The 112,619-nt window shown below is 73.7% G+C and carries 103 protein-coding genes (1 of these 103 running past the window's edge); 51 read left to right on the forward strand and 52 right to left on the reverse strand.

From position 1 onward, the window contains the following. From ACFY32_RS28990 to ACFY32_RS29015, 6 genes are all read right to left on the reverse strand, one after another. A partial coding sequence (locus ACFY32_RS28990; protein WP_390675790.1) for an amino acid adenylation domain-containing protein occupies positions 1 to 6,606 on the reverse strand: 6,606 nt, incomplete at its 3' end. A gap of 43 nt (positions 6,607 to 6,649) precedes the next feature. Then, entirely contained in the window at positions 6,650 to 7,837 is a 1,188-nt protein-coding gene (locus ACFY32_RS28995) for an NAD(P)/FAD-dependent oxidoreductase (protein WP_359199426.1), read from the reverse strand. 13 nt (positions 7,838 to 7,850) lie between these two features. Then, positions 7,851 to 8,066, reverse strand: a complete 216-nt coding sequence (locus ACFY32_RS29000) for a phosphopantetheine-binding protein (RefSeq protein WP_359199429.1) — start codon at positions 8,064 to 8,066, stop codon at positions 7,851 to 7,853. Next, on the reverse strand, positions 8,066 to 9,646 hold the full coding sequence (locus ACFY32_RS29005; RefSeq protein WP_390675791.1) for an amino acid adenylation domain-containing protein: 1,581 nt from the start codon (positions 9,644 to 9,646) through the stop codon (positions 8,066 to 8,068). Before ACFY32_RS29005 ends, ACFY32_RS29000 begins: the two co-directional genes overlap by 1 nt. A 74-nt stretch (positions 9,647 to 9,720) precedes the next feature. Next, entirely contained in the window at positions 9,721 to 10,488 is a 768-nt protein-coding gene (locus ACFY32_RS29010; protein WP_390675792.1) for an LmbU family transcriptional regulator, read from the reverse strand. A 90-nt stretch (positions 10,489 to 10,578) separates the two neighbouring features. Next, positions 10,579 to 10,794, reverse strand: a complete 216-nt coding sequence (locus ACFY32_RS29015) for an MbtH family protein (RefSeq protein ID WP_359199438.1) — start codon at positions 10,792 to 10,794, stop codon at positions 10,579 to 10,581. A gap of 417 nt (positions 10,795 to 11,211) precedes the next feature. Between ACFY32_RS29015 and ccrA the strand changes: the two genes are divergently transcribed. From ccrA to ACFY32_RS29070, 11 genes are all read left to right on the forward strand, one after another. Beyond that, positions 11,212 to 12,624 (forward strand): crotonyl-CoA carboxylase/reductase, encoded by a 1,413-nt coding sequence (gene ccrA / locus ACFY32_RS29020; RefSeq protein WP_390675793.1) that lies wholly within the window; start codon positions 11,212 to 11,214, stop codon positions 12,622 to 12,624. Continuing rightward, positions 12,621 to 13,502 (forward strand): 3-hydroxybutyryl-CoA dehydrogenase, encoded by an 882-nt coding sequence (locus ACFY32_RS29025; RefSeq protein WP_390675794.1) that lies wholly within the window; start codon positions 12,621 to 12,623, stop codon positions 13,500 to 13,502. The genes ccrA and ACFY32_RS29025 overlap by 4 nt, the downstream gene beginning before the upstream one ends. A gap of 134 nt (positions 13,503 to 13,636) precedes the next feature. After that, a complete protein-coding gene (locus ACFY32_RS29030; protein ID WP_359199447.1) occupies positions 13,637 to 14,404 on the forward strand; it encodes a thioesterase domain-containing protein in 768 nt (255 codons plus the stop codon). Continuing rightward, on the forward strand, positions 14,391 to 15,215 hold the full coding sequence (locus ACFY32_RS29035) for an SDR family NAD(P)-dependent oxidoreductase (protein WP_390675795.1): 825 nt from the start codon (positions 14,391 to 14,393) through the stop codon (positions 15,213 to 15,215). Before ACFY32_RS29030 ends, ACFY32_RS29035 begins: the two co-directional genes overlap by 14 nt. Before the next feature lie 33 nt (positions 15,216 to 15,248). Next, the gene (locus ACFY32_RS29040) at positions 15,249 to 18,119 is read left to right on the forward strand and encodes an amino acid adenylation domain-containing protein (protein ID WP_390675796.1); all 2,871 of its coding nucleotides are present in this window, start codon (positions 15,249 to 15,251) and stop codon (positions 18,117 to 18,119) included. An 89-nt stretch (positions 18,120 to 18,208) separates the two neighbouring features. Then, positions 18,209 to 18,301: an Ms4533A family Cys-rich leader peptide gene (locus ACFY32_RS29045; protein WP_359199456.1), complete on the forward strand. Its 93-nt coding sequence runs from the start codon at positions 18,209 to 18,211 to the stop codon at positions 18,299 to 18,301. 193 nt (positions 18,302 to 18,494) lie between these two features. Further along, entirely contained in the window at positions 18,495 to 20,219 is a 1,725-nt protein-coding gene (locus ACFY32_RS29050) for an ABC transporter substrate-binding protein (protein ID WP_359199459.1), read from the forward strand. A gap of 4 nt (positions 20,220 to 20,223) precedes the next feature. After that, on the forward strand, positions 20,224 to 21,222 hold the full coding sequence (locus ACFY32_RS29055; protein WP_390675797.1) for an ABC transporter permease: 999 nt from the start codon (positions 20,224 to 20,226) through the stop codon (positions 21,220 to 21,222). A gap of 5 nt (positions 21,223 to 21,227) precedes the next feature. Continuing rightward, positions 21,228 to 22,226 carry an ABC transporter permease gene (locus ACFY32_RS29060; RefSeq protein WP_359199757.1) on the forward strand — a complete coding sequence of 333 codons (999 nt, stop codon included), beginning with the start codon at positions 21,228 to 21,230 and terminating at the stop codon, positions 22,224 to 22,226. Continuing rightward, positions 22,223 to 23,821 (forward strand): ABC transporter ATP-binding protein, encoded by a 1,599-nt coding sequence (locus tag ACFY32_RS29065; RefSeq protein WP_359199466.1) that lies wholly within the window; start codon positions 22,223 to 22,225, stop codon positions 23,819 to 23,821. Before ACFY32_RS29060 ends, ACFY32_RS29065 begins: the two co-directional genes overlap by 4 nt. A gap of 91 nt (positions 23,822 to 23,912) precedes the next feature. Next, on the forward strand, positions 23,913 to 24,698 hold the full coding sequence (locus ACFY32_RS29070; protein ID WP_390675798.1) for a hypothetical protein: 786 nt from the start codon (positions 23,913 to 23,915) through the stop codon (positions 24,696 to 24,698). A gap of 4 nt (positions 24,699 to 24,702) precedes the next feature. On the opposite strand, the gene ACFY32_RS29075 is transcribed toward ACFY32_RS29070, so the two are convergent. Further along, positions 24,703 to 25,077, reverse strand: coding sequence for a hypothetical protein (locus tag ACFY32_RS29075; protein ID WP_359199472.1), 375 nt, complete (start codon positions 25,075 to 25,077; stop codon positions 24,703 to 24,705). Between the two features lie 245 nt (positions 25,078 to 25,322). On the opposite strand from ACFY32_RS29075, the gene argG reads away from it, so the two are divergent. Continuing rightward, positions 25,323 to 26,768, forward strand: coding sequence for an argininosuccinate synthase (gene argG, locus ACFY32_RS29080; RefSeq protein WP_359199760.1), 1,446 nt, complete (start codon positions 25,323 to 25,325; stop codon positions 26,766 to 26,768). A 110-nt stretch (positions 26,769 to 26,878) separates the two neighbouring features. Next, positions 26,879 to 27,556 carry an ABC transporter ATP-binding protein gene (locus tag ACFY32_RS29085; protein ID WP_359199475.1) on the forward strand — a complete coding sequence of 226 codons (678 nt, stop codon included), beginning with the start codon at positions 26,879 to 26,881 and terminating at the stop codon, positions 27,554 to 27,556. On the opposite strand, the gene ACFY32_RS29090 is transcribed toward ACFY32_RS29085, so the two are convergent. Next, positions 27,546 to 28,706 (reverse strand): hypothetical protein, encoded by a 1,161-nt coding sequence (locus tag ACFY32_RS29090; RefSeq protein ID WP_359199478.1) that lies wholly within the window; start codon positions 28,704 to 28,706, stop codon positions 27,546 to 27,548. The two genes, ACFY32_RS29085 and ACFY32_RS29090, sit on opposite strands and share 11 nt — an antisense overlap. Positions 28,707 to 28,944: 238 nt before the next feature. Here ACFY32_RS29090 and ACFY32_RS29095 point away from each other — a divergent pair, with 238 nt between their 5' ends. Then, entirely contained in the window at positions 28,945 to 29,748 is an 804-nt protein-coding gene (locus ACFY32_RS29095) for an ABC transporter permease (protein WP_390675799.1), read from the forward strand. Positions 29,749 to 29,843: 95 nt separating this feature from the next. Continuing rightward, positions 29,844 to 30,812 (forward strand): NAD-dependent epimerase/dehydratase family protein, encoded by a 969-nt coding sequence (locus ACFY32_RS29100; protein ID WP_359199484.1) that lies wholly within the window; start codon positions 29,844 to 29,846, stop codon positions 30,810 to 30,812. Here ACFY32_RS29100 and ACFY32_RS29105 read toward each other — a convergent pair. Together ACFY32_RS29105 and ACFY32_RS29110 are read right to left on the reverse strand one after the other, a co-directional pair. Continuing rightward, positions 30,803 to 32,380 (reverse strand): aminotransferase class I/II-fold pyridoxal phosphate-dependent enzyme, encoded by a 1,578-nt coding sequence (locus tag ACFY32_RS29105; RefSeq protein WP_390675800.1) that lies wholly within the window; start codon positions 32,378 to 32,380, stop codon positions 30,803 to 30,805. The two genes, ACFY32_RS29100 and ACFY32_RS29105, sit on opposite strands and share 10 nt — an antisense overlap. A gap of 24 nt (positions 32,381 to 32,404) precedes the next feature. Further along, positions 32,405 to 34,066, reverse strand: coding sequence for an AMP-binding protein (locus ACFY32_RS29110; protein ID WP_359199490.1), 1,662 nt, complete (start codon positions 34,064 to 34,066; stop codon positions 32,405 to 32,407). A 220-nt stretch (positions 34,067 to 34,286) separates the two neighbouring features. Here ACFY32_RS29110 and ACFY32_RS29115 point away from each other — a divergent pair, with 220 nt between their 5' ends. After that, the gene (locus tag ACFY32_RS29115; RefSeq protein ID WP_390675801.1) at positions 34,287 to 35,030 is read left to right on the forward strand and encodes a hypothetical protein; all 744 of its coding nucleotides are present in this window, start codon (positions 34,287 to 34,289) and stop codon (positions 35,028 to 35,030) included. A gap of 87 nt (positions 35,031 to 35,117) precedes the next feature. On the opposite strand, the gene ACFY32_RS29120 is transcribed toward ACFY32_RS29115, so the two are convergent. From ACFY32_RS29120 to ACFY32_RS29130, 3 genes are all read right to left on the reverse strand, one after another. After that, positions 35,118 to 35,768, reverse strand: coding sequence for a glyoxalase (locus ACFY32_RS29120; protein ID WP_359199496.1), 651 nt, complete (start codon positions 35,766 to 35,768; stop codon positions 35,118 to 35,120). A 57-nt stretch (positions 35,769 to 35,825) separates the two neighbouring features. Then, positions 35,826 to 36,770 (reverse strand): aldo/keto reductase, encoded by a 945-nt coding sequence (locus ACFY32_RS29125; protein WP_359199499.1) that lies wholly within the window; start codon positions 36,768 to 36,770, stop codon positions 35,826 to 35,828. A gap of 87 nt (positions 36,771 to 36,857) precedes the next feature. After that, entirely contained in the window at positions 36,858 to 38,243 is a 1,386-nt protein-coding gene (locus ACFY32_RS29130) for an MFS transporter (RefSeq protein ID WP_390675802.1), read from the reverse strand. 104 nt (positions 38,244 to 38,347) lie between these two features. Between ACFY32_RS29130 and ACFY32_RS29135 the strand changes: the two genes are divergently transcribed. Beyond that, complete coding sequence (locus ACFY32_RS29135; protein ID WP_359199505.1) at positions 38,348 to 38,866, forward strand: MarR family transcriptional regulator; 519 nt, start codon at positions 38,348 to 38,350, stop codon at positions 38,864 to 38,866. A gap of 67 nt (positions 38,867 to 38,933) precedes the next feature. Here ACFY32_RS29135 and ACFY32_RS29140 read toward each other — a convergent pair whose 3' ends face one another. The 3 genes from ACFY32_RS29140 to ACFY32_RS29150 are packed head-to-tail and all read right to left on the reverse strand — an operon-like array spanning position 38,934 to position 41,405. Beyond that, positions 38,934 to 39,830, reverse strand: coding sequence for an alpha/beta hydrolase (locus ACFY32_RS29140; protein ID WP_359199508.1), 897 nt, complete (start codon positions 39,828 to 39,830; stop codon positions 38,934 to 38,936). Then, a complete protein-coding gene (locus tag ACFY32_RS29145) occupies positions 39,827 to 40,801 on the reverse strand; it encodes an amidohydrolase family protein (protein ID WP_359199511.1) in 975 nt (324 codons plus the stop codon). The genes ACFY32_RS29140 and ACFY32_RS29145 overlap by 4 nt, the downstream gene beginning before the upstream one ends. A gap of 43 nt (positions 40,802 to 40,844) precedes the next feature. Further along, entirely contained in the window at positions 40,845 to 41,405 is a 561-nt protein-coding gene (locus tag ACFY32_RS29150; RefSeq protein WP_390675803.1) for a quercetin 2,3-dioxygenase, read from the reverse strand. Between the two features lie 100 nt (positions 41,406 to 41,505). Here ACFY32_RS29150 and ACFY32_RS29155 point away from each other — a divergent pair, with 100 nt between their 5' ends. The 9 genes from ACFY32_RS29155 to ACFY32_RS29195 all read left to right on the forward strand — a co-directional run bounded on the left by ACFY32_RS29155 (position 41,506) and on the right by ACFY32_RS29195 (position 49,588). Then, the gene (locus ACFY32_RS29155) at positions 41,506 to 42,408 is read left to right on the forward strand and encodes a helix-turn-helix domain-containing protein (RefSeq protein WP_390675804.1); all 903 of its coding nucleotides are present in this window, start codon (positions 41,506 to 41,508) and stop codon (positions 42,406 to 42,408) included. 316 nt (positions 42,409 to 42,724) lie between these two features. Further along, a complete protein-coding gene (locus tag ACFY32_RS29160) occupies positions 42,725 to 43,597 on the forward strand; it encodes an SGNH/GDSL hydrolase family protein (protein ID WP_390675805.1) in 873 nt (290 codons plus the stop codon). Positions 43,598 to 43,783: 186 nt separating this feature from the next. Further along, positions 43,784 to 45,025, forward strand: a complete 1,242-nt coding sequence (locus ACFY32_RS29165) for a PP2C family protein-serine/threonine phosphatase (protein ID WP_390675846.1) — start codon at positions 43,784 to 43,786, stop codon at positions 45,023 to 45,025. Positions 45,026 to 45,149: 124 nt separating this feature from the next. Further along, the gene (locus ACFY32_RS29170; RefSeq protein WP_359199524.1) at positions 45,150 to 45,806 is read left to right on the forward strand and encodes a maleylpyruvate isomerase N-terminal domain-containing protein; all 657 of its coding nucleotides are present in this window, start codon (positions 45,150 to 45,152) and stop codon (positions 45,804 to 45,806) included. A gap of 58 nt (positions 45,807 to 45,864) precedes the next feature. Further along, positions 45,865 to 46,323, forward strand: coding sequence for an Rrf2 family transcriptional regulator (locus ACFY32_RS29175; RefSeq protein ID WP_359199527.1), 459 nt, complete (start codon positions 45,865 to 45,867; stop codon positions 46,321 to 46,323). Between the two features lie 171 nt (positions 46,324 to 46,494). Then, positions 46,495 to 46,602: a putative leader peptide gene (locus ACFY32_RS29180; protein ID WP_359199530.1), complete on the forward strand. Its 108-nt coding sequence runs from the start codon at positions 46,495 to 46,497 to the stop codon at positions 46,600 to 46,602. Positions 46,603 to 46,747: 145 nt separating this feature from the next. Next, entirely contained in the window at positions 46,748 to 47,851 is a 1,104-nt protein-coding gene (locus ACFY32_RS29185; protein ID WP_359199533.1) for an aliphatic sulfonate ABC transporter substrate-binding protein, read from the forward strand. Positions 47,852 to 47,892: 41 nt separating this feature from the next. Then, a complete protein-coding gene (locus ACFY32_RS29190) occupies positions 47,893 to 48,690 on the forward strand; it encodes an ABC transporter ATP-binding protein (RefSeq protein WP_390675806.1) in 798 nt (265 codons plus the stop codon). Next, complete coding sequence (locus ACFY32_RS29195) at positions 48,677 to 49,588, forward strand: ABC transporter permease (RefSeq protein ID WP_359199539.1); 912 nt, start codon at positions 48,677 to 48,679, stop codon at positions 49,586 to 49,588. Before ACFY32_RS29190 ends, ACFY32_RS29195 begins: the two co-directional genes overlap by 14 nt. A gap of 60 nt (positions 49,589 to 49,648) precedes the next feature. Here the strand turns inward: ACFY32_RS29195 and ACFY32_RS29200 are convergent, their stop codons facing one another. Together ACFY32_RS29200 and ACFY32_RS29205 are read right to left on the reverse strand one after the other, a co-directional pair. Further along, entirely contained in the window at positions 49,649 to 50,518 is an 870-nt protein-coding gene (locus ACFY32_RS29200; RefSeq protein WP_359199541.1) for a glutathione S-transferase C-terminal domain-containing protein, read from the reverse strand. A gap of 171 nt (positions 50,519 to 50,689) precedes the next feature. Then, positions 50,690 to 51,937: an acyl-CoA dehydrogenase family protein gene (locus tag ACFY32_RS29205; protein ID WP_359199763.1), complete on the reverse strand. Its 1,248-nt coding sequence runs from the start codon at positions 51,935 to 51,937 to the stop codon at positions 50,690 to 50,692. Between the two features lie 307 nt (positions 51,938 to 52,244). Here ACFY32_RS29205 and ACFY32_RS29210 point away from each other — a divergent pair, with 307 nt between their 5' ends. Both ACFY32_RS29210 and ACFY32_RS29215 read left to right on the forward strand, forming a co-directional pair. After that, positions 52,245 to 52,721, forward strand: a complete 477-nt coding sequence (locus tag ACFY32_RS29210; protein WP_359199544.1) for a carboxymuconolactone decarboxylase family protein — start codon at positions 52,245 to 52,247, stop codon at positions 52,719 to 52,721. 37 nt (positions 52,722 to 52,758) lie between these two features. Beyond that, complete coding sequence (locus ACFY32_RS29215; protein WP_390675807.1) at positions 52,759 to 53,682, forward strand: RNA polymerase sigma-70 factor; 924 nt, start codon at positions 52,759 to 52,761, stop codon at positions 53,680 to 53,682. A gap of 6 nt (positions 53,683 to 53,688) precedes the next feature. On the opposite strand, the gene ACFY32_RS29220 is transcribed toward ACFY32_RS29215, so the two are convergent. Genes ACFY32_RS29220 through ACFY32_RS29245 form a run of 6 tightly spaced genes read right to left on the reverse strand, consistent with a single transcriptional unit; the run spans position 53,689 to position 59,170 of the window. Next, positions 53,689 to 54,672, reverse strand: coding sequence for an ABC transporter substrate-binding protein (locus tag ACFY32_RS29220; protein WP_390675808.1), 984 nt, complete (start codon positions 54,670 to 54,672; stop codon positions 53,689 to 53,691). A gap of 53 nt (positions 54,673 to 54,725) precedes the next feature. Next, positions 54,726 to 55,490, reverse strand: a complete 765-nt coding sequence (locus ACFY32_RS29225; protein ID WP_390675809.1) for an amino acid ABC transporter ATP-binding protein — start codon at positions 55,488 to 55,490, stop codon at positions 54,726 to 54,728. Further along, the gene (locus ACFY32_RS29230; RefSeq protein WP_390675810.1) at positions 55,487 to 56,500 is read right to left on the reverse strand and encodes an amino acid ABC transporter permease; all 1,014 of its coding nucleotides are present in this window, start codon (positions 56,498 to 56,500) and stop codon (positions 55,487 to 55,489) included. The genes ACFY32_RS29225 and ACFY32_RS29230 overlap by 4 nt, the downstream gene beginning before the upstream one ends. Before the next feature lie 20 nt (positions 56,501 to 56,520). Then, complete coding sequence (locus tag ACFY32_RS29235; protein ID WP_390675811.1) at positions 56,521 to 57,486, reverse strand: ABC transporter substrate-binding protein; 966 nt, start codon at positions 57,484 to 57,486, stop codon at positions 56,521 to 56,523. Continuing rightward, positions 57,483 to 58,010 carry a GNAT family N-acetyltransferase gene (locus ACFY32_RS29240; protein ID WP_359199560.1) on the reverse strand — a complete coding sequence of 176 codons (528 nt, stop codon included), beginning with the start codon at positions 58,008 to 58,010 and terminating at the stop codon, positions 57,483 to 57,485. The genes ACFY32_RS29235 and ACFY32_RS29240 overlap by 4 nt, the downstream gene beginning before the upstream one ends. After that, complete coding sequence (locus ACFY32_RS29245; protein ID WP_390675812.1) at positions 58,007 to 59,170, reverse strand: LLM class flavin-dependent oxidoreductase; 1,164 nt, start codon at positions 59,168 to 59,170, stop codon at positions 58,007 to 58,009. Before ACFY32_RS29245 ends, ACFY32_RS29240 begins: the two co-directional genes overlap by 4 nt. A gap of 617 nt (positions 59,171 to 59,787) precedes the next feature. Between ACFY32_RS29245 and ACFY32_RS29250 the strand changes: the two genes are divergently transcribed. The 4 genes from ACFY32_RS29250 (at position 59,788) to ACFY32_RS29265 (ending at position 64,965) form a co-directional block, all read left to right on the forward strand. Then, entirely contained in the window at positions 59,788 to 60,810 is a 1,023-nt protein-coding gene (locus tag ACFY32_RS29250; protein WP_390675847.1) for an amino acid ABC transporter permease, read from the forward strand. Further along, the gene (locus ACFY32_RS29255; RefSeq protein ID WP_390675813.1) at positions 60,807 to 62,780 is read left to right on the forward strand and encodes an FAD/NAD(P)-binding protein; all 1,974 of its coding nucleotides are present in this window, start codon (positions 60,807 to 60,809) and stop codon (positions 62,778 to 62,780) included. Before ACFY32_RS29250 ends, ACFY32_RS29255 begins: the two co-directional genes overlap by 4 nt. 32 nt (positions 62,781 to 62,812) lie before the next feature. Beyond that, on the forward strand, positions 62,813 to 64,108 hold the full coding sequence (locus ACFY32_RS29260; RefSeq protein ID WP_390675814.1) for a sulfite oxidase: 1,296 nt from the start codon (positions 62,813 to 62,815) through the stop codon (positions 64,106 to 64,108). Positions 64,109 to 64,278: 170 nt separating this feature from the next. Further along, positions 64,279 to 64,965, forward strand: coding sequence for a hypothetical protein (locus ACFY32_RS29265; protein WP_390675815.1), 687 nt, complete (start codon positions 64,279 to 64,281; stop codon positions 64,963 to 64,965). A 73-nt stretch (positions 64,966 to 65,038) separates the two neighbouring features. Here the strand turns inward: ACFY32_RS29265 and ACFY32_RS29270 are convergent, their stop codons facing one another. The 3 genes from ACFY32_RS29270 to ACFY32_RS29280 all read right to left on the reverse strand — a co-directional run bounded on the left by ACFY32_RS29270 (position 65,039) and on the right by ACFY32_RS29280 (position 66,589). After that, complete coding sequence (locus ACFY32_RS29270; RefSeq protein ID WP_359199577.1) at positions 65,039 to 65,254, reverse strand: hypothetical protein; 216 nt, start codon at positions 65,252 to 65,254, stop codon at positions 65,039 to 65,041. A 70-nt stretch (positions 65,255 to 65,324) separates the two neighbouring features. Continuing rightward, the gene (locus ACFY32_RS29275) at positions 65,325 to 65,867 is read right to left on the reverse strand and encodes an MOSC domain-containing protein (protein WP_359199580.1); all 543 of its coding nucleotides are present in this window, start codon (positions 65,865 to 65,867) and stop codon (positions 65,325 to 65,327) included. A gap of 38 nt (positions 65,868 to 65,905) precedes the next feature. Further along, complete coding sequence (locus tag ACFY32_RS29280; RefSeq protein WP_359199583.1) at positions 65,906 to 66,589, reverse strand: ScbR family autoregulator-binding transcription factor; 684 nt, start codon at positions 66,587 to 66,589, stop codon at positions 65,906 to 65,908. A 324-nt stretch (positions 66,590 to 66,913) separates the two neighbouring features. Here ACFY32_RS29280 and ACFY32_RS29285 point away from each other — a divergent pair, with 324 nt between their 5' ends. From ACFY32_RS29285 to ACFY32_RS29295, 3 genes are all read left to right on the forward strand, one after another. Beyond that, positions 66,914 to 70,366, forward strand: coding sequence for a CARDB domain-containing protein (locus ACFY32_RS29285; protein ID WP_390675816.1), 3,453 nt, complete (start codon positions 66,914 to 66,916; stop codon positions 70,364 to 70,366). Positions 70,367 to 70,456: 90 nt separating this feature from the next. Beyond that, complete coding sequence (locus ACFY32_RS29290; protein WP_390675817.1) at positions 70,457 to 71,803, forward strand: PLP-dependent aminotransferase family protein; 1,347 nt, start codon at positions 70,457 to 70,459, stop codon at positions 71,801 to 71,803. A gap of 78 nt (positions 71,804 to 71,881) precedes the next feature. Then, a complete protein-coding gene (locus tag ACFY32_RS29295) occupies positions 71,882 to 72,634 on the forward strand; it encodes an alpha/beta fold hydrolase (protein WP_390675818.1) in 753 nt (250 codons plus the stop codon). Positions 72,635 to 72,645: 11 nt separating this feature from the next. Here ACFY32_RS29295 and ACFY32_RS29300 read toward each other — a convergent pair whose 3' ends face one another. From ACFY32_RS29300 to ACFY32_RS29310, 3 genes are all read right to left on the reverse strand, one after another. Further along, positions 72,646 to 73,182: a hypothetical protein gene (locus ACFY32_RS29300; protein ID WP_359199594.1), complete on the reverse strand. Its 537-nt coding sequence runs from the start codon at positions 73,180 to 73,182 to the stop codon at positions 72,646 to 72,648. Then, on the reverse strand, positions 73,179 to 74,279 hold the full coding sequence (locus tag ACFY32_RS29305; protein ID WP_359199597.1) for a helix-turn-helix transcriptional regulator: 1,101 nt from the start codon (positions 74,277 to 74,279) through the stop codon (positions 73,179 to 73,181). Before ACFY32_RS29305 ends, ACFY32_RS29300 begins: the two co-directional genes overlap by 4 nt. Before the next feature lie 178 nt (positions 74,280 to 74,457). Then, positions 74,458 to 74,610, reverse strand: coding sequence for a hypothetical protein (locus ACFY32_RS29310; protein ID WP_359199600.1), 153 nt, complete (start codon positions 74,608 to 74,610; stop codon positions 74,458 to 74,460). 440 nt (positions 74,611 to 75,050) lie between these two features. On the opposite strand from ACFY32_RS29310, the gene ACFY32_RS29315 reads away from it, so the two are divergent. Together ACFY32_RS29315 and gap are read left to right on the forward strand one after the other, a co-directional pair. Further along, positions 75,051 to 76,007, forward strand: coding sequence for a helix-turn-helix domain-containing protein (locus ACFY32_RS29315; RefSeq protein ID WP_359199603.1), 957 nt, complete (start codon positions 75,051 to 75,053; stop codon positions 76,005 to 76,007). Positions 76,008 to 76,187: 180 nt separating this feature from the next. Further along, positions 76,188 to 77,183, forward strand: coding sequence for a type I glyceraldehyde-3-phosphate dehydrogenase (gap, locus tag ACFY32_RS29320; protein WP_359199606.1), 996 nt, complete (start codon positions 76,188 to 76,190; stop codon positions 77,181 to 77,183). 40 nt (positions 77,184 to 77,223) lie between these two features. On the opposite strand, the gene ACFY32_RS29325 is transcribed toward gap, so the two are convergent. Further along, positions 77,224 to 78,054, reverse strand: a complete 831-nt coding sequence (locus tag ACFY32_RS29325; protein ID WP_390675819.1) for a hypothetical protein — start codon at positions 78,052 to 78,054, stop codon at positions 77,224 to 77,226. 208 nt (positions 78,055 to 78,262) lie between these two features. On the opposite strand from ACFY32_RS29325, the gene ACFY32_RS29330 reads away from it, so the two are divergent. The 5 genes from ACFY32_RS29330 (at position 78,263) to ACFY32_RS29350 (ending at position 82,366) form a co-directional block, all read left to right on the forward strand. Then, the gene (locus tag ACFY32_RS29330) at positions 78,263 to 78,907 is read left to right on the forward strand and encodes a carbonic anhydrase (RefSeq protein ID WP_390675820.1); all 645 of its coding nucleotides are present in this window, start codon (positions 78,263 to 78,265) and stop codon (positions 78,905 to 78,907) included. Between the two features lie 78 nt (positions 78,908 to 78,985). Then, positions 78,986 to 79,633 carry an L-threonylcarbamoyladenylate synthase gene (locus ACFY32_RS29335; protein WP_359199614.1) on the forward strand — a complete coding sequence of 216 codons (648 nt, stop codon included), beginning with the start codon at positions 78,986 to 78,988 and terminating at the stop codon, positions 79,631 to 79,633. Between the two features lie 32 nt (positions 79,634 to 79,665). Next, entirely contained in the window at positions 79,666 to 80,721 is a 1,056-nt protein-coding gene (locus ACFY32_RS29340; protein ID WP_390675821.1) for an NUDIX domain-containing protein, read from the forward strand. Between the two features lie 91 nt (positions 80,722 to 80,812). Further along, a complete protein-coding gene (locus tag ACFY32_RS29345; protein ID WP_359199619.1) occupies positions 80,813 to 81,451 on the forward strand; it encodes a CBS domain-containing protein in 639 nt (212 codons plus the stop codon). A gap of 54 nt (positions 81,452 to 81,505) precedes the next feature. Further along, the gene (locus tag ACFY32_RS29350; RefSeq protein ID WP_390675822.1) at positions 81,506 to 82,366 is read left to right on the forward strand and encodes a lysozyme; all 861 of its coding nucleotides are present in this window, start codon (positions 81,506 to 81,508) and stop codon (positions 82,364 to 82,366) included. Here the strand turns inward: ACFY32_RS29350 and ACFY32_RS29355 are convergent. Continuing rightward, entirely contained in the window at positions 82,344 to 82,772 is a 429-nt protein-coding gene (locus ACFY32_RS29355; RefSeq protein ID WP_359199625.1) for a MerR family transcriptional regulator, read from the reverse strand. The two genes, ACFY32_RS29350 and ACFY32_RS29355, sit on opposite strands and share 23 nt — an antisense overlap. A gap of 41 nt (positions 82,773 to 82,813) precedes the next feature. Then, on the reverse strand, positions 82,814 to 83,884 hold the full coding sequence (locus ACFY32_RS29360; RefSeq protein WP_390675823.1) for an MDR family NADP-dependent oxidoreductase: 1,071 nt from the start codon (positions 83,882 to 83,884) through the stop codon (positions 82,814 to 82,816). A gap of 238 nt (positions 83,885 to 84,122) precedes the next feature. Here ACFY32_RS29360 and ACFY32_RS29365 point away from each other — a divergent pair, with 238 nt between their 5' ends. Further along, positions 84,123 to 85,349, forward strand: a complete 1,227-nt coding sequence (locus ACFY32_RS29365) for a cytochrome P450 (protein WP_359199630.1) — start codon at positions 84,123 to 84,125, stop codon at positions 85,347 to 85,349. A gap of 43 nt (positions 85,350 to 85,392) precedes the next feature. Here ACFY32_RS29365 and ACFY32_RS29370 read toward each other — a convergent pair whose 3' ends face one another. The 12 genes from ACFY32_RS29370 to paaA all read right to left on the reverse strand — a co-directional run bounded on the left by ACFY32_RS29370 (position 85,393) and on the right by paaA (position 99,156). After that, positions 85,393 to 86,658, reverse strand: coding sequence for a cytochrome P450 (locus ACFY32_RS29370; protein ID WP_359199633.1), 1,266 nt, complete (start codon positions 86,656 to 86,658; stop codon positions 85,393 to 85,395). Continuing rightward, positions 86,655 to 87,272, reverse strand: a complete 618-nt coding sequence (locus ACFY32_RS29375; RefSeq protein ID WP_359199636.1) for an ATP/GTP-binding protein — start codon at positions 87,270 to 87,272, stop codon at positions 86,655 to 86,657. Before ACFY32_RS29375 ends, ACFY32_RS29370 begins: the two co-directional genes overlap by 4 nt. After that, positions 87,253 to 87,609, reverse strand: coding sequence for a DUF742 domain-containing protein (locus tag ACFY32_RS29380; RefSeq protein WP_359199639.1), 357 nt, complete (start codon positions 87,607 to 87,609; stop codon positions 87,253 to 87,255). Before ACFY32_RS29380 ends, ACFY32_RS29375 begins: the two co-directional genes overlap by 20 nt. Continuing rightward, positions 87,606 to 88,025: a roadblock/LC7 domain-containing protein gene (locus ACFY32_RS29385; RefSeq protein ID WP_190204649.1), complete on the reverse strand. Its 420-nt coding sequence runs from the start codon at positions 88,023 to 88,025 to the stop codon at positions 87,606 to 87,608. Before ACFY32_RS29385 ends, ACFY32_RS29380 begins: the two co-directional genes overlap by 4 nt. 123 nt (positions 88,026 to 88,148) lie before the next feature. After that, the gene (locus tag ACFY32_RS29390; protein WP_359199641.1) at positions 88,149 to 89,873 is read right to left on the reverse strand and encodes an ATP-binding protein; all 1,725 of its coding nucleotides are present in this window, start codon (positions 89,871 to 89,873) and stop codon (positions 88,149 to 88,151) included. 604 nt (positions 89,874 to 90,477) lie between these two features. After that, entirely contained in the window at positions 90,478 to 93,852 is a 3,375-nt protein-coding gene (locus ACFY32_RS29395; protein ID WP_390675848.1) for a pyruvate carboxylase, read from the reverse strand. A gap of 103 nt (positions 93,853 to 93,955) precedes the next feature. Continuing rightward, positions 93,956 to 95,356, reverse strand: coding sequence for an NAD(P)/FAD-dependent oxidoreductase (locus tag ACFY32_RS29400; RefSeq protein ID WP_390675824.1), 1,401 nt, complete (start codon positions 95,354 to 95,356; stop codon positions 93,956 to 93,958). Positions 95,357 to 95,430: 74 nt separating this feature from the next. Next, the gene (paaE, locus tag ACFY32_RS29405; RefSeq protein ID WP_359199647.1) at positions 95,431 to 96,540 is read right to left on the reverse strand and encodes a 1,2-phenylacetyl-CoA epoxidase subunit PaaE; all 1,110 of its coding nucleotides are present in this window, start codon (positions 96,538 to 96,540) and stop codon (positions 95,431 to 95,433) included. Then, the gene (paaD, locus tag ACFY32_RS29410; RefSeq protein WP_390675825.1) at positions 96,540 to 97,055 is read right to left on the reverse strand and encodes a 1,2-phenylacetyl-CoA epoxidase subunit PaaD; all 516 of its coding nucleotides are present in this window, start codon (positions 97,053 to 97,055) and stop codon (positions 96,540 to 96,542) included. The genes paaE and paaD overlap by 1 nt, the downstream gene beginning before the upstream one ends. Continuing rightward, complete coding sequence (paaC, locus tag ACFY32_RS29415) at positions 97,049 to 97,876, reverse strand: 1,2-phenylacetyl-CoA epoxidase subunit PaaC (protein WP_390675826.1); 828 nt, start codon at positions 97,874 to 97,876, stop codon at positions 97,049 to 97,051. Before paaC ends, paaD begins: the two co-directional genes overlap by 7 nt. 9 nt (positions 97,877 to 97,885) lie before the next feature. Then, the gene (gene paaB / locus ACFY32_RS29420; protein WP_390675827.1) at positions 97,886 to 98,176 is read right to left on the reverse strand and encodes a 1,2-phenylacetyl-CoA epoxidase subunit PaaB; all 291 of its coding nucleotides are present in this window, start codon (positions 98,174 to 98,176) and stop codon (positions 97,886 to 97,888) included. After that, entirely contained in the window at positions 98,173 to 99,156 is a 984-nt protein-coding gene (paaA, locus tag ACFY32_RS29425; RefSeq protein WP_390675828.1) for a 1,2-phenylacetyl-CoA epoxidase subunit PaaA, read from the reverse strand. The genes paaB and paaA overlap by 4 nt, the downstream gene beginning before the upstream one ends. 194 nt (positions 99,157 to 99,350) lie before the next feature. Here paaA and paaK point away from each other — a divergent pair, with 194 nt between their 5' ends. Further along, the gene (gene paaK, locus ACFY32_RS29430; RefSeq protein ID WP_390675829.1) at positions 99,351 to 100,697 is read left to right on the forward strand and encodes a phenylacetate--CoA ligase PaaK; all 1,347 of its coding nucleotides are present in this window, start codon (positions 99,351 to 99,353) and stop codon (positions 100,695 to 100,697) included. Between the two features lie 20 nt (positions 100,698 to 100,717). On the opposite strand, the gene ACFY32_RS29435 is transcribed toward paaK, so the two are convergent. Together ACFY32_RS29435 and ACFY32_RS29440 are read right to left on the reverse strand one after the other, a co-directional pair. Next, on the reverse strand, positions 100,718 to 100,972 hold the full coding sequence (locus tag ACFY32_RS29435) for a helix-turn-helix domain-containing protein (RefSeq protein ID WP_390675830.1): 255 nt from the start codon (positions 100,970 to 100,972) through the stop codon (positions 100,718 to 100,720). Then, entirely contained in the window at positions 100,972 to 101,469 is a 498-nt protein-coding gene (locus tag ACFY32_RS29440) for a DUF2975 domain-containing protein (RefSeq protein WP_359199666.1), read from the reverse strand. Before ACFY32_RS29440 ends, ACFY32_RS29435 begins: the two co-directional genes overlap by 1 nt. A gap of 282 nt (positions 101,470 to 101,751) precedes the next feature. Here ACFY32_RS29440 and ACFY32_RS29445 point away from each other — a divergent pair, with 282 nt between their 5' ends. The 6 genes from ACFY32_RS29445 to ACFY32_RS29470 all read left to right on the forward strand — a co-directional run bounded on the left by ACFY32_RS29445 (position 101,752) and on the right by ACFY32_RS29470 (position 106,979). Beyond that, positions 101,752 to 102,927, forward strand: a complete 1,176-nt coding sequence (locus tag ACFY32_RS29445; protein WP_359199669.1) for an ATP-binding protein — start codon at positions 101,752 to 101,754, stop codon at positions 102,925 to 102,927. After that, positions 102,924 to 103,325, forward strand: coding sequence for a roadblock/LC7 domain-containing protein (locus tag ACFY32_RS29450; protein ID WP_359199672.1), 402 nt, complete (start codon positions 102,924 to 102,926; stop codon positions 103,323 to 103,325). Before ACFY32_RS29445 ends, ACFY32_RS29450 begins: the two co-directional genes overlap by 4 nt. Then, positions 103,322 to 103,699, forward strand: a complete 378-nt coding sequence (locus ACFY32_RS29455; RefSeq protein WP_359199675.1) for a DUF742 domain-containing protein — start codon at positions 103,322 to 103,324, stop codon at positions 103,697 to 103,699. Before ACFY32_RS29450 ends, ACFY32_RS29455 begins: the two co-directional genes overlap by 4 nt. Next, positions 103,674 to 104,267 (forward strand): ATP/GTP-binding protein, encoded by a 594-nt coding sequence (locus ACFY32_RS29460; protein ID WP_359199678.1) that lies wholly within the window; start codon positions 103,674 to 103,676, stop codon positions 104,265 to 104,267. The genes ACFY32_RS29455 and ACFY32_RS29460 overlap by 26 nt, the downstream gene beginning before the upstream one ends. A gap of 19 nt (positions 104,268 to 104,286) precedes the next feature. Continuing rightward, the gene (locus ACFY32_RS29465) at positions 104,287 to 105,630 is read left to right on the forward strand and encodes a cytochrome P450 (protein WP_359199681.1); all 1,344 of its coding nucleotides are present in this window, start codon (positions 104,287 to 104,289) and stop codon (positions 105,628 to 105,630) included. Positions 105,631 to 105,839: 209 nt separating this feature from the next. After that, positions 105,840 to 106,979 (forward strand): tryptophan dimethylallyltransferase family protein, encoded by a 1,140-nt coding sequence (locus ACFY32_RS29470; RefSeq protein ID WP_390675831.1) that lies wholly within the window; start codon positions 105,840 to 105,842, stop codon positions 106,977 to 106,979. 67 nt (positions 106,980 to 107,046) lie between these two features. Here ACFY32_RS29470 and ACFY32_RS29475 read toward each other — a convergent pair whose 3' ends face one another. Further along, a complete protein-coding gene (locus ACFY32_RS29475; protein WP_390675849.1) occupies positions 107,047 to 108,345 on the reverse strand; it encodes a flavin-containing monooxygenase in 1,299 nt (432 codons plus the stop codon). 213 nt (positions 108,346 to 108,558) lie between these two features. On the opposite strand from ACFY32_RS29475, the gene ACFY32_RS29480 reads away from it, so the two are divergent. After that, positions 108,559 to 109,311, forward strand: a complete 753-nt coding sequence (locus tag ACFY32_RS29480; protein WP_359199687.1) for a hypothetical protein — start codon at positions 108,559 to 108,561, stop codon at positions 109,309 to 109,311. 6 nt (positions 109,312 to 109,317) lie between these two features. On the opposite strand, the gene ACFY32_RS29485 is transcribed toward ACFY32_RS29480, so the two are convergent. The 4 genes in view from ACFY32_RS29485 to ACFY32_RS29500 are tightly spaced (each overlapping or abutting the next) and all read right to left on the reverse strand, a layout consistent with a single transcriptional unit that may run on beyond the window. After that, complete coding sequence (locus ACFY32_RS29485) at positions 109,318 to 110,505, reverse strand: MFS transporter (protein ID WP_359199690.1); 1,188 nt, start codon at positions 110,503 to 110,505, stop codon at positions 109,318 to 109,320. Next, a complete protein-coding gene (locus tag ACFY32_RS29490) occupies positions 110,505 to 111,050 on the reverse strand; it encodes a GNAT family N-acetyltransferase (RefSeq protein WP_390675832.1) in 546 nt (181 codons plus the stop codon). Before ACFY32_RS29490 ends, ACFY32_RS29485 begins: the two co-directional genes overlap by 1 nt. Further along, positions 111,047 to 112,228: a type III PLP-dependent enzyme gene (locus tag ACFY32_RS29495; RefSeq protein WP_359199694.1), complete on the reverse strand. Its 1,182-nt coding sequence runs from the start codon at positions 112,226 to 112,228 to the stop codon at positions 111,047 to 111,049. The genes ACFY32_RS29490 and ACFY32_RS29495 overlap by 4 nt, the downstream gene beginning before the upstream one ends. Then, positions 112,225 to 112,619: the end of a DUF6271 family protein gene (locus ACFY32_RS29500; protein ID WP_390675833.1), read on the reverse strand. 928 nt of this gene lie beyond the right edge of the window; 395 of the gene's 1,323 nt are visible here — the last part of the coding sequence; its start codon lies beyond the right edge, outside the window; its stop codon occupies positions 112,225 to 112,227. The genes ACFY32_RS29495 and ACFY32_RS29500 overlap by 4 nt, the downstream gene beginning before the upstream one ends.

Here is a 112,619-nt window from a genome sequence, read left to right on the forward strand (position 1 = left end):
AGCCCCACCCACCTGCAACGGCGCGAACAACTCCGGAACCGACACATCAAAACCCGCCGACGTACTCAACAACACCCGGTCCCCGCCACCCACACTGAAATACCCCAGCCCCCACGCCAGCCGATTCATGATCGACCGATGCGACACCTGCACACCCTTCGGACCACCCGTCGACCCCGACGTGTAGATCACATACGCCGCGTTGTCCGGCGACAGGTCGCGTTCCGGATTCGTGTCCGGATACCCCTCCACCTCCGGCAACGTCCCGTCCAGCACCAGCAACGGCCGCGCACTGTCCAGCACATGCCGCACCCGCTCCTCCGGCAACTCCGGATCGAGCGGCAGATACGCCGCACCCGACTTCACCACCCCATAGACCGCCACCATCAGATCCACCGACCGCGGCACCCGCACCGCCACCAACCGCTCCGCACCCGCACCCCGCTCCACCAGCCAATGCGCCAACCGGTTCGCACGCCGGTTGAACTCCCCGTACGACAACCGCTCACCCTCACCGATCACCGCCACCCGACCCGGATCACGCACCACCTGCGCCTCAAACACACCCGGCAACGTCCCCCCGACCACCGCACGCGCCGTGTCATTGACGCGTCGTACCAGCCAGTCCCGTTCGTCCTCGGCCAGTACCTCGACGGCCGCGACCGGCACCGTCGGGTCCTGGAGCACCTGGTCCAGGACGCGGACGAGGCGGGCGGCGATCTGCTCCGCGGCCTCGCGTTCGTAGAGGTTCTTCCGGTAGTCGAGGGAGAGTCGCAGGTAGGGGTCCGAGGCGTTGAGCGTGAGGGCGTAGTGGGAGCCGGCGAACGGCCGGATGGCGTCGATCGTGAAGCCCGCTTCGAGGTTGGCGTCGACGATGCCCTCGCGGTCGACGGGGTAGTTCTCGAAGACGACGATGGTGTCGAACAGGGCGGGCAGTCCGACGGCGCGCTGGATGTCGGCGAGCCCGTAGTAGTGGTGGTCGAGGAGGGCGGTCTGCCGGTTCTGGAGGTCGGTGATGACGTGGCCGACGCGGTCTTCGGGTCGGCAGTGGGCCCTGGTCGGCAGGGTGTTGATGAACAGGCCGACCATTTCCTCCGAGCCGAGGAGGTCCGCGGGGCGCCCGTTGACGGCGGCGCCGAACACCACGTCCTGCTGTCCCGTGAGCTTGGCGAGCAGGATCGCCCACGCTCCTTGCAGGAGGGTGTTCAGTGTGACGCCGAGTTCCGCGGCGCGCCGGGCGAGTTCGCGGCCCTTGTCGATGGACAGGGGTACTTCCACCCGTCCGAGGGCGGCGGCTTCCTCCTGGAGGGGGGCGTTGGGGACCACGAGGGTGGGCTGGTCGAAGCCGGCCAGTTCGGCGGCCCAGCGGGCGGCCGACTCCTCGCGGTCACGGGTGGCCAGCCAGGCCAGGTAGTCGCCGTAGCCGCGGACCGGCGGGAGTTCGCGGGTGGCGGAGTAGAGCTGGACCAGGTTCTTGAACACCAGCGGGGAGGACCAGCCGTCGAACACGGTGTGGTGGGCCGTGATGAGGAGTTTCGCCCGCCGCGGTCCGCAGGTGAGCAGGGCCATGCGGAAGAGGGGCGGCCGGGCGGGGTCGAGGCGGTCGGCCCGGTCGTCGGCGAGGGCCTGGTCGAGTGCCGTGTCCTGTTCGGCTTCGGTGCGGCCGGTCAGGTCGAGGTGCCGCCAGGGCAGGGTGACGTGTTCCGGCACGACCTGCACCGGGTCGCCGCCGGCCGCGGTGAGGAACGCCGAGCGCAGGTTCGGGTACCGGTCGAGGAGGGCCTGTCCGGCCGCCCGCATCCGCGCCGGGTCCACGTGCCCGGTCAGGTGGAGGACGAACTGCATGTGGTAGACGTCGAAGGAGCCGTCGGCGACGGCGGCCTGGAACTGGATGCCGGACTGGCCCGGTGCCTGCGACCAGACCTCGGCCAGCTTGCCGTAGCGCTGCTCCCAGGTGTCGATCTCGTCCTGGCGCACCGGGACCAGGGGGGCGTCCGAGGGGGTCAGCCCGCCGATCCCCGGGCGGGTGGCGTGCGCGGCCATGCCGTGCAGTACCTCGACCCACAAGTCGGCCAGTCGGGTGACCTGTTCGCGGGAGAGTACGCCGGTGGGGAACATGAACGCGGTCTGCAGGCGGGGGCCGTCGGCGGTGTCCGTGGCGACGGAGTTGACCTCCAGCGCGGACAGGGCGGGCAGGTCCGGGTCGGGTGCCGGGAGCAGTTCGGCGGACCAGGGCGCCGGTCCCCATCCGTGGCCGCGCAGGTGCTCGGGTACGTCGGTGCCGGAGATCCGGCCGAGGTAGTTGAAGCCGATCTGCGGTGCCGGGTACTCGGCGAGCTGCGGGGCGGTCTCCGGGTTGAGGTGGCGCAGCAGTCCGTAGCCCATGCCCTTGTCGGGGATCGCGCGGATCTGTTCCTTGACCCGTTTGATCGCCTCTCCGGCCGCGGGGCCGCCGGTCAGCACGTCGGCCGGGTCGATCCCGCCGACGTCGATCCGGGCCGGGTACATGCTGGTGAACCAGCCGATGGTGCGGGAGAGGTCGGCGCCGGGGGCGAGGTCCTCCTCGCGGCCGTGTCCCTCCAGCCGTACCAGGGCCGAGCGGTCGGTGCCGCGCCACCGGTTCACCGCGAGGGCGAGCGCGGCGAGCAGCACGTCGGTGCCGGTGCCCCGGAAGGCCGCGGGGAGTGCGGTCAGTACGGCCTCGGTGACGTCGGCGGGCAGGTCCACCCGTACGGTGCCGAGCGTGGACATCACGTCCACCGCCGGGTCGAAGGGCCGGGTGCCCAGCGGGGGGTCGGGCAGTTCCAGCAGGTCCCGCCAGTACGCGAGTTCCGCCTCCCGTTCGGGGGTGAGCGCGGCGGCCGCGAGCGCCGACGCCCAGCGGCGGGCGGAGGTGCCGACGGCGGGCAGTTCGGGCGTGCGGCCGGAGCGGACCTGCTGCCATGCCTCGGCGAGGTCCGACATGAGGATGCGCCAGGAGACTCCGTCGACCACCAGGTGGTGCAGGACGGCCAGGAGCCGGCCGGCGCCGGACCCGGTGGCGAACCAGACGAAGGCGGCCATGATTCCGGCCCGCGGGTCGAGTCGCCCGGTGGCCGCGTCCAGTTCCCGCTCGGCGAGGTCGAGCAGGTGCGTGTCCTCCCACCGGCCGTCGCAGGGGACCCGGTGGATCAGGTCGGCCGCCCGGACGGTGCCCGCCGGGCGGACGACGAGGGAGGGTTCGTCGCCGGGTACCAGGTGCGCGCGCAGCAGGTCGTGCCGGTCCAGGACGGCGTCCAGGGTGGCGGCCAGTGCGCCGGCGTCGAGGCCGGCGGGCAGGTCCAGGGCCATGGCCATGGCGAACCGGTCCGTTCCGCCGCCGTGCTCGAACACGTGCCGGGCGACCGGCGGCAGCGGCATCGGGCCGACTCCGCCGCCGTCGTCCTCCGCGAGGGCGGGCACCCGGTCCCGGCGGGCGGCGGCCGCCTCGGCCAGCCGGGCCGCCGTACGGCACTCGAAGACCTCCCGCGTGGTCAGCTCCAGGCCCCGGGCGCGGGCGCGGGCGACCACCTGGAGGGAGCGCAGGCTGTCCCCGCCCACGGCGAAGAAGTCGTCGTCGGCGCCGACCCGGTCCACGCCGAGGACGTCCGCGTACGCCGCGGTGATGATCGCCTCGGCCTCGGTGCGCGGCTCCCGGTAGGTATCCCCGGTGAACTCCGGTTCGGGCAGTGCCGAGCGGTCCAGTTTGCCGGTGGGGCCGAGCGGGAGGCTGCCGAGGGTGACGAAGGCCGCCGGCACCATGTAGTCCGGCAGCCGGGCCGCGACGAACCTGCGCAGGTCACCGGCGGAGGCACCGGCCAGGCCGGCCACGTCGCCGATGCCGCCGGCGCCGTCGTCGCCGACGGCTCCCCCGCCGGTGTGCACCACGTAGGCGACGAGCCGCCGGCCGCCCGAGGGGGTCTCCCGGCTGATCACCACGGCCTGGCTGATGCCGGGGTGCCGCAGGCACACCGCTTCGACCTCGGCGGTCTCGATGCGGAAGCCGCGTACCTTGACCTGTCCGTCGCTCCGGCCCAGGCATTCGAGGTGGCCGCGGGCGTTCCAGCGGGCCAGGTCGCCGGTGCGGTACATCCGCTCGCCCGGGGGGCCGAACGGGTTCGCGACGTAGCGTTCGGCGGTCAGGCCGGGGCGGCCGTGGTAGCCGCGGCCCAGGCAGGTCCCGGTGACGTACAGTTCGCCGGTCACGCCCGGCGGCACGGGGGCGAGGCCGGGGCCCAGGACGTAGGCGCGCATGTTGCCGAGCGGGGTGCCGATGGGGACGACGGCGTCGTCCGTCCACTCCTCGGACGGCGGCAGGGAGAAGGTGGTGGCGTAGAAGCTCTCGCTCTGCCCGTAGGAGTTGACGATGCGTGCGCCGGGAAGCGCGCGGCGCACCTCGTGCACCAGGCGGGCCGGGAGCACGTCGCCCGCGAGGACGACCGTGCGTACGTCGGTGGTCTGCTCCAGGTGGCCGACGAGTTCCCCGAGCACGGAGGGGACCGCGCTGATCACATGGCCCCGCCAGGCGTCCCGTTCGGCCAGTGCCAGGGCGTTGGGCACCAGTTCGGCGGTGCCGCCGGTGGACAGGGCGGTCAGCAGTTCGAAGACCGAGACGTCGAAGTTCACCGAGGTGCCGGCCAGCATCCGCCACCCCGGCGGCACGTCGAGGACGCGCACCAGCTCCCGTACGCCGTTGACGACGCCGCGGTGGGTGATCGCCGCGCCCTTCGGCTGGCCCGTGGAGCCGGAGGTGTACATGACGTACGCCAGGTTGTCCGGGTGCGGCGGCCGGTGCGGTGTCCCCTCGGGCGGGGCGGCCCACCGCTCGCGGTGGTCGAGGTCGACGGTCGTGATGTCGTTCGGGGACAGGTCCCGCAGGTCCCGCCAGGTCGCGGTGTCGGTGACCGCGAACCGCGGGGCCGCCTCGGCGAGCACGGTCCGTGCGCGTCCGGCGAGGTACTGCGGGTCCATCGGCAGGTACCCGGCGCCGGACTTGAGGATGCCGAGCAGTCCGGCCACCAGGTCCTCCGTGCGCGGCAGGGCGAGCACCACCAGGTCTTCCGGTCCGGCGCCGCGCCGGACCAGCTCCGCCGCGACACCGTTCGCCCGGTCGTCGAGTTCCCGGTAGGTCAGGGTCCGGTCCTCGCACACGACGGCCGGGGCGTCCGGTGTCCGGGCCACCTGCCGGGCGAACAGGTCCGGGACCGTCAGCTCGGGCACCGCCGTGCCGGTGTCGTTGTACCCGGTGAGCAACCGCTCCCGTTCGGCCGCGTCGAGCACGTCGACGCCGCCGACCCGGCGCCCCGGGTCGGCGGTGAGCCGGCCGAGAGCGCGGACGAACCGGTGCGCGAAGCCCTCGACGGTGTCCCGGTCGAACAGGTCGGTGGCGTACTCCAGGCGGCAGCGCGCCCCGCCCGAGCCGTCGGGGATCAGGTCGAAGAAGAGGTCGAACTTGGCCGTCCGGGTCTCCAGCCTCTCGGCCCGCGCTTCCAGACCGGGGAACTCCATCTCCGGCACGGGCGGCTGCCAGGCGAGCATCACCTGGAAGAACGGGTTGTAGGCGGTGGACCGGTCGGGATTCAGCAGCTCCACCAGCTTCTCGAACGGGATGTCCTGGTTGTCGTACGCGGCGAGCGCCCGGTCCCGTACCCGCTCCAGGACCTGGTGGAAGGTCGGGTTGCCGGAGAGGTCGACGCGCAGCACCCAGGTGTTGACGAAGAACCCGACGAGGTCCCGCAGTTCCTCGTCGGTGCGGCCGGCGATCGGTGCGCCGATCGGCACGTCGTCGCCGCAGCCGAGGTGGTGCAGGAGGACCGCCAGCGCGGAGTGCATGACCATGGACACCGTGGTGTCCGCCCGCGCGGCCAGCTTCTCCACCGACCGCAGCAGCCGGGGGTCGATCGAGAAGGGGACCATGTCGCCGCGGCGGCTCATCGCCTTCGGACGCGGGCGGTCGGTGGGGACGGCGAGCGGCTGCGGCAGGTCGGCCAGAGTACGGCGCCAGTAGTCGAGCTGGCGGGCGGCCAGGCTCTCCGGGTCGGTTTCGTCGCCGAGCACGTCCCGCTGCCACAGCGTGTAGTCCGCGTACTGCACCGGGAGCGGCTCCCACACCGGGGCGGCGCCCTCCCGGCGGGCGACGTAGGCCGTGATGAGGTCGCGGAACAGCGGTCCGAAGGACTCGCCGTCCACGGCGATGTGGTGCATCACCAGCACCAGGGTGTGCCGGAGCGGTCCGCGGCGCACCAGTGTGGCGCGGATCGGCGCGTCCACGGCCAGGTCGAAGGTGCCGGTGGCCGCCTCGTCGACCACCGCCGGTTCGTCCCCGGCACCGGCCTCGACGACCGGCAGCCGGAAGGGCCGGCGGTCGGCGGGCAGCACCCGCTGGTGCGGGACACCGTCGTCGTCCTCGTCGATCACCGTGCGGAGGATCTCGTGCCGGTCGACGACATCGCGGAGCGCGCGCTCCAGCGCCGCCACGCTCAGCTCGCCGGTCAGCCGCAGGGCGAAGGCGCCGTTGTAGGTGGGCGAGGGGCCTTCGAACCGGTCCACGAACCACAGCCGGCGCTGCGCAAACGACAACGGGATCATTGTTTCTCCAAATCGGCAGGACCACCGGGGAGTGAGCCGTCGCTCAGCTCTGGTCGAGCAGCGTCAGAAGTTCGGTGTTGTAGAAGTCGTCGATGGAGCAGGCGCCCGACAGGGTCGAGAAGTACCGGTCGATCAGGTCCTGGTGCCCGACCAGGTGGCGCAGCAGCTCGGCCCGGCCCTCGGGCTTGAGTTCGGCCACGTTGAGGGCGCCCTGGTAGACGTCGGAGAAGGTGTCCTCCAGGTCGTCCTCGTAGCGCCGCAGCGCCGCCTGGAGCCGCGCGTCGTCGTGCAGGTCGGCCCCGATGTGCTCGGTGAGCGACCGGGCCTGGAGGAAGGCGTCGGTGATCCCGCGGGCGGTGATGGAGTCCTTGTGGTGCACCGCGTCGCCGAGGAGCACCCATCCGGGGCCGAACGCCTGGCGGAAGTAGTTCTCCTGGTGTCCGGTGCCGTAGAGCTGTTCCACCCGGCTGCCCGCCGACATCCGTTCGTACAGCTCGGGCGCGGTCGTGCGGACGGCGTCGAGGTAGGCGGACTCCACCGAGGTGCGGACCGTGGCGAACTCGTCCTGCGGGAAGTACGTCATGATCAGGGTGAGGTCGTCGTTGGTCGGGATGACCCCGATCCAGCGGCCCTGCCGCTCGTACAGCTCGAAGTGTGCCGGGACCCCGGCCCAGTAGCTGTAGTAGGTGCAGGTCATGCGCGGGTGTTCGATGACGTTGCGCGCGCCGGTCCGGCGGGCCACGAGCGAGCGCATGCCGTCCGCGCCGACCACCAGCTTCGCCCGGTCCGTCGCCTCGGTGCCGCCGGGTGTCGTGTACCGCACCCCGGTGACCCGGCCGTCCTCGAAGACCAGGTCGTTGACCGCGCAGGACTGCCGGAACTCCACGCCGGCGGCCACCGCGCCGCCGGCGAGGATCGGGTCGAGCACGAACCGCCTGGGCGCGTACGTGGTCCGGTGGCCGTCGACCGGCAGGGAGAAGCCGTCCAGCCTGACGCCGGGGGCCTGGTAGCTCTGGTGGTCGATCGGCCGGCAGCCCGCGGCTCGGAGTTCGTCGAGCAGCCCCCACCGGCCGAGCAGCGCCACTCCCGGCTGGTGCAGGTAATGCGAGGACAGCGTGTCCTGCGGGAAGCGCGCTTTCTCCAGGAGCAGGACCCGATATCCCTGCCGGGCGAACAACATGGCCGCCGGTGAACCCGCGCAACGGGCACCTATGACAATGACGTCGTACATGACGCCTCTCTGGTCAGGTGGATTCGATGTACTCGGAAATCGAGGCCACCGTGGGACGGAGGAACATCTGGTCCACCGGAACCTCGACGCCCATCTCCTCGATGTAGGCCATTTGAATTCTGGCCATGATCACGGACTGGCCGCCGAGGGCGAAGAAATCGTCGTCCAGGGAAATGTCGTCGCGCTGGAGTTCCCGGCACCAGATGGCGCGCACTCGGTCGGTCGTCATCACACAGCCCCGCTGTCCGCGTAGTGGTTCTCGCATCGGTCGGCCAGTGCCGCGCGGTCCACTTTCCCGTGCGGGCTCAGCGGAAGGCGCGAAATGGTGAGGAATCGCGCGGGGACCATGTTCCGCGGCAGTGTCTCCAGCAGGCGGACCCGCACGTCGTGTTCGGCGAGTTCCTCGCCGGCCGGGACGACGAACGCGATCAGTTCGGCGTCGCCGGAGCCGGTGTACCGGACCACCACGGCGGCCTCCCGGACCCCGGCCAGCCTGCCGAGCGCGCGCTCGACGTCGGCGGGGTCGATGCGCATGCCCCGCACCTTCACCTGCGCGTCCAGCCGGCCGGCGACGACGAGTTCACCGTCCTCGTTCACCCGGCCGCGGTCGCCCGTGCGGTACAGCCCGCGGGGTGTGCCGTCGATCTCGACCGTCGTGAACCGTTCGGACTCGGGTCCCGTGCGGCCCAGGTAGCCCGCGCCGACGCCGGCGCCGGAGATGCAGATCTCGCCGTACTCCCCCGGTCCGACGCCGCGCATCCGCTCGTCGAGGATGTGGATGTCGGTGTTGTGGGCGGGGGTGCCGACGGGGGCGATGTCGTGGTCGCCGGGGCGGTAGCCGGCGAGGTCGTAGGAGGTGGCGACGTCCGTGCACTCGGCCACGCCGTACTGGTGCAGGAGCGTGCAGGTGTTGTCCTCGCGCCGGGCCCAGTCCGCGATCCGCTCCACGCGCAGCGGCTCGCCGCCGAACAGCACGTGGTCGAGGCGGGCGAGCGCCGCGCCGCCCCGCGCGGTCTCCCAGTCGACCAGCAGGTAGAGCGTGCTGGAGGCGCAGTGCACCACGCGGATGCCGTGCCGGTCCAGCGTCCGGTAGGCCATCGCGGGGTCGAAGTTCCGGCTGGCCAGGAGGTGTTGGGTGGCGCCGCAGAACAGCGGCGTCAGCAGGGCGCGTTGGGAGAGGTCGAAGCCGAAGGCGCTGACCACCAGGTTGCCGGACCGGTGGTCGAGGCGGTATTCGAGCGTCAGCCAGTTCAGCAGGTTGTACCAGTTGCGGTGCCGCACCGCGGTCAGCTTCGGGGTGCCGGTGGACCCGGAGGTGAAGACGGCGTAGCACAGGTCGTCCCCGGTGACCGGGACCCCGGGGCCGGTCACCGGAAGTCCCGCCAGGTGCTCGGAGAGCTGTTCCAGGTCGACCGTCTCGACGGCCGGCCCGACCAGGCCGGCCGTCGCCGGGGAGGTGACGACCAGGGCGAGACCGGGGACCTGCCCCAGCAGCAGCTTCAGCCTCGCCGCCGGGTAGGCCGGGTCGAACGGCACGTAGGCCGCGCCCGCCTTCAGCGTGCCGAGGAGGGCGACGACCAGGTCGACCGAGTAGTCGAGGCAGATCCCGACCAGCGCGCCCCGGCCGATCCCGCGTGCGGTGAGGTGGTGCGCGAACCGGTTGGCCCGCGCGTCGAGTTCGGCGTACGTCACCTGCCGCCCGGCGCAGCGGACGGCCACGGCGTCGGGGGTGGCCGCCGCGTGTGCCTCGAACCGCTGGTGGACGACGGGCGCCGAGGGCAGCGCGACCCGCTTTCCCTGAAGGATCATCAACTGTCTCCGATACGGAGGGGTCCGGTCGGGCGGGCCGCCGGCGGGCCACGGGAAGGGGGCTGGTCCGGCTCTCAGGCGGTGCGGTGATCGGCGGCGTCGAGCACCTGGGTCACCCACTTGCCGACGGGCAGACCCTGGGCGGCGGCCACCTCGGAGTAGGCGGCGAGCTGGCCGGCGGACAGCTCGATGGTGAGGGTGGTGGCCTCCCGCCGGCGTCCGCCGGGGTCCGCCGCCCCGGCCGCGGCGGGTGTCCCGCGCCGCTCGTCGCCGCCGCTCGCGGGCGGGCCGGTCCGCTCGTCGCCGCCGCTCGCGGATGGGTCGGGCCGCTCGTCGCCGCCGTTCGCGGATGGGCCGGTCTGCTCGGCCAGGCTGGCGCGGACCGCCCGGCGCAGTTCGTTGCGCGACCACTTCTGCCGCTCCGCCTTGAGCAGCCAGTAGTCCTGCTCCGACGGCGACAGGCGGGTCACCTCGGCGTGGTGGGCGAAGCTGAGGCCGTCGCGCCTGCGGTGGTACTCGAACCGCCGGGCCACCCACGCGTAGTTGCGCAGGGTCTGGTAGTCGAGCCCCGTGCGCTCGATCGCCTCGCGGTACCGCCGCCAGCCGTAGGCGGTCTCCCCGAAGATCAGCCAGTCGCCGAGCCACCACGCCGAGGAGTTCGTGAGTTCGCGCAGGTTGGCCCCGATGCGCTCCCAGGACCGCTCCGACAGGTTCCGCGAGAAGATCATCCCCGTCTTCCGGACCTGCGCCTGCTTCCCCACGAAGGGCAGCACCACATCGCGTTGCGCGAGATCCTGGCCGGTGCCCGCCGGCGCCGGCCGGTAACTGTTCGCGGTTCTCACTGGACGCACCCCACAGCCTTCCTCTCCCACCGATGTGTCGATCCGGGCGTGCACCCGCTCGCTCGGCGGTCCGTCCGCCGCGGGCCGGGTTCAGTCCGCCGCCATGGCCTCGCGCAGACTCTTCGGGCGCAGGTCGGTCCAGTGCTGTTCGACGTACTCCAGGCACTCGGTCCTGGCCGCCTCGCCGAAGACCGCCCGCCAGCCCGCGGGTACTTCGGCGAAGACCGGCCACAGGGAGTGCTGGTCCTCGTCGTTGACCAGGACCAGAAAACGGCCGTCCTCGTCATCGAAAGGGTTCGTGCTCACTGCCACCATCCTCGATCGTCACGGGGGTGCTCGAAAAGGGAAATCGACAGGGCCGGGGCTCGGTGCACAGATCGGTGTCGTCCTGTCGACAGGACACCCGGCAACCGCAGCCACCCTGGAATGCTGACGCCACGCTAGGACCCGGCCGCCGACGCCGCAAGGACGGCGGAATGACCGGCCGCCCGGCCGCCGGTCCGGGCCTGTATCCCCCTGGGGTTCTGTGCCACGATGGCCCGGCAGCGGCCCGCGAACGGGCCTTCTCCTATTCCGGGTACGCCCCGTGCCCTCCCGACCGGGGCGATCGGGACAACGCGCGGCCGGTCACCGCCCGCGCCGCCGAAAAAGCCTGATTCCGGCCGGACTCCGCCGCGCGGCGGTGACCGCGCCCGCCCCGCACCGAGGTCAAAGGAATTCCTGATGGACGCATTAGCCGAAGCCGTGCTCGCGGGCGCTTCGCCTGACGAACTGGTCCGGGAGGACGTGCCGGGCGAATACCTCGCCGCGCATCTGCACGCGGAGGACGTCGGCATGTTCGGTGACGCCCCCGACAAGGACGTACGCCGCTCCCTGCGGGTCGGCCGGGTGCCGATGCCGGAACTGGCGCCGGACGAGGCCCTGGTGGCGGTCATGGCCAGCTCGGTCAACTTCAACACCGTCTGGTCGGCGACCTTCGAACCGCTGCCCACCTTCGACTTCCTGCGCCGGTTCGCCCGCCAGGGCGGATACGCCGCCCGGCACGACCGGCCGCAGCATGTGCTCGGCTCGGACGGCGCCGGGGTCGTCGTCCGGGTCGGCGCGGGCGTACGGCACTGGCGCGTCGGCGACCACGTGGTCGTCTCGCCGTCCTACGTGGACGACCAGGAACCCGCGACCCACAGCGACGGGATGCTCGGCGCCCAGCAGCGGGTGTGGGGCTTCGAGACCAACTTCGGCGGCCTGGCCCACTACGCGGTGGTGCGGGTCAACCAGCTCGTGCCCAAGCCCGCCCATCTGACCTGGGAGGAGGCCGCGTCCGTACCGCTGTGCGCCAGCACCGCCTACCGGATGCTGGTCGGCGACCGGGGCGCGCGCATCAAGCAGGGCGACATCGTGCTGATCTGGGGAGCCACGGGCGGCCTGGGCGCCTACGCGGTGCAACTGGTGAAGGCGGGCGGCGGCATCCCGGTCGGGGTGGTCGGCTCCGAGGACAAGGCCCGCGCGCTGCGCCGGCTCGGCTGCGACGTGGTCGTCAACCGCCAGGACATCGGGCTGGGCCGGCACATCCCGAGCCCGGAGGAGGCCATCGTCCTGGGCAAGCGGCTCGGCGGGCGAATCCGGGCCGAGGTGGGCGAGGACCCGCACGTGGTGTTCGACTACGTGGGCGCCGCCACCTTCGGCATCTCGGTGTTCGTGGTCCGCAAGGGCGGCACGGTCGTCACCTGCGGGTCCAGCACCGGCTACCAGCACCAGTACGACAACCGCTACCTGTGGATGAACCTCAAGCGGATCATCGGCAGCCACGCGGCCAACTGGCAGGAGCTGCACGAGTGCAACCGGCTGGTGCAGCGGGGCATGCTCGCCCCCGCGCTGTCGACGGTGTACCCGCTCGACGAGATCGGCGAGGCCACCCGGCTGGTGCAGGACAACCGGCACACCGGCAAGGTCGGTGTGCTGTGCCTGGCCCCGGCCGCCGGGCTCGGGGTCACCGACCCCGCGTTCCGCGCCCGGATCGGCACCGACCGGCTGACCCCGCTGCGGGACACCTCCCGGCCCGCACCGGCCGACGGCGGCCCGACACCGCCGGCCCGTCCCGCCGGCGCCCGGCCGCCGCGGCGGGGGGTGCCCGCGTGACCGGGGTGGCCGGCCCGCCGGGGGGCATCCGCCGGGTGGGCGTCGTCGGCTGCGGGACGATGGGCTCCGGAATCGCCGTGCTGTGCGGCCGGGCCGGGCTGGACGTCGTGGTGGTGGCCTCCGGGCCCGCCGCCGTGCCCGCCGGGCGGGCGCGGCTGACCGGTTCGCTGGAGCGGGCCGTGTCGCGCGGCACCCTGACCGGGGCCGAGCGGGACGCCACGCTCGGGCGCCTGGAGTTCACCGCCGACCTCGACGCGCTGGCCGACCGCGACCTGGTGGTGGAGTCGATCCGGGAGGACGAGGAGCAGAAGGCCGAGCTGTTCGTGGCGCTGGACAAGGTGGTCCGCTCCCCCCGGGCGGTCCTCGCGTCGAACACCTCCTCGCTGCCGGTCACCCGCCTGGCCATGGTCACCGGCAGACCGGAACGGGTGGTCGGCACGCACTTCTTCAACCCGGTGTCCGCGCTGCCGCTGGTGGAGCTGACCGGGACGCTGCTCACCGGCGAAGACACCCTGCGGCGCATGACCGAGTTCGTCGAGGTGGCCCTCGGCAAGACACCGATCCGTACGCCGGACCGGTCCGGCTTCGTGGTCAACGCCCTGCTGATCCCCTACCTGCTGAGCGCCGTACGGATGGTCGAGTACGGCGTCGCCACCGCCGAGGTGATCGACCAGGGCATGACGCTCGGCTGCTCGCACCCCCTGGGGCCGCTGCGGCTGGCCGACCTGATCGGCCTGGACGTCGTCACCGCGATCGCCGAGTCCCTGCACCGGGAGTTCCGCGAGGCGCAGTACGCGCCGCCAGCCCGGCTGCTGCGGATGGTGGAGGCCGGACTGCTGGGCAGGAAGTCCGGCCGGGGCTTCTACGCCTACCCCTGACCGCCGCACCGCACCCGTGCCCGCACCCACGCCCACGCCCACGCCCACGCCCACGCCCATTGCGCCATCCCCCATCCATCCGCCCCGGACGGCACCACCGGCCCTCCGGGAGTCCCGCCCCTGGAGGCGATGCCGTGACCGAGCCGACGACCCCGGAGCGCGACGGGGTGCCGTTGCTGTGCCTGCCGTTCGCCGGGGGCGGAGCGAACTTCTTCCGCCCGTGGAACAGGTCGGGCCTGACCGGGGTGGTGGCCACCCCGCTCCAGCTTCCCGGCCGGGAGCGCCTGCTGGACGAGGAGCCGTACCGGGACGTGCACATCGCCGCGGACGCACTGCTCCCGGCCGCCCTGGAAGCCGCGGACGCAGGCCCCGTCGCCCTGTTCGGGCACTGCTTCCTCGGCGCGGTCCTCGCCTACGAACTCACCCGGCGCCTGACCGCCACCGGACGCGCCGAGGTGGTCCACCTGTTCGTCAGCGCGGCGCGCCCGCCGTCCGCCGGCCCGGTCAGCGAGGTGTCCGCGCTGACCGACGACGCCTTCCTCCGGCACGTCCAGGAGACCACCGGGCGCCGGTACGACGCCTTCGACGTACCGGAGATACGCGAGCTGCTGATTCCGACCCTGCGTGCCGACTACGCCATGGACGAGGGCTACCGGCCGGCCGAAGGGCCCCCGCTCGACGTCCCGACGACCGGCATCCACGCCGCCGACGACTCGTTCGTCTCCCGGGCCGACGTGGCCGCGTGGCGGGAGGTGACCAGCGCGCGCTTCACCCTGGCCGAGCTGCCGGGTGAGCACATGTATCCGGCGGACGACCCGGGACCGCTGCTCGCACTGATCTCCGAGACCATCGCCGCCGGCCGCACCGGGGCCGACAGGAGGCTCACCCATGGGACTGCGTGACAAGACCGTCGTCATCACCGGTGCGGCCAGGGGGATCGGCCGGGCCTGCGCCGTGCGGGCCGCCGAGGAGGGCGCGGACGTGGTGCTCATCGACATCGGCGAGGACCTGCCGGAGATCCCCTACGCCCTGGGCTCCGCCGACCAGTTGGAGCAGACCGCGCGGCGGTGCCGCAAGAACGGCGCGGCCGTCTTCGTCGCCACCGCCGACGTGCGCTCGCGTTCCGCCGTGACCTCGGCCGTGTCGGCCGCGGTGGACCGGTTCGGCCGGATCGACGCCCTGATCAACAACGCGGGGGTGGGGGCGCCGTCGGGCAAGGCCACGCACGAGTTCACCGAGGAGGAGTGGCGGGCCCTGCTGGACGTCAACCTCTCCGGGCCGTGGCACCTGATCACCGCGGTGGCGCCGGTCATGGTCGCCCAGCGGTCCGGCAGCATCGTCAACGTCGCCTCGACGGCCGGTCTCGTCGGCTACCGCCACTTCGCCGGCTACGTCGCCTCCAAGCACGGGCTGGTCGGCCTGACGAAGGCCGCCGCGCTGGACTACGCGCCGATGAACATCCGGGTCAACGCGCTGTGTCCGGGCCCGGTCCGGGACGACCCGGCCATGGACGGCCAGATGACCGCGGTCGTCGCCGAAGCGCTCGGCATCAGCTACCAGGAACAGGAGGCCGTCTACCTGGAGTCGGTGGCCACCGATTCGCTGGTCGACCCGGCCGATGTCGCCGGTGCCGCGGTCTGGCTCGCGGGTGACGACTCCCGCAAGGTCACCGGCTCCGTGGTCCCCGTGGACGCCGGGTTCACCGCCCGCTGACCCCTCTTCCCGGCCTCACCCGAAGGAGTGCGTGTGTCCGTCTCCAGCGAAGCGGTCGCGGAGGTCCCCGCGGCCGGTCACCCGAGCGGTCGGTTCTTCGCCCGCGCCGAGTTCGGCGCCGACCCCGCCCGCGCCTGCCACAGCCTCGTCAGACGGCTGCCCGCCGGGACCGGCGCGGCGGCCGTGCGCGCTCACCTCGCCGCCCTGACGGACCGTCACCCCGTGCTGCGGGGCACTCAGTTGTTCGACGAGACGCTGGAGGTCACGGCGGGTGACACGATCGCCCATCGGCGCCGCGGCCGGGAGGCCGGCCGCGCGGTCGACGGCGCCCCGGTCGTCGCGCGGGCCGTCGTACTGGAGTACGCCGACGGCGCCGCCGACCTGGTGCTGGTGGCCCACCGCCGCGCCGTGGACCGGCGCGCCCTGGACCAACTGGCCTCGGCCCTGACCGACCCGGCGCTCCCCGTGACCCTGCCCGAACCGGCCGCCGGCGCCGGCCCCCGGCACGGCGCTCCGCCCGAGCTGCCCTGGGGCCTGGGCGACCCGGCCGGGGCGGGCCGCACCGGCACCGTCGTCCTGACCACCACGACGGTCGCGCGGGACGCGGCGGTGGCGGTGCCGGTGGCGGCCACCGCGGCCGTGCTGGCCCGCTACGGCGGGACGGAGCACGCCGAGTTCGCACTGCTCACCGCAGGACCGGAGACGGCGGACACCCAGCGGTCGGTCACGCTCCCGGCCGGGGCCGCCACCGCCCTGTCCGACCTGCTCGACGCCGCCGCGCACGCCGGCACCACCGACGGGGCGCCGCTGTCCGGCGCTCCGGCGGTCGGCGTCCTGCTGACCGAGGGCCGCGCCGGTGACGTCTACCGGCCCGTCCTCGCACCGGTCTTCCCGGTGACCCTGGCCTGGCAGTACGACGCGGACGGCACCCTCAGCGGTGTCCTGCGGTACGACGAGGAGGTGCTGGACCCGGTGATCGCCGGGCAGTTCGCCGGGCACGTCGACCGCCTGGTGGACGCCCTGGCGCACGCCCCGGCCGGGACCCGGGTCGGTGACGTCGAACTGGTGGACCCCGGGGAGGCCGCCGCGATCATCGCCGCCGGACGCACCCCCGCCCGGGGCGGCACCTCGGCCGCGACCGTCCACGAACTGTTCCGCGCGGTGGCCGCCGCCCGCCCGGACGCCCCCGCGCTGACCGACGCGGACCGCACGCTGAGCTACGGCGAGCTGGACGCCCGGTCCGACGCGGTGGCCGGCGCGCTGCGCGGCCACGGGGTGGCACCGGGCGACCTGGTCGGTGTCTGCCTCGACCGGGACGCCGACCTGGTGATCGCCCTGCTGGGGGTGCTCAAGGCCGGTGCGGCGTACGTCCCGATGGACGTCACGTATCCGGCGGAGCGGCTGGTGCACACGGTGACCGACTCCGGTGCCCGGACGGTGCTCGCCTCGGCGGCGGACTTCCCCGCCGTCGACGGGGTGAGCGTCCTGCACCCCGGCGAGCTGACCGGTGCGCCGGTCGCGGACCCGGGCGCCGGCCCCGACGACATCGCCTACGTCATCTACACCTCCGGCTCCACCGGGCGGCCCAAGGGCGTCGCGGTCCCCCACCGCAACGTCGGCGCGCTGCTCTCGGCGACCGCCGAGGACTTCCGGCTCGGCCCGGCGGACACCTGGACGATGTTCCACTCCAGCGCGTTCGACTTCTCGGTGTGGGAGATCTGGGGCGCGCTGCTGACCGGCGGGCACCTGGTCGTGGTGCCGTACTTCGTCGCCCGCGGCCCGGAGGACTTCCACGACCTGCTGGTACGGCACCGGGTCACCGTCCTGAGCCAGACCCCGTCCGCGTTCGCCATGCTCAAGGAGGCCGACCTGCGGCGCCCGGCCGGACTCGCGGTGCGGCTGGTGGTCTTCGGCGGTGAGCCGCTGGACGTGCGGCTGCTCCAGGACTGGTTCGGCCGGCACCCGCACACCCGGTGCCGGGTGGTCAACATGTTCGGCATCACCGAGACCACCGTGCATGTCACCAGCCAGACGCTCACTCCCGCCGACACCGCCGCCGGTTCCCGGTCGGTGGGCCGCGCGCTGCCCGGCTGGTCGGTGTCCGTGCGGGACACCGCGGGCCGCGTCCAGCCCTTCGGGGTGCCCGGCGAGATCTACGTCGGCGGGGCGGGCGTGGCCAGTCACTACCTCAACCAGGAGGAGCTGACCGCCGCCCGGTTCGGGCCCGACCCGGTCACGGGGGAACGCGTCTACCGCAGCGGCGATCTGGGCAGGCTGCGCCCGGACGGGCGCCTGGACCACCTCGGCCGGATCGACGGCCAGGTCAAGGTGCGCGGCTTCCGCATCGAACTCGGCGAGATCCGCTCGGTCCTGCTGGAGGACCCCGACGTCACCGCCGCGGCGGTCGTGCTCGGCGGCGACACCGACGACGCGGCCGGCGTCCGCCTGGACGCGTACCTGGTGGCGAAGCACGACGCGGTGCCGGTGGAGGAGATCCGGCGCCGGGCGGCGCGCTACCTGCCGGAGTACATGGTGCCGGCCACCTTCACCCTGCTGCCCGAACTGCCGCTGACCGTCAACGGCAAGATCGACGTGAGCGGACTGAAGCCGGCCGCCGAGACCGCCGAGACCGCCGAGGCCGCCGGGGCGGGAGAGCCGGCGGACGACCCGGTGCTGCGGGTGTGGCGCGAGGTCCTCGGCAAGCAGGTCGGCCCGGACGACGACTTCTTCGCCTTCGGCGGCAACTCACTGCTCGCGGTGAAGCTGTCCGGCGCGCTGCGCAGGGCCGGACTGCCCCCGGTCACCCTGCGCGAGCTGTACATCCACCCGACGGCGGCCGAGGTCAGCGCGCTGCTCACCGGCCGCGAGGCCGCCGGGGCGCCGGGCGGGCACCCCGCGGTGTGACCGGGGCCGGGGCCGTGCCGCCCGGCCCCGGCCGCGGCGGCACCCCGGCCGCTTTGACTTCTGTCGTAAGTTCGTTCATATTTCTGCCCATGTCGTCCGCCCACGCCGCCGCACGCGCCGCCTTCGAGCTGGCGCTGATCGGTGTGACCCCGCTCTGCGTGGCCGACATTCTCTGTCGCTGACGTCCGCCTCCGGCGCGTACGTCGCGTTGCTCGACCTTTCCTGACCTCCTCCGGATTCCCCGGTGCGCCTTCGCGTGCCGGTCGGTGTCCGGCGGCCGTCACGACCGTGCCGGGGCGAACTCCTCCGACAGTCTCCCCCCGTGTCACCGCCGCCCGAGATCCCGAGGCGGCTCGTCCGAGAGGTCGTTCCCCGATGTCGCACTCGTCCCGCAGAACGCGCCGCGCCGCCGCCGCGTTGACCGTCAGCCTGATCGTGACGGCCGGTGCGGCCGCCTGCGGGCCGGAGGACAACGATGCCAAGTCCGGCGGCGCGGACGCCGAACCCCGCAAGGGCGGCACGCTCACCGTCCTCAACGCCAACCCCCAGCAGGACTTCGACCCGGCCCGGCTCTACACCTCCGGCGGCGGCAACGTGCCCTCCCTGGTCTTCCGCACCCTGACCACCCGCAACCGGGAGAACGGGGCCGAGGGCGCCGAGGTGGTGCCCGACCTCGCCACCGACACCGGCCGTCCCAACAAGGACGCCACCGTGTGGACGTACACCCTGAAGGAAGGGCTGAAGTACGAGGACGGCACCGAGATCACCGCCGCCGACATCAAGTACGGCATCGAGCGGTCCTTCGCCGCCGAACTGTCCGGCGGCGCCCCCTACTTGCGGGACTGGCTGATCGGCGGGGCCGACTACCAGGGGCCCTACAAGGACAAGGGCAAGGGGCTGGACTCCATCGAGACGCCCGACGAGCGGACCATCGTCTTCCATCTGAACAAGCCCGAGGGCGAGTTCCCCTACCTGGCCACCCAGACCCAGTTCGCACCGGTGCCGAAATCCGCCGACAAGGGCACCGAGTACGAGAAGCACCCCGTCTCCTCGGGCCCGTACAAGGTGGTGGAGAACCAGAACGACGGCGAACGGCTGGTCCTGGAGCGCAACCCGCACTGGTCGGCGAAGACGGACGCCGAACGCAAGGCGTACCCGGACCGGATCGACGTCCGCTCGGGCCTGGACTCCTCGGTCATCAACCAGCGGCTGTCCGCCTCCCAGGGCGCCGACGCCGCCGCCGTCACCACCGACACCAACCTCGGCCCGGCCGAACTCGCCAAGGTCAGCGGCGACAAGGAACTCGCCTCCCGGGTCGGCACCGGCCACTTCGGCTACACCAACTACCTCGCCTTCAACCCCGAGGTGAAGCCGTTCGACGACCCGAAGGTGCGCCAGGCCGTCGCGTACGCCGTGGACCGCAGCTCGGTGGTGAACGCGGCGGGCGGTTCGTCGCTGGCCGAGCCGGCCACGACGTATCTGCCGAACCAGAAGTCCTTCGGGTACACGCCCTACGACCACTTCCCGGCCGGTGACTCCGGGAACCCGGCCAAGGCCAGGCAACTGCTGAAGGAAGCGGGCCACCCCGACGGGCTGACCGTCACGCTCACCCACTCCAACGCCAAGGACTTCGAGACCGGCCCGGAGATCGCCACCGCCCTCCAGGACGCCCTGAAGAAGGCCGGCATCACCGTGAAGCTGGAGGGTCTGGAGGAGAACGACTACTCCGACACCATCCACGACGTGAAGACCGAGCCCGGGTTCTTCCTGGCGCACTGGGGCGCCGACTGGCCGTCCGGCGGCCCGTTCCTCGCCCCGATCTTCGACGGCCGGCAGATCGTGAAGGACGGCGCCAACTTCAACACCGGCTTCCTCGACGACGAGTCGGTCAACGACGAGATCGACGCCATCAACAAGCTCACCGACCTGGACGCGGCGGCCGAGCGCTGGGGCGCCCTGGACAAGAAGATCGGCGAGCGGGCGCTGACCGTGCCGCTGTTCCACCCCGTCTACAAGCGGCTGTACGGCAAGGACATCAAGAACGTCGTGATCAGCGACTGGACCGGTGTGCTGGACATCTCCCAGGTCGCGGTGAAGTGACTCCATGAGTGAGGCCCAGGTGGTCTCCGAGGTCGCGGAGGCGGGCACCGAACTGGTGCTCGCCCCCGCCTCGGGGGCCCGTCAGTTCTGGCGGCGGCTGCGCGCGCAGCGGGCCGCCCTCGTCGCGGCGGGCGCCGTCGCGCTGCTCGTCCTGCTCGCACTCGCCGCTCCGCTGCTCACCGCGCTGGAGGGCCAGAGCCCGACCACGTACCACCCGGACCTGGTCGACTCCGCTCGCGGCGGGGTGCCCGTCGGCGCGCTCGGCGGCATCGGCGCCGACCACTGGCTCGGCGTCGAACCCCAGACCGGACGCGACCTGTTCGCGCGGCTGGTGTACGGCGCCCGGGTCTCCCTCGGCGTCGCGCTCGCGGCGACGCTGGTCGAGGTCGCCCTCGGCGTCCTCGTCGGCATCGCCGCCGGGCTCGGGAGCCGGTGGGTCGACCAGGCATTGAGCCGGTTCACGGACGTGGTGGTGGCGCTGCCGCTGATGGTGATGTCCCTGGCGCTGCTGGCGATCGTGCCGGCCGGGTTCCCGCGTCCGGTGCTGGTCGCGGGCGTGATCGGGCTGATCGGCTGGGGGACCATCGCCCGGATCGTCCGCGCCTCGACCCTGGCCCTCAAGCAGCTCGACCATGTGGCCGCCGCCCGGCTCAGCGGCTGGGGCTCCTGGCGGATCGCCCGCCGTGAGCTGCTGCCCGCGCTGGGCGCGCCGGTCATCACCTACGCCGCGCTGCTGGTCCCGGTGAACATCACGGCCGAGGCCGCGCTCAGCTTCCTCGGCGCCGGGGTGAAGCCCCCGACCCCGTCCTGGGGGCAGATGCTGACCTCGGCGAACGTCTGGTACCAGGCGGCCCCGCAGTATCTGCTGCTGCCCGCCGGGCTGCTGTTCGTCACCGTGCTCGCCCTGACCGTCCTCGGCGACGGGGTGCGCCGCGCCCTCGACCCGCGGGCGGCCTCCCGGCTGGGCGTCGGCACCGGCCGCCGCAAGGAGGCACGCGCATGAGCGCCCTGCACGGCTTCGCCGGCTTCGTCCTGCGCCGCGCCCTCGGCGCCGTCCTGACGCTGCTGGCCATCTCGGTGCTCGTGTACGTCGTCTTCTACGCCGCTCCCGGCGACGTCGCCCAGATCACCTGCGGCCCGCGCTGCTCCCCAGCCCAGGTCCAGCAGGTCGCGGCGCAGCTCCGGCTCGACGATCCGCTGTACGCGCGGTACCTGCACTTCCTCCAGGGCGTGCTGGCCGGCCACGACTACTCCACGGGGACGTCCGTGCAGCACTGCCCGGCGCCGTGCCTGGGCCTGTCGTACCAGAGCGACCAGCAGGTCACCGAGCTGATCCTGGCCAAGCTGCCGGTCACCGCCTCGCTGGCGTTCGGCGCGATGGTGCTGTGGCTGCTGCTCGGGGTGGGCGCCGGGGTCCTCGCGGTGTGGCGGCGCGGCCGCCTGGAGGAGCGGGTGCTGACCGGGATCACCCTGGCCGGCTGGGCGACGCCCGTGTTCGTCATCGGGCTGCTGCTGATGATCGTGGTCTGCGGCCAGTTGCGGTGGCTGCCCTTCCCGCAGTACGTGCCGTTCGGCGACGATCCGGAGCAGTGGGCGTGGAACCTGCTGCTGCCGTGGCTGTCGCTGGCGCTGATCGAGGCCGCCAAGTACGCGCGGCTGACCCGGGCGGCGATGCTGGAGACCCTCGCCGAGGACCATGTGCGCACCTTCCGCGCCTACGGCGTCGGCGAGCGGGCCATCGTGGGGCGGCACGCCCTGCGGGGCGCGGTGGGTCCGCTGATCGCGCTGAACGCCAACGACCTGGGGTCGCTGTTCGGCGGGGCGGTGCTCACCGAGTCGCTGTTCGGACTGCCCGGGATCGGGCGTGAACTGGTGCACGCCGTGAACGTCGTCGACCTGCCGGTCGTCGTCGGCATGGTGGTGCTGACCGGGTTCTTCGTGGTGCTCGCGGGTGCCGTCGCGGACGTGCTGTACGCGCTGGCCGACCGAAGGACGGTGCTGTCATGAGTCTGGTCGAGGTCGATGGGCTGTCGGTCTCCTTCGGTGCGGTGCGCGCGGTGGAGAGGCTCTCCCTGCGTCTGGCCAAGGGGGCCGCGCTCGGGCTGGTCGGCGAGTCCGGTTCCGGCAAGTCCACGGTGGCGTCCGCGCTGCTCGGGCTGCACCGGGGCACCGGCGCCGAGGTGACCGGCACGGTCCGCGTCGCCGGCACCGACGTCGGCGCGGCGTCCGAGGCGGAGCTGCGGACGCTGCGCGGCGGGACGGCGGCGATGGTCTTCCAGGACCCGCTGTCCTCCCTCGACCCCTACTACGCGGTCGGCGACCAGATCGCCGAGGTGTACCGGGCGCACCGCCGGGTGTCCCGGCGGGCGGCACGCTCGCGTGCCGTGCAGGTGCTGGACCGGGTGGGCATCCCCGACGCCGCCCGGCGGGCGCGGTCCCGGCCGCACGAGTTCAGCGGCGGCATGCGGCAGCGGGCGCTGATCGCGATGGCCCTGGCCTGCGAGCCCGAGCTGCTCGTCGCGGACGAGCCCACCACCGCCCTGGACGTGACCGTGCAGGCCCAGATCCTGGACCTGCTGCACACCCTGCGCCGGGAGACGGGCATGGGGCTGCTGCTGGTCACCCATGACGTGGGGGTGGCCGCGGAGAGCGCGGACGAGGTCCTCGTGATGCGGCACGGACGCGCCGTCGAGCACGGACCGGTCGCCTCCGTGCTGGGGTCGCCGGCCCGGACGTACACCCGGCGACTGCTGGCGTCGGTGCCCCGGGTGGAGGTGCCCCGCCCGCGTCCCCCGGCCGGCGCGGCACCGGGCGCGGTCGTGCTGGAGGCCGTCGGTCTGCGCCGGGTCTTCGGGCGCGGGGCGAAGGCGTTCACGGCGGTCGACGACGTGTCGGTGGAGGTGCGGCGCGGCGAGACGCTGGGCGTGGTGGGCGAGAGCGGCAGCGGCAAGACCACGCTCGGCCGGATGCTGGTGGGGCTGCTGGAGCCGACGGCCGGGCAGGTCCGCCGCGACGGTGTGGCCGTGACGGGCGTCCACCGGGACGTCCAGATGGTGTTCCAGGACCCCGTCTCCTCCCTCAACCCGCGCCGCAGCGTGGGCGAGTCGGTCGCCGACCCGCTGCGCGCCCGGGGCGAGCGGGACCCGGCGGTCCGCGCCCGGGTGGCGGAACTGCTGGAGCGGGTCGGTCTGGACGCCGCGCACTACGACCGCTATCCGCACGAGTTCAGCGGGGGCCAGCGGCAGCGGGTCGGCATCGCCCGCGCGCTGGCCGCCGAGCCGCGCGTGCTGGTCTGCGACGAGCCCGTCTCGGCGCTGGACGTGACGACGCAGGCGCAGGTCGTCGCGCTCCTGGACGAGCTGCGGCGCGAGCTGGGCCTGGCCTTGGTGTTCATCGCCCATGACCTGGCCGTCGTCCGGCAGGTCAGCGACCGGCTGGCGGTGATGCGCGGGGGGCGCGTGGTCGAGTACGGCCCGGCCGACGAGATCTACCGCTCCCCCCGGGACCCGTACACCAGGCGGCTCCTGGCCGCCGTGCCCGCACTCGATCCGTCCCTGGCGGCGCTGCGGCGGGCGGAGCGCCGGGAGCCGGCGGCGCGCTGAGGCGCGAGGAGGGCTTCCGGTCCGCCCATGCCCTCTGCCGCGATCGGCCCGGTCCCGGTATGACTGAGCCATCGCGGCGGAGGGGACGGGTGTGGTGGTCATCGGTATCGGCTTGATCGTGGTGCTGGGCGGGGGTGCCTGGGCGGCCCGGCACTGGGCCAGGTATCCGGGTGCCTGGGGCTTCGCGTTCGGCCGCGGGCACCGGGAGCGCCGGCGGGCGCTGGCGGCGGCGCGCGGCGCGGCCCGCGCCTGGGCGCGCCGGTCGGAGCAGGACGAGTCCTGGGCGGGCCGGGAACTGGCCCGCGCGGAGGCCGAGCGCGAGCAGCGACTGGCCGACGCGGCACGGCACCTCGCCGCGCTGCGCGCGCCCGGCCCCGGCCGGAGACTGGACGCGCTCGGGGAACTGACCCTGTTCCGGCACCGGCTGGTGATCAGGACGTCCGCCGGGACCACCCGTGCGATCGGGCTGGCCGACCTGGAGGTCCGCTTCGAACCCGGACGGCTCAACCACTCCGTCTACTGCGTCGACGCCACCGGGCGCGTGCACCGGGCGAGGTACCCGCACTCCCCGCCCGCCACCGACCCGGACGAGCCGCGGTACGACGAGGACCGGGTGCGCGACTTCACCGTGACCGTCCAGAACGCGATCGCCGAGGAGAGGTCCTTCCGCGCCCGGCTGCCCGGACGGCTGAAGGAGGCCGAGGCGGAACTGGCGGAGCTGCGGGCGGACACCGGCGCCGTGGACACGGCACGGGAGCGGCTGGCCCGGCTGCGCGAGCTGAACCGCCGGGACCCCCGCCGCGAGGCCGCTCGGGCCGCGCTGGAGGAGGCCCGCGAGGACTGGCGGAAGCTGACCGGGCGGCTGCCCCCGGGGTGATCCGTCAGGCGGCGAGGCGCTGCGCCGACGCCCGCACCGGGGCCTCGGGGATGCGCACCGGCGCGACCCGGGCCCTGGCCGGCGAGGCCGGGGTGCGGGCCGGGCGCACCCGGTACGTCGTCTTGGTGGGGTCCACCAGGGGCTCGCCGAGCGTGATCCGTCCCGTGTCGTACAGCCGGTCGCAGACCGCGGTCGGCAGCGCGACGTAGCACCCGCCCCGGCCGGTGCGGGCGTCGTACGGCTGCCAGTAGCCGTAGCGGCGGCGGCCGCCGGTGTGCACGGTGACGAAGACCGGGGTGCGCGGGTCGGCCATGAGCCGGAGCACACCGCTGCCGCCGGCGTCGGGCGACGCACCGGACGAGTACTGGGACTTCGACATGATCAACCCCCCGCGACCGTGACCGTGGGCCTGCGGAACACCGGGGCGGCCGGCCGGACGGCGGCGGGCCGTCGTCGCACCGGAGTCGAGGACGGAAGTCATCAGCGGTCGCCTTTCAAGGACGGTAACTCAAGATCATCTACCCAATCCAACCAGATGTTGATCTGCTTTGCTCAACTTTCTTTGCCCCGTGTGTCGTTGAGTATGGCTTTGCATGACCATGCGAGTTGATGCATACTCTTGCTATGTCCAAGGTCCTCACCTCCCTTCCCGCCGGCGAGCGCGTCGGCATCGCCTTCTCCGGCGGCCTCGACACCTCGGTCGCGGTCGCGTGGATGCGCGACAAGGGCGCCGTCCCGTGCACCTACACCGCCGACATCGGCCAGTACGACGAACCCGACATCGCCTCGGTGCCCGGCCGTGCGAAGACCTACGGTGCCGAGGTCGCGCGCCTGGTCGACTGCCGGGCGGCACTCGTCGAGGAGGGCCTGGCCGCGCTGGCCTGCGGCGCGTTCCACATCCGCTCGGGCGGGCGGGCCTACTTCAACACCACGCCGCTCGGCCGCGCCGTCACGGGCACGCTGCTGGTCCGGGCGATGCTCGAGGACGACGTGCAGATCTGGGGCGACGGCTCGACGTTCAAGGGCAACGACATCGAGCGGTTCTACCGGTACGGGCTGCTCGCCAACCCGCACCTGCGGATCTACAAGCCCTGGCTGGACGCGGACTTCGTGACCGAGCTGGGCGGCCGCAAGGAGATGTCGGAGTGGCTCCTCGCCCATGACCTGCCCTACCGCGACAGCGCGGAGAAGGCGTACTCCACCGACGCCAACATCTGGGGCGCCACCCACGAGGCGAAGACCCTCGAACACCTCGACACCAGCGTGGAGACCGTCGAGCCGATCATGGGCGTCCGGTTCTGGGACCCCGAGGTGGAGATCCCCGCCGAGGACGTCACCATCGGCTTCGACCAGGGCCGCCCGGTGACGATCAACGGCAAGGAGTTCGCCTCCGCCGTCGACCTGGTGATGGAGGCCAACGCCATCGGCGGCCGGCACGGCCTGGGCATGTCCGACCAGATCGAGAACCGGATCATCGAGGCCAAGAGCCGCGGCATCTACGAGGCCCCGGGCATGGCCCTGCTGCACGCCGCGTACGAGCGGCTGGTCAACGCCATCCACAACGAGGACACCCTCGCCCAGTACCACACCGAGGGCCGGCGCCTGGGCCGTCTCATGTACGAGGGCCGCTGGCTGGACCCGCAGGCGCTGATGGTGCGCGAGTCCCTCCAGCGCTGGGTCGGCGCCGCCGTCACCGGTGAGGTGACGCTGCGGCTGCGGCGCGGCGAGGACTACTCGATCCTGGACACCAGCGGCCCGGCGTTCAGCTACCACCCGGACAAGCTGTCCATGGAGCGCACCGAGGACTCGGCGTTCGGCCCGGTGGACCGGATCGGCCAGCTCACCATGCGCAACCTGGACATCGCCGACTCCCGCGCCAAGCTGGAGCAGTACGCGGGCATCGGTCTGATCGGCACCGCCAACCCCGCCATCGGTGCCGCCCAGGCCGCGGCGACCGGGCTGATCGGCAGCATGCCGGAGGGCGGCGCGGAGGCCATCGCCTCGCGCGGCGAGGTCTCCGGCGACGACGAACTGCTCGACCGCGCCGCGATGGAGTCCGGCACGGACTGACCCGCCCCGTGCACGAGCCCCCCCCGCCGGGACCGGCGGGGGGGCTCGTCCGCGTCAGGTCGGGTCCCGCCGGAAGGGTGGCGCACGGCGCGGTCCGTCGTTGTACGGGCATGGCATCCACACACGCGGCACACATCGCGACCTCGTCGGCTCCGGCGCTCCAGGTGACGGACGTGGCGAAGACGTTCGGAAGGAGGGAGGTCCTGCGGGGCGTCGCCCTGGAACTGCCGAGCGGCTGCCTGGCGGGAGTGGTCGGGGAGAACGGATCGGGGAAGTCGACCCTCCTGAACATCCTGGCCGGACGCCTCGCGCCGGACTCGGGCACGGTGCGGGTCGCGGGCCGGGTCGGGTACTGCCCGCAGGAGCCCGTACTGAACGCTTCGTTCACGGTGGACCAGCATCTGGAACTGTTCCGCGCCGCCTACGGGCTCGTGACCCTCGACCGGGCGTACGAACTGGTGGAGGCGCTCGGGTTCGCCGCGTACCGCGGGGAGCGGGTCGACCGGCTCAGTGGCGGCACCCGGCAGAAACTCAACGTGGTGCTGGCGCTGATGCACGAGCCTCCGCTACTGCTGCTGGACGAGCCCTACCAGGGCTTCGACTGGGAGACCTATCACCGGTTCTGGGGTCTGGCCGGGGAACTGCGGGCCGGGGGATGCACGTTGCTCGTCGTCTCGCACATCGCTCACGACATCGAACGGTTCGACCGGCTGTGGCGCATGGAGGAGGGCTGCCTGGTGCCGGACGAGCACCCGGACTCCGGGCCGGGCGGACGTGTCACCCGGTAGCCAGCGGACGGCTGTAGAGGCGGTAGCGCTTGGTGACGCGGCCGCCGACCCGGGAGGCGGCGGCGTTCACCGGGTGGTTGTCCTCCAGCACCCATGAGGCCTCACCGGTGGTCATCCCCCGGGCCCGCCCCGCCTTGGACAGCGCCAGGTACATCAGCAGTTCCAGTCCGCGGCCGCGGTACTCCTCGCTGACCCCCAGGGCCGCCAGTCGTACTCGGTCCAGGCGCCGCTTGGCGTGCAGGAAGCGGACCAGGCCCAACGGCAGTCCGCAGGTGAACAGGCGTCCGCGGGCCGCGGCCAGCGCCTGGGCGATGTCCGGGAGGGCCAGGGCGAACCCGGCGGGGTGGCCGCCCACCTCGCCGATGACCACCAGGTCGGAATGGACGAACGGCCGGAGCCGGCGCGCCAGGGCGGCGAACTCGGCCCGGGTGAAGGGGCAGACGCCCCAGTTGTCACCCAGGGCAGCGTTGTACAGCGTGCGCACCAGTTCGGCTTCGTCGGTGAAGCGGCGCAGGTCGACCTGCCGGACGGTGAGGGAACCGCCGCGGGCGAGCCGGGAGGCCGCCCGCACCAGACCGGGGTCCTCATGGACGGTCAGCGGGAATTCCCAGGCCAGCAGGTCCTTGACCCCGGTGAATCCGGCCTGTTCGAGATGGCGGGGGTAGTAGGCGGGCGTGTAGGGCATCATGACCGCCGGCTCGCGGTCGAAGCCGTCGACCAGGAGTCCGCACTCGTCGTTGGTGGTGAAGGACATGGGCCCCACCATCGTCGGCCGCTCCCGCGCGCCCAGCCAGGCGGCCGCGGCGTCGGTGAGGGCCCGGGTGACCGCCGCGTCGTCGATCGCGTCGTAGAAGCCGAAGAAGCCGGTCGGGCGGCCGTGGTGCTCGTCGAAACGGGGGTCGACGTGCGCGGCGATCCTGCCGACGACCCGGCCCCGGCGACGGGCGAGGAACATCTGGGCCGCTCCTCGTTCGAAGAACGGATTCCTGCGCGGGTCCAGCAGGTCGCGCTGCTCGCTGCGCAGCGGCGGTACCCACAGGGGCAGGCGCCGGTGGAGGCGGTAGGGCAGGTCCAGGAAGGCGGAGCGGTCCGAGGAGGTACGTACGGCGGTGATCTCCACGGGTTCGGTCGCGGGCGGTGCTGCGGGCACGGGGGGTTCTCCTTGCTGGGTCACCGCCCGAGCGGAGCACGGGCGGTGAAGCGGGGGTTCGTGATGCCCAACGACCCGGGTGGCCGGTGATTACTCCGGTGTCCGCGAGGCTTCCCGAGCCGCGCCGCAGTCATGTCGCACGGCGTGTCCTCGCCCCCGGGCGACTCGTTGACGAGCAGGAAAGGGACCGGCCGGCGGCACAAGGTACCGGCGGCGCCGAGGAAGAAACGGGGTGGCGATGAGAGCCGCGCGATTGCTGGGGTGTGCCACGCGGTTCGCGATGGTCGAGCATGCTCGCAACCGGCTGGCCGTCGCGTTGATGGTGGTGTTCGTTCCGCTGTGGGTGACCCTGGCCAGGCTGACGGTCGGTTCCGAAGCGATGCGCTTCCGGCTGCGCGCCACGGGTGAGGTGCTGGCGGCCAACGGCAGCCAGTTGACACAGATCACGGGTGCCATGAACGCGATCACCGGGATCATCGGATTCATGATGTTCGCCGCCACCTTCAGCAGCGGCAGCTTCGACCAGCGCCTGGTGATGGCCGGTTTCCCCCGCGTTCACCTGCTTGCGGCGAAGGTCGTCTGCATGTCCCTGGCGGCGATCGCTCTCGTCGCGTACGCCACTGTGGTGCTGTGCGTCTTCTGGTCACCTCGGCAGCCCTTCCTGCTGGCCGCGGCGCTGTTCTCCACCGCGCTGACCTACGGGGCGATCGGAGTGGCCCTCGGCGCGCTGCTGCGCAGGGAGGTGGAGGGGATGTTCGCCATCGTGATGCTGTCCGTCACCGACATCGTGCTGCAGAACCCGGTGCAGAGTTCCTCCGCCGAGACCGGCTTCGTCTCCTGCCTGCCCTCGTACGGCGCCATGCAGACGGCGGTCGCCGCCGGCTTCTCCGACACCGCGCTGCCGGGTTGTCTGCTGCTCCCCCTGTCGTGGTTCGCGGTCGCCGCCGCGTTCAGCCTGTGGACCTTCCACCGGCGCACCCGTGTCGCTCCGCGTGCCGTGACGCCGCCCGTGCCGGCCGCACCCGTCGCCACGGGCCGGTGATCCCCGTGCGCGGTCCCCGGGTGGACCCCTCGTCCCCACAGCGGCCTTCTTCGACCGCCGGCGAGGCGGCGTGGCGGGGCAGGCAGGTCGCGGTGGTGGGAGCGACCGGGTTCATCGGCCGTCGTCTGTGCCACCGCGTCATCGCGGCGGGCGCCAGGGTGGTCGCGCTGGTCCGGCCCTCCTCCGACCCGGGCCCGCTCCCCGCCCACGGCATCCGCTACGTCACGGGTGACCTGACGACCGGTGAAGGGCTGGCCGCGCTGGTGGACGGCGCGGACGTGGTGGTGCATCTCGGCGGTGTCACCACGGCGCGGCGGAGCACGGCGTACTGGGACTGCAACGCGGCCGGCACCCACCGCCTCGCGCGGGAAGCCGCCGCACGGCCCGAGCCGCCCGTGTTCGTCCACTGCTCCTCCCTGGCGGCCGCGGGCCCGGCGCCCGCGTTCGACCGGCCCCGCACCGAATCGGACGTGCCCGCGCCGGTCTCGCTGTACGGGCACAGCAAGTTGGCGGGCGAGCGGGCGGCACGGGCACTGTCCGACCGGATGCCGGTCACCGTCATCCGGCCGCCGGCCGTCTACGGCCCCGGTGACCCCTTGCTGGTGCCGTCCGTGCTGCCGATGATCCGCGCCGGGCTGCTGGTCTCCTGCGGTCGCGGAGCCCGCGGCTTCAGCCTGATCCACGTGGACGATCTGTGCGCTGCCCTGATGGCCGCGGCCGTGCGCGCGCCGCGCACGAGCCCGGTGGGCAGCGACGGTCTGTACTACGTCTCCGACGGCCGCATCCATAGCTGGGAGGGTTTCGCCGCGGCACTGGCCACCGCACTCGGACGCCGGCCGCCGCGCCGGGTCGGCGTTCCGGCTGCCGCGGTCGCGGCGGTGGCCCTGCTCGGCGAACCGGCCGGCCGGCTACGCCGCGTCCCCCCGGCCCTGACGAGGGACAAGGCGCGCGAACTGGCTCACCCCTGGTGGACGTGCGCGGACGGGAAGGCGCGCCGGGACTGGGGGTTCGCCCCCGAGGTGGGGCTGGAGGAGGGCATGGCCGGGTTGTTTCCTCATGTCTGAGGCACCGGACTGTCAGCGGTCGCGTCGCCCGTCCCCGCCAGCAGAGCCGCGGTGGCGGTCACCGCGTCATGGATCTGGGCGTCGGTGTGACGCGCCGAGACGAAGAAGCGCAGCCGCGCCTGCCCGCGTTCGACGGCCGGAGACACGAAGGGGCACACGCTGATGCCCCGTTCCCCGAGGCGCGCGGCCAGTTCCAGGGCCACCCCGTCGTCACCGACGACGACCGGGACCACACAGGAACCGGTGCTGCTCCTGCCGGTGTCCAGCCCGGCGTCCCGGGCGAGGGTGCGGAACAGCTCCGCCCGGCGACGGGCGGTGGCGGCGAGCCGGGGCCGCACGCGCAACTGGCCGAGGGCCGCGTGCGCGGCCGCGGCCACACTGGGCGCCATGCCGCAGCCGTACACGAATCCCGGAGTGGTCTGCCGCAGGTGGGTGATCAGGCCGGTGTCACCGACGATGAATCCGCCGCTGCTGGCCAGCGCCTTGGACAAGGTGCCCATGCGCACGTCGATCACGCTCGCGGGCAGTCCCCAGTGGTCGGTCACACCGGCCCCGGCGGGCCCCAGCACGCCGATGCTGTGCGCCTCGTCCACGTACAGCATCACGTCGTGCCGCTCCCGCAGGGCCACCAGCGCCGGCAGATCGGCGAGGTCGCCGTCCATGCTGTAGACGCCCTCCACCACGACGATCGCCCGCCGGTGGTGGCGCCTCTCCATGGTCAGGAGTTCGTCCAGGAACGCGATGTCGTTGTGGGGGAAGACGCGTCTGCGGGCCCCGGACAGCTCGGCTCCCTGCACCAGGCTGTTGTGGGCGAGCGCGTCGTGGACGATCAGATCCGGCGGGCCCGCCAGGTGGCCGAGCACCGAGACGTTCGTCGCGTGTCCGGAGACGAAGGCCACGGCCGCCTCCGCCCCCAGGAAGTCCGCCAGCGCCGATTCCAGGGAGCGGTGGATCGGCCGTTCCCCGGAAGCGGCGCGGCTCGCGGCCACGGTGGTGCCGTAACGGTCGATGGCCTCCTTCGCCGCGCGCATCACCTCCGGATCGCTGCCGAGGCCCAGATAGTCGAAGCCGGAGAACATCGTCATCGTCCGCTCGCCGACCACGGTGGTCGCCCCGGGCCGGCCGTCGTGCAGAGCGAAGTACGGGCTGGCCACCCGCGTGCGCCGCACCAGATCCACCACCGCCTGCAGCCCCCGCTGCCGGTCCCCCGCCGGGGGCGGGGCATCGCCGTGGCCGGTGCCGGTGACGTCGGCGCGCTCAGGCCGCTGCCCGGCTGCGGAAACCGGCGCGGAGGACCGGCCGGTCCGGGCGGCCGGCATCTGGACGGCGGGCCCGCAGGCCGCGATCACGTCGCACAGTTCGCCTGCCGTACGGGCCTGTGCCACCTCCGTGTCCATGAGGCGCACGCCCAGTTCCCGTTCCACGATGACGAGCATTTCCATCACCTGGAGTGAGCCCAGTCCCAGAGTGTGCAGGTCGGTGTGCTCGTCGAGTGGCGGGACGGGGTGGCCGGACACAGTCCGGCATGCCTGCTGAAGTACGCTCAACAGCGTGTCACGGGAAGGCACCGGGACTCCTTTCATCTGCGGGTTTCATCTGCGGGTCGAACTGGTGCGCTGTGCGAGGTAGGCCGTGCGCATCTGCTGGCGGCGCGGCTTGCCCGAGGTGGTGCGCAGCACGCTTCCCGGTCGGCCGAGGACCACGTCACCGACCGGTACGGACAGGTGCTGGGCGACCACTCGGCGGACCGCGTCGGCCACCGTGGGTTCGTGGCCCGGTTCGCACTCGGCCAGCACCACCACTTCCTCGGTGTCGACTCCGGGACGGGTGAAGGCCACCGCTCCGTGCGGCCGCACTCCGTCGACCGTCTCCGCGAGCCATTCCACGCGCTGCGGGTCGATGTTGCGCCCGTTGACGATCAGTACGTCCTTGCACCGCCCCACCACGTGCAGGCCGCCCTCATCGGTCACATAGCCGCGGTCTCCGGTGCGCAGCCAGCCGTCCGCCCGGAACACCTGCTCCGAGACGGATTCGTCCCCCACATAGCCACCGGCCACGGAAGGACCCTTCGCCCAGACCTCCCCCACCTGCCGCTCGCGGCACGGCCGCCCCGCCTCGTCCGTGATCCGCACGGTGTGGCCCGGCAAGGGGTGACCGCACGAGACGACCTCCAGCGTCCGGCGGCCCGCGGCGGCGGGAACGGCGCACTGCCGGCGGTGCAGCGCGTCGCTGTCCACCCGGTCACTGCGCAGGCCGCCGGGGGAGACGGCCAGCGCCAGGGTGTGCTCCGCCAGGCCGTAGCACGGCCGGACCGCGTCCGCGCGCAGTCCGGCGGGTTCGTGGACGCGGATGAAGGATTCCAGGGTCGGCCGGTTGACCGGTTCTCCCCCGCACAGCAGAACGCGTGCCCGCGTCAGGTCCAGCCCGGCCACCGTCTGCGGGCCGGACCGGCGGGCGGCGAGCGCGTACGCGAAATTGGGGGCCGCGGTGATGGTGCCGCCGACCTCGGCCATGCCGCGCATCCACGACCGCGGATCGCGGAGGAAGGACAGCGGTGTCATGAGGGTGACCGACACCCCCACCGCCATCGGTGCCAGGACGAACCCCACGAGTCCCATGTCGTGGTGGAGCGGCAGCCAGCTCACCCCGTGGTCCCGTCCGGCCTCCGCCGCCAGTGCGTCGCGCATGATCCCCACGCAGTTGGCCAGCAGGGCGCCGCTCGTCGAAGCCACCGCTCGGGGGCGTCCCGTGCTTCCGCTGGTGAACTGCAGATACGCCACCTGCTCCGCGTCGAACCGCGGCGCCGTCACCGCGCCGGTCGCCGGGACCGGCAGCTCGGCATGGGCGACACGGTCGATGCCTGTGCCCGGCACGGCGCGCAGCACATCCTCGGGTCCGACGAGTGTCCTGGCCGACACCATGTCCAGCGCCGACGCCACCGACGCCCACCAACCGGCCGCGCCACCCCATGCCGGCGGTGCCACCGGAACCGGGACCGCGCCCCTCCACATCGCCCCCAGGAACGCCGCGACGAACGGCTGCGGCAGTGCGGTGACCACGGCGACCCGGTCCCCCGGACGCACCCCCCGGCGCGCCAGGCCCTCCGCATGGTCCCGCACCGCGGTCAGCAGCCCGGCGCGCGACACCTCCACGAACGCCCCGTCGGCCGCGTAGCGATGCGCCAGCGCGCGGTCCCCCTCCCAGGAATCCAGTCGGGACAGCACCCAGTGGTCGCCGCCCATCCCGTTTCTCATCGGCCTCTCCTCGTCACCGCGTATGAGGGACAACGAGCCAGTCCCCGAAGGGTGCCGCACGCTACCCACCGCCGACCGGACGAATCGCGCGGCCGTTCCGACGCGCGCCCGGTCGGCCTTCGGTGGACAGTGGGCACATGAACCGTCATCGACGCCCACCCCGGCGGGCCCCCTGGATCGCGGGCGGCACCGCCGCGCTGATCCTCGGCGGGGTCGGGGTGTGGGCGTTGGTGCACTCCGGCGACGGATCGCCCGAGCCCTCGCCGTCCTCCTCGGCCGACCTGTCGCTGCCGACCCTGGCACCGCTGCCGTCCGCGACGTCGAGCACAGCACGGCCGACGCCGACCCGCACCCCGGGCCCCGCCTCGCCGAGGCCCCGGACACCCGCTCCCCGGCCCACGGCGACATCCGGCACCGGGCGCCCGCCCGCACCGCCGAGCGGCCGGCCGACCCGCCCCGGCGCCCCGGCCACACCGACGCCCCGTACCACCCGGAACACCCCGGCCCCACCCTCACGACGCGCGACGCCACCAAGACCGACGGCGCCCGGAACCCCGGGCACGCGCACGTCGGCACCGGGACGGACACCGACCGCGCGGCCGTCGGCCCCCGGACGGACACCGACCGCCCGCCCGTCGGCACCGGTGCGGACACCGAGCACCCGGCCCTCCGCACCCGGACGGACACCGACCGCCCACCCCACGGCACCGGTGCGGACACCGAGCACCCGGCCCTCCACGCCGGTACGGACCCCCGGTACACCCACGCCGGGACACACGCCGGGCACGCCGGCGCCGGCCACGAGCGCGCCCGCACCGACACCCGCACGGACGAATCCCGCGTCACGCACACCCGCCCCCACGCCCATCCCCACCCCCGTCCCGTCCGCCGGTACGACGTGGTACACCTCCCCCGTCGCCGTGGCGGCCGCGCGGCGGATGGCCGCCGCCGGTGCGGTGGGTGACCCGGCGTGCGCGGTGGCCGCGTACGGGCAGCCCGATCCCGCGCTGGTGCCGCCGGTGGGCCGGATCGGCATCGGCGAGAGCGACGGCTATGTGTGCCTGGTCTTCTGAGGCCCGCCCGCCGCGGCCGGCGACACGGCCTCCCAGACGAAGCCGTCCGGGTCGGTGAACGGCCCGGCGGCGCTGCCGATCGCGATCCGGTGGGAGCCGGTGCCGTCGGGGGCGACACCGGCGACCTTGGCCAGGGCGCGGCGCTTGTAGAGGGCCAGCTTGACGGTGTCCGGCCCGGAGGCGAACTCGACGTACTTGCCGCCGAAGCTCTTGGCGACGGCGAGGCCGTGGCCGACGTGGAACCGCTTGCTCGCGGCCACATCCGCCACGCCGAGCAGGAGCACGATGTCGTCGACCCGCCCGGTCGCCGGGCCGGTGTCCTTCTTGGCGGACGACACGAGCTGCCAGACCGTCCCGTCGGGGGCCCGTACGACGCCGCCGTAGCCCCACAGGGACTTCGCGGCGGGCTTGAGCACCGCGGCACCGGCGGCCACGGCGGCGTCGAACAGGGCGCGTACGCCGGCCGGCTGGGACACCACGAGGGAGAGGGTGAACCCGCGGAAGCCGGTCGTCGGTGCCTCGGAGGCACGCAGACGCAACCGCGGGTCCGGCCCGAAAGCGGTGTCGTAGAAGCGCCGGGCGGCCGTGAGGTCGGCCACCTCCAGGGTGACGGAGTCGATGGATGCCATGTCCGTCACGCTAGGCGGGGCCGGTGGCCGGCGCTTCTCGATTCCTGACCGGTGCGGCTACGCCGACGCCTCGGTCAGCTTGGCCACGTCCTCGTCGGTGAGCCGCAGGTCGGCCACGCCCAGCAGGGCCGGGAGCTGCTCGACCGTGCGGGCCGAGGCGATGGGGGCGACCACGGTGGGCTGGGCGGAGAGCCAGGCCAGGGCGACGGTGGCGAGGGGGACGGCGTGGGCACGGGCGACCTCGTCCAGCGTGGTGAGGACCTTCTGGCCGCGTTCGGTGGCCAGGTGCCGGGCGGCGCCCTCGGAGCGCGCGCTCTCCACGGTGGCGCCGGGGCGGTACTTGCCGGTCAGGAAGCCCGAGGCCAGCGAGTAGTACGGCAGCGCGGCCAGCCCCGCCGCCCGGGCGACGTCCTGAAGCGGACCCTCGTAGGTGTCGCGGGAGACGAGGTTGTAGTGCGGCTGGAGGGCGACGTACCGGGCGAGGCCCTCGCGCTCGGAGAAGTCCAGGGACTCCTTCAGCCGCTCGGCGGAGATGTTGGAGGCGGCGATCTGGCGTACCTTGCCGGCCCGTACGAGGTCGTCGAGGGCGCCGATGATCTCCTCGACCGGCACCTCGGGCTTGTCGTAGTGGGTGTAGTACAGGTCGATGTGGTCGGTGCCGAGCCGCCGCAGCGAGGCGTCGGCCGCCGCCTTGATGGTGTCGGCGCTCAGACCCTGGTGGTCGGGGTGCTGGCTCACCTTGGTGGCGATGACGACATCGGCACGCTTGCCCCGCTGCTTCAGCCACTTGCCGATGATCGTCTCGGACTCGCCGCCCTGGTTGCCCTCGGCCCAGGCCGAGTAGACGTCCGCGGTGTCGATGAAGTTGCCCCCGGCCGCCGTGTAGGCGTCGAGGACCGCGAAGGACTGTGCCTCGCCGGCGGTCCAGCCGAAGACGTTGCCGCCGAGAGCGAGCGGGAAGATCTCAAGATCGGAGGTGCCGAGCTTGTGCAGTGAAGTCATGCCTCCAATACAACACCAGCGGCGGAAAGGATCACTCCCCTGGCGTGTTTTTCCCCGGCCCGTCCCGGGACGGACGCCGGGAATCGGTCACGCCGTGCGGTCGTGCACGCGGACGCCGAGGACGACCACGGCCAGCGAGACCACGCCGGCCAGGGCGGCGCCCCAGATGCCCGCCCGGACGCCGAGCGGCAGCAGGATCGCGGCGGCGAGCGCGGCGCCCAGTTCCCGGCCGCCGGCGGTGACGCCCGAGGCGACGCCTTCCTTGCCGCGCCGGGCGCGGGCCAGCCCGGCCGCGGACGTCGTGGGGACCAGCAGCCCCCAGCCCGCGCCCAGCAGCACCAGGGGGGCGACCAGGGCGCCGTACCGGTCGAACAGCGGGGGCAGCACGGCCAGGACGGCGGCGACCAGCACCGAGCCGAGGATCATCGCGCCGCGCACCCCGAGGCGGCCGATGATCCGGCCGGCCGCGAGCGCGGAGACGATGTTGCCGCCGGCCAGCGGCAGCAGCGCGAGCCCGGCCTGGAAGGGCGTCATGCCCAACTCGTCCTGGAACCCCATGCTGGTGATGTAGAGGGTGCCGAAGAAGGCGGCGGTGCCGACCACCGTGACCACGGCGTTGGCGCTGAACGGCACGTCCCGCAACTGGCCGAGCGGCAGCATCGGCGCGGACGAGCGCCGCTCCACCCGGCCGAACAGCCGGACCGCCGCGCAGACCGCCACCGCGCCGGCGGCGAGGACGGCCGGCGGCAGGGCCCGCCAGTCGTGCGCCAGGAAGGCGACGAGGCCGAGCAGCACCACCATGACCAGCAGTCCGGGCAGGTCCAGGCGGGCCCCGGCGCCGCGCAGCAACGGCAGTACGGGCCGCCCCACCAGGGCGAAGAGGACGGCCAGGACGGCAACGGCGAGGAACATGGCGCGCCAGGAGGAGACGGAGACCAGGGCGCCGCACAGCACCGGGCCGAGGGCGGCGCCGAGCGCGTTGGCGCCGGCCCAGATGCCGATGGCCCAGGAGAGCCGTTCGGGCCGGTCCCGGTAGGCGGACTGGATCAGCGCGAGCGCCGACGGCAGGACGAGCGCGGCGCCCATGCCCTCGCCGAAGGTCCCGGCGACCACCACGGCCACGGTCGGAGCGGCGGCGGCGACGAGGCCGGCCAGGGCGAAGACGCCGAGGCCGGTGAGGAAGATCCGGCGGGCGCCGAACCGGTCGGTGAGCGCTCCCCCGGTCAGCGACAGCATGGCGAAGGCCAGGGTGTAGCCGGACAGGACCCAGCCGATCGCGGTGTCCCCGGCGTCGAAGGTGGACCGGATCGCGGGGGACGCGATGTTGAGGCCGGAGGTCAGCAGGATCACCAGCAGGGTGCCGAGGCTGGTGCTGGCCAGGACCGTGCCGGGCGAGCGGCGCCGGGGGGCGACGGCGGCACGGTCCGCCACGCCGGTGCCGGTGGCCTGGGGGGAGGGGGGATCGCTGCGCATACCGGCGACGATATAGATAGTTCGCGAACGAATCAAATGCGGGACAGTGCCCTGAACTGGCACTTGTACGCTGAGGTCGGGGCGGAAGAAAGGGAGCGAACTACATGTCTGAGGCCGAGACGGACGCCGTCGACGAGGCGACGGCGCAGTGGGCGGCGGCCTGCCCCCGCCTGGACGTCACGCCCGGCGAGGTCCTGGCCCGCGTCCAGCGGTTGGGCCAGGTGATCGAGGAGGCGCAGAACCGCCGGCTCCGCCGCCGCTCGGGCATGGTGGTGAACAACCTCGGGGACTTCGACGTCCTGCGGGCGCTGCGCCGCGCCGGCCCTCCGTACGCCCTGACGCCCACGCAGTTGCGGCGGGCCATGCTGGTGTCGGGCGCCGGGCTCAGCGGGCGGCTGAACAAGCTGGAGAAGGAGGGGTGGATCACCCGCGAGGCGTCTCCGGACGACGGGCGGTCCTCCCTCGTACGGCTGACGCCCGAGGGCGTCGCGGACCTGGACCGGGACCTCGAAGGGCATTACGCGTTCGAGTCCGATCTGCTGCGCGCCCTGGACCTCGACCGGCGGCGCGAGGTGGCCGACGCCCTGCGCGCACTCCTCCTCGACCTGGAGGAGCGCCTCTGAGCCGCCCGTGACGGCAGGGGCCGGGGACGGCGTACGTCCCCGGCGGCCCTGCCGTCCGCCGGTCCGCTCAGCCGGTGGTGCAGCGGCGCGCGAAGTCCACCGTGCGGGCGAAGCAGTCCGCCACCTCCTCGTCGGACAGGCCGACCCACAGATGGTCGCCGCCCGCGAGCAGTCGCAGCTCGGGCCGGTGCCCGGCGCTCCGCAGCGCCTCGGCCAGGCGCACCGACTGGCGGGCCGGCATCAGGACGTCGTCGGCGCCGTGCAGCAGCAGGAACGGCGGCGCCCCCGCCCCCACGTGGGCGACCGGGCTGGCCTCCCGCGCGGCCCCGGGCCGGTCCGCCGGGGCCCCGCCCAGCAGCAGTGCCTCGAAGGTGCCCGCATCGCGGGGGTCGTACGCCTGCGGGGGCCGGTCCTCGGCGAGTCCGGGCAGGTCGGTCGGGGCGTACCAGGTGACGCAGCCGGAGACGGTGCCCGGCGGCCGGGTGAGCGCGGTCAGCGCGGCGAGGTGCCCGCCGGCGGACTCGCCCCACAGCACGGTCCGTCCGGCGTCGACACCGAGTTCCCCGGCGCGGGCGCCCAGCCAGTCCAGTACGGCGGCCAGGTCGTCGCGCTGGGCGGGGTACGGGGCCTCGCCGCTGAGCCGGTAGTCGGGACAGGCCACGGCGAACCCGGCCCGCGCCAGTCGGGCGAAGGGGCCCGGCCGCCAGTGGCGGAAGCGGGGGCCGAGATCGTCGCGGAGTCCGGTGCGCCAGGCACCGCCGTGCGCGAACACGACCACCGGCACCGGCCCGGCCGCGCCCTCGGGCAGCCACAGGTCGACCGTGAGGGGACGGCCGCCCTCGGGGACGGCGTACACCGCGCCGCGCAGCAGCCGTACGCCCTCGGCGGGGCGGGCCGGGTGCGGCAGGGGCAGCACGGCCGGGTCGGGCGGGGCCAGCAGATGGAACGGGAAGGGGTCCGTCACCGCCGGGACTCCGCGGCGCGGGGCAGCAGACGGTGGGCGTTGGCCGTGGTGAGGGCCCGCCAGCTTCCGGCGCCCTCGGGTGCGCGGGCCGCGTCCAGTCCGGCGATGTGCTGCTCGACGCCCGCGGCGGGGGTCCAGCAGTGGTCGCTGCCGTAAAGGATGCGGTCGGTGCCGACCAGGCTCAGCAGGGCGGGCAACTGGCGGGGCAGGGCGGGGCCGGCCAGGTCGTAGTAGAGGCGGCCGAGCTGCTGCACGGCGTCGGGCGCGGCGGTGCCCGGCGGCATGAACATCTTCATGAACCCGTTGATGCGGTCGGCGAGCACCGGCAGGGCGCCGCCGCAGTGCGGGACGATCACCGTGAGGTTCCGGTACCGGTCCAGGGTGCCCGCCATGAGCAGGTCGGTGACGGTCCGGGCGGTGTCGAAGACGAACTCGACCATCGGGCGGGGCCGGCCGAGGGCGGACCGCTCCCAGCACACGGGCGAGGTGGGGTGCAGGAACACCACCGCGCCCCGCCGGTCCAGCTCGGCCCAGACCGGCTCCAGGTCCGCGTCGCCCAGGTAGGTGCCGTGGGTGTTGGTCTCCAGGACCACTCCGTCGGCGCCCAGGGTGTCGTAGGCGTGGGCGATCTCGGCCAGGGCGCCGTCGACGTCCGGCAGCGGCAGGGACGCGAACAGGCCGAAGCGGTCCGGATGTTCGCGGACGACGTCGGCGCCGTCCTCGTTGACCTCGCGGGCCAGTCGGCGGGCGGCGGTGTCGTCGCCGAAGTGGACGCCCGGGGAGGACACGGACAGCATCGAGGTGGCGATGGAGCAGCGGTCCATCAGCTCCAGATGGGCCGCGGCCGACCAGGCGGGCCACGCGGGCACCCCGTCGGGGTGGTCGTGGCCGGCGGCGCGGGCCCGGCGGACGTAGGAGTCGGTGACGAAGTGGGCGTGGACGTCGACGTACCCGGGGGTGTCGGATGGCACGGGGTGCTTCCCTTCTCGGCGGCGGACGGCGGGGCGGGGGCGGTCAGCTCCCGGTGCGCCACTGGTGGCCGGGCAGGAAGGTCACGTCGTACCGCTGCGGCACGGTGCCGAACTTGTGCGGCTCGGGGACGAACGGCCGCTGCGGGGGCAGGAGTTCGTCCGTGGGCGTGCCGAGGTTCTCGAAGAACCGCTCGAAGGTGCCGTTCGGTCCGGCGGCCACGCCGACGACCCGGCTGTGGTGGCGTTCGATCCGGTAGGCGTGCACGCAGCTCTTGGGGACGAACCCGAAGTCGCCCTGGGTGAGCAGCTTCTCGTACTGCTCGCCCTCCAGGTCCTCGACGAACAGGCGGACCGCGCCGTCGGTGATGTAGAAGACCTCGTAGGTGTCCGCGTGGGAGTGGGCGGGGATGGTGTCGCCCTTGGGCCCCTCGACCGTGAAGAAGTTGAAGGTGTTCTCCGTCTGCTCGCCGCCGGCGTAGACGGTGATCAGGTCGGTGAAGAGGTGGGCGCGGTCGCCCATGCCCTTCTCGATGAAGTACGGCTTCCCCGGCTCCGGCGGGATGTGGGAGCGCTCGCGGTAGCGGGTGGCGAACTCGATGGTCATCGTCGATCCTTCCTGAGGACGGAGCCGGCACGCGGCCAGGAACCTGCCGACCAACCTAGGACCGGCCGCCGGGGGTGCCCGGAGTACACTCGGCCACGGGATGAAGAAAAACGGTCAGATCGCCGCGGGACGCGGCGCCACCGGCATCCCGGCCGTGTCCTACCGGCCCAGCCCCGGCAGGCAGCCGGGCCTGGAGGTGCTGGACCTGCCCGGACTCGCCGCCCGCGCCGCCGAGCGCGAGCGTCCCCTCACGGTGCCCGCGCGCCCGGCCTTCCATCTGATCGTCGCGCTGCGCGGCGGGCGGGTGGAGTGCTCCGTCGACTTCACCGCGTACACCCTCGGCCCCGGTGACTGGCTGTGGGTGTGGCCCGGTCAGGTGCTCCAGTTCCCCGCCGGGCACGACGGCGGCGACGGCACCGTGCTGGTCTTCCCCTCCGGCTTCCCCAGCGCGGCGACCGACGCGCTGATCCGGGACGGCGAGCACGTCCCGCACCGGCTGATCAGCCCCGGCGAGCGGCACCAGGCGAGTCTGCTGCGCGTCCTGGACACCCTGGTCGAGGAGCACGCCTGTCTCACCGGCATGTCGCTGGAGGCGCACGGCGAGATGCTGCGCAACCTGCTGTCGGTGATCCTCCTGCGGCTCTCCCACCTGGCCGACCCGAGCCGGGAGACCCGCGGCGGCGACGAACCGTTCCGCCGGTTCCGGCAGGCCGTCGAGGAGGACTTCCACCGCACCCACCGGGTGGAGGACTACGCGGCCCGGCTCGGCTACAGCCCCCGTACGCTGACCCGCGCCACCCGGGCCGCCCTGGGCTGCGGCGCCAAGCGCTACATCGACGAACGGGTCCTGCTGGAGGCCAAGCGGCTGCTGATCCACACCTCGCTGCCGCCGGCCGTCATCGGCGAACGCGTCGGCTTCGCCTACGCCACCGTCTTCAGCGCCTTCTTCCGCCACCACACCGGCATGACCCCGACCGGGTTCCGGTCCCTGACGAAGACCTGACCGCGCCCGCCGCCGCGTGAGCCGGGGCGGCCGGACGGGCACGGCGGGCCGGGCGGGCCGGGCGGACGAGGTGCGGCGCGTCAGCGCGGTGCCGCTCGCCGGGCGGGCCGCAAGAAGTCCGGTCGCCCGTGTTGACTCCGTGTCTCACGGGACGCACATTACTAAGCGGTGTTACCTCGCGGTAACGCCCTCGGCTCCCCGTGCCGGGCCGCACGCGACTCGTCACGCCCCCGCAGACGGCAGCACGCCCCCGGGCGGGCCATGCCCCCTGCCCGCACGCCCCGTGTCCCGTCCCACCACCGAGAAGAGGCAGTACATGCCGAAGCACAACGCCTTGCGTGTCATGTCCGTGTCAGTCGCGACGGCGGGGGCCCTGTCCCTCGGCCTCACCGGCCCCGCCGCCCACGCGAGCACGCCGCTCGACTACGTCGCCCTCGGCGACAGCTACAGTGCCGGTTCCGGGGTGCTGCCCGTGGACCTCAGCAACCTGCTGTGTCTGCGCTCCACTGCCAACTACCCGCACGTCATAGCGGCCGGCACCGGTGCCCGCCTGGACGACGTCACCTGCGGCGGCGCCCAGACCAAGGACTTCACCGAGGCCCAGTACCCGGGCGTACCCCCGCAGACCGACGCGCTGGACGCGGGCACCGACCTGGTGACGCTGACCATCGGCGGCAACGACAACGGCACCTTCATCAACGCCGTGACCGCCTGCGGCAGCGCGGGGCTGCTCAGCGGCGGCAAGGGCAGCCCCTGCAAGGACAAGAACGGCAGCACCTTCACCGACCAGATCGAGACCAACACCTACCCCGCGCTCAAGGCCGCCCTGCGCGACGTCCGCGCCAAGGCGCCCGGCGCCCGGGTGGCCGCCCTGGGCTACCCCTGGATCACGCCCGCCACCGCCGACCCGTCCTGCTTCGCCAAACTGCCCATCGCCGCCGGGGACATCCCCTACCTGAGAGACATCCAGGCGCACCTCAACGCGGCCGTGAAGCGCGCCGCCGAGGAGACCGGCGCCGTCTACGTGGACTTCTCCCAGGTGTCCGAGGGACACGACGCCTGCGCGGACCGCGGCACCCGGTGGATCGAGCCGCTCCTGTTCTCCGCCAACCTCGTCCCGGTCCACCCCAACGCCCTCGGGGAGCGCCGCATGGCCGGACACACCATGGAGGTCCTGGGACTCGACTGACCTGGTACGCCACCTTTTCGTCCAGCACCGTGACCGATACCGCACCAGGACGAACAGGAACCGCGGAATCGCCCTGACCATTCGATTCCCTTCAGTCATCACCGTTCAACCGCCGTCCGCCGACGCGTCGCCAGGTGAGAGCCGGGCAGTCGGGGGAAGAAGATGCCCGAGCGGAGGGAGGCGGCGGTGGACGGTGACGAGTTCGGTCTGGGAGACGTGCTGGTGGAGGCCGGCTCGGCCTCTCCCGTGGAGTCGGTCGATGTCGTGGCGCGCCATCTGCAGAAGCGCTTCGGCGCGATGTGCGTGTCCTTCCTCTTCGTCGACCTGATCGGGGAGGAACTCGTCCGGATCACCACCGCCGACGGCCCCCAGCAGGAGCATCCGGAACGGATCGAACTGCGCGGAAGCGTGTACGAAAAGGTCCTCAGATCCCAGCGACTACGGGTGGAACCGGACACCGACGGCGGTTTCCTCGCCATCGCGCCGGTCACCAACCGCGGTGACTGCGTGGGCGTCCTGGAGATGACGCTCCCGCACACCAACCGGAGCGTGCTGCGGGAGGTGAACCGGGCGGCACTGGCCCTGGCGTACATCATCGTGACCGACCGGCGGTTCACCGACCTGTACCACTGGGGCCGGCGGACCACGCCGACCAGTCTCGCCGCCGAGATACAGCACCACCTGCTGCCGTCCGCGTCGTGCTGCGAGGCACCGCAGTTCTCCCTCGCGGGCGGCCTGGTGCCGGCCGACGACATCGGCGGCGACACCTACGACTACGCCCTGGACCGGGACACCCTGCACCTGTCGATAACCGACGCCATGGGCCACGACACCCACTCCGCGCTGCTGGCCACCCTGCTGCTCGGGGCGCTGCGCGGGGCCCGCCGCGCCAGGTGCGACATCGCGGAACAGGCCCGCCGGGCGCACGAGGCGCTGATCGAGCACCACCGGGGCTTCGCCACCGGCCAGTTGCTCCGCGTCCACCTCGACACCGGTGTCGTCCAGCTCGTCAACGCCGGTCATCCGCGCCCCCTGCTGATGCGCGACGGCGTGGTCGAGGAGGTGAAGCTGCGCACCAACCTGCCCTTCGGCGTGCCGTTCCCGCCCACCATGACCCACACCGTCCAGACGCTGCGACTGCGTCCGGGCGACCGGCTGCTGCTGCTCACCGACGGGATGCAGGACCGGGCCGCGGCCAAGGTCGACCTGGCCGCGCTGACCCACGACTGCCGCTCGCTGCACCCCCGGGAGACCGTACGGACCCTGGTGAGCGCCGTGCACGAGGCGTGCCGGGGACGGCTCAGGGACGACGCCACCGTGCTCTGCCTGGACTGGCACGGCACCCGGCCGGGCGGCCCGGTGCGACCGCCCGACCGGGAGGACGAGGTCTGGTCGGCCCTGGGGCTCCAGGGCGGCGGGGCCGAGTAAGGAGACCTCCGCCCGGCGACGGCCGGGCGCGCCTCCGGCCCGACGGCGACGCCCCCCCCACCGCCCCCCTCCCCCGCTGTCCGACCGTTGCCCGTCCCCCGCGCGGGGCACTACCGTGCCGGGGATGGATCTCTTCTCGCGCTCCTGGTCGGCGTTGCGCGCGGCGGTGGCCGGCCTCGCGGACGAGGACTTCGCGCGGCCGTCCGGCTGTACCGGCTGGCTGGTGCGGGACCTGGTCTGCCACCTCGTCGTCGACGCCCAGGACGTCCTGATCACGCTGGTCACCCCGGCCACGGCGGAACCGACCCGGGACGCGGTCACCTACTGGGACGTCGGCCGGACACCGCCCGCCGGCGACGACCCGCTCGACGCGCTGACCGTGCGGCTGGCCGCCGCGTACCAGGAGCCGTGGCTGCTGAGGTTCCACCTGGACGACGTGGGGTCCGCCGCCGGCCGGGCCGCCGCGCTCGCCGACCCGGGCCTGCGGGTGAGCACCCGCGACCAGGTGCTCACCGCCGGCGACTACCTCTCGGCGTACGTCCTGGAGTGGACCCTGCACCACCTGGACCTGGTCGCGCACCTCCCGGACCGGGCGGGGCCGCCCGCGGAGGGGCTCGCCCGGTCCCGGCGGATGCTGGAGCTGCGCACCGGTACGGCGTTCCCCGCGTCGTTCACCGACCGCGAGGCGCTCCTCGTCGGCACCGGCCGGCGCGCCCCGACCGAAGCGGAACGCGCCGCGCTGGGCGGGACGGCGGAGAAACTGCCGTTCGTGATCGGGTGAGCGGCGGCGCGGGCGAGGCCCCGGCGCCCCGGCCGTGACCATGCGGAATAATGCCCGTATGCGGATCTCAGCCAGGGCGGACTACGCGGTACGTGCCGCGCTGCAACTCGCCGCGTCAGGTCACGACGGACCGGTGAAGGCCGAGGCGATCGCCGAAGCCCAGGACATTCCGCACAAATTCCTCGAAGGCATCCTGAACGACATGCGGCGCGGCGGCCTGGTCGTCAGCCAGCGGGGCGGCAACGGCGGCTACCGGCTGGCCCGGCCCGCCGAGTCCGTCAGCATCGCCGATGTCATCCGCGTGGTGGACGGCCCGCTGGTGTCCGTGCGCGGGGTACGCCCCCCGGAACTCTCCTACGACGGCCCTGCTGAATCGTTGCTGCCCCTGTGGATCGCGCTGCGGTCCAATGTGCGGGAGATCCTCGAAGGCGTGTCGCTCGCCGACGTGGCGTCCGCTCAACTGCCCACCGGAGTGCTGGCGTTGACGGACACCCCGGGAGCCTGGACCAACCCCTGATCCGACCCCTGCCTCACCCCTGACTTCGCCCAAAATCCCACTGTGTGAGACAGCGGCGCCCACTATACGGAACACCCCTTGGGGATGCCGTCGCCTTCTGCCACGATCCCTAGCAACCCGGTGGGAAAACTAGGGATCACCGGCGGTTTCACGTCGAGTCGAGGGGGGAACATGGCGCCGCTCAGCCGTACCGGCGGACCGCTGCTCACCTCGCGCCGGCACATCGATCTGCTGCGCACGTCCAGCTCCTGCTGTCGACCCGGCCGCCCGCGCGTCTGAGACCCGCGGCCCGGCGGGGCACCGCGCCCCGGCCGCTCTCCGGCGGTTCGCCGACGCGTGAGCCGCCACCGGCCTCCCGGCGCCCGCACCCACCCCCCACGCACTTCGCAGCACTCCGCACCCATCCGTCGAAAGGACACCTGTCGTGTCTGCCGCAAGACCGTTCACCCTGCGCGCCCTCGCCGCCATAGCGGCGCTTCCCCTTCTGCTGACGGCCTGCGGCTACGGCTCCGAGTCCGACGACGACGACCAGCAGAGCAAGGTCGCCGCCGACGCCGAGAAGCTCTCCGCCGGTGAGGTGCGCATCGGCTACTTCCCGAACCTCACCCACGCCACCGCCCTGGTCGGCGTCCAGGAGGGCTTGCTCCAGAAGGAACTCGGCGGCACCACGATCAAGGCGTCGACCTTCAACGCCGGCCCCTCGGAGATCGAGGCGCTCAACTCCGGGTCCATCGACATCGGCTGGATCGGCCCGTCCCCGGCGATCAACGGCTACACCAAGTCCGAGGGCAAGAACCTGCGGATCATCGGCGGTTCGGCGTCCGGCGGCGTGAAGCTGGTGGTGAACCCCGAGAAGATCAAGTCGCTGAAGGACGTCAAGGGCAAGAAGATCGCCACCCCGCAGCTCGGCAACACCCAGGACGTCGCCTTCCTCAACTGGATCGCGGAGCAGGGCTGGAAGGTCGACGCGCAGAGCGGCAAGGGCGACGTCTCGGTCGTCCGCAGCGACAACAAGGTCACCCCGGACGCCTACAAGTCCGGCTCCGTCGACGGTGCCTGGGTGCCCGAGCCGACCGCCTCCAAGCTGGTCGCCGACGGCGCGAAGGTGCTGCTCGACGAGGCCGACCTGTGGCCGGACAAGAAGTTCGTGATCACCAACATCATCGTGTCGCAGAAGTTCCTCAAGGAGCACCCCGACGTCGTCGAGGCGGTGCTGCGCGGCTCGGTGAAGACCAACAAGTGGATCAACGCCAACCCGGACGAGGCCAAGGCGTCCGCCAACAAGGCGCTGGAGAAGCTCTCCGGCAAGGCCCTGCCCGCCGAGGTCCTCGACCCGGCCTGGAAGTCCATCCAGTTCCTGGACGACCCGCTGGCCTCGACCCTCGACAGCGAGGCCGAGCACGCGGTGCAGGCCGGCCTGCTGGAGAAGCCGAACCTGAAGGGCATCTACGACCTCGCCCCGCTCAACAAGGTCCTCAAGGCCGAGGGCGAGCCCGCGGTCGACGACGCCGGTCTCGGCGTGCGGTGACGGCGGACCGGACCGATTGAGGCACCCAGGAGGTGACGACCATGACCACCACGACCGCCAAGGCCGCCGAGGACACCACGGCCGTGCCGCACGCCGCCCGCGTGGCGCACGTGTCGAAGTCCTTCCCCGCCCCGGGGATACCGGGCGGACAGCAGCTCGTGCTGGACGACATCACCCTCGATGTGGCACCGGGTGAGTTCGTCACCCTCCTGGGGGCATCCGGGTGCGGCAAGTCCACGCTGCTCAACCTGGTGGCGGGGCTGGACGCCCCGTCCACGGGCACGATCAGCACCGCCGGCCGGCCCGCGCTGATGTTCCAGGAACACGCCCTGTTCCCGTGGCTGACGGCCGGCCGGAACATCGAACTCGCCCTGAAACTGCGCGGGGTGCCCAAGCCGGAGCGCCGGGGCGAGGCCGAGCGGCTGCTCGAACTGGTCCGGCTGAAGGACGCGCACCGCAAGCGGGTGCACGAACTCTCCGGCGGCATGCGCCAGCGCGTGGCGCTCGCCCGCGCGCTGGCCCAGGACAGCAGGCTGCTGCTGATGGACGAGCCGTTCGCCGCGCTGGACGCCATCACCCGGGACGTGCTGCACGACGAACTGACCCGGATCTGGCAGGAGACGGGGGTGTCGGTGCTGTTCGTCACGCACAACGTGCGCGAGGCGGTGAAGCTGGCCCAGCGGGTGGTGCTGCTGTCCTCCCGGCCCGGACGCGTCGCCCGCACCTGGACGGTCGGCATCCCGCAGCCCCGCCGGATCGAGGACACCGCGGTCGCCGAACTGTCCGCCGAGATCACCGAGGAACTACGGGGGGAGATCCGCCGCCATGGCCGGGACTGAGACCACGAGCACGCCGTCCGAGCGGGGCGTGCGGGACGTACAGGACCTCGCGGGCCTGGAGGCCGGGCTCGACGCGCTGGACACCGCGCCCGTCGACCGGCGTACGCCGCTGCGCGAGACGCTGGTGCGCAAGGTGCTGCCGCCGGTCGGCGCCGTCGCGCTGGTCCTGGTGGTGTGGCAGGTACTGGTGTGGGCGAAGGTGTCGCCGGAGTACAAGCTGCCCTCGCCGTCCGCGGTGTGGGACGAACTGTCCGCCGCGTGGGTGCAGGGCACCCTGCTCGACTACGTGTGGACCTCCGTCTCCCGGGGTCTGCTGGGCTTCCTGCTGGCCCTGGTCATCGGCACGCCGCTGGGTCTGCTGGTCGCCCGGGTGCGGTTCGTGCGGGCGGCGATCGGGCCGATCCTGTCCGGGCTCCAGTCGCTGCCGTCGGTGGCCTGGGTGCCGCCCGCGGTGATCTGGCTGGGCCTGGACGACCGGATGATGTTCGCGGTGATCCTGCTCGGCGCCGTGCCGTCGATCGCCAACGGCCTGGTGGCCGGCATCGACCAGATCCCGCCGCTGTTCCTGCGGGCGGGACGGACGCTGGGGGCGACGGGCCTGCGCGGGGCCTGGCACATCGTGCTGCCGGGCGCGCTGCCCGGGTACCTCGCGGGGCTGAAGCAGGGCTGGGCGTTCTCCTGGCGGTCGCTGATGGCCGCCGAGATCATCGCCTCCTCGCCCGATCTGGGCGTCGGTCTGGGGCAGTTGCTGGAGAACGGCCGCACCAACTCCAGCATGGCGCAGGTCTTCCTCGCGATCTTCCTGATCCTCATCGTGGGCATCGCCATCGACCTGCTGATCTTCAGCCCGCTGGAGCGGCGGGTACTGCGCGGCCGGGGCCTGCTGGTCAGCCGCTGACCGTCCCCGCGTTCCCAGGAAGGCACCGGCCGCGCGGCCGGTGCCTTCCTGCTGCGTGTCTCACACGGCGTCGGCCGGCACCCCGTCGGGCGTGCGGACGCCCCAGTCCAGGATGCGGACCGCCGCTCCGGCCGCCTCCAGGCCCCGGCACTGGGCGTGGTGGCGGCGCGCGATGGCGTCGAGGTCGAGGTGGGCAGCGAAGGCGGGGTGGGCGGCCAGGCGCCGCGCGTAGGCCCACAGGCGCGGGTGGTCGGCGATCCGGTGCACGGCGGCGGCGTCCAGGTGCCAGCGGTGCACGGTGTCCAGTTGCACCAGCGTCACCCACAACTCCACGTCGGCGGCGGTGATGTCGTCGCCGAGCAGGCAGTCCCGGGAGGCGAGCCGCCACTCCAGGGAGCCGAGGACGCGGAGCAGGGCGGCCAGGGCCCGGTCGCGCTCCCCGGGGTCGGCGTCGGCCGCTCCGGCGGTCTGCGCGGCGGCGTTGACGCCACGCGCGCACAGCTCCCGTACGGCGTCGATCTCGTCGTCGGCGCCGCGGGGGTACAGCACCGGTCCGCCGGCGCCGAAGTGCTCCGCGAGGTCGCGCAGGATGTCGGGGGCGTGGGTGCTGACGATCCGGCCGGTCCAGTCGTCGCTCAGCACGGGGGCCGCGGCCGGTCCGGGGTGGCGGTGGGAGCTGGCCTCGTACAGGGGGCGCAGGACGGAGTGCCCGCCGCCCGGCTCGTCGGGCACGTCGGGCAGGAAGGCGAGCGGGAGGGCGTCGTCGAGGCCGAGCAGGCGGTGGGTGATGGCGAGGCCCAGACAGTGCGGACAGGACAGGGACAGGTGGAGGCGGTAGCGGTGGGGCACCGCGTAGTGGCCGCTGCGGGCGTCGCGGCCGATCCGGCCCCGGAACGGCGGCAGGGCGTCTGACGGAGGCGTGGCTGGCATGTCTCTCCCTGAAGGACGGTCGGGTGGATGGCGGGCGCGCGGCGGCGTCGGCGCGGTCCCGGGTACGGCGAGGAGGCGGCGCCGCTGTCCCGGCACCCCGCGTTTTCCTACCGGTTCACTAGGGATACTGACCGAGTGTCGATCAGCCGTCCCGGACCGTCAAGGGCGCGGTCAGGCGGGAAGCGCGAACGGCGGGTGGGTGCCGCTGAGGAAGTAGTCGCCGACCTCGCGCAGTCCATGGGCGACGGGGTGGGAGAGGGTGTGGGTCCGGGCGTTGCGCCAGAAGCGGTCGAAGCCGTGGCGGGAGGAGGCGGCGCCGGGGCCGATGACGTCCAGGGTGCGGGTGGTGACGTCGTGGACGGCCCGCGCGGCGGCGGCCTCGGCGGCGGCGGCGAGCACGGAGATCTCGGCGCACTCGTCGTCGGTGAGGTCCTCGCCCCGGGCGAGGCCGTCGTCCAGGGCGGCGGCGGCCTGGTCGGCCAGGGCGGAGGCGGCGCGGGCGTCGACGGTGAGTTCGCCGTAGGTGACGAGGACGTGGGGGTCCTGGGCCAGGCCGCCCTGCCAGACGGGCACGCCGACCCGGCCGAGGTACCCGGCGCCCGTGCCGTACTCGCCGGCCAGGGTGTGCTCGCGGGCCCTGGTGTACTCCCGGGCCTCGGCCAGGACGCCCTCGGCGATGCCCAGGCAGAGCTGGGCGGAGACCAGGCGCCCGGTGGCGGCGGCCAGTCCGGCGAAGGGGGGCTGGGCGCCCTCGTCGGCGGAGAGCGAGCCCAGCACGGCGTCGTCCGCGACCGGTACGGCGTCGAAGTCGACGCTGCAGTTGCCCGACAGGCGCTGCCCGAAGGCGTCCCCGTCGTCGCCGCTGGCGACGCCGGGGTGGGCGGGGTCGACGAGGACGGCCAGCGGTTCGCCGGTGTCGGAGCGGGCGGCGCGGACCGCGAGCCGGTCGGCGACCCGGGCGCCGCCGACGCCGCCCTGACGGCCGTTCAGCAGGAAGCCGCCCCCGGCGGCCGGGGTCAGGCGCAGCGGCGGCTCGTGGGCGGCGAAGCCCCCGCCCCAGCACCACTGGCCGGCGGCGGACTCCCGGGCGACCCGGTCGGCGAGGTCGGGGCCGGCGAAGAAGCGGGCCGTCCAGGACAGGACGTAATGGCCGCCGAGGAGCTGGCCGATCGCCCCGTCGGCGGCGGCGATCTCGCGGACGACGGCGTGGGCCGTGCTCCAGTCCGCCCCTCCCCCGCCGTGCCCGGCGGGGATCAGCAGGGTCAGCAGCCCGGCCTCGCGCAGTTGGGCGACCTCGTCGAACGGGAGCTTGCCGGCCTGGTCGCGGGCGACGGCGTCGGTGGCGAGGTCGTCGGCCACCTCGCGGGCGATGTGCAGCCAGCGGGCGCGGCCCTGCCGCTCGTCCGGGACCGGGTCCATCGGCGTCACGTCCCTTCCCCTCGCATCAGGCGGTACCGGAGCGCGTGACGGACCGGCACACCGAGTGGACATGTGTTCCATCCTGCGCACCCCGAGCATCCGGAGTCAACGCTTTCCTATAAATCCGGTAGGGATAATAGGCAATAGGGGTCCGCGGGGTCGCGGACCGGCCGCGCGGGCGTCGACTACCGGCCATCCGGGACCGGTTGCGAAGCGGGGAGACGCAGGTCACACCGGCTCGTGTCACAGGGCGCCGGGCTGTCTCGTCCCGTGGGTACGAGCACCGACGATCACACGGGAGCACCCCATGGACGCGCGACTGAACCTCCTCGCCGACCCGGCCGCGGGCGAGATCCTCAAGCACTTCATGTCGGCGGGCCGCGCCGTGAAGAAGACGGCGCTGCCGGCCACCACCCAGGAACTGGTGGCGCTGCGCGTGAGCCAGATCAACGGCTGCGCCGTCTGCGTCGACATGCACACCAAGGACGCCACCGCCGCCGGTGAGAGCGCGGTGCGGCTCAGCCTGGTGGCGGTGTGGCGGGAGGCCACCGTGTTCACCGGCGCCGAGCGGGCCGCGCTGGCCCTGGCCGAGCGGGGCACCCGGATCGCCGACGGGGCCGGCGGGGCCGACGACGAGGTGTGGGCGGACGCCGCCGAACACTACGACGAGTCGCAGCTCGCCGCCCTGGTGATACTGATCTCCTTCATGAACACCGCCAACCGGCTCAACGTCCTCACCCGGCAGCCCGCCCGGGGCGACTACCGGGCCGGGCAGTTCCACTGACCGCGGCGGGGAGCGGGGAGCGAAGGGGAGGGCCGGCGTGAGCAAGGTCGAGGAGTTCGAGGCGCTGCGGCCGCTGCTGTTCTCGATCGCCTACCGCGTGCTGGGCAGTGTGAGCGAGGCGGAGGACGCGGTGCAGGAGACCTGGCTGCGCTTCGACGCCTCCCCGACCCGGCCCGCGTCGGTCAAGTCCTTCCTGTCGGCCACGGTGACCCGCGTCTCGATCGACGTCCTGCGCTCCGCGCGGGTGCGCCGGGAGGAGTACGTGGGTCCGTGGCTGCCCGAGCCGCTGCTCAGCGATCCGTACCAGGACCCGGCGCGGGCGGCGGAGCTGGCCGACTCGGTGTCGATGGCGGCACTGCTGCTGCTGGAGCGGCTCAGCCCGCTGGAGCGGGCGGTGTTCCTGCTGCGGGAGGTGTTCGCCTTCGGGTTCGACGACATCGCGGCGGCGGTGGGGCGTTCGCAGGCGGCCTGCCGGCAGTTGCTGGTCCGGGCGCGCCGGCACATGGACGCCGGCCGGCCCCGGTTCACGGCGGACGGCCGGGAACGCCGGGAGCTGGCGCGCCGGTTCTTCGAGGCGCTGAACGACGGTGACGTGGCCGGGCTGCGGGAGTTGCTGGCCGCCGACGTGCGCCTGGTCGGGGACGGCGGCGGCAAGGCCCCGCAACTGGCCCGTGCCGTCACCGGCGCCCGGAACGTGGCCCATCTGCTGGGCACGGTCTTCCCCTGGCTGCTGCGGATCGACGTCACCTGCGAGCCGCAGGACATCAACGGGCAGCCGGGGGCGCTCTTCCGCGACCGGGACGGCAAGGTGCTGCACGCCCTGGTGCTGGAGGTGGCCGGCGGCCGGGTCCGCACCGTCCGCACGGTGATCAACCCCGACAAGCTCGGCCACCTCGGCCCGGTCGCCGACGCCTGGGCCGTCGACCGGGAGGTGAGGCGGGTCCGCCGCGGCGCGCGGTGACCGCGCTCACCCGTCCGTCTTCGGCAGGCCGGGCGGGTTGATCTCGGAGCCGGTCACCGCCTCGTCGGCGAGGCCCCAGCGGTCCAGCACCTTGGCGTAGGTGCCGTTGCCGATGACCGTGTCGAGGGCGGCGGCGAGCGCGCCGACGAGTCCGTTGTCCTTCTTGGTGGTGGCCGCGATCAGCCCCTGGAGGGTGGCGCCGGCCCCGGAGTACGTGCCGACGACCTCGGTCTGTCCGGTGCCGGCCGCGTGGTAGGCGGCGGTCGGGTTGGGGCCGAGGTAGAGGTCGATCCGGCCGGATCTGAGGGCGAGGTAGCTGTCGCTGTCGTTCTGGTAGTACTTGATGTCCACCGGTTCGCGGCCGGCCTTCTCGTTCTCCTTCGACCACTCGATGAGCAGCTTCTCCTGGTTGGTGCCGCTGCTCACGGCGACCGTCCGGCCCGCCACGTCCTCGGGGCCGGTGACCTTCAGGCCGCTGCCCTTCTTCGCGGCGAAGCCGAGGTTGTCCTCGCGGTAGGTGGCGAAGTCGTACTTCTCCTTGCGTTCCTCGGTGACGGTGATGTTGCTGACGCCGACGTCGTACTTGCCGCTGTCGAGGCCGACGAAGATGTTCTCCCAGGAGACCGGGGTGATGCGCACCTTCAGCCCGAGGACGTCGCCGATCAGGTGGGCGATGTCGGTCTCGACGCCGATGACGGTCTTGTTGTCGGTGGCGTAGAAGGTCAGCGGTGCGGCCGAGCCGGCCGAGGCGACCGTCTTCAGCGTCCCCGACTTCCGTATCCTCTCCGGCACCCGGGCGGCGATGGAGTCGACCTTGCCGGTGGTGATCCGGTGCTGGTCCGGGCTGAGGTCGATCTTCGTGCGGGCGCCGGTCGTGGCCGCGACCTCGGTGGTGCCGCCGTCGGTGGGGTTGCCGCACGCGGTCAGGACGAGGGCGGTGGCGATACCGGTGGCCGTCGCGGCGGTTCGGCGGGCGATGAGGGTGGGCACGGTCGGGCTCCTTGCGTGCGTGCGGAAAGAGAAGAGGCGGGGACGGGAGAGGGTCAGAGGACCTTGGCGAGGAAGGCGCGGGTGCGTTCGTGGCGCGGGGTGTCCAGGACGGCGGCGGGCGGCCCCTGTTCGACGACGACACCGCCGTCCATGAACACCACGGTGTCGGCGACCTCGCGGGCGAAGCCGATCTCGTGGGTGACGACGATCATGGTGGTGCCGGTGCCGGCGAGGTCCTTGATGACGTCGAGGACCTCGCCGACCAGTTCGGGGTCGAGCGCCGAGGTCGGCTCGTCGAAGAGCAGCACCTTCGGTTCGAGGGCGAGCGCGCGGGCGATGGCCACCCGCTGCTGCTGGCCGCCGGACAACTGCCGGGGATAGGCGCCGGCCTTGTCCGCGAGGCCCACCCGGTCCAGCAGCCTGCGGGCCGTCTCCTCGGCCTCCTTGCGCGGGCGGCGCAGCGCGGAGACGGGGGCCTCGACGAGGTTCTCCAGGACGGTCAGGTGCGGGAAGAGGTTGAAGTCCTGGAAGACGAACCCGATCCGGGTGCGCTGCTTCAGGATCTCCTTCTCCTTCAGCTCGTGCAGCTTGCCGCCCGCCCGGCGGTAGCCGACCAGTTCACCGTCGATGCTGATCCAGCCCCGGCTGACCTTCTCCAGGTGGTTGATGGTGCGCAGCAGCGTGGACTTGCCCGAGCCGGAGGGGCCGAGGATCACGGTGACCTGCCCGGCGCGGACCTGGAGGTCGACGCCGCGCAGCACGTCGAGGGGGCCGAAGCTCTTGTGGACGCCTCGCACGTCCACCATCACATCGCTCATCGGGTGCCTTCCAGGGGCTGTGCGGACTTGAGTGCCTTCAGGGGTATGACGGGCCTCTCGCGCCGGGCCGCCGCCGCGCGCACGGCGCGCAGCGACCGCCGGGCGCGCTGGAGCGGGGTGAGCGGCGGGGTGCGGTCGGCGCCGCGGGCGAAGCGGCGCTCGACGTAGTACTGGACGACGGACAGCACCGAGGTCAGCACCACGTACCAGGCGGTGGCGACCAGGAGCAGCGGGACCACCCGGCCGTTGCGGCCGTAGATGACCTGGGCCTGGTAGAACAGCTCGCCGATGGCCATCACGGAGACCACCGAGGTGCCCTTGAGCAGTCCGATGATCTCGTTGCCGGCCGTGGGCAGGATGGCCCGCATGGCCTGCGGCAGCACGATCCGGCGGATCTGCCGCAGCCGGGGGATGCCGAGCGCCGCGGCGGCCTCCAGTTGGCCCCCGTCCACGGAGACGACTCCGCCGCGGACGATCTCGGCGGCGTAGGCGGCCTGGTGGAGGGTGAGGCCGATGACGGCCGCGCCGATGGTGCCGATGAGGCTGTCGCTGTCCACGGACCAGAAGACCGGCCCGAAGGGGATGCCGAGGCCCAGCTCCTCGTACAGGGCGCTCAGATTGAACCAGAACACCAGTTGGACGATCATCGGGATGGACCGGAACACCCAGATGTAGCTCCAGGCGACGGTCTGGAGCAGCGGGCTGCGCGACAGCCGCATGAACGCCAGGACCGTGCCCAGGAGGAAGCCCAGGACGCTGGCGTAGGCGGTGAGCTGGAGGGTGACCCAGACCGCCTGGACGATGGTCTCGGACAGGACGTAGTCGCCGAAGACGCCCCATTCCCAGACCGGGTTGGTGGCCAGGCCGTGCGCGAACTGGGCCACCAGCACGGTCACGGCGAAGGCCGCGATCCACCGGGCGGGGTGGCGGGCGGGGACGACCTGGAGCGCTGCCGGGTCGGTGGCGGGCGGTGCCGCGGGGACGGCGGCGGCGTCGGTGGTGAGTGTCATGGCGGGATTCCCGGTCGGCTCTACGTGTGTTCGGGCGGGTTGATCCGCGACGTCTCGATCGCGGAGGCGGAGGTGCCCCACTTCTTGAGGATGCGGGCGTAGGTGCCGTCCTCGATCAGCTCATCGACCGCGGCGCGGAACGCCTTGGTGAGCGGGGAGCCCTTCTTGAAGGCGAAGCCGACGTCGAGCCGGTGGTACTCGCCGAGGAAGGCGGTCCGGGAGGCGGGCTGGGCCGCCTGGTAGCGCAGGCCGTTGATGGTCGACATGACGACGTCGATGCGGCCCTGCTGGAGCGCGGTGAGGGTGGCCCCGTTCTCCGAGTACACCTTCACGTCGTACGGCTTCTTGCCTGCCTTGGCGCACACCCCCTTCTGCGCGGTGAGGGTGGTCTCGAAGGTGGTGCCCGCCCCGGTGCCGACGGTCAGGCCGCAGAGCTGGGTGAGGTCGGTGACGGGGGCCTTGAGGGTGCCGGTGTCGCCCTTGCGTACGGCGAAGCCCTGGCCGTCGTTGATGTAGGTGACGAAGTCGATGGTCTTCAGGCGCTCGGCGGTGACGCCGAAGTTGCCGGTGCCGAAGTCGTACTTGCCGCTGCCGAGGGCGGGCAGGATCGTCTCGAAGGAGGCGTCCTGACGTCGCAGCTTCACGCCGAGCACCTTGGCGACGGCGTCGGCGAGGTCGATGTCCTGCCCGGCGGCGGCCTTGTCGGAGCCGTTCGGATAGTAGGCGCCGGGCGGGAACCCGATGGAGCTGCCGACCCGCAGGGTGCCCGCCTCGCGCACGTCGGCGGGGAGCAGGGCGGCGACGGACGGGACCTCCCGGACGTCCGCGACCGGGTCGTCGGACGGTACGGCGGCGGCCCGCGCGCCGGCCGGCGCGGCGCCGCCGGTGCCCTCGGAGCCGGAGCCGCAGGCGGTCAGCGCCAGCAGGGGCAGCAGGGCGAGGGCGGTGACGAGGCGAGGGCGGGTCCGGACGACGGCGGGGCTCACCGGGCGGCCTCCTTCGAGGCGGGGATCGGGGCGGGGACGGGGTCGGCGGTCAGATGTTTCTCGAAGGGCAGCGGGCCGATGGACTCCGGGTCGGCGCGGGTGTCGAACAGCGGGGTGTAGCCGGTGGCCAGGTACAGGCCGCGGGCCTCGGGCTGGCGCGGGCCGGTGGTCAGGTAGATCCGCCGGTAGCCGCGGGCGCCCGCCTCGCGCTCCAGTTCGGCGACGATCCGCCGGCCCAGGCCGCGGCGGCGGTGCGCGGAGTGGGTCCAGATCCGCTTCAGCTCGGCGGTGGTCCCGTCGTAGCGGCGGAACGCGCCGCCCGCCACCGGTTCGTCCCGCTCCAGCAGGAGCAGCAGGACTCCGCCGTGGGGCGCGGTGAACTCCTCGTCGGGGTAGCGGGCGAGTTCGGCGTGGGCGTCCTTGCCGTAGCGCGCGGTGTACTCGTCGCCGAGTTCGCGCAGCAGGGGTCTCACCCGGGGGTCGGCCACCTCGGCCCGGATCACCGTCAGTGCGGGGGTGGTCATCCGCGCACCGCCGCGGGGGCCTGCTGATCGCGTCCGGCGCGCTCGGCACCGCGTTCGGCGTCACGCTCGGCGCCGCGTTCGGCGTCGCGTTTGGCGACCTCCTCGCGGACGATCGGGATCACGTACCGGCCGAAGTCGATGGCGTCGTCGAGCAGGTCGTAGCCGCGGGCGGAGAGGATGTCCACGCCGAGGTCGTAGTAGTCGAGGAGGGCCTGGGCGACCGTCTCGGGGGTGCCGACCAGGGCGTTGGAGTTGCCCGCGCCCCCGGTGGCGGCGGCGGTCGGGGTCCACAGGGCGCGGTCGTAGCGCTCGCCGGCCTCGGCGATGGCGATCAGCCGCTGGGAACCGGTGTTCTGGGGGGCCTCGCCCCGGTGGTGGCGTACGACACCGCCCTCGCGGCGCCGGCGGATGGCGCCGACCGTGCGGTGGGCCTTCTCCCAGGCGAGTTCCTCGGTCGGGGCGATGATCGGCCGGAACGCGACCTGGACCCGGGGCACGTCGGTGCGGCCGGCGGCCTTCGCGGCGGCCTTGACGGACTCGATCTGCTCGGCGGTCCTGGCCAGCGGCTCGCCCCACAGGCAGTAGATGTCGGCCTCGGCGCCCCCGACGGCGTAGGCGGCCGGTGACGAACCGCCGAACGACACCCCGGGACGGGGCTGCTGGACGGGGAAGACATCGCTGACGAAGTCGTGGAAGCGGTAGTGCTCGCCCTCGTGGTCGAAGGGTTCGCGGCTGGTCCAGATCTTCTTGACGATCCGGATGTACTCGCCGGTGCGCCCGTACCGCTCGTCCTTGCTGAGGGTGTCGCCCTCGCGGCCCTGTTCGTGGTCGTTGCCGCCGGTGATGAAGTGCACGGTCAGCCGGCCCTCGCTGATCTGGTCGAGGGTGGCGAAGGTCTTCGCGGCGAAGGTCGGGTAGGAGACGTTGGGCCGGTGGGCGAGCAGGATCTGGAGCCGGTCCAGACGGCCGGCGATGTACGCGGCGGCGGGCGCGGGGTCCGGGGAGCCGGAGCCGTAGGCGAACAGCACCCGGTCCCACCCGTGCTCCTCGTGGGCCCGAGCGAGCCGGAGCGTGTACTCCTTGTCGAAGGCGGCGCCGGAGCGCGGGGTGGTTTCCGAGCCGTCGTTGGTGGCGGCGATGCCGAGGAACTCCACGGGCATGGGGGAGCCTTTCGCTGGGGCTGCCGGACGCGTGCGGGCACGGCGGAACGACCCTTGGGCGTCCGGATGTTGACGATGTGTCAGCTAACTGGGGAAGCAGGCGTGACGGCGCCGGATGGCGGGAGGACGACGGGGGCGGCAGCGGCGTCCGGGGTGCGCGGCACCGGCCCGGGGCACGGGTGCCCGGGGGCGGAGCGGCGGCAGGACTCGGCCCGCGACGGGGTCACCGAGGGAGGGAAGGGCCGGTCAGACGGCCCGCTGCCGAGTCAGGCGCAACACGCGGCCGACCACACCCGACCGAAGTCGATGTGGTCGCGCGAGACCAAACGCTGCTGGGCAGTCATGCGACCAATTGAGCAGGACGACCCGCGCCTCGTCAAGCGGCGACCGGATACCGGACCGGCCGCTCCCCATGGTTGACACATCGATGCCAGGGGCACATACGATCGACGGCACAGGAGGTCCGCCGTGCGCGGCGGTCCCTCCGGCCGCGTTGAGGGACGCGGTGAGCGTGACGACGCCGGACCCCCGGCCGCACCGGACCGGCCAAGGCACCCGTGCCCGGCCGCGCCCGACCCCGGGGTCACCCACGCCCGCGATCCCCGGAGACCCCCGTGATGGTCACGCGTTTCGAAGTCACCGCCCCCGACACCCCTTCCGTCACCGAGGCCGGCCGCGCCCAGCCACCGGACACCGCCGGCGCGGAGCTGCCGCGCATCGTGCCGCGCCGGCACCTCGGCCGCTGGACGGCCGCCACCGGCGCGCTGCTGGTCTTCGCCATGGTCCTCAACTCCGTCGTCCGCAACGACGCCTTCCAATGGGAGGTGGTGGGCGACTACTTCACCACCGGCGCGGTCCTGGAGGGCCTGTGGCTCACCCTGTGGCTGACCGGGGCGGTGATGGTGCTCGGCTTCCTGCTCGGCACCGTCCTCGCCGTGCTGCGGCTCTCCGCCAACCCGGTTCTGCGCACGCTGAGTTGGGGCTATGTGTGGATCTTCCGGTCCACCCCGCTGCTGGTGCAACTGCTGTTCTGGTTCAACATCGGCGCGCTGTACCCGACGCTGGGGCTCGGCATCCCGTTCGGGCCCGAGTTCGTCACCGTCAAGACGGTGAACCTGTTCGGCCCCACCCTCACCGCGGTCATCGGCCTCACCCTGCACGAGAGCGCGTACGCCGCCGAGGTGGTGCGCGGCGGCATCCTCTCCGTCGACCCCGGGCAGACCGAGGCGGCCCAGGCGCTCGGGCTGAGCCGGCGCCGTACGCTGCGCCGCGTCGTCATCCCGCAGGCCATGCGCTCCATCGTGCCGACCGCCGGCAACATGCTGATCGGCACCCTGAAGGGCACCAGCATCGTCAGCGTGCTGGCCGTGCACGACCTGCTGTACTCGGTGCAGTTGGTCTACAACCAGACCTACCAGGTCATCCCGCTGCTGATGGTGGCCACCCTCTGGTACATCGCCGTCACCACCGTGCTCGGCGCCGGGCAGTACTACGTCGAGCGGTACTACGCCCGCGGCGCCTCCCGCGCCCTGCCGCCCACCCCCGTCCAGCGCCTGAGGGTGCGCCTGGCCGCCGTGCGCCGCCGGGTGCGGGACACCACGGCCGCCGACGCCCGGCCGCTGATCGGCGGTGACCGGTGAGCGGCACCGGCACCCCCGCCGTCCTCGCCGTCGTCGGCGCCGGACCACGCGCCACCGGCCTGCTGGAACGCATCGCCGCCAACGCCCCCGAGCTGTGGGACGGCGGACGCGAGCTGCGCATCCACCTGATCGACCCGCATCCGCCGGGGCCGGGCCGGATCTGGCGGCACGAGCAGTCGCCGCTGCTGCGGATGAACTCCATGGCCGAGGACGTCACCATGTTCACCGACGCCGCGTCCGTCATCGACGGCCCCGTCCGGCCGGGCCCCTCGCTGGCCGAGTGGGCCGCCCAGTTCGCCGGGGGACCCCGCCACGCCCCGTACGCGGAGCCCGCCGACCCGGAGGTGCTCGCCGAACTGCGAAGCCTCGACGGCGCGGACTTCCCCACCCGCCGCGCCCAGAGCGCCTATCTCGACTGGGTGTTCCGCCGGGCCCTGAGCGAACTGCCGCCGTCCGTCACCGTGGTGTGGCACCGCACCACCGCCGTCGCCGTCACCGGCCCCGCCGACGGACCCCAGCGGGTGCGGCTCGCCGGCCGCGCCACCCCGCTCACCGCCGACCTGGTGGTCCTCGCCCAGGGCCACCTGGGCTCGGCCCCCGCCCCCGAGCACCGCGCCCACGCCGACTTCGCCCGCCGCCACGGCCGCTTCCACCTCCCGCCCGAGTTCACCGCCGACGCCGACCTGTCCGCCCTGCGCCCCGGCGAACACGTCGCGGTACGCGGCTTCGGGCTGGCCTTCGTCGATCTGATGGCCCTGCTCACCGAGGGCCGCGGCGGCACCTTCCGCACCGAGGCCGACGGCACCCTCAGCTATCTGCCCTCCGGCCGCGAACCCGTGCTGCACGTCGGCTCGCGCCGCGGGGTGCCGTACCACTCCAAGACCCACTACCGGCTCCAGGGCCCCCCGCCCCCGCTCCCCCGCCACTTCGGCCCCGAGGCGGTGGACGCGCTGCTCGCCCGGGGCCGCCCGCTGGACCTGCGGCGGGACGTGTGGCCGCTGATGGCCAAGGAGATCGGGTTCGGCCACTACCACGAACTGTTCCACGCCCACCCCGAGCGCACCGCCCGGCCCTGGCCGGAGTTCGCCGCCGCCTACGACGGTCTCGACTGGTACTCCGAGGCCATGACCGCCCTCGTCACCGCCTCCGTCCCGGACCCGGCCGACCGGCTCGACCTCGACGCCCTGGACCGGCCCCTGGCCGGTGTCACCTTCGCGACACCGGACGCCTTCCAGGAACACATGCGCGATCACATCGCCCGGGACCTCGCCCGCCGGGAGGACCCCGCCTTCAGCGCCGACCTCGGCGCGTTCCTCGCGCTGCTCTCCGTCTACGGCCAACTGCCGCGCCTGGTCGCCGGGGGAGGACTGACCGCCCGCTCGGTCGCCGAGGGGCTGGACAACTGGTGGCAGGGCTTCTTCAGCTTCCTCGCCTCCGGCCCGCCCGGGTTCCGGCTGCGCCAACTGCACGCCCTGTCCCGGGCCGGGATCGTGCGCTTCGCCGGCGCGGACATCAGGATCGGCACCGACGAGACCACCGGCACCTTCACGGTCACCGGTTCCTCCGTGCCGGGGCACACCGCGCACACCACCGCCCTGGTCGAGGCGTATCTGCCCCGGCACTCCCTGGACCGCACCGAGGACCCGCTGCTACGGCGTCTGCACCGGGCCGGCACGCTCGCCGAGGAGGTCATCGCCGACCCCGGGCACACCCACCGCTCCGGGCTCCTCACCGTCTCCCCCGCCGACGCCCATGTCATCGACCCGCGGCTGGGCGGCCCGCACCCCCGGCGCATCGCCCTCGGCGCGCCCACCGACAGCCGGGCCGTCGCCGCCTTCGCCCGGCCCCGCACCAACGCCCCCGCCTTCCGGCAGAACGACGCGGTGGCCCGAGCGCTGCTGCGCACCCTGAACGCACGGCACCCGGCGGGCACACCGGAGGACGGTGTCCCCGCGGCCGGCACCAGATGACCGACCGCCCGACCCCGCGAAAGGCCGACCCCATGTCCACTCCCGAATCCCGCTACGACCGTCACCGGCTGCGCCAGTGGCTGGCCGGCGACGCCCGCGCCGACGGTGTCGCCCGGCGCGACATGCTCCGCCTGCTCGCGGCCGCCGGCCTCACCGCAGGACTCCCCACGGCCCTGGGCACCCCGGCCGCCGCGGCGACCGCCACCGCCCCCCGCGCCACTCGGAACACCGCCACCGCCACCGCCGCCGGCATCGTCAAGCCGCTGCCCGAGGAGTGGTTCACGGTGCGCGGTACCAACGCCGAGACCCGTTTCGCCGCCCTCGCCGGCACCGGCCACCTCACCCCCCACGAGAAGTTCTTCGTCCGCAACCACACCGCCACCCCTGTGCTGGACGCCGCCGACTGGGCGCTCAGCGTCTGGGGCGACGGCCTCACCCACGGCCGTCCCGTCGAGTTCACCCTCGACGACCTGAAGGCGTTCCCGGCGGTCACCCGCACCGCGTTCGTCGAGTGCGCGGGCAACGGACGGAGCTTCTTCACCGCCCAGCAGGGCCAGTCCGTCACCGGCACCGCGTGGACGCTCGGTGCCATCGGCACCGCCCGCTGGCGCGGGGTCCGCCTCGCCGACGTGCTGCGCCGGGCCGGTCTGGGCCGCCGCGCCGTGGACGTCATGCCGCGCGGCCTCGACGCCCACTACGTCACCGCCGACGGCACCGATCTCGGCCGGGTGCGCCGCCCGCTGCCGCTCGCCAAGGCACTCGACGACGTGCTGCTCGCCTATGAGATGAACGGTGAGCCCCTGCCGCCCGACCACGGCCACCCCGTGCGGGTGCTGGTGCCCTCGTGGGTCGGTATCTCCTCGATCAAGTGGGTCGGTGACATCGAGGTGTCCGCGCAGCCCCTGTTCTCGCCGTGGAACACCGACTTCTACCGGCTGTTCGGCGACGCGTACCCCGCCGGGGGCAGTGCGCCGCTGACCCGGCAGACCGTCAAGAGCGCCTGGGAACTGGACTGGAACGCGGCCCTGGACACGGCCACCACCCACCGTCTCACCGGCCGTTCCTGGTCGGGTGCGGCCGGTGTCGCGCACGTGGACATCAGCACCGACGGCGGCACCTCGTGGCGGCGGGCCAGGCTGCGGGACACCCCGCGCCGAGGTGACTGGGTGCGCTGGTCCACCGACTGGCGGCCGCCCGCGCCGGGGCCGTACACCCTGCTGGCGCGGGCCACCGACCTCGCCGGGAACACCCAGCCGGACACCACCGTCCACAACACCCAGGGATACCTGTTCGACGCGGTCGTACGGCACCCGGTGACCGCCGTGTGAGAGACACCGACGACCGTCCGTCCGCCCGCCTCCGGACCGTCCGGGGGCGGGCGAACCGTCGTGCGGGGGAACATGTGGCACCACTTGTACGTACTATCTGCATCCCAGGGCATGTGCCGGGTCAGGCAATTGCCCGCCGGCAGCAACCGATCCGAGGAGATCCTCCCACCATGACAGATACCGCGAATCCGGGAACCGAACTCGTCTCGCAGTACGCCACCCAGGTGTCCGACGACCTCGACCGCAACACCAAGGAGCAGGAGCGCCTCACCGCGGAGATCGCCGCGCTCCAGGAGCAACTGGCCACCCTCCAGCGGGACCACAGTGTGCTGGTCAACATCCGCCAGGCCCTCGCGGGCACCGCCGAACTGGTCGGCGCCGCCCTGCCGTCACCGCGCACCGAGACCACCGGGACCGCGGAGGCCGAGTCGGCCGAGGCCGAGGCGCCGGAGGCCGAGTCCGACGGTGGCAGCACCCGCGGCAGGAAGACCCGGGCGAAGAAGTCCGCCCCGGCGCAGCGGCGTACGGCCAAGAAGGCACCGGCGGGCAAGGCGTCGGCCAAGTCCCCGGCGAAGGCCAAGAAGGCGGGCGCCCCGACGCTGGGCGAGCTGATCCTCGGTGTGCTCACCGAGCAGAGCGAGCCGCGTTCGGCCGCCGAGGTCGCCGCCGCGCTCAACGAGGCGCACCCCGAGCGCCCGGTGAAGACCACGGTGACCCGCAACACCCTCGAGGGCCTGGTCGCCAAGAACCAGGTGCAGCGCACCAAGCAGGGCACCTCGGTGTTCTACACCGCGCCCGTCGCCTCGGCGTCCGCCGGGACGTCCGGGCCGGAGGCGGGAGCCGACCAGGGCGAGTGAGCGGCACCCGCGGCAGGTCCGCGGGTCCCGCCCGTCGCCGGCGGGCCCGTCACAGACGGGCCCGCGGCGCCGGCTAGGCGTCCCACGTGGTGGGGCCGCCGCCCCGCCACTCGATCAGGCCGGACGCCGCCACCTGCTCCTCCTCGACGTCCTCCAGACCGGCCCGGCGCAGGAACTCGGTCACATCGCGCAGGCCGTAGGCGCGGCCCAGGACCTCACCGGCCACGCGGACACGGCGCCCTCCCCGCTCGTCGGGCGGGTCGATCACTACGTGCGGGGCGCCGGCCATGTCACCAGGGTGCGCGGGAACGGCCGCGGGCGCATGACGGACTACGCCGCCCGGCGGGGCGGCCCCGGGCTCAGACCCGGTCCAGGGGGCGGTGCGGCCCGCTGGGCAGCTCCACGGTGATCGGGTCACCGGGGCGCACCACACCGCCCTCCTTCACGATGCTCATGATGCCCGCCCTGCGCACGAGGCGGCCGGCCCCGTCGCGGCCCACGACCCGCTTGAGCAGGCCGTCCTGGAAGCGGTCGATCTGCACACAGGGGTTGCGCAGGCCGGTCACCTCCAGCACCGCGGTGTCACCGAGGCGCAGCAGGGTGCCGGCCGGGAGGCCGAGGAGGTCGATGCCGCGGGTGGTGATGTTCTCACCGAGGTCGCCGGGTGCCACCCGGAAGCCGTCCTCGCCGACCTCGGCGAAGAGTTCCTCGTGGATGAGGTGGACCTGGCGCAGGTTCGGCTGGGTGGGGTCCTGGGCGACACGGGAGCGGTGCTTGACCGTCACACCGGCGTGCACGTCACCCTCGACACCCAGTCCGGCGAGCAGCGTGACGCTCTCCCGGTTGGGCTTGGTGAACGAGTACTCGCCGTTGCTGCTGACCGCCGTGACGTTCCCGCCCATGACTGCGTCCCCTCCTCGGTCCGGTGACGACCATGACCCTACTCCGGTGTCACCCGCGCGGCGCGGCGCTCCCCCATGGCCTCGCGGTAGACCCGGGCGCCCCGGTCCGGGCCGAAGTCGAGGCGGGAGAGGACGGAAGGGGTGGCGTTGGCCGCCATCAGGTCCCGGTAGAGGTCGGTCACCCGCTCCGCCATGTCGGCGCGGGCGGTCATGATGTCGGACAGCAGTTGGACGCCGGTGAACGCCCCGACGGCCAGCCGGGCCAGGCCCAGCGCGTCGACGTGGGGCAGCAGTTCGCCGTTGGTCTGCGCGGCGCTGAGCAGGGCGTGGGTGTGCTCGACCCGGGCCCGCATCGGCGTCCGGCAGTCCAGGACCTCCTGGGCCGCTCCCGGCTCGACGATGAGCCGTACGCCGCCGCGCACGATGGGGTCGCCGGTCTCGCGTTCCAGCAGACAGGCCAGCAGCAGGGCCTCGTCGAGGAACTGCTGGAGGCGCAGCGCCCGTTCCGGTACGCGCGGGAGGGCGTCGGCCTGTTCGGCCAGGACGCCCTGGGCGAGTTCCGCCTTGGAGCCGAAGTGGAAGTACAGGGCGCCCCTGGTCACTCCGGAGCGTTTCAGGATCTCCGTGATCGTCGCCGCCTCGTATCCGACTTCGTCGAACACGGCTGCCGCCGCCACGAGGACGGCCCTCCGGGTCCGGATCGCCCGTTCCTGCAGCGCCACCGCTCCACCTCCCGCCGGCAAAAGTACCAGTTGGTATTTTTCCCCGATCCCGGGACGACCGCCGTCCGCCGCTTGCGCGCATCTCTCAAGGACTTGCCCTGAGAGTCCGGCTTCCACACCGGACAATGGGTCCTCGTGCGCATGCGAGCTGGCACTATCCGGATGAAGTCAGGACGCAAACAGCGCAAGTCATTTGCGTGGCCGTTCCGTCCATTTTCCGGGCCGTTGACAAAGCAAGGCCGCGCGAGAAATCTGATGACGCGGTTTCCGCAAAAAATCGACTGTCCTGCTCAACTGGCGTGCACAGCGAACAGAGGACACCTCATGAGATGGAGACCCTTCGGCCGCCGGTCCCTGGCCGGCGCCGTCCTGGCGGGGCTGATGACGGCCGGACCGGCCCCCCTCGCCCTCGCCCCGGCCGCGCACGTGGCGCCGGAACCGGCGCCGGCCGCCGCCGACGCCGAGCCGGCCGCCGCCGACGTCAACCTGGCGCTCGGCCGCCCGGCATCGGCGGGCGGCGCGCACGGCGAGTACCCCGCCCGCAATGTCACCGACGGCACGCAGGCCACGTACTGGGAGGGGCCCGCCGGTTCCCTGCCGCAGTGGGTGCAGGCCGACCTCGGCACGGCCCGCGGCGTGCACCGGGTGGTGCTGAAGCTGCCCGCCGCCTGGGAGGGCCGGACGCAGACCCTGTCCCTCCAGGGCAGCACCGACGGCTCCGCCTTCCGCACCCTCGCCGCCTCCGCGCCCCGCGCCTTCGACCCGGCGCGGGCCAACACCGTCGCCGTCGACCTGGCCTCCCCCGCCGAGGCGCGCTACGTCCGCGTCCAGGTCACCGGCAACACCGGGTGGAACGCCGCGCAGCTCGCCGAGCTGGAGGTGTACGGCGCGGACGGCACCGGCGAACCCCCGCCGCCCGGCACCGACCTGGCCCGCGGCAAACCCGTCGAGGCCACCTCGTCCGTGCACACCTATGCCGCCGCCAACGCCACCGACGGCTCGACCCGCACCTACTGGGAGGCCGCCGGTCACCCCGCCGACCTCACCGTGAAGCTGGGCGCGGACGCGGACGTCACCGCGGTCGTGGTCCAGCTCGACCCGGACCCGGTGTGGGCGCCGCGGACGCAGAGCATCCAGGTGCTGGGGCGGGAGGCGTCGGCGAGCGGCTTCACCGCGCTGCGCGACCGCGCCGACTACGCCTTCTCCCCGGCCACCGGCAACACCGTGACGATCCCGGTGAGCGGCCGGTGGGCCGATGTGCGGCTGCGGTTCTCCGCCAACACCGGGGCGCCCGGCGGGCAGGTCGCCGAGTTCCAGGTCGTCGGCACCGCCGCGCCCGCGCCCGACCTCACCCTCACCGGGCTGAGCTGGACACCGGCCGCGCCCACCGAGCGGGACGCGGTCACCGTGCACGCCGGTGTCCGCAACTCCGGGACCGCGCGCTCGGCCGCCACGACGGTCGACGTCACCGTGGAGGGCACGGCCGCCGGCAGTGCCGCCGTACCGGCCCTGGACCCGGGGCAGTCCGCCACCGTGGCGGTCGCCACCGGCAGTCGCCCGGCGGGCAGTTACGCCGTGGCCGCGGTGGTCGACCCCCGGGGCACGGTGCCCGAGCTGGACGACACCAACAACAGCCGCAACGCCGACGGCCGGCTGGTCGTCGCCCGCTCCCCCGGCCCCGACCTCGAAGTACGGTCGATCACCAGCAGCCCGGCGAACCCGGCGGTGGGCGCGCGGGTCTCCTTCACCGTCGACGTGCACAACAGCGGCACCACCGCCGCCGCGGCCGGCTCGGTCACCCGGGTCCAGGCCGGCACCACCGTCCTGAACGGCACCACCGGCCAGGTGGCCCCCGGCGCCACGGTCACCGTGCCCGTGGACGGCACCTGGACCGCGGCCTCCGGCGGTGTCACTCTCACCGCCACCGCCGACGCCACCGGTGCCGTCACCGAGACCGACGAGAACAACAACGTCCTCACCAGGTCCCTCGTCGTCGGACGCGGCGCCGCCGTCCCGTACACCGAGTACGAGGCCGAGGACGGCCGCTACCAGGGCACCCTGCTGACGGCCGACGCCAGACGCACCTTCGGGCACACCGGCTTCGGCACCGAGTCCTCCGGCCGCGCCTCGGTCCGGCTCGACGACACCGGCGAGTACGTCGAGTTCACCTCCACCACGTCCGCCAACTCCCTCGTGGTGCGCAACTCCGTGCCGGACGCCCCGGGCGGCGGCGGGGCGGACACCACCATCAGCCTCTACGCCGACGGCGTCTTCGTCCAGAAACTGACCCTGTCCTCCAAGCACAGTTGGCTGTACGGCGGCACCGACGACCCCGAGGGGCTCACCAACCGGCCCGGCGGGGACGCGCGGCGGCTGTTCGACGAGTCCCACGCGCTGCTGTCCAGGACCTACCCGCGGGGCACCACCTTCCGGCTCCAGCGGGACGCGGGCGACTCGGCCGCCTTCCAGGTCATCGACCTGATCGACCTGGAGCAGGTGGCACCCCCGGCCGCCAAGCCCGCCGACTGCGTGTCGATCACCGAGTACGGGGCGGTCCCCGGTGACGGCCTCGACGACACCGACGCCCTCCAGCGGGCGGTCACCGCCGACCAGAACGGCCGGATTCCGTGTGTGTGGGTCCCGGCCGGGCAGTGGCGGCAGGAGCAGAAGATCCTCACCGACGACCCGCAGAACCGGGGCCAGTACAACCAGGTCGGTATCCGCGACGTCACCGTCCGCGGCGCGGGCATGTGGCACTCCCAGCTCTACACCCTGACCCCGCCGCACGAGGCCGGCGGCATCAACCATCCGCACGAGGGCAACTTCGGCTTCGACATCGACCACAACACCCAGATCTCCGACCTGGCCGTCTTCGGCTCGGGCACCATCCGGGGCGGTGACGGCAACCACGAGGGCGGGGTCGGGCTCAACGGCCGCTTCGGCAAGGGCACGAAAATCAGCAACGTGTGGATCGAGCACGCCAACGTCGGTGTCTGGGCGGGCCGCGACTACTCGGACATCCCCGAGCTGTGGGGGCCCGGCGACGGCCTGGAGTTCACCGGGATGCGAATCCGCGACACCTACGCCGACGGCATCAACTTCGCCAACGGCACCCGCAACTCCACCGTGTACGACTCCTCCTTCCGCAACACCGGCGACGACGCCCTGGCGGTGTGGGCCAGCAAGTACGTGAAGGACACCTCGGTGGACATCGGCCACGACAACCACTTCCGCAACAACACCGTCCAGTTGCCGTGGCGGGCCAACGGCATCGCGGTGTACGGGGGATACGACAACACCGTCGAGAACAACGTCGTCTCCGACACCATGAACTACCCGGGCATCATGCTCGCCACCGACCACGACCCGCTGCCCTTCTCGGGCCGGACGCTCATCGCCGGCAACGCCCTGCACCGCACGGGCGGCGCGTTCTGGGGCGAGGCGCAGGAGTTCGGCGCCATCACCCTGTTCGCCCAGGGGCAGGACATCCCGGGCGTCACCATCCGGGACACCGAGATCCTCGACTCGACGTACGACGGCATCCAGTTCAAGACGGGCGGCGGCGCCACGCCGGGCGTGCAGATCACCGGCGTCCGGATCGACCGGTCGAACAACGGCTCCGGCATCCTCGCGATGAGCGGCGCACGCGGCAGCGCGACGCTCACCGACGTCACCGTCACCAACTCCGCCCAGGGCGACGTGGTGATCGAACCGGGCTCCCGGTTCACCATCAGCGGCACGCCCCAGGGGGCGGCGGCCACCCGCCGCGACCGCTGACCCGCCCGCGATCCGGCCGTACGCGGGAGGTCCCGTACGGCCGGAGCGCGGATAAGATCCGTGATCCCCGAGCGGCTCAGGAGCCGGACCGTGCACGACTACCGGCGCATCGCCGACCGCATCGCCGCCGACATCCTCAGCGGACGGCTCCCGCCCGGCCGGAAGCTGCCCCCGCAGCGGGCGTTCGCGCGCCGCCACGGGATGGCCGCCTCGACGGCCGGGCGGGTCTACGCCGAGCTGGTCCGCCGGGGACTGGTCGTCGGCGAGGTCGGCCGGGGCACCTTCGTGCGCGCCGCGCCGGTGCCGTCGGGGCGGGCACTGGCCGAGCCGTCGACGGCCGCGCCGGTCAACCTGGAGCTGAACTACCCGGCCGCGCCGGGGCAGGCCGAACTGCTCGCGGCCGGGCTGGCCGGGCTGCTGCGCCCGGACGCCCTGGCCGAGGCGGTGCGCACCGCCCCCGCCGACGGCACCCCGGCGGCGCGGGAGGCGACCGCCGCGCTGCTGGCGACGCCGGGGTGGCGGCCCGCCGCCGGCCGTCTGCTGTTCACCGGCAACGCCCGCCAGGCCATCGCGGGCGGCATGGCCGCGCTGGTCCGGCCGGGTGGCCGCCTGGGCATCGATCCGCTGACGTACCCGCTGGTCAAGGAGATCGCGGCCCGGCTCGGCACCGTCCTGGTCCCGCTCGCCGGTGACGCCGAGGGGATGCTGCCCGAGGCGGTCGAGGCGGCCCACCGGGCGGCGCCGCTGTCCGCGCTGTACCTCCAGCCGACCCTGCACAACCCGACCTCGGCGACCGTGCCGGAGGGCCGCCGCCGGCGGCTCGCGGCGGTGGTGGGGCGCCTGGGGCTGCCGGTGATCGAGGACCGCGTCTGGTCCTTCCTGACGGACACCGAGCCCTTCGCGGCCCTCGCGCCGGAGCACACGTACGTGGTCGACGGGCTGTCGAAGCGGGTCGCGCCGGGTCTCACCGTCGGCTTCCTCGTCGTACCCGAGGGGCGGGCCGGGCCGACCGGCGCGGCGCTGCGGTCGGGGGGCTGGACGGCGGGGCGTTTCGCGCTGGAGGCGGCGCGGCGCTGGACGGCGGACGGGACCGTCGGCCGGTTGGTGCGGGCCAAGCGCGCGGACGCCGCCCGCCGGCAGAAGCTGGTCGCCGAGCGGCTGCGGGGGTCCGCGGTGCGGGCCGATCCACGGGCGTACTACGCCTGGTGGCATCTGCCGGAGCCGTGGCGGGCGGACACGTTCACCGCCGCGGCGGCGCTGCGCGGCATCGCGGTGACGCCCGGCCCGTCCTTCGCGGCAGTGGCGGCGGGGGCCTCCGGGGCCGCCGCGCACATCAGGCTCGGGCTGGCCTCGGCACCGGTCGAGGCCCTCGACCAGGCACTGCGCACCCTCGCGGCGCTCGCCCACGAGGGGCCGCGGGAGGCGGGGCTCGGGTGAGCCGCCAGGGGCGGCCCATTGCACCGAGGGCAATGTTTTGATTGCACCGAGCCACGGGGCGCTCCTAGGGTCGGGGCCATGCCCCTCCCCCTCGTCCTCGTGCACGGCCACCCCTTCGACCACACCATGTGGGCCCCGCAGATCGCCGCGTTCTCGGCGGACCGCCGGGTGATCACCCCCGATCTGCGGGGCTACGGCGCCTCGCCCGCCGCCGGGGATCTCGCCGAGGTCACCGAACTGTCCGTCTTCGCCCGGGACATCGAGGAACTGCTGGACACCCTCGGCGTCGAGCGGTGCGTCCTCGGCGGGCTGTCGATGGGCGGGCAGATCGTCATGGAGTGCTGCGCCCGCTTCCCCGGGCGGATCGGCGGTGTGCTGCTCGCCGACACCTTCGCCGCGCCCGAGACGCGGGAGGGGCGCCGGGGCCGCGAGGAGATGGCGGACCGGCTGCTGCGCGAGGGCATGGCGGGGTACGCGGACGAGGTGCTGTACCGGATGGTCGCCCCGGACGCGGACCCCGGGGTCGCGGCACACGTCCACCGCATGATGACCCGCACCGACCCCCGGGGCGCCGCCGCGGCCCTGCGCGGCCGGGCCCGGCGCCCGGACTACCGCCCGCTGCTGCCCCGCGTCACCGTGCCCGCGCTGGTCGTGGTGGGCGCCCTCGACACGTACACGCCCGTGAGCGACGCGCGGTCGCTGCACGGCCTGCTGCCCGGCTCGGCCCTCGTGGTCGTCGAGGGCGCGGCCCACCTGCCCAACCTGGAACGGCCCGAGGAGTTCAACGCGGCCCTGGCCGGATTCCTGCGCCGCGTCGACTCCGGACGCTGACGGCGGCGGGTTCAGCCGGCGTCCGCGGACGCGGGTTCGAGCTGCCGGACGGCGCGGCGGCAGGCGGCCGGGGCGGAGCACACCAGGTAGCGGATCTTGCTCGGTTCCAGCCCCATGACCGCCGCGGTGTCGCCGCTGCTGTGCCCGAGCAGGCAGTGCAGCACCAGCGCGTCGTACTGCTGGACCGGGCACCGGGCCAGCGGCGGGGGCAGCGGCCGGGCCTCGCGGACCCGGCCGCCGACCAGGGCCCAGGCGCGGGCGGCGGGGTTGGGATGACCGACGATCTGGGGCCAGGTGACGGCGAGGTCGCCGAGGACCGCGCGGACCAGCCGGTGGGCCTCGCCGTCGGGGAGGTGGGCGCGGGCGTAGTCCAGATAGCGGTCCCGGTGCAGGGCGCAGAACGCCTCGAAGGCCGGCGGCAACGCGGGGGTGAGCGGGGGCTGCTGGAGGTAGGGCGAGCCGGTCAGGCGCTGACGCGGGACGACGGGGTGGACGGCCGGCAGGCGCGTGACCGTCCTCAGGGCGTAGGGGCGGGCGTAGGGGCTCATCGCGGCACCTCGGCAAACAGGCGGGGGGCGGTGGGTTCGGCCGGCTGCGGCGGCGGCGGTCCGGCCGCGGCGGCGCGGGCGGCGTTCCACAGCGGGCGCAGGGGCTGGGCTTCGGCGTGCAGGGCGTGGGCGAGTTCCTCGACGTCCTCCCAGGCGGGCAGGGCGGCGCCGTTGAGCATGCCGGTGATGGCGGTGGCGGTGAGCCGGGTGCGCTCGCCGAGGTCGCCGGTGGCGGGCCGCGCGGCGGCCAGGTGCAGACCGCGCAGGGCGGCGGGCAGGCTGCCGCGCGGCAGGGGTATCCGGCCGCGGGCCGCCGCCCACAGCGGCTGGATCTCCGCGGGGTCGCCCCCGCACGCCTCGGTGAGGGCGCGGGCGACGGTCCAGGACGGGCAGCGCTCCCCGTTCAGGACCCGGGAGACGTAGGAGGTGGAGATGGCGGTGTCCGCGGCGAGCCGCCGGTAGGTCTTGCCGCTGAGCCGCTGGAGGTGCGACAGGGCGCGGGCGAGAACGGCGGCGGGGCCGGCCGCCACCGTGTCCGGCTCCCTGGCCCGGGACGGCGGCCCGCCCGCGTCCCGGGCGGCGGAGCGGCGCTGGCGGGGGATGCGGACGACGGTGACGGGCACGGCCGCGGGGCGGGCCGGGCCGGTGCGGGGGCGCAGCGGGCGGGCGGCCATCCGGCGGCGTACCGCCTCGGCGGAGAGCTTGCGGGTCAGTTGGTCGGGGGCCAGGCTCAGCGCGCGGGCGATCTCGGCGTTCTTCTCCCGCTGGTCGCGGGCCTGCTGGACCAGCGCGGCCTTGAGGTCCTCCAGGTCCCTCTCCACGGCGCACAGCAGGGCGAGGGCGTCCAGCGGCCGCCGTTCGCGGGTCAGTTGCCGCAGTGCGCCCACCGCGTCGGCGAGGTCCTCGGCGACCCCGTCGGCGAAGTGGTTGTGGGCGAGGGTGTCGGGGGTGGGGTCCTTCTCGCGGGCCCGGCGGTAGGCGCGCCCGCAGGAGTCGTTGCAGTAGTTGCGGGGGCGGCCGCAGCCGCCGGTGCGGTCGATGGGTTTGCCGCATTCGGGGTTGAGGCAGCGGAAGGGTCCCGGGTCTTTCGGGGTCATAGCGGATGCGTCCCTCTCGGGCATGAGCTACCGGCAAGGCGGTCGCGGAAATCGCGGGTTTCGGCGGAAGCCGTCCACCGATTCCCCGCACGGTCCGCGCGGGTGACAAGGATGCGGAGCCGGCCGGGTGGCCGCCGCACGGCGGCGGATGCCTGTCCGTGCGGCGGCCACCGTGCGGTCAGGTGGTGCGAAGCCGCCGGTAGCGCAGGTACGAGCGGCGGGTCGCGGTCAGCAGCAGACAGACCGCCGCCGCGCCCAGCTCGTACGCCTCGGGCCGGAGCACCAGCACGACGCCCAGGACCGGGGCCGCGATGAACGCCCCTACCTGCATGTTGACTTCCTTGTCACGCAGATCGCGGGTTTCAACCGCGCCCGTCTGCGGGATGTTACGGTCGAACCGCTTGGGCCGGTACGCATCCCGTAATTGGCCGAAGCGACTGTTCTGGTCGGGGGACATGCCATCTCTCCGATCGTTGAACCGTGTTGAGTCGGACCCCGGTCTGGTTGCCCGCCGCGCCGGGGTCCGCTCGTGTGTGGGGACGCTACCTGCTCACCCAAACGAATGCCTACAACTACCGTGCGTAAATGGCATGATTGCGGTTATCGGCGCTCCCCTGCTCTCCCAGCGGCCAACTTCCGTCACCGCGTGCTCAGAACCGGTCCGCGGTGCCGCCATCCCGGACAGCTCGCTCAGAAAGCACCACAACGACCGCGGGACACGTGGACACCACGCCTCTCACTCCGTGTCACCGGCCCGCCTACCCTGTTCCCGTGCCAGCCTCCCGCCCGCGCCGCGCGGCCGTTCTCGTCCTCGAAGGCGCCAAGCCCCTCGACGTGGGCATCCCCGCCCAGGTGTTCACGACCCGCGCGAGCATGCCGTACGAGGTCCGGGTCTGCGGGGCGGCGCCGGGGCTGGTGACCGGCGGCGACGGCCTGTCGTACCACGTCGCCGACGGCCTCGACGCGCTGGCCTGGGCCGACATCGTGTTCGTCCCCGGCTACCGGTTCCCGGACCGGGAGGACCCGCCGGGGGCCGTCGTCGAGGCGCTCGTCGCCGCGCACGACCGGGGCGCGCGGCTCGCCGCCATCTCGACGGGCGCCTTCGCCCTCGCCGCCACCGGCCTGCTGGACGGCCGGCGGGCCACCACGCACTGGCACTACACCCGGGCGCTCGCCGCGAAGCACCCGCGCGTGCGGGTCGACGAGAACGTGCTCTTCGTCGACGAGGGCAGTGTGCTGACCTCGGCCGGCGCGGCCTCCGGCATCGACCTGTGCCTGCACGTCCTGCGCGGCGACCTAGGTGTGGCCGCCGCCAACCACGCGGCCCGGCGGCTGGTCGCGGCGCCCTACCGCAGCGGCGGCCAGGCGCAGTACGTGCCGCGCAGCGTGCCCGAGCCGCTGGGCGAACGGTTCGCCGCCACCCGGGAGTGGGCGCTGCACCGGCTCGGCGAGCCCCTCACCCTGGAGGCGCTCGCCCGGCACGCCGCGGTGTCGCCGCGCACGTTCTCCCGGCGGTTCGTCGAGGACACCGGCTACACGCCGATGCAGTGGGTGATGCGGGCCCGGCTGGACCGGGCCCGGGAACTCCTCGAACGCTCGCAGCTCGGCGTCGAGCAGATCGCCGCCGACGTGGGCCTGGGCACCGGCACCAATCTGCGGCTGCACTTCCAGCGCATCCTCGGCACCACCCCGAGCGAGTACCGGCGCACCTTCGCCCGGGACGCGTGAACCGGGCGCGCGGGGCGCGCGGACCGGCCGCGCGGGGCGCGCGAGGAACGCGGGAGGACGAGGAACGCGGGTGGGCGAGGAACGCGGGAGTGGCGGGATACTTTCGAACCATGGCACTCACGCCGCTGTCCCGCGCGGGCCCCCCGCGCGAGCCTGGTGGTGAACGAAGGGACGCCATTCATGACTCGTATCGCCGTCAACGGATTCGGCCGCATCGGACGCAATGTGCTGCGCGCGCTGCTGGAGCGCGACAGCGACCTGGAGATCGTCGCCGTCAACGACCTCACCGAACCGGCCGTGCTGGCCAGGCTGCTGGCCTTCGACTCGACGGCCGGCCGGCTCGGCCGCCCGGTGAGCGTCGACGGGGACACCCTCGTCGTCGACGGCCGCCGGATCAAGGTGCTCGCCGAGCGGGAGCCGGCGAAGCTGCCGTGGGCCGAACTGGGCGTCGACATCGCCCTGGAGTCCACCGGCCGCTTCACCTCCGCCAAGGCCGCGGGCGCCCACCTCGAAGCGGGCGCGCGCAAGGTGCTGGTGAGCGCCCCGTCGGACGGCGCCGACGTCACGCTCGCCTACGGCGTGAACACCGACGCCTACGACCCGGCCGCGCACACCGTCGTCTCCAACGCCTCCTGCACGACCAACGCGCTCGCGCCGCTGGCCGCCGTGCTGGACGAACTCGCCGGGATCGAGCACGGGTTCATGACGACCGTGCACGCGTACACCCAGGAGCAGAACCTCCAGGACGGGCCGCACCGCGACGCCCGCCGGGCCCGCGCCGCCGCCGTCAACATCGTGCCGACCACGACGGGCGCCGCCAAGGCGATCGGGCTGGTCCTGCCCGGCCTCGACGGCAAGCTGTCCGGCGACTCGATCCGGGTGCCGGTGCCGGTCGGCTCGATCGTCGAGCTGAACACCACCGTCGCCCGGGACGTGACCCGCGACGAGGTGCTGGCGGCGTACCGCGCCGCGGCCGAGGGGCCGCTGGCGGGTGTCCTGGAGTACTCCGAGGACCCGCTGGTGTCGTCCGACATCACCGGCAACCCGGCCTCGTCCGTCTTCGACGCGGCCCTGACCCGGGTCGACGGGCGGCACATCAAGGTGGTCGCCTGGTACGACAACGAGTGGGGCTTCTCCAACCGGGTGATCGACACCCTGGAACTGCTCGCCCGCTGAGAAGTCCGGTGGGGGGCGGCCGGCCGCCGCCCCCCGCCGCTCAGGCCGCGGACCGCCCCTTGAGCACCTTGTCGGTCACGTCGGTCACCTCACCGGCGGCCGGCGGCTCGGCCTCGACCTCGGCGCCGAAGTCGGAGTACTCGGTGAGGGTGCGCACCTTCACCTGCCGCGGGGACGCGCTGCCGCCGGACTCGGACGCCTTGACGGTCATGTCGATCTGCTGGCGCCGTATCCGGCCCTGTTCGTCCAGCCACACGTCCATCGGCAGGGTCGGGCCGACCTGCTCGCGCAGGGTCTCGCCCCGGGGCAGGTCGGCGACGTCCACCTTCACCCGGTAGCGGGTGGTTAGCACCCCGCCGACCTCCTCCTCGCCGGTCTCGGTGACGTCCTTCTCGGTGATCCCCCTGGCGTACGCGACGGTCTGCGCCGGGTCACCGATGCCCTGGCCGCCGGTGCCGCCCTGGGCGGCGGCCCTCTTCAGGTCGATCTTGACCCAGGGCTTGTCGCCGGACTGCTGACCGCCGCCCTCGCCGGGCAGCTTCTGGTACAGCGCCCGGTCGACCACGCGCTGCTCGATCCGCTGCCCCTCGGCGGTCACCGTCATCACGCTGTCGCCCTCGGCCAGGTCGATGGCGCCCTTCCCCCGGACGGTGACCGACCGGCCCTCGGCGGCGGTGGTCACCTTCAGCGTCATCCGCGCGGTCCCGGCCCCGGCCGTCCTGTCGTACGCCCCGCGCACCGCCGCCGCGCCCTGTACCTTGTGCTGCTCCGGCTCCTTCCCGCCGTCGTGTGTGCCCGCGCCGTCGCCGCCGTCGCCGCAGCCGGTCAGCAACGTGCCGGCCAGCACACCGGCCGCCGCGACAGCGGCCATCCGCGACGTCCTGCCGGTTACGCCCATGAATGCACGCTCCCCTGCCGTTTCGTTCCGTGTCTCCGTGTCACAGCCAGGTGCCCGCTGCGACCGGAACAACACCGGAAACAGGGGCACTTGACGCCTCATCAGGTCGGCCCGCGGACCGCTCGTCCGACACGGCGGCCCCGACGCGGCCGGCGGGGGCCGGGCGGCGTAGCCTGTGACCATGGACGTTGCCTCGCACGCCTCCGCTCAGGAGGCCTTCGATCTGCTGATGGCCGGTAACCGGCGGTTCGTCTCGGGCGCCGTGGAGCACCCCCACCAGGACGCGGCGCGCCGCGCCCAGACCGCGCCGTCCCAGGCGCCGTTCGCGGTGGTGTTCGGCTGCTCCGACTCCCGGCTCGCGGCGGAGATCATCTTCGACCGGGGTCTCGGTGACCTGTTCGTGGTCCGTACCGCGGGTCATGTGACGGGCCCGGAGGTGCTCGGCAGCATCGAGTTCGGCGCCGAGGTGCTCCAGGCACCCCTCGTGGTGGTGCTCGGCCACGACTCGTGCGGGGCGATCGGCGCGGCACGGGCCGTGCTGGACGGCGGCGCGGCCCCGGGCGGCTTCGTCCGGGACGTCGTCGAGCGGGTCACGCCCAGCGTGCTGGCGGCCCGCGCGGCCGGCCACGACTCGGCCGAGGCGGCGCTGGACGAGCACATCCGGCAGACGGTGGACCTGCTGCTGGACCGTTCCCGCGCGCTGGCCGACCGCGTCGCCGCGGGCCGCACCGCCGTGGTGGGGCTGGGCTACGCGCTGGCCGACGGCCGCGCCCGGCTGGTCGCCTCCCGCGGCCTGGACGTCCCGGCCGCCGACCAGGACGCCTGAGCCGCCCCGTCGTGACGCCCCGGCCGCCGCGGCCCGCCCGGCGCGCGGCCGGGCGGCCATGACCCGTAAGGACTGATGATGACCCGTCGTTTCGACTGTTCGGTGACCTCCGGGCGCCGCGAGGGCCTGACCGAGGCCGCCGCGGCCGTCTCGCGCGGGGAACTGGTGGTGCTGCCCACCGACACGGTGTACGGCATCGGCGCCGACGCCTTCAGCCCGGCGGCGGTCGCCGGGCTGCTGCGGGCCAAGGGCCGGGGCCGGCACATGCCCTCCCCCGTCCTGGTCGCCTCCGCCGACGCGCTGTCCGACCTCGTCACCGACCTGCCCGACCGGGCGGCCGGCCTGGTCGAGGCGTTCTGGCCGGGCGCGCTGACCCTGGTCGCCGCGCACCGGCCGACGCTGGACTGGGACCTGGGCGAGACCCACGGGACGGTCGCGGTACGGATGCCCGCGCACCCCCTCGCCCTCGAACTGCTCGCGCTGACCGGACCGATGGCGGTCTCCAGCGCCAACCTGACCGGGCACCCCTCGCCGCAGGACTGCGACGCCGCCCAGGACATGCTCGGCGACTCCGTGGCCGTCTACCTCGACGGCGGGCCCACCCCGGCCGCCGTCCCCTCCTCCATCGTGGACCTCACCGGCGACACCCCCGTCCTGCGCCGGGCCGGCGCGATCGGCGTCCGGGAGCTGCGCCGCTACCTCCCCGACCTCACCGAGGCCGGCTGACCCGCGGCGGGCCCCGGGACGAGGAGACACGGGTGGGACACATCAGCGCCGGTGAGTGGGACGCGTACTACGCCGCCGGGCGCCTCTTCCGGCCGCTCGGCGACACCGAGCGGCGCCTGCTCGCCGAGCACGTCCCGGCGCCGGACGGGGGCGTCGCCCTGGACGTGGGCTGCGGCCTGGGGGAACTCGCCCGCCACCTGGCCGCGGCCGGGTACCGGGTCGACGCCGTGGACCACTCCCCGGTGGCCCTCGCCGAGGCCGAGGCGGCGTCCGGCGGGGCGGTGCGCTACCGGCGGTTCGACATCGAGCGGGACCGCTTGGACGAGCTGCCGCGTCCCGCGTACGACCTGATCACCTTCCGGCTGAGCTGGGCCTTCGTCGGCGACCGCACCCGGGTGCTGAACCGGCTGCGCGAGAGGCTGCGCCCCGGCGGCACCCTGTGCGTGATCACCCCGGTGGCCGGCAACGTGCCGGAGAGCAGACGGCACACCGCCCTCGACCAGGACGAGATCGACCTGCTCGGGGCGGGCTGGGGAACCGTCGGCCGGTACGACGCCGACGGCCTCGCCGTCGTCCTGCTGCGCGACCCCCTCCCCGCCCGCCTGACCTGCGCCGACCGGGGCCGGCCCGCCCCGCACGCGCTGACCGGGGCCGGTGTGGTCGTCACCCGGCCCGACGGGCGGGTCCTGCTGGGCTGGTCGGTGCGCGGGGTCTGGGAACTGCCCGGCGGCAAGACCGACCCGGGCGAGGACTTCGTCGCGGCGGCCGTGCGGGAGCTGGCCGAGGAGACCGGGCTGGTGGCCGACCCCGCCGCCGTACGGCTCAGGGCCCTGCTGCTGGACACCGCCGCCGGGATGCCCCGGGTGACGGCGGCGGTGCACGTGCCCGGCCACACCGGTGAGCCGGTGGTCACCGAGCCCCGCCTGATACACCGCTGGGAGTGGCACGAGCCCGCCGACCTGCCCCGTCTCGCCCGGCCGCTGTTCACGCCGAGCGCGCAGGTCATCGACACCGTCCGGCCCGGTCTGCTCACCGGGCTGCCCCCGGTGCACCGCTACCTCCTCGCCTCGGCGCCGCCTTCCGCGTGACACCGGGGCACCCCTGGGGCGCGCCGGACGTTCGACAGGCAGAAGGTCGGATGCCGGTCGACGGGGACCGGCAGCGGAGAGGAAGATCCTGATGAACCACCAGAAGGTGCGCGAGCTGATGAGCGACGCCGTGGTCCGCGTCCAGCGTGGCACGCCGTTCAAGGAGATCGCCCACCTGCTGCAGGAGTACGACATCACCGCGGTGCCCGTCGTGGACGCCGACGACCGCCCGGTGGGGGTGGTGTCGGAGGCGGACCTCCTGCAGAAGATCCTCGGCGGCGCCCCCGAGGACGCCCTGGACCCGCTGCGGGCCAAGGCGTCGGCCACCGACGCGGCGGGGCTGATGACCTCCCCCGCGGTCTGCGCCCGCGAGGACTGGAGCGTGGTCGACGCGGCGCGGATGATGGCCCGGCACGGCATCAAGCGGCTGCTGGTGGTCGACGAGGCCGACCGGCTGATCGGGGTGGTCAGCCGCAGCGACCTGCTGCGGGTCTTCCTGCGCAAGGACCGCGAGATCCGCACCGAGATCATCGAGGAGACCCTGGTCCGCACCTTCGGTCTGGCGCCCTCCACGGTCCAGGTCGATGTGGCGCACGGCCATGTGGTGCTCAGCGGACGGCTCCCGGAGCGGGTGTCGGTGTCGGCGCTGGAGGACATGTGCCGGCATGTCGACGGTGTGGTGGCCGTGGAGTTCCGGCCCGTCGGCGAGGGCGCGGGGGCGGGCGGTTGACCGTCCGGGTGCCTGTGAGATGCGGCGCGGTCCGCCGGCGGATCAGATGGTGGCGTGCGCAATCCCACAGCCGTGGCGGACGGCCGTATCCGCATGCTCGCGACCGGCGGGTTCCTCGCCGCGCTGTCGCTCCTGTCCTCCCTGTACGCCGTGCCGTCCTCGGCCGGTGAACCGCCGCCCGGGGAACCACCGGTGGCCGAGGAGTCCCCGGCCCGGGGCTCCGCCTACATGGGCATGGGAGTCCTCGCCCACGAAGGCGTGCAGGGCCGGCCCACCGGCACCCGGGCCGCCCAGACCGAGGGGGTGGACGTCTCCAGCCACCAGGGCGACGTCGACTGGCCGGCCCTGTGGAAGAGCGGGGTGAAGTGGGCCTATGTGAAGGCCACCGAGGGCACCTCCTACCAGAACCCCAAGTACGGCCAGCAGTACGACGGTTCCCACGACGTCGGCATGATCCGCGGCGCCTACCACTTCGCGACCCCGGACTCCTCCAGCGGCACCGCCCAGGCCGACTACTTCGCCGACCACGGCGGCGCCTGGACGAAGGACGGCCGGACGCTGCCCGGGGTGCTCGACATCGAATGGAACCCGTACGGGTCGGCCTGCTACGGCAAGACCCCGAGCCAGATGGTGTCCTGGGTCCGGGACTTCACCGAGCGCTACCGGGCCCGCACCGGCCGGGCCGCGGTCGTCTACACCTCCACCAACTGGTGGAAGCAGTGCACCGGCGACCACGCCGGCTTCGGTGCCGCCAACCCGCTGTGGATCGCCCGGTACGCCGACTCGCCCGGACCGCTGCCCGCCGGGTGGGCGTACCACACGATGTGGCAGTACACCTCCACCGGGCCGATCGTCGGCGACCACGACCGGTTCAACGGCACGCTGGAGCAGGTCACCGCCCTCGCGGAGGGCTGATGCCGGCCGTCCGGGCCGGCTCGCCCGCCGCGGCCGGTCCCAGGCCGTCCCGCAGCGCGTCCCGGAGCCGGGTGAGCCGCTCGATCTCCGCGTCGAGGGCGGCGATGCGCCGCCGGACCACCGTCGTCCCGACGATGACCGGTTCGCCGGACCGCTCGGGGCGGCAGGGCCCGAGCGGGCGGCCGGCGAGCAGCGGGAGGCGGTCGGCGAGGCCGGCCAGGTCCTCGACGGTGAGCCCGAGGCCGAGCAGGTACCGGATGCCCCGGAGCACGGCGAGGTCCTCGGCGGTGTAGTCCCGCTGCCCCGACCTGGTGCGGCGGGGCGGCGGCAGCAGGCCGCGCTGTTCGTAGAAGCGCAGCGCCCTGGGGGTCGCGCCGATCGCGGCCGCCGCGTCGCCGATGCGCATACGTCCCTCCCGTCTCCTCGGCACGGCCGTCGTCGCCCGCGTCAGGGCAGGTCGACGACGACCGTGCCGAAGGTCTCTCCCCTGGTCAGTTCCCACAACGCCCGCGGGGCCCGTTCGATGCCCGCGACGCGGGTCAGCGGCAGCCGGATCTCGCCGGAGCGCAGCCAGGCGCCGAACCGTCCGGTCCACTCCGCCTCCACGTCCGGGTGGTGACGGCCGGTGTATCCCAGCAGACAGGCGCCCTGGAACAGCAGCCGGAAGGTGTCGATCCGGGCGGGCGCGGTGTTGCCGGTGCCCTCCGGGTCGAACTGCCCGGACAGGGCGCCGACCAGGGCCAGCCGGGCGCCGGGCCGGGCGGCGTCCACGGCCGCGGTGAGCTGGCCGCCGCCCACGTTGTCCAGCAGCACGTCGATGCCGTCCGGGGCGGCCTCGGCGAGCTGCGCGGCGAACGCGCGGTACCCGGCGTCCGCGCCGCCGGTGCCGCGCTCGCGCCAGGAACCGGCGGTCAGGACCGTGTCGTAGCCGAGTTCCGCGGTGAGCCGGGCGGCCTTGCCGGGGGTGCCCGTGGTGCCGATGACCCGGGCGGCGCCGAGCAGCTTCGCGATCTGCCCGGCCAGCGAGCCCACCCCGCCGGCCGCGCCGGTGACCAGCACCACGTCGCCCGCGCGCACCCGGGCCAGCCGGGTCAGCGCCCCGTACGCGGCGGACCCGGAGGTGAGGTGGGCGGCGGGGTCGGGCAGCGCCGGGTCGGCCGGCACGCACTCGGCGACGGGCACGAGGGCGTACTCGCGCCAGCCCAGCAGGTGCGTCACCAGGTCGCCGGGGCGCAGCGGGCCCCCGTCGGGGGCGGCGACGACCTCGCCGACGGCGGGCCCGAACAGCGCGTCGCCGGGGCGCAGACCCGGTACGGGGGTGTCCTCGGCCACCCCGCCGATCAGGGTGCGCAGGCCCCCGAACACCTGGAAGTGGCGGTTGCGGACCAGGACATGGCCGGGTGCCGGGGCGGGCGGGGCGGTCTCGGCGACGGTGAGGTCGGCGGGCTCGGGCAGGGCGCGGGGCACGGCGGCGAGCCGCACCTCACGGCTGGTGCGCGGCAGGACGGTGGTCGTCACGGGGGCCTCCTCGGGCAGGGGTGACCGGCCGGGCACCGCTGCTCCGGACCGGGGCCCGACGCTAATCCCTGACCCGCGGGTCAGGGGCAAGCCCCGGTCCGCGCGCCCGGCCCCGGACGGTGTTCGATTTTCGGCCAAGGAGTCTCCGGGGCGACCTGGCCGACCGTTTCCCCCTGTCTCGGCCGACGGATGATCAATAACCTTGTGCGGTACGCCCGTTACCGACCCAGGGAGCTCCATGTCCACCGCGCAGCAGGTCCCCGACATTCTCTCGCCCGAGTTCGCCGCGGACCCCTACCCGGCCTATCGCGCGATGCGCGAGAGCGCTCCCCTCTTCTGGCACGAGGCCACCCGGAGCTACATCGTCTCGCGGTACGCGGACGTGGAGCGGGTCTTCAAGGACAAGGCCGGCCAGTTCACCACCGACAACTACGACTGGCAGATCGAACCCGTGCACGGCAAAACGATCCTCCAGCTCAGCGGCCGGGAACACGCCGTCCGCCGGGCCCTGGTCGCCCCCGCCTTCCGGGGCACGGACCTCCAGGAGAAGTTCCTGCCGGTGATCGAGCGCAACTCCCGCGAACTCATCGACGCCTTCCGGCACACCGGCTCCGCCGACCTGGTCACCGACTACGCGACCCGCTTCCCCGTCAACGTGATCGCGGACATGCTCGGACTGGACAAGGCCGACCACGCCCGGTTCCACCGCTGGTACACCTCGGTCATCGCCTTCCTCGGCAACCTCTCCGGCGACCCGGAGGTCACGGCGGCCGGTGAGCGGACCCGCGTCGAGTTCGCCGAGTACATGCTGCCGATCATCCGGCAGCGGCGCGACAGCCTCGGCGACGACCTGCTGTCCACGCTCTGCGCCGCCGAGGTCGACGGCGTCCGGATGAGCGACGAGGACATCAAGGCGTTCTGCAGCCTGCTGCTCGCGGCCGGCGGCGAGACCACCGACAAGGCGATAGCGAGCATCTTCGCCAATCTGCTGCGCCATCCCGAGCAGTTGGCGGCCGTCCGCGCGGACCGCTCGCTGATCCCGAGGGCCTTCGCCGAGACCCTGCGCCACACCCCGCCCGTCCACATGATCATGCGGCAGTCGGCGACCGAGGTGACGCTCAGCGGCGGCACCATCCCCGCCGGGGCCACCGTCACCTGCCTGATCGGCGCCGCCAACCGCGACCCGGACCGGTACGCGGACCCCGACCGCTTCGACATCCACCGCGCCGACCTGACCACCACGACCGCCTTCTCGGCCGCCGCCGACCATCTCGCCTTCGCGCTCGGCCGGCACTTCTGCGTGGGCGCCCTGCTGGCCAAGGCCGAGGTGGAGATCGGCGTCGACCAGCTCCTGGACGCCATGCCGGACCTCCGGCTCGCCGACGGCTTCGACCCGGCGGAGCAGGGCGTGTTCACCCGGGGCCCGCAGTCGCTGCCGGTGCGCTTCACGCCCGTCGCGGCCTGATCCCCCGCCGCCGTCCGGGCCCCTCGGCGGGGCCCGGACGCCGCTACTGCACGACCGGCGTGAACTCCGCCGGGAGCGCGGTCAGTCCGCGCATCCAGATCGACGGCCGCCAGGTCAGCTCCTCCGGCTCCACCGCGAGCACCAGGTCCGGCAGCCGCTCCAGCAGCGTCTCCACCGCCGTGCGCGCCATGACGTCCGCGAGCAGCGGCGCCGGGTACGGGCAGCGGTGCTCGCCGTTGCTGAACGACAGGTGGGCGCTGTTCTCGGCGCCGACGTGCGACTCCGGCCAGATCTGCGGGTCGGTGTTGGCCGCGGCGAGCCCCAGCACCACGCAGTCGCCGGCCCTGATCCGCCGCCCGCCGAGCTGGGTGTCGCGCACCGCCCAGCGGCCGACGAAGTTCTGCGTCGGGGTGTCCAGCCACAGCACCTCGTTGAGCGCCTCGCCGACGCTGAGCCGCCCGCCGGAGACGTTCAGGGCGAACCGCTCGTCGGTCAGCAGCAGCCGCAGCGTGTTGCCGATCCAGTTGCCGGTGGGCTGCTGGGCCGCCGCGATGACCGAGATCAGGTCCTGGACGACCTCCTCGTCGGTGAGCCCCGCCGGGTGCAGCAGCATCCGCGAGGTGACGTCCGGGCCGGGCCGCTCCCGCTTGTCCTTCACCAACTGGGCGAGCCGCTCCCCCACCCGCCCGTACGCGGCGACCGGGTCGTCGCCCTCCGCCGCGTCCAGGGAGATCCGCAGGTCCTCCACGAGCTGCTGGGTGTCGGTGCCGGTGCTCGGCATCCCGCACATCTGGACCACGGCCCGCGCCGGCAGGGCGTGCGCGTAGCCGCTCATCAGCTCGGCGTGCCCGCTGCCCGCGAAGGCGGCGATCAGCGCGTCGGCGATCTCCTGGCACTCCCGGGCCAGTTCGAACTGGTCGACGCCCTCCAGTGCCTCGGTGATCACCCCGGCCCGCCGCTGGTGCTCCTCGCCCTCGGTGAACAGCACCGACGGCTGGTAGCCGACGAACGGCAGCAGCGGCCAGTCCGGGGGGATGTTCGGCCACTGGTTCCAGCGCCGGGAGTCCCGGGCGAACAGCTCGTCGTGGCTGGTGACATAGCTCAGCTCGGAGTAGCCGAGCACCAGCCAGGCCGGGATGTCCCCGTCCAGCAGGACCGGGGCCACCGCGCCGTGCTCCCGGCGCAGCGCCCGGTAGAGCTGCGAGGGCGACTGCTGGTACTCCAGACCGGCCAGGCGTACGGCGCCGAAGTGGGCGGGGCAGCCCGGCGGCGGGGCCGCGTCGGTGATCGGGGTTCCGGGGTCGGTCACGGTGTCATCTCCTGGGCCATGGCCAGCTCGTACAGGTGGTCCACGAGGGTGATCAGGACGTCCTTGCCGGACTGCCGCAGCCGCGCGTCGCAGTCGATCAGCGGGACGCGGTCGGACAGGGCGAGCGCCTGGCGGATCTCGTCCAGGGAGTATCCGGCGGTGTCGTCGTCGAAGCGGTTCACGGCCACCACGAACGGGGTGCGGTGGTGCTCCAGCCGGTCTATCGCGTACCAGGAGTCGTCCATCCGGCGGGTGTCGACCAGGACGACCGCGCCGAGCGTCCCGGAGAACAGCCGGTCCCACAGGAACCAGAAGCGCTCCTGCCCCGGGGCGCCGAACAAGTAGAGCACCATGCGCTCGTTGAGGCTGATCCGCCCGAAGTCGAACGCCACCGTGGTGGTGGTCTTGGCCGCGACTGCGCTGGTCTCGTCGACGCCCACGCCGGCCTGCGTCATCACCTCCTCGGTGTTCAGCGGCCGGATCTCGCTGACCGAGCGGACGAGGGTGGTCTTGCCGACCCCGAAGCCGCCCACGATCACGATCTTGAGGCCGGTCTCGGCGGCGTCGGCCAGGGGTGTGCGGCGGGACGGCAGCTCAGAGATTGCGGAGCCCATGGAGCACCTCCTTGAGGAGCGCGGAGTCGGGGAGCGAGGCGACGGACTGCGCCGCGCGGGGATGGCGGGCGGTGATACGGCCCATGGCGAGGAGGTCCCCGAGCAGAATCCGTACCACCGTGATCGGCAGCTTCAGCTCCGCGGCGATCTCGACCAAGGCGGTGGGGTGCCGGCACAGGTCGAGGATGCGGGCGTGCTCCGACTGCATCCCGGCCGTCGGCTCGCTCTCGCTGACCACCAGGGTGACCAGGTCGAAGGCGTCGTCGGCGCGGCTGCGTCCGCCCGTGACCGTGTAGAGCCGGTCCGGATCGCCGGTGTCCACGGGCCTGCGCGTCACGAGGGGGCACCCCCGTGGACCGGGTTGCGGGGTTCGGCCCGCAGGTGCTCGCCGATCTGCTCGACCAGTTCGGTCATCTGGTGGCCGACCACACCCGGGTCGGCGTTCTCCTCGGCGACCACGGCGAGGTGCGCGCCCTCGCCGGCCTCCACGATGAACAGCAGGCCGCCGTGGAACTCGGTCATCGAGTGGCGCACGCCGCCGGTCCCGTCGCCGAACTCGACGGAGGCGCCCTGGGCGAGGGCCTGGATACCGGAGCAGATCGCCGCGAGCTGGTCGGCCTGGTCGAGCGTCAGGTGCTCGGTCCAGCACAGCTTGAGGCCGTCCCGGGACAGGACCAGCGCGTGCCGGGTGCCGGGGGTGCGCTCCAGGAGGTTCTGCAGGAGCCAGGTGAGGCTGTTGTCGGTGGTCTGCATGGTGGTGAGGGGACGGTGGTTGCCCAACTGAGCGGTCACCGGCCCGTTCCTCCAATCTCACGTACTCGGGCGGGGACGTGGGCGCCGGGGCCCCGCGCGCCGCATGGGGGGTGGGGCGGTGGCCTAGGGGGCGGCGGGCGGCTCGGGGACGGGCCGGCCGTCGGGTCCGGTGGTGCCCTTGCCCGACCGGCGGCCGCGGTGGAAGGCGCCGAACCGGGAGCCCGCGTCGCGGGCGGCGGTGTCGGGCCGGGCGGGCCGCTCGGCCTCGCCCCGCGGGTCGCGGCGCTGCTCGCGCTCGCGTTCGGCTTCCGCCATGGTGCGGCCGGGGGTGCGGACGGGCAGACCGTTCGGCGTGGCCTCCGCCGCGGGGCGGGGTGCCGTCGGCTGCTCGGGCAGGGCCGCCCGGGGCGCCGGGCGGGCCTCGACCGGTTCGGCGCGGGCGGGGGCGGGCTCGGGCGCCGGGGCGGCGGTGCGGGCCGGGGTCTGCCGGGGCGCCGGGTCGCGCTGCTGGGCGAGGAGCTGGCGGGGCAGCAGGACGACGACGCCGGTGCCGCCGCGCGAGGAGGGCCGGAAGTTGACGCTGATGCCGTACTTGACGGCCAGGCGTCCGACGACGGCGAGGCCGAGCCGGGTGCCCTGGAGGGAGGCGAGGTCGGTCATCCGTCCGGAGACCGCCTCCTCGGCCCGGCGCATGGCGGCGGCGGCCATCTTCAGGCCGCTGTCCTCGATGGTGACGACGATGCCGGCGCTGCGCTCCTCGACGTAGACGTTGACCTCGTCGATGGGCGGGGAGAAGTTGGCGGCGTTGTCCATCAGTTCGGCGAGCAGGTGCATCACGCCCTCGGCCGCGAAGCCGCTGACGGCGGCGCCGGTGGAGCAGTGCAGCCGGACGCGCTGATAGGCGGCGATGCGGCCGACCGCGCCGCGCAGGATGGACTCCATCACGATGGGCTTGTTCCAGGCGCGGCTGGAGCGGCCGCCCATCAGCAGCGCCAGCCGGTCGGTCATCAGGCCGAGCTGGGAGGTGCTGTGGTCCAGCTTGAGCAGGTCGCCGAAGACCTCCTCGCCGTGCCGTTCCTGCATCTCCCTGAGGTCGGCGAGCATGCTGACCGCCTTGGCCTGCACCCGGCTCAGCGCCTTGGCGGAGGCGGCCTGCGCGGCGGCGGCGCCGCGCTCGCTGCGGGCGAGTTCGCGCACGAAGGACTCGGCGGGGGCCCGCAGGACCGGCAGGCGCGGCCAGTCCAGTTCGGCGAGGACGGTGTCGGCGGAGTGGCCCTCGCGCAGTCTCGCCACGGCGGTGGGCAGCGTCTCCTCGGTCAGCCGCCGCAGTTCGGCGGCGGCCCGGCCGGTCTCCTCGCGCGCCTGGCGCAGTTCGGCGCCCGCGGTGACGGCGTGCCGTACCGCGTCCTCCATCGCGGCGGCGAAGACGTGCAGGACCTGGCGGAGCTGGGGGTCGGACGGCGGGGTCACGCCGGTCACGGCGTCGCTCGCGCTGGTGCCGTCCCGCAGCCTCTTGACGACGGCGGGCACCGTGACGGTGACCAGGTGCGCGGTCTCCCCCGCCGCCTGTGCCAACTGGGCCCTGGCCTGCTGGGCGTCGGCGCTGTGCCGCAGGCTCTGCCGGCGGGCCCGCCGGAGCACCAGCGTGCTGACGACGACGGTGGCGGCGACGCAGAGCCAGGCGCCCAGCGCGGTGGCGAGCGCCCAGGAGCGGGCGCTCGCGGGGGCGACCGCGGCCGCCGCGCCGGCGGCCGCGGCACTCACCACCAGCACGGCCAGGGGTACGACCGGTGCGGCCCGGCCGGGCTTGGCCGACCGGTGCTGACTGGGCGGTGCAGGCACTGACATTCCGCGGTCCCTCGGTCCTTGAGAGCAGGAGAAACGGGTCGACCGACACACGACGGCCACCGGCCCGGAGAGCGCACGCCAAAGGGATGGTGATCATCCGGACCAGGTATGGGTTCATGCTAGTCATCCGGCCGCGTCCGGAGTTCCGACTGAGGGCACAGTCTGCGAGACGGCCGATTTCGGCCCGAAGGTGCTGCCGTGCATATGCCGCGTGATAGTGGGCGCAAGGCGCCGTCGGCGGTGTCCACGGGCCTGATCACGGCCCGGCCTGGGCACGGGTTCGAACGATCGGCCCAGCATGACCGTTTCTTCAGTCGAGCAAGGCCGCGAACGGGTGAACGATTTTTAGCCAACTCGCCGATATTTTTTCGTCAGTTGATCGATACGGAACGGGCGTTATCCGGCGATGATCGCCACGGTCGCCGCGACGACGGTGACCAGCACCGGCAGCGCGGCGGTCCGGGTCGGGCGCCAGGCAGGCCCGTACGAGGGGAAGCAAGGGCGCCGCGGCCCGCCGGTTCGGCCAGGGACGGGGCGGGCACGCACCCGGTGGGGCCGGTCTCCCCTTCCGCTTCCGCCGGCCCCCGAGGGTGCGGTCCGCGGTTCAGGCCAGGTGCACGAGCAGGTCGCCGCCCTCGACCTGCTGGATGCGGTTGATGGCCAGCCTGCGGACCGTGCCGGACGCCGGGGCGGTGATCGCCGCCTCCATCTTCATCGCCTCGATGGTGGCCACCGTCGCCCCGGCCTCGACCCGGTCGCCCTCGGCGACCGCGAGGGTCACCACCCCGGCGAACGGGGCCGCGACCTGGCCGGGGTCGCTGCGGTCGGCCTTCTCGGTGGCGGGAACGCCGGAGGCGGCGGCCCGGTCGCGGACCTGGATGGGCCGCAACTGGCCGTTCAGCCCGGCCATCACCGTGCGCATCCCGCGCTCGTCCGCGTCGCCGATCGCCTGCAGCTCGATGAGCAGCCGCACCCCGGGCTCCAGGTCGACGGCGTACTCCTTGCCGGGGCGCAGCCCGTAGAAGAAGTCCTTGCTGTCCAGGACGCCGGTGTCGCCGTAGGTCTGCCGGTGGGTCTCGAACTCGCGGGTGGGGCCGGGGAACAGCAGCCGGTTGAGGGTGGCCCGCCGGTCCTCGGCGAGGCCCTCGCGGTCGTCGGCGGCCAGTTCCGCCACGGGTTTGGCGCCGGCCCGGCCGCGCAGGGCCCGGGTGCGCAGCGGCTCGGGCCAGCCGCCGGGCGGGGTGCCCAGTTCGCCGCGGAGGAAGCCGACGACGGAGTCGGGGATGTCGAACCGGTCGGGCTCCGCCTCGAAGTCCCCGGGGGACACGCCCCCGCCGACCAGGTGCAGGGCGAGGTCGCCGACCACCTTGGAGGACGGGGTGACCTTCACCAGGCGGCCGAGCATCCGGTCGGCGGCGGCGTACATCGCCTCGATGTCCTCGAAGCGGTCGCCGAGGCCGAGCGCGACGGCCTGGGTGCGCAGGTTGGAGAGCTGGCCGCCGGGGATCTCGTGGTGGTAGACGCGGCCGGTGGGCGCGGCCAGGCCCGCCTCGAAGGGGGCGTAGACCTTGCGGACGGCCTCCCAGTACGGTTCCAGGTCGCAGGCGGCCGCCAGGTCCAGGCCGGTGGGGCGCGCGGAGTGGTCGGTGGCGGCGACCAGCGCGGACAGGGCGGGCTGGGAGGTGGTGCCCGCCATGGACGCCACGGCCCCGTCGACCGCGTCCACGCCCGCCTGGATCGCGGCCAGGTAGGTGGCGAGCTGGCCGCCCGCGGTGTCGTGGGTGTGCAGGTGCACCGGCAGGTCGAACTCCCGGCGCAGCGCGGAGACCAGGGTCGCCGCGGCGGGCGCGCGCAGCAGCCCGGCCATGTCCTTCACCGCCAGGACATGGGCGCCGGCCGCCACGATCCGCTCGGCGAGCCGCAGGTAGTAGTCGAGGGTGTAGAGCTTCTCCGACGGGTCGGAGAGGTCCGCGGTGTAACACAGGGCCACCTCGGCGACGGCGGTCCCGGTGGCGCGTACCGCCTCGATGGCGGGCCGCATTTGGTCGACGTCGTTGAGCGCGTCGAAGACGCGGAAGATGTCGATGCCGGTGGCCGCCGCCTCCTCGACGAAGGCGTCGGTGACCTCGGTGGGGTACGGGGTGTAGCCCACGGTGTTGCGGCCGCGCAGCAGCATCTGGAGGCAGATGTTGGGCACGGCCTCGCGCAGCGCGGCGAGCCGCTCCCAGGGGTCCTCGGCGAGGAAGCGCAGCGCCACGTCGTAGGTGGCGCCGCCCCAGCACTCCAGGGAGAGCAGTCCGGGCAGGGTGCGGGCGACCGCGGGGGCGACGGCGAGCAGGTCCTTGGTGCGCACCCGGGTGGCCAGCAGCGACTGGTGGGCGTCGCGGAAGGTGGTGTCGGTGACACCGAGGAGGGGTGACTCGCGCAGCGCGCGGGCGAAGCCCTCGGGGCCGAGGGCGGCCAGCGACTGGCGTGATCCGGCCGGGGGTTCGCCGGCGGGCAGCGGCGGCAGCTTGGTGAGCGGGTCGATCAGGTCGGGGCGCTCGCCGTGCGGTTTGTTGACGGTGACGTCGGCGAGGTAGGTCAGCAGCTTGGTGCCGCGGTCGGCGGAGTGCCGGGAGGTCAGCAGGTGGGGGCGTTGTTCGATGAACGAGGTGGTGACCCGGCCGGCCCGGAAGTCGGGGTCGTCGAGGACGGCCTGGAGGAAGGGGATGTTGGTGGCGACGCCGCGGATGCGGAACTCGGCGACCGCACGCCGGGCGCGGCCCACCGCGGTGGCGAAGTCCCGGCCCCGGCAGGTCAGTTTGACCAGCATGGAGTCGAAGTGCGCGCTGATCTCCGTACCGGCGTGGGTGGTGCCGCCGTCCAGGCGGATGCCGGAGCCGCCGGGTGAGCGGTAGGCGCTGATCCGGCCGGTGTCCGGGCGGAAGCCGTTGGCGGGGTCCTCGGTGGTGATCCGGCACTGCAGGGCGGCGCCGCGCAGGGTCACCGTCTCCTGGGACAGGCCCAGGCCGGCGAGGGTCTCGCCGGCGGCGATGCGCATCTGGGCCTGCACCAGGTCGACGTCGGTGACCTCCTCGGTGACGGTGTGCTCGACCTGGATGCGCGGGTTCATCTCGATGAAGACGTGGTTGCCGTCGCGGTCGAGGAGGAACTCCACGGTGCCCGCGTTGCGGTAGCCGATGCGCCGGGCGAAGCGCACCGCGTCGGCGCAGATCCGCGTCCGCAGGGCCGGGTCGAGGTTCGGGGCGGGGGCGAGTTCGATGACCTTCTGGTGCCGGCGCTGCACCGAGCAGTCGCGTTCGAAGAGGTGGATGACGTCGCCCGTGCCGTCGGCGAGGATCTGCACCTCGATGTGGCGGGGTTCGACGACGGCCTTCTCCAGGAAGACGGTGGCGTCGCCGAACGCGGACGCCGCCTCCCGGGAGGCGGCCTCGATGGCCTCCCTGAGCTGTGCGGGTTCCTCGACGCGGCGCATGCCGCGCCCGCCGCCGCCCGCGACGGCCTTGACGAAGACGGGGAAGCCGACGCGGTCGGCGGCGCGCACCAGTTCGTCGACGTCGGTGGAGGGCTCCGAGGAGCCGAGGACGGGGACGCCGGCCTCCCGGGCGGCGGCGACGGCGCGTGCCTTGTTGCCGGTCAGCTCCAGGATCGCCGCGCCGGGGCCGACGAAGGTGATGCCGGCCTGCTCGCAGGCGCGGGCCAGGTCGGGGTTCTCGGAGAGGAACCCGTAGCCCGGGTAGACGGCGTCCGCGCCGGCCCGGCGGGCGGCCCCGACGATCTCCTCGACGGAGAGGTAGGCCCGGACCGGGTGGCCGGGCTCGCCGATCTCGTACGCCTCGTCGGCCTTCAGCCGGTGGAGGGAGTTGCGGTCCTCGTGCGGGAAGACGGCGACCGTGCGCGCGCCCAGCTCGTAAGCCGCGCGGAACGCGCGGATGGCGATCTCCCCGCGGTTGGCGACCAGCACCTTGCGGAACATTCCCGATCCCTCCAGCCTGCCGGTGACGAGGACCATGGTGTCGTCGTCACCCCCGGCACGCCATGTGAGCCGGGCCACTCGCGGCGGGCCGTACGGGGCCGTGTCAGGGCGTCATCGGCGGCTCGGCGGGGGTCCGCGGCGCCGGGCCGAACAGCACCGCCCGGACCACCTTCGGGGCGAACAGGGAGGTGAGCGGGGCGGTGAGGGTCAGCACGGCGCGGAAGGCCTGGCCGACGACCGGGTCGCCGGGGTAGCGGTCCTGGAGGCGGCGCAGATACGGGGCGACGACGCGGTCCGCGGCCTTGACGGTGAGGGCGTTGCCGGTGGCGCCCGGCATCTTCTTGTCGGCTCCGGCGGAGATGTCCCACGCCTGCCGGGAGGCGGCGAGCAGGGCCCGCCGCACCCGGTGCGTGGTGGGGGTGCGGCGGGTGTCCGCCAGCGCGTCGCGCAGGGCGACGGCGTTCAGGGCGGCGACGGCCATGCCCTGGCCGTAGATCGGGTTGAACGTGCACAGGGCGTCGCCGGTCGCCAGGAACCCGGCGGGGTGGCGGCCCGGCAGGTCGTAGCGGCGCCGGACGTTCGAGGTCCGCCCGAAGCCGCGCACCGGGGTGAGGGGCTCGCTCTCGCGCAGCCACCGGTGCACGACGGGGTGCGGCAGCTTCTTGGCGTACGCGGTGAACTCCTCCTCGCCGGTGGGGGGTTCGTCGCCGCGCAGCCCCGACATGGTGGCGAGGTAGGTGCCGTCCTCCAGGGGCAGGACGACGGCGCCGTGGGGCTGGGCCGGGTCGGGCACGATGTTGATGCCGAGCGCGTGGGCGCCGAGGGTGCCGGTGGTGTCGCGGTAGACGCGCGAGGCGTAGGTGAGTCCGGTGTCGATGACCTCCTCGTGCGGAGCCTCGGCGCCCAGCTCGGTCAGCCAGCGGGGGGCCCTGGTGCCGCGGCCGGAGGCGTCCACGACGAGGTCGGCCTCGACGGGGCGCGGCCGGGCGTCGGGCGCGGCGCCGCGGTCCCGCAGCAGGACGCCGCGCACCCGGGAGGCGTCGCCGAGCAGGCCGGTGGCCTCCGTGCCCTCGACGACGGTGATCGCCGGGTCGGCCAGCACCCGCCGCCGTACGAGCTGTTCGAGCTGGGCGCGCGATCCGGTGTACAGGTGGGTGGAGGCCGGGAGGCGGGTGAACCAGCGGCCGTTCTGCCACTGCACCATGTCCTCGGGCATCCCGACCCGGGGGGCTTCGGCCGCCCGCAGTTCGGCGAGGAAGCCGGGGAGCAGGGATTCCAGGGCGAGTTGGCCGGCCTCCAGCAGGACGTGCGGGTGGCGGCTCTGCGGCACCCCGGCGCGCGGGTCGGGACCGTCCGGGTAGCGGTCCCGCTCGACGACGGTCACCCGGTCCGCGTGCGCGGCGAGGACGTGCGCCGCGAGCAGCCCCGCGAGGCTTCCCCCGACCACCACCGCGTGCCGCCCGCCCGCCGCGCGATCGCCCCTGGTCCGCGTGGACTTCACCAATGCCGCTCCCCTGGTCGTGCCGTCGTCGTCCGTACGGCACCAGTATCCCGGTCGGCCGGGCGGCGGGGGCGGGTTCAGCAGTCGTAGTCGACCGTGAGGGCGGCGGAGACGGGGAAGCTCTGGCAGGTCAGTACGTAGCCCGCGTCGACCTCGGCGGGTTCCAGGGCGTAGTTGCGCCGCATGTCCGCCTCGCCGTCGGTGACCTTGGCGCGGCAGGTGCCGCAGACGCCGCCCTTGCAGGCGAAGGGCAGGTCGGGGCGGACCCGGGCGGCGGAGTCGAGGAGGGTGGCGTCGCGGGGCAGCCCGGCGGTGGTGGAGCGGCCGTCGAGGACGACGGTGACCTGGCTGACCGGTCCGTCGGGGCGCGGCTCGGGGTGGTGTGCGGCGCCGGGGGGTTCCTCGCCGGCGAAGAACAGCTCCTGGTGGACGTGGTCGTCGGGGACGCCGAGCCCGGCCAGGACACGCCGGGCGTCGCGGACCATGCCGTGCGGGCCGCAGAGCCACCAGTGGTCGGCGCCGGCCACGTCGACCAGCCCGTCGACGAGCGCGGCGAGCCGCTCGGCGTCGATCCGGCCGGTCAGCAGTTCGGCCTCGCGGGGTTCGCGGGAGAGCACGTGGGCGAGCTGGAACCGGGCGGGATACAGGTCCTTGAGGTCGGCCAGTTCGTCGGCGAACATCACCGAGCCGGTGCGCCGGTTGCCGTAGAAGAGGGTGACGCGGGAGCGGTCGTCGGCGGCGAGGACAGACTCGGCGATGGACAGCATCGGGGTGATGCCCGAGCCGGCGGCGACGAGGACGTGGTGGGCGGGGGTGGTCAGGTCGGGGGTGAAGGCGCCGGCCGGGGCCATCACCTCGACGGTGTCACCGGGGCGGACCTGGTGGACCAGCCAGGAGGAGAACAGCCCGCCGGGCACCGCGCGCACCCCGATCCGGGGCTGCCGGGCACCGGCCGGGGAGCAGATGGAGTACGAGCGCCGCTCGTCGCGTCCGTCGACGAGGCGGCGCAGGGTGAGCGACTGTCCGGGCGCGAACGCGAACTCCCGCGCCAGTTCCCCGGGGACGTCGAAGGCGATCGCGACCGCGTCCTCGCACAGGCGCCGCACGGAGGCCACGCGCAGCGGGTGGAAGACGGGCCGGCGGCGCGGTGCCCGCACCGGGGCGGGTCCGCTCAGCAGGTCGGCCATCAGATCTCCTTGACGTACTCGAACGGTTCGCGGCAGGCGCGGCAGCGCCACAGGGCCTTGCAGGAGGTGGCGCCGAACCGGGAGGTCTCCTCGGTGTCCGGGGCGCCGCAGCGGGGGCAGGGCACCGTGCGCCGGGCGGCCGACAGCACCAGGGGCACGGGTCCGGGCGCGGGCCGGGGGGCCGGGCCGGGCGGGGCGATGCCGTGCTCGGCGAGCTTGCGGCGGCCCTCGGGGGTGATCCAGTCGGTGGTCCAGGGCGGGTCGAGGACGGTACGGACCTCCACCCGCGGGTATCCGGCGGCCCTGAGCCGGGCGACCGTCCCGGCGCGCATCTCGGCCATGGCCGGGCAGCCCGAGTAGGTCGGGGTGAGGCTGACGACCACCGTGCCGTCCGGGTCGACGTCGACCGCGCGCAGGACGCCGAGGTCGGCGAGGGTGAGCATGGGCAGCTCGGGGTCGGGGACCCGCCCGGCGATGTGCCGGGCGCGCCGGGCGGCGGTCGGCGCGGTCACCATGCCGCCTCCGGGTGGGCGCGGGCGACGGACTGCAACTCGGCCAGCAGCGGGGCGAGATGCCCGGTGTGCACGCCGTGCCGGCCGGCCCCGGGCAGCGGTCTCCAGGCGGGCAGCGGCACGCCGGCCGCGTCCGTCACCTGGCGCAGCACGCCGACCACCTCGTCGCGGGCGTCGTACGCGGAGAACAGCTCGCCGAGGCAGGGGGTGACCTGCCGCAGCGCGGCGCGGGTGCGCCGGTGCGACTCCTCGGTGCCGTCGCCGAGCCGCACCACCCACTCGGCGGCGTACTGGCGGTGGTACGTCAGCTCCTTGGCGCCCTTGGCGGCGACGGCGGCGAGCACCGGGTCGGGCGAGGCGGTGAGCCCCTGGAACTGGGCCAGCCGCCAACTGGCGAACACCAGCAGCCTGACCACGCTGAACGCGAAGTCGCCGTTGGGGAGTTCGGCCAGGGTGACGTTGCGGAAGTCGGCGGGGCCGCGGAAGTAGGCGTAGGCGTCCTCGCCGCGGCCGGTGCCGTCCACCTGGCCGCAGCGGGCGTACAGCAGCCGGGCCTGGCCGAGCAGGTCCAGGCCGATGTTGGCGAGGGCGACCTCCTCCTCCAGTTCGGGGGCGCGGGTGGTCCACTCGGCCAGCCGCTGGGCCGCGACCAGGGCGTCGTCGCCGAGCGCCAGGCAGAGCGCGGCCAGCGCGTCCCGGTCGACGCCTTCGGGGACGGTGGTGTCCACGCCGTGCAGGGGGTCCTCGAAGCCGGTGCCGTAGGCCCAGCGGGTGTCGTCCTCGTGTTCCTCGGCGAGGGTGAGGTAGACGTGGTCGTCGCTCATGCCCTGCTCCTAGATGTGCGGGACGTCGTCGGGGATGTCGTAGAAGGTGGGGTGGCGGTACACCTTGTCGGCGCTCGGGTCGAAGAAGGGGTCCTTCTCGTCGCGGGTGGAGGCGGCGATGTGCGCGGAGCGGACCACCCAGATGCTCACCCCCTCGTTGCGCCGGGTGTACAGGTCGCGGGCGTGGGTGAGGGCCATCCGGTCGTCGGCGGCGTGCAGCGAGCCGACGTGGACGTGGTTCAGGCCCCGCTTGCCGCGGACGAACACCTCGTACAGGGGCCAGTTCCGCTCGGTGCTCATGCCATCGCTCCCTTCTCGGTCCGGGCGGCCCGCTTGGCGGCGTGCGCGGCGGCTGCCTCGCGTACCCAGGCGCCTTCCTCGTGGGCGGTGCGGCGCCGCTGTACGCGCCGCGCGTTGCACGGTCCGTCGCCCTTGATGACCCGGGTCAGCTCGTCCCAGTCGGGGGTGCCGAAGTCGTGCCGGCCGCGCTCCTCGTTCCAGCGCAGTCCGGGGTCGGGGAGGGTGACGCCGAGCCGCTCGGCCTGCGGGACGGTCATGTCGACGAAGCGCTGGCGCAGTTCGTCGTTGCTGTGCCGCTTGATCTTCCAGGCCATCGAGCGGGCGGAGTTGGGCGAGGCGTCGTCGGGCGGGCCGAACATCATCAGCGACGGCCACCACCAGCGGTCCACCGCGTCCTGCACCATCGCGCGCTGGGCGTCGGTGCCGCGCATCATCGTCATCAGCAGTTCGTAGCCCTGCCGCTGGTGGAAGGACTCCTCCTTGCAGATCCGCACCATCGCGCGTGCGTAGGGGCCGTACGAGCTGCGGCACAGCGGGACCTGGTTGCAGATCGCGGCGCCGTCCACGAACCAGCCGATCACGCCGACGTCGGCGAAGGTGGGCGTCGGGTAGTTGAAGATCGACGAGTACTTCTGGCGGCCCTCGATCAGCCGCCGGGTGAGGTCCGCGCGGTCGGCGCCGAGCGTCTCGGCCGCCGAGTACAGGTACAGGCCGTGGCCGGCCTCGTCCTGGACCTTGGCGAACAGGATCGCCTTGCGGCGCAGCGAGGGGGCGCGGGTGATCCACTCGCCCTCGGGCTGCATGCCGATGATCTCGGAGTGGGCGTGCTGGGCGATCTGCCGGATCAGGGTGGAGCGGTAGCCGTCGGGCATCCAGTCGCGCGGCTCGATCCGCTGGTCGCGGGCGATCGTCGCGTCGAAGTGCTCCTGGAGTTCCGGTGCCGCCTGGTCCGCCGCCGGTCCGGCCTGCTGTGCCGTCATCTCAGTCACCTGTCCCCAACCGACCATTCGTTCGGTTCATGATAGAACGAACCCCCCGGGCCCCGGCAACCGTCGGGGCCGACGGATTTCCGCCTTCCGCGGCTCCCCCTTGACAGCGCCGCGCCGGGCTTGGTTTCTTGACGGTGCCGAGCGCTGACCGAATGGTCGGTCGGCACGCCGGTGGAGGAGCCGCGATGAGCAGTGACCCGAACACCCCCGCCGCCGGGCCGGTCCGCCGGGGCGAGCCGGTTCCGGCGGAGCTGCTGGACGACGCCGAGCGGCTGACCCCCGAGGAACTGCGCCGGACGCAGGTGCGCCGGCTGCGCCGGACGCTGCGGCACGCGTACGACAACGTCGAGCTGTACCGCCGGAAGTTCGACGCGGCGGGGGTGCGCCCCGAGGACTGCCGGACCCTGGCCGATCTGGCGCGGTTCCCGTTCACGACCAAGGCGGACCTGCGGGACTCCTACCCGTTCGGGATGCTCGCCGTGCCGATGGCCGACGTGCGGCGCGTCCACGCCTCCAGCGGCACCACCGGCCGGCCGACCGTCGTCGGCTACACCGAGCGCGACCTGTCGACATGGGCCGGGCTGGTCGCCCGCTCACTGCGCGCCGCCGGCGCCCGGCCCGGCCACAAGGTGCACATCAGCTACGGCTACGGCCTGTTCACCGGCGGCCTCGGCGCGCACTACGGCGCGGAACGGGCCGGGTGCACGGTGATCCCCGCCTCGGGCGGCATGACCGCGCGGCAGGTGCGGATCATCCAGGACTTCCGGCCCGAGGTCATCATGGTGACGCCGTCGTACATGCTCACCCTGCTCGACGAGTTCGAGCGGCAGGGCGTCGATCCGCGCACCACCTCGCTGCGGATCGGGGTCTTCGGGGCGGAGCCGTGGACGGAGGAGATGCGCCGGGAGATCGAGGAGCGGCTGGACCTGCACGCCGTCGATATCTACGGGCTGTCGGAGGTGATGGGGCCGGGGGTGGCGCAGGAGTGCGTGGAGACCAAGGACGGGCTGCACGTGTGGGAGGACCACTTCTACCCGGAGATCGTCGACCCGGTCACCGACGAGGTGCTCGCCGAGGGCGAGGGGGGTGAGCTGGTCCTCACCACGCTGACCAGGCAGGCCCAGCCGGTGATCCGGTACCGCACCCGGGATCTGACCCGGCTGCTGCCGGGCACGGCCCGGCCCGCCTTCCGGCGCATCGAGAAGATCACCGGCCGCTGCGACGACATGATCGTCCTGCGCGGGGTGAACGTCTTCCCCGGCCAGATCGAGGAGATCGTGCTGCGCACCCCCGGTGTCGCCCCGCACTTCCAGCTCCGGCTCACCCGGCGGGGCCGCATGGACCACATGACCGTCCGCGTCGAGGCCCGCCCGGACGCCGCGCCCGGTGACCGCCGGACGGCGGCCGGGGCCATCGCCGCAGGGGTCAAGGACGGCGTCGGCGTCACGGTCGACGTGGAGATCGTCGACCCCGGGACCCTGGAACGCTCGGTGGGCAAGATCCGCCGGGTGACGGACCTGCGGGGGGCGTGAGGCCCGGGGCCGGGCGCGGGTCAGGGGCGCCCCGCGCCCTCCGCCCGGGTCTCCTCGGCGCGGGCGGTGCCGTCCGGCTCCCAGCGCAGCAGGTCGCCCGGCTGGCAGCCGAGGACCTCGCACAGGGCGGCGAGGGTGGTGAAGCGGACCGCCTTGGCGCGGCCGTTCTTCAGCACCGCCAGGTTGGCGGGCGTGATCCCGACCCGTTCCGCCAGCTCGCCCACGGACATCTTGCGCCGCGCCAGCATCACGTCGATGTCGACGACGATCGGCATCAGATCACCTCGGCCAGCTCGGCCCGCATCCGCGCCGCCTCGACGTCCCGCGCCACGGCCTGGGCGAGCAGCATCCGCAGGACCAGCACGATGAGCGCGACCCCGAGGACGGCGACCACCGCCCCGCAGATCAGCAGGACCACACCGGGGGCGACGGCCTCGCCCGGCGCCAGCACGACCGCCAGCGCGAACAGCAGGAGCGCGGCGGCCACGACCGCGCCGATGACGATGTGCACGTACCGGAAGGCGGCGTGCGAGAAGACCGTCCCGCGCCGGACCATCGTCACCAGCTTCCACACGCAGACCAGGACGACCTGGACCGTCACCACCCCCAGCACGAGGATCACCAGGAACGGGGTGCGGGGGAACGCCAGGTCCGGGTCGATCCCCTCCACGTCGGCGGCCACCAGGGGCACCATCACCGCCTGCACGAACACCGAGCCGGCGAACAGCACCGCGAGCACGGCGCGCAGCGTCAGCACCGTCAGCTTTCCCATCGCAGCTCCCTCCATCGAGTCACGATGGAAATCTATCGTTTCTCGATAGCTGAAGCAAGACGGAGGACAGGCCGGCGAGATGCACGGCTCCCGCCATCGGCAGGTCATCGTCTGTTTACTCAACGGATCGTTCCTGCACGTTTCCTGACGTGATTTCACCTCTTCTACCGGTGATACGATCACCGCGTTTGCGGAGCGGGCCGAGGGTGGCACGGGGGTACCGGCCGCCCGCACATGACGGGACATCAGCACGTTGGCCGTCAGTCGCCTGAAGAGAGTCTTATGACGGAATACATAGAGAACCCCCTGTTCTGGGCTCTCCTCGTCGCATTCGTCGCCACCAGCACCATGGCCGTCCGCCAGCGCAGGACGGCCCGGTTGCTGCGACAGGAGATCCAGGGCCTGGGGGAACGGTACACAGAGCTGGAGACCGGCTACGAGGAGTCGGTCCGGGCGGCTCAGGAGCAAGCCGAGGAGGAGACCAAGACCGTCCTGAAGTCCGCCATGCGGACCCTCCAGGGCCTGGCCGCCGAACAGCAGTTGGTGCTGTCCCGCCTGCAGAGCAAGTACGGTGACTCGGCCATGCTCCGGGACCTGCTGGAGATCGACCACACCAACTCGCAGTTCGGCCGCCGCGCCCAGTCCATCGCGGTGCTCTGCGACGGCTGGCTGGGCGGCCGGCGCGACACCGCCTCGGTGTACGACGTGGTGCGCAGCGCGCAGGGCCGCATCCGGCACTTCCGGCGGGTGGAGATCCTCTCCCAGGTCGACTTCGGCATCACCAGCCGGGCCGTCGAACCGGTGGCCCTCGCCCTCGCCGAGCTGCTCGACAACGCCACCAGCTACTCCAGCCCGGACACCGTCGTCGAGATCAACATCCGTACGGTGCCCAAGGGCATCTGCGTGGTCGTCGACGACGCCGGTGTCGGCATGAGCGACGAGGAGCGGACCCGGGCCGAGAAGCTGCTCTCCAGCGAACGCGCCTCCGGGGTGGCCGGACTCGGCAACCCCCCGCAGTTCGGCTTCGCCGTCATCGGCCTGCTCTGCGAGCGCTTCGGCTTCGAGGTGTCGGTGGACACCTCCTCCCCCTACGGAGGTGTCCGCGCGGTGGTGCTGCTGCCGCACGAGCTGCTGACGGCCATGCCGGAGCGGAAGGCGCCCGCCCCCGCCACCACCGCCGCCGCGCGCCCGGCCGCCGACCCCGGGGACGGCCCCGAGCCGGCGCTGCCCGCCGCCACCGCCGACGGACTGCCCCGGCGGCGCCGCAAGCGGCCGATGGCCATCGTGCCCGGCAGCGCCCCGGCGGCGCGGCCCGCGGCCCGTTCCGGCTCCGAGCAGGCGCAGATCATGGGCGCCTTCCAGCGGGGCACGCGGACCGGCCGGGCCACGGGACCGGAGGACGCCGGCCGGACGAGCAGCACACGTGGTGCAAGCAGCGAAGGACATGAGGACTCGTGAACGACGATCTGTCTTGGATGCTCGACAGCGCCCTGGAGATTCCCGGGGCCCTGCACGCCGTCCTGATCTCCGCGGACGGCCTGCTGATGGCCCGGACCCAGGACTTCGACCGGGACGACGCCGACCGGGTCGCGGCGGCGATGAGCGGCGTGCAGTCGCTCAGCCGCACACTGGGCTTCTTCTGCGAGGACCCCAAGGCGACCTGGCGGCAGACGCTGGTCGAGTTCGACGGCGGCTGGGTCTTCCTGATCTCCGCCGGGGAGGGCGCCTACCTCGGCGTCTCCGCCTCGCCGGAGGTCGACATGGCGGACATCACCTTCCGGATGCAGCAGCTCGTCGCCCAGCTCGGCAAGCGGCTGACCGCCCCGCCGCGTGAGAACCTCGGCGGCACCTCATGACCGACCGGGACGCCTGGGAGCCGGAGGCGGCCCCGTTAGTACGGCCGTACGTCATCACCAAGGGGCGGGAGCTGCCCGACGAGGAGCAGCTCTCCCTGATCACCCTGGTCACTGCGGCGCCCGCGGACCCGCGGCGGCCGGCCCGGCTCTCCCCCGAGGAGCGGACGCTGCTGGACCTGTGCTCCGCCGGGTACCTGTCGGTCGCCGAGATCGCCGGGCACACCCAACTGCCGCTGGGCGTGGTGCGCATCCTGCTGTCCTCCCTGGCCGAGGGCGGCCACCTCGTCACCCGTCCGCCGGTGGCCCCGGCGGCACTCGCCGACCGGGAGATCCTTCAGGAGGTGCTCAATGGTCTCCGCGCCAAGTTTGGGTGAGCAGGCGTACGTCCGCGGCGGGGCGACCCAGACCGCGGTGAAGATCCTCGTGGTGGGTCACTTCGCGGTGGGCAAGACCACCTTCATCGGGTCGATCTCCGAGATCGAGCCGCTGTCCACCGAGGAGACGATGACCCGGGCCGCCGAGTCGGTCGACGACCTCAAGGGCGTCCAGGGCAAGACGACCACCACCGTCGCCATGGACTTCGGCCGGCTCACCATCAGCGACCGGGTCGTCCTGTACCTGTTCGGGACGCCGGGACAGCAGCGGTTCGTGCAGATGTGGGAGGACATGGCCCGCGGCGCGCTCGGCGCCCTGATCCTGGTCGACCCCGAGCGGCTGGCGGACTCCTTCCCGGTGATCGACCTCATCGAGCAGTACGGCCTGGACTACGCCATCGCCGTCAACCACTTCACCGGCGCGCCGCCGCGTGACGAGGCGGCCCTGCGCGAGGCGCTGGACCTGCTCGCCGACACCCCGGTCGTCTCCTGCGACGCCCGCGACGAGAAGTCCTCCGCCACCGCCCTGACCACGCTCGTCCGCTATTTGCTGGACCGCGCCCACTAGAAGCCGAGAGCAGACAGACATGCAACCTCACGACACCGCCCCGGTGCCCCCGCCGGGGTGCCCGGCCCACGGCTCGGGCGGCCGGGTCCCCCTGTACGGGCCGGAGTTCGCCGCCGACCCGCGGGCGTACTACGACTATCTGCGGCACTACGGTCCCGCCGCGCCCGTGGAGCTGGCGCCGGGTGTGGAGGCCACCCTGGTCACCGACTACGCGGCCGCCCTCCAACTGCTGCACGACTCCGGCAGCTTCCGCAAGGACGCCCGGCGCTGGCGCGCCTTCAACGAGGGCAAGGTCGGCCCGGACAGCCCGGTCGCGCCGCTGCTGGCGTACCGCCCCAACTGCATGTTCGCCGACGGCGCGGACCATCTGCGGCTGCGGCAGGCGGTCACCGACAGCATGGCCCGGGTGGACACCCGGCGGCTGAGCCGCAGCACCGAGCAGATCTCCGGGTACCTGGTCTCCCAGTTCGGCGGGCGCGGTTCGGCCGACCTGCTCGGCGACTACGCCAAGCAGTTGCCGCTGTTCGTGTTCAACGAGCTGTTCGGCTGCCCGGCCGGCATCGGCGACCGGGTGCTGTTCGGCATCTCGGGGATGTTCGACGGGGTCAACGCGGACAAGGCCACCGAGGTGCTGTTCGGGGCCGTCGGCGAACTGGTCGCGCTCAAGCGCGGCAGGCCCGGCGACGACGTCACCTCCTGGCTGATGCGGCACGAGGCGGGGCTGACCGACGAGGAGATGGTGCACCAGCTCGCGCTGCTGCTCGGCGCGGGCGCGGAACCGCTGCGCAACCTCATCGGCAACACGCTGCACCGCCTGCTGACCCACGACCGGTACGCACGCGAGGGCGGTCTGATCGACGAGGCCCTCGACGACACCCTGTGGGAGAACCCGCCGATGTCGAACTACGCGCCGCACTACCCGGCCACCGACATGGAGTTCGCCGGGCAGCACCTGCAGGCGGGCGACCTGATGCTGGTCAGCTTCGCCGCCGCCAACACCGGACCGGCGCTCACCGAGTCCCGGCACGCGGGCAGCAACCGGGCGCACCTGGCGTGGAGCGCGGGGCCGCACGCCTGCCCCTCGAAGGAGCCCGCCCGGCACATCACGGTGACCGCCATCGAGCACCTGTTCAACCAGTTGCCGGACATCGAACTCGCCGTCCCCGAGGACAGCCTGACCTGGCGGCCGGGTCCGTTCAACCGGGCGCTGGCGACGCTCCCGGCCCGGTTCACCCCGGTCCGGCCGGCCCGTCCGGCCGGTGAGCGGACCGCCCAGGCGGCGACGGCGGCGGCGTCCGCGGAGGCGGGCCGCCGGCCCGAACGCGGTCTGTGGAGCTCGTTCCTCACCTGGCTCACCCGGTGACGCGCGTAACAGCCTGCCAACCAGCCCCTTTCGCATAACCGTTCAACGGCAGGGGTAGTGAGCAACGCGGCATTCGAGTTGCTCATACGCAAAGGAGGTGCCGTGGACCACCTGTCCATGGACGCCGCTTTCCTGCCGGTGACCGGCCGGATACCCGCCCTCGGGGGCGGGTATCCCTTTGTCCGCCCGAACCGTCGCCGGGCGGCCCGGTGACCGCCGTCGGCGCCTCCGGTGACGGCCCCGGCATACCGACGCTCGGGGCGTACACCGGCGGCCAGTTGCGAAGACTGGGCGCGGTCGCGGGACTGTCCGAGGCCGACACCGACGCTTACGTCGGCGTCCTGACCGAGGCACTCGGCACCGTGGCCGCGCGGCCCCTGGAACTGGGGCCCCCGAACCGCACCTTCCTCTCCGACGACCACACACCGGTGGAGTTCTCCCTCTCCTTCCGGCCGGGCGCGGCCCCCGCCCTGCGGGTGCTGCTGGAACCGGGCTGCGGCGCAGGCAGCCTGGCCCGCAACGGCCGCGCCGGACTGGCGGCGCTGCGCGCGATGGCCCGGCGGTGGCGTTTTTCCACCGGCTCCCTCGAAGCGGTCGAGGACCTGTTCCTGCCCCCCGCACCGCACGGACCGCTGGCCCTGTGGTGCGCGCTGGAGCTGCGGCCCGGAGGCGTGCCCCGGGTGAAGGTGTATCTCAACCCCTCGGCCTCCGGTGCCGGGCAGGCCGCCGGTACGGTGCGCCGGGCGCTGGTCCGGCTCGGTCACGGACGGGCCGCCGAGGCCCTGCCCGAGGCCGACGGGTACCCGTTCCTGGCGCTGGACCTCGGGGACTGGCAGGAGCCCCGGGTGAAGGTCTACCTCCGGCACGACGGCCTGACACCCGGCCGGGCGGGGCTGCTGTCCGAGGCGGCCGGGGGGCCCGGCCCGGCGGTGGTCGAGGACTTCTTCCGCACCGCCGCCGCCGGTGGGGACGCGGCGCCCGGCGGCCTCCGGCTGGACCGGCGTCCGGGACTGACCTGCCACGCCTTCACCGACACCGGCAGCGCGACACCGGCCGGCTTCACGCTGCACGTGCCGGTCCGGGACTACGCCGGGCACGACGGCGAGGCGCTGGCGCGGGCGACGGCACTGCTCGGCCGGTACGGGATCGATCCGTCCCCGCTCCCCCGCGCGCTGTCGGCGCTCACCGGGCGGCGGCCCGAGGACGGGGTGGGGCTGATCGCCTACCTGGCGCTGGCCCACCAGCGCGGCCGGGCGCCCCGGGTGACGGCGTACCTGTCCTGCGAGGCGTACGCGGTGCGGCCGCCGGAGCCGGCGGCGTTCCGTCCGGCCGGGGCCCTGCGCGGCTGAGCGCACGCGAGGGGCTCCCGGCGGACCGCGCCGGGAGCCCGTGGTCCGGGAGCCCGTGGCCCGGGAGCTACACGCCGATGACTTCGCGCAGTTGGCCCAGGTACGGGCCCACGTCGACCTGGATGGAGGCGCCCCGGGTGCGGCCGTACCGCCGGGCGATGCCCGTGAGGTACTCGGCGACCTCCGCGCGCATCTCCTCGGCGGAGGGCAGCGCGCTGTCGCCGGCCACCAGGCCGGCGACCCAGCGTGCCTGGGCCTCCACCAGCCGGGTGATCGCCCCGACCGGGCGGACCAGCCCGACGAAGTACAGGCCGGTCCGGTCCGGTGCCACCACCCGCTTGTACAGCTCCACCGAGCCGTCCGCGGTGACGGGGCAGCCGTCGGGCAGGAACGGGAAGGCCATGTGGTAGCCGGTGCAGTAGACCACCGCGTCCGCCTCCTCGGCGGTTCCGTCGGTGAACCGCACCCGGGGCCCGTCGAAGGCGTCGATCGCGGGTCTGGGGACCACGGCGCCGTGCCGGATGCGGCTGAGGATCTCGTCGGAGATGGTGACGGCCGAGGAGAAGAGGGGGTGGTCGGGCTCGGGCAGGCCGTAGTCGGCCAGGTCGCCGCGGGCGACGCGCAGGGCCTGCTCGCAGAAGCGGCGCTGCTCCTCGAAGGACATCTGCTGGAACCAGGGGGCCTCGGCGATCTGGTCGACGGACAGCCCGTAGAGCTGCTTGGGCACGATGTGCAGGCCCCGGCGCACCGAGAGCACGGTCCGCGCGGCGTGCCGGGAGAGGTCGGCGGCGATGTCCACGGCGGAGGCGCCGAGGCCGACGACCACCACGCGCCGGCCGGTGAAGTCGGCGCCGTCGCGGTAGTCGAGGGCGTGCAGGACCGTGCCGGTGAAGGTGTCGTGGCCCGGCGGCAGCGGGTCGGGCAGGGCGGGCTCGGTGTGGTGCCCGGAGGCGACGACGACGTGCGCGAACCGCCGGGCGGTGCTCCGGCCGTCCGGGCCCGCGCTGACGACGGTCCAGGTGCCGTCCGCGTCCTGCCGTACGGACCGCACCTCGGTGCCGGTCTCCACGTGGCCGAGGAGACCGGCCCACTCGGCGAAGGACCGCAGGTAGGCGGCGACCTCGCGGTGCCCGGGGTAGAGGGGGTACTCGGCCGGCATCGGGAAGTCGGCGTAGCCGGTCAGGTCCTTGGCCGTGTTGAGGTGCAGCGTCCGGTAGCCGGGTCCGCGCTCACCGGCGCCGGGCTGGCGCCAGACCCCGCCGACGTCCGGGGCCTTCTCCAGGCAGACGAAGTCGACGCCGCGCTCCTTCAGGGCGTACGCCGTCGCCAGCCCCGACAGACCCGCACCGATCACACACACCCGCACGCTGTTCCCCCACATGGCTCACCGTCCTCCCCCCGATCACGCAGTCACTGCCCATCCGTCTCTTCTCGCACACCAGAACCAGACACATACAGACGTGTCGCTGGTCACTGTCCGCGCTCTGCGCCATCCGGGGGAGGCGGGCCCGGCGGTGGGGAACCCGGCCCCCGGAGCGGTCAAGCAATGACGTGGACGCGCACGGAGTCGGAGGTTGGCATGACCTTGAGGAAAGCCCTCGCGGTGGGGATCAGCGCCGTGGTGTGCACCGGCGTGCTGGGGACCGGCTGCGCCAAGGAGCAGCGAGGTGCCACCGCCAAGGGCACGCCCTCGCCCTCCGGGCCGGTGTCGGGCCGCCCGGCGCCGCCGAGCCCGGCCGCCCGGCCGCTGCCCGGACTGGGGCCCGAGACCCGCTCGCAGATCCCGGCGGCCACCCGGCAGGTGCTGCTGGTGCGGGGCACGACGGCGGACGGCAACCGGGCGCGGGCGGCGCTGTACGAGCGGGAGCCGGGCGGCGGCTGGCGGCGGAGCGCCGGTCCCTGGCCCGCGCACAACGGGCTGCGCGGCTGGACCCGGGACCACTGGGCGGGTGATCTGCGCACGCCCATCGGCGTGTTCACGCTCAGCGACGCCGGGGGCCGCCTGCCCGACCCGGACACCCGGATGCCGTACGACGAGAACCCGGAGTTCTCGATCGACGGGACCGGGCACGTCGGCGAGCCGCTGGAGGGCTCCTTCGACTATGTCGTGGCCGTCGACTACAACCGCGTACGGGGCACCACACCGCTGGACAAGGAGCGTCCGCTGGGCGAGGACCGGGGCGGCGGGGTGTGGGTCCACGTCGACCACGGCGGGCCGACCAACGCGTGCGTGTCGCTGGCCGAGCCGCACCTGCGCACCCTGCTGCGGGCCCTGGACCCGGCCGGGCAGCCGGTCGTCGTGATGGGCCCGCAGGCCGCGCTGGCCCGGTGACGCCGCTCATCCGCCGCCCGTGGCCGGCACGGCGGCCGGGGCCGGTTCCCAGCGGATGCGGGTGGCGCACAGGGCGACGACCACCGCGGACGCGGCGACCGCCGCCATGCCCCAGGCCAGGGAGCCGGCGTTCGCGATGAAGCCGATGAGCGGCGGCCCGGCGAGCAGCCCGGTGGTGCCCATGGCGGCGACCAGGGTGAGCGCGTCGGAGCCCTCCCGGGCCGCGGCGGCGTACACGCACGGGGTGACGGCGGCGATGCCCAGGCCGACGCAGGCGAAGCCGAGCAGGGCCGGCACCACACCGCCGCTCAGCAGGGCGAGGGCGAGCGCCGCCCCGGCGAGGGCGCTGCCGAGCAGGACCACCCGCCGGTCGCCCCAGCGACTGCGCCACCGGTCGGCGAAGAGCCGGGCGACGACCATCGCGCCGGAGACCACGGCGATGCCCAGCGGGGCGAGTTCGTCCGATGCCTCGGCGACGTCCTTCAGATAGAGCGCGGACCAGTCGTTCATGGCGCCCTCGGCGACCGTGCCGAAGGCCATGGCGCAGCACATCCACAGGGTGATCCGGCTCGGTACGCTCCAGCGGCGCCGCGCTTTCGCCGCCGCCGGCCGGGCCGGCGGGTCGTCGGTGAGCAGCCCGGTGCGGGCGCCCGCGCCGAGGGCCAGCAGCAGGGCGACGGCCACACCGAAGTGCGCCATGACCGAGGAGGTGACGGCGTGCATGGCGGAGGCGGCCAGCGCGGCGAGCAGGGAACCGGCGCTGAAGACGGCGTGCAGCCTGGCCATGGTGGTGCGGGCGTACCGCGCCTCCAGGGCCGCTCCCTGCGCGTTCATCGCGACGTTGAGACACCCCACCAGGACCCCGTCGACGCACATCACCAGCAGGGCCACGTGATACGAGGGTGCCGCGGCCAGGGCGAGGAGCAGCAGGGCGAGGCAGAGCTGGGAGAGCAGGGCGAGCCTCCGCGAGCCCAGGCGCCGCATCAGCCAGGCCACCAGCGGGAAGGACACCGCCGCGCCGACCCCGGCGGCCATCAGCAGCACCCCGACCTCGGCGGCGGACAGGGACAGGCCGGTCTTCAGGTCGGGGATGCGGGCCGCCCAGGTGGCGTACTGGAAGCCGAGCGAGCAGAACAGCGCGGCGATCGCCAACTGACCGCGGCGGTAGGGGTCGTGGAGTCGGGACACGCGCATCAGCTCACTTCACGCAGGGTCGAAGGGGCGGGCGGTGCGGGCCGGGCGGCCGGCACCGGCCGGGACATGTAGACGGCGTCGGCTCCGTAGCCGTCGGCGGGGGCGACGCCGGGGTGGGCGACGAAGCCCCGGGCGGACCAGAACCGGTCGCTGCCGCCCACGGCGACCAGCGAGATCCGCCGGTCGCCGCGGGCCCGCGCGGTGCCGGTGAGCCGCCCGAGGAGGTAGCGGCCCAGGCCCCGGCGGCGCAGGGCGGGCGCGACGACGATGTCGTGCAGGTGGAGGTTGCGGCCGGTGCGGAGGGCCGGCTCCACCCGCCCGAGGTCCGGGCACCGGAACTCCGGGTAGGGCAGGGCCAGCAGATAGCCGGCGGTCCGGCCGCCCACGTCGAGGACGAAGCAGGTGCCGGGTGACACGGCCGCCCGGGACTGGAGCGCGGCCCGCCCCTCCGCCAGGCCGAGCCCGGCGTAGGCGTCGTGTTCCAGTGCCACCACGGCGTCCCAGTCGTGGTCGGCGAGGTGCCGTACGGTCACGGTGTCGGTCATGGGCGCCGCCTGTCGGTGACGGTGTACGGCAGCGGGGCGATGCCGTTGAAGCCGCGGGTCATGTAACTGGTGGAGTAGGCACCGCAGGACAGCACCCAGACCGGGTCGCCGGAGGCCAGCGCCGCGGGCACCTGGACCAGGCCGTCCTGGTGGCCGTAGGCGTCGTCGCTGTCGCAGGTGGGTCCGGCGACGACGGCCGGGACGCGGGGGCCGCCGGGATGGCCGGGGAAGACCAGCGGGTACTGGAGGGCGTCCATCTCGTACAGCCCGTTGAACTTGCCGCAGCTCAGGTACAGCCAGTACCGGGGCTCGCCGTCCGGGCCCCGGCGGCGGGCGAGGCGGGCGACGTGGGCGCGGACGGCGCCGTGGTCGGCGACGAGGTGGCGGCCGGGTTCGATCAGGAACTCCAGAGGGCCGCCGTGGACCCGGCGCAGTTCGGCCGTGCCCTCCCGGATCACCGCGAACATCTTGTCCAGCGGCGGGTCCAGGGGCGCACCGTGCCGGTCGAGGTAACCGGTGGCGGGGAGACCGCCGCCGAGGTTGACCAGGGCGGGGCGGATGCCGCGCCGGTCCAGGGCGCGCAGTACGCCGCCCAGGTCGTCCAGGGCGGCCCGCCACGCCTCGGCGGTCATCTGCTGGGAGCCGACGTGCACGGAGAGACCGGCGGGCACCAGGCCCAGGTCGCGGGCGCGGGCCAGGACCCGGACGGCCTCGGCGGGCGAGCAGCCGAACTTGTGGCCGAGCCCCCACAGCGCGCCCTCGCCCGTGGTCGCCACCCGGCAGAACACCCGGGCACCGGGGGCGTGTACGGCGAGGGCGGCCACGTCCTCGGTGCTGTCGGTGGCGAAGAGGCGTACGCCGAGCCGGTGTGCGGCGGCGATGTCCCGGTCCGACTTGACGGTGTTGCCGTAGTGCGTCCGGGCGGCCGGCACCCCGGCCCGCAGCGCCTGTTCGATCTCGGCCGGGCTCGCCGCGTCGACCCCGGCGCCGTCCCGGGCGAGAGTGCTGAGGACCTCGTCGACCGGGCACGCCTTCATGGCGAACCGCACCTGGACACCGGGGAGTTCGCGGCGCAGGGCGCGGTGGCGCCGGGCGATGCCGTCGAGGTCCAGGACGATGCGGTCGGTGTCGGCGGCGGCGAGGGCGGCGGCCAGCGGGGCGGTCGTCGCGGCGCTCACCCCGGCCGGCCCGGGGGTGCGGCGACGGGGGTGACCCGGGCGGCGGCGACCAGCAACTGCCACGCCTCGGTGAGCAGGGCGAAGTCCGCCATGTCGTCGCGGGCCTCGTCCAGCAGCCGGTCCCGGTCGGCGGCGATCAGGTCGGCGACCTCGGCGTACCGGCCGCCCAGCTTCCGGTAGGCGGTGTCGACGGCGTCGAGCCGGGCGGTGTTCTCGCTCCGGTCCAGTGCCGCGCTCTCGCGGGCCAGCGCGGCGACGGCGGCGCCGCGGACCCGGCCCGAGCCGTCCAGGAGGGTGTCGCCGGCGGCGGCCATCCGGTCGTAGACGTGGTGGAAGTAGCACATCGACAGCAGGAACTTGACGAAGCGCCGCTGGTAGGCGCGGAAGCCGG

Source organism: Streptomyces sp. NPDC000134 (assembly GCF_042899225.1).
GTDB lineage: Bacteria > Actinomycetota > Actinomycetes > Streptomycetales > Streptomycetaceae > Streptomyces.

Bases quoted from the DNA above. Each gene is read 5' to 3' on its own strand.
- ACFY32_RS28995 (WP_359199426.1), bottom strand. From the start codon at position 7,837: ATGTACGACGTCATTGTCATAGGTGCCCGTTGCGCGGGTTCACCGGCG.
- ACFY32_RS29000 (WP_359199429.1), bottom strand. From the start codon at position 8,066: ATGACGACCGACCGAGTGCGCGCCATCTGGTGCCGGGAACTCCAGCGC.
- ACFY32_RS29005 (WP_390675791.1), bottom strand. From the start codon at position 9,646: ATGATCCTTCAGGGAAAGCGGGTCGCGCTGCCCTCGGCGCCCGTCGTC.
- ccrA (WP_390675793.1), top strand. From the start codon at position 11,212: ATGGACGCATTAGCCGAAGCCGTGCTCGCGGGCGCTTCGCCTGACGAA.
- ACFY32_RS29035 (WP_390675795.1), top strand. From the start codon at position 14,391: ATGGGACTGCGTGACAAGACCGTCGTCATCACCGGTGCGGCCAGGGGG.
- ACFY32_RS29045 (WP_359199456.1), top strand. From the start codon at position 18,209: ATGTCGTCCGCCCACGCCGCCGCACGCGCCGCCTTCGAGCTGGCGCTG.
- ACFY32_RS29050 (WP_359199459.1), top strand. From the start codon at position 18,495: ATGTCGCACTCGTCCCGCAGAACGCGCCGCGCCGCCGCCGCGTTGACC.
- ACFY32_RS29055 (WP_390675797.1), top strand. From the start codon at position 20,224: ATGAGTGAGGCCCAGGTGGTCTCCGAGGTCGCGGAGGCGGGCACCGAA.
- ACFY32_RS29065 (WP_359199466.1), top strand. From the start codon at position 22,223: ATGAGTCTGGTCGAGGTCGATGGGCTGTCGGTCTCCTTCGGTGCGGTG.
- ACFY32_RS29075 (WP_359199472.1), bottom strand. From the start codon at position 25,077: ATGTCGAAGTCCCAGTACTCGTCCGGTGCGTCGCCCGACGCCGGCGGC.
- argG (WP_359199760.1), top strand. From the start codon at position 25,323: ATGTCCAAGGTCCTCACCTCCCTTCCCGCCGGCGAGCGCGTCGGCATC.
- ACFY32_RS29085 (WP_359199475.1), top strand. From the start codon at position 26,879: ATGGCATCCACACACGCGGCACACATCGCGACCTCGTCGGCTCCGGCG.
- ACFY32_RS29095 (WP_390675799.1), top strand. From the start codon at position 28,945: ATGAGAGCCGCGCGATTGCTGGGGTGTGCCACGCGGTTCGCGATGGTC.
- ACFY32_RS29110 (WP_359199490.1), bottom strand. From the start codon at position 34,066: ATGAGAAACGGGATGGGCGGCGACCACTGGGTGCTGTCCCGACTGGAT.
- ACFY32_RS29120 (WP_359199496.1), bottom strand. From the start codon at position 35,768: ATGGCATCCATCGACTCCGTCACCCTGGAGGTGGCCGACCTCACGGCC.
- ACFY32_RS29125 (WP_359199499.1), bottom strand. From the start codon at position 36,770: ATGACTTCACTGCACAAGCTCGGCACCTCCGATCTTGAGATCTTCCCG.
- ACFY32_RS29130 (WP_390675802.1), bottom strand. From the start codon at position 38,243: ATGCGCAGCGATCCCCCCTCCCCCCAGGCCACCGGCACCGGCGTGGCG.
- ACFY32_RS29135 (WP_359199505.1), top strand. From the start codon at position 38,348: ATGTCTGAGGCCGAGACGGACGCCGTCGACGAGGCGACGGCGCAGTGG.
- ACFY32_RS29150 (WP_390675803.1), bottom strand. From the start codon at position 41,405: ATGACCATCGAGTTCGCCACCCGCTACCGCGAGCGCTCCCACATCCCG.
- ACFY32_RS29155 (WP_390675804.1), top strand. From the start codon at position 41,506: ATGAAGAAAAACGGTCAGATCGCCGCGGGACGCGGCGCCACCGGCATC.
- ACFY32_RS29160 (WP_390675805.1), top strand. From the start codon at position 42,725: ATGCCGAAGCACAACGCCTTGCGTGTCATGTCCGTGTCAGTCGCGACG.
- ACFY32_RS29170 (WP_359199524.1), top strand. From the start codon at position 45,150: ATGGATCTCTTCTCGCGCTCCTGGTCGGCGTTGCGCGCGGCGGTGGCC.
- ACFY32_RS29175 (WP_359199527.1), top strand. From the start codon at position 45,865: ATGCGGATCTCAGCCAGGGCGGACTACGCGGTACGTGCCGCGCTGCAA.
- ACFY32_RS29180 (WP_359199530.1), top strand. From the start codon at position 46,495: ATGGCGCCGCTCAGCCGTACCGGCGGACCGCTGCTCACCTCGCGCCGG.
- ACFY32_RS29190 (WP_390675806.1), top strand. From the start codon at position 47,893: ATGACCACCACGACCGCCAAGGCCGCCGAGGACACCACGGCCGTGCCG.
- ACFY32_RS29195 (WP_359199539.1), top strand. From the start codon at position 48,677: ATGGCCGGGACTGAGACCACGAGCACGCCGTCCGAGCGGGGCGTGCGG.
- ACFY32_RS29200 (WP_359199541.1), bottom strand. From the start codon at position 50,518: ATGCCAGCCACGCCTCCGTCAGACGCCCTGCCGCCGTTCCGGGGCCGG.
- ACFY32_RS29205 (WP_359199763.1), bottom strand. From the start codon at position 51,937: ATGGACCCGGTCCCGGACGAGCGGCAGGGCCGCGCCCGCTGGCTGCAC.
- ACFY32_RS29210 (WP_359199544.1), top strand. From the start codon at position 52,245: ATGGACGCGCGACTGAACCTCCTCGCCGACCCGGCCGCGGGCGAGATC.
- ACFY32_RS29225 (WP_390675809.1), bottom strand. From the start codon at position 55,490: ATGAGCGATGTGATGGTGGACGTGCGAGGCGTCCACAAGAGCTTCGGC.
- ACFY32_RS29230 (WP_390675810.1), bottom strand. From the start codon at position 56,500: ATGACACTCACCACCGACGCCGCCGCCGTCCCCGCGGCACCGCCCGCC.
- ACFY32_RS29240 (WP_359199560.1), bottom strand. From the start codon at position 58,010: ATGACCACCCCCGCACTGACGGTGATCCGGGCCGAGGTGGCCGACCCC.
- ACFY32_RS29245 (WP_390675812.1), bottom strand. From the start codon at position 59,170: ATGCCCGTGGAGTTCCTCGGCATCGCCGCCACCAACGACGGCTCGGAA.
- ACFY32_RS29250 (WP_390675847.1), top strand. From the start codon at position 59,788: ATGGTCACGCGTTTCGAAGTCACCGCCCCCGACACCCCTTCCGTCACC.
- ACFY32_RS29260 (WP_390675814.1), top strand. From the start codon at position 62,813: ATGTCCACTCCCGAATCCCGCTACGACCGTCACCGGCTGCGCCAGTGG.
- ACFY32_RS29265 (WP_390675815.1), top strand. From the start codon at position 64,279: ATGACAGATACCGCGAATCCGGGAACCGAACTCGTCTCGCAGTACGCC.
- ACFY32_RS29270 (WP_359199577.1), bottom strand. From the start codon at position 65,254: ATGGCCGGCGCCCCGCACGTAGTGATCGACCCGCCCGACGAGCGGGGA.
- ACFY32_RS29275 (WP_359199580.1), bottom strand. From the start codon at position 65,867: ATGGGCGGGAACGTCACGGCGGTCAGCAGCAACGGCGAGTACTCGTTC.
- ACFY32_RS29285 (WP_390675816.1), top strand. From the start codon at position 66,914: ATGAGATGGAGACCCTTCGGCCGCCGGTCCCTGGCCGGCGCCGTCCTG.
- ACFY32_RS29295 (WP_390675818.1), top strand. From the start codon at position 71,882: ATGCCCCTCCCCCTCGTCCTCGTGCACGGCCACCCCTTCGACCACACC.
- ACFY32_RS29300 (WP_359199594.1), bottom strand. From the start codon at position 73,182: ATGAGCCCCTACGCCCGCCCCTACGCCCTGAGGACGGTCACGCGCCTG.
- ACFY32_RS29305 (WP_359199597.1), bottom strand. From the start codon at position 74,279: ATGACCCCGAAAGACCCGGGACCCTTCCGCTGCCTCAACCCCGAATGC.
- ACFY32_RS29310 (WP_359199600.1), bottom strand. From the start codon at position 74,610: ATGCAGGTAGGGGCGTTCATCGCGGCCCCGGTCCTGGGCGTCGTGCTG.
- gap (WP_359199606.1), top strand. From the start codon at position 76,188: ATGACTCGTATCGCCGTCAACGGATTCGGCCGCATCGGACGCAATGTG.
- ACFY32_RS29325 (WP_390675819.1), bottom strand. From the start codon at position 78,054: ATGGCCGCTGTCGCGGCGGCCGGTGTGCTGGCCGGCACGTTGCTGACC.
- ACFY32_RS29330 (WP_390675820.1), top strand. From the start codon at position 78,263: ATGGACGTTGCCTCGCACGCCTCCGCTCAGGAGGCCTTCGATCTGCTG.
- ACFY32_RS29335 (WP_359199614.1), top strand. From the start codon at position 78,986: ATGACCCGTCGTTTCGACTGTTCGGTGACCTCCGGGCGCCGCGAGGGC.
- ACFY32_RS29345 (WP_359199619.1), top strand. From the start codon at position 80,813: ATGAACCACCAGAAGGTGCGCGAGCTGATGAGCGACGCCGTGGTCCGC.
- ACFY32_RS29355 (WP_359199625.1), bottom strand. From the start codon at position 82,772: ATGCGCATCGGCGACGCGGCGGCCGCGATCGGCGCGACCCCCAGGGCG.
- ACFY32_RS29365 (WP_359199630.1), top strand. From the start codon at position 84,123: ATGTCCACCGCGCAGCAGGTCCCCGACATTCTCTCGCCCGAGTTCGCC.
- ACFY32_RS29375 (WP_359199636.1), bottom strand. From the start codon at position 87,272: ATGGGCTCCGCAATCTCTGAGCTGCCGTCCCGCCGCACACCCCTGGCC.
- ACFY32_RS29385 (WP_190204649.1), bottom strand. From the start codon at position 88,025: ATGCAGACCACCGACAACAGCCTCACCTGGCTCCTGCAGAACCTCCTG.
- ACFY32_RS29390 (WP_359199641.1), bottom strand. From the start codon at position 89,873: ATGTCAGTGCCTGCACCGCCCAGTCAGCACCGGTCGGCCAAGCCCGGC.
- ACFY32_RS29395 (WP_390675848.1), bottom strand. From the start codon at position 93,852: ATGTTCCGCAAGGTGCTGGTCGCCAACCGCGGGGAGATCGCCATCCGC.
- paaE (WP_359199647.1), bottom strand. From the start codon at position 96,540: ATGGCCGACCTGCTGAGCGGACCCGCCCCGGTGCGGGCACCGCGCCGC.
- paaD (WP_390675825.1), bottom strand. From the start codon at position 97,055: ATGGTGACCGCGCCGACCGCCGCCCGGCGCGCCCGGCACATCGCCGGG.
- paaC (WP_390675826.1), bottom strand. From the start codon at position 97,876: ATGAGCGACGACCACGTCTACCTCACCCTCGCCGAGGAACACGAGGAC.
- paaB (WP_390675827.1), bottom strand. From the start codon at position 98,176: ATGAGCACCGAGCGGAACTGGCCCCTGTACGAGGTGTTCGTCCGCGGC.
- paaA (WP_390675828.1), bottom strand. From the start codon at position 99,156: ATGACGGCACAGCAGGCCGGACCGGCGGCGGACCAGGCGGCACCGGAA.
- paaK (WP_390675829.1), top strand. From the start codon at position 99,351: ATGAGCAGTGACCCGAACACCCCCGCCGCCGGGCCGGTCCGCCGGGGC.
- ACFY32_RS29435 (WP_390675830.1), bottom strand. From the start codon at position 100,972: ATGCCGATCGTCGTCGACATCGACGTGATGCTGGCGCGGCGCAAGATG.
- ACFY32_RS29440 (WP_359199666.1), bottom strand. From the start codon at position 101,469: ATGGGAAAGCTGACGGTGCTGACGCTGCGCGCCGTGCTCGCGGTGCTG.
- ACFY32_RS29445 (WP_359199669.1), top strand. From the start codon at position 101,752: ATGACGGAATACATAGAGAACCCCCTGTTCTGGGCTCTCCTCGTCGCA.
- ACFY32_RS29455 (WP_359199675.1), top strand. From the start codon at position 103,322: ATGACCGACCGGGACGCCTGGGAGCCGGAGGCGGCCCCGTTAGTACGG.
- ACFY32_RS29460 (WP_359199678.1), top strand. From the start codon at position 103,674: ATGGTCTCCGCGCCAAGTTTGGGTGAGCAGGCGTACGTCCGCGGCGGG.
- ACFY32_RS29465 (WP_359199681.1), top strand. From the start codon at position 104,287: ATGCAACCTCACGACACCGCCCCGGTGCCCCCGCCGGGGTGCCCGGCC.
- ACFY32_RS29480 (WP_359199687.1), top strand. From the start codon at position 108,559: ATGACCTTGAGGAAAGCCCTCGCGGTGGGGATCAGCGCCGTGGTGTGC.
- ACFY32_RS29485 (WP_359199690.1), bottom strand. From the start codon at position 110,505: ATGCGCGTGTCCCGACTCCACGACCCCTACCGCCGCGGTCAGTTGGCG.
- ACFY32_RS29490 (WP_390675832.1), bottom strand. From the start codon at position 111,050: ATGACCGACACCGTGACCGTACGGCACCTCGCCGACCACGACTGGGAC.